The organism is Lysobacter sp. A378 (genome assembly GCF_054052125.1).
Window position 1 is genome coordinate 1071241 of sequence record NZ_JBSVRK010000001.1, and the last position, 112159, is coordinate 1183399.

The window sequence follows — 112159 nt, forward strand, 5'->3', positions numbered from 1 at the left end:
GCTGGACATTGGATCCGGAACAGCACTCAGGATCTTTGTCACGTGAATCAACGGGGACGAGACCTCAGAAGAATGGGGGAGGGATCGAGGCTGGCAGGCTACCGTCGCCATCGTAAAGATCATGACCCTCGCCAGGTGTCTTGCGGGAAATGGTGTCGTGCTCATAGACGTCTGCATCCGTTAGTGAGTAGAGCGACTGCAAGACCTCAATCAGTCGCGCAATGGAGCTTCGCTGTTCCGGCGTGGTTGGATCCCAGCCGTGCTGTGGCGTCCACATGGCGACGACCTCGATGCCCGCGCTGTCGCCATTTGTCGGGTAGCGGGCCGGGTATTCCTTGCGCTTCTCCATCCGGTGGATCGCCATGTACGACTCGCTGCGCTCCAGGTCGTCTATCTGGCGCGTCTCGTCTGGCTGGCAGGTCGACTCCTGGTAGCAGCGGGAGCGAATCGGACCAACGTGCCAGGTCAGCTGCGCCAGGCTGGCGGTCTGATAGGTGGTTCCGTCCTTGGCCACCAGGAAATGGGTTCCAACGCCTCGCTGGAACGAACGTAGTGTGCCAGCAGCAGTGGTCGATACCGTGCGGTGCAAGACAATGGCGTGCGGACCGGTCAGCTGGCCCTTTTCCAACGCACGGATCGGCTGCTGCACGATTCCCGCGTTCTGGATATACCCGTTGGAGCCCACGTATACGGGAAGCACCAACTGGCTGCGGCGTTCGTTGGATGCGGGCGAGGTGAATGATCCTCCCGCGCGGATGAAGTGCGTCATGCCGGTCCCTCCAGCGCGACCTCTATGGAGAGGTCCTCCCTGCGCACGGACTTCACCACGTGGGTCATGCCGTGGTCATCGGTGATTCCTTCCTCGTTTGAACCGCTTGACCGAACGATCCGGTACCGGCGATTCGCCAACGGCTTGCCTGTCAACTCGGATGTCAGGACGAACGCCTCGTCGAAATCCTTCGAGATTGGGTCGTTCAAAGGCGTGCGTGCCGACGCTGGAGATCCCGCCGAAAGCATCGCAGCGTCCGCCACAGGGTCGCTGCTGGTGCATTCGTCCAAGAAGACCCGAAACTGACGGGTCGACATCAGCTTGCAGCCGCAGGCGAGGACATCACGTTCGCGTGCCGCGGGCTGCCCGTCGATCAGGAATGTTGTGTCGCCGGTGACGATCGGGAACGTGCCATTGCACTTCGCACAGGTTGCCTTGTCACCCACCCGTGCGACCGGGCTTCCATCGATATCGGTGAACGGCGTGCCGGTGATGACCGTGCCGCCGCCGGCGGTGGGGTCGCCCACCACGATCAGCTTCCTTGACATGTCCAGTGCCCTCCATGGCTCTGCGTCAACTTAGTGGTTCACCCGCTTGCTGGCAACTCGGCCGGTGCGGCAGGTGCCTTCCTACAACTCGGTGTACTTCGTAATCCGCCCCTTCGCCCGCTCCACTGGATACTTCTTCCCGTTGGCCTCCATCTTCCGCCACGCGGCATCCACCGGGTCGATGCCCAGCTTGTCGGCCAGTTGCAGCAGGTAGAGCAGGACGTCGGCCAGTTCTTCGGCGACCTGTTCGCGCATGTCGCCGGGCAGGTCGCGGCTCTGTGCTTCGGTCAGCCACTGGAAGTGTTCCAGCAGTTCGGCCGCTTCCACCGACAGCGCGGCGGCCAGGTTCTTCGGGGAGTGGAACTGCCCCCACTCGCGCTCGCGGGCGAATTCGCGCAGGGCGGCTTGCAGCGCTTCGATGTCCTGGCTCATTCGCGGGGTCCGGGCGGCGTCCGGGCTATCCTAAACCCATGACGGCAGCCAACCGGTTACAGATTGTCACCAGTTGAAAATACGTGAGGCCGATGAAGTCAGTCGGTTACAAATTGTTACCGACTGAAGCTGACGAAGCTCAGGTAAGCGCGCCAGACGGTCGTCCATCTTCCTGCGGAGTTGCCAATGCCCATTCCTTTCTCCCTCCAGCGCCTCGACCATGTCGTCCTGCGCGTCCGCGACGTGGCGGCGATGCAGGCGTTCTATTGCGATGTCCTCGGCTGCACGGTCGAGAAGCGGCAGGAGGCGATCGGCCTGTTGCAGTTGCGCGCGGGGGATTCGCTGATCGACCTGGTCGATGTCGAGGGCAAGCTCGGGCGCATGGGCGGTGCGGCGCCGGGGGCGCAGGGTCGCAACATGGACCATCTGTGCCTGCAGGTGCTGCCATTCGACCGCGAGGCCGTCGTCGCCCATCTGCAGGCGCATGGTGTGCAGGTCGGCGAGTTCGGTTCGCGCTACGGCGCGATGGGCGAGGGGCCGTCGCAGTACCTGTCCGATCCGGAGGGCAACGTGGTGGAGCTCAAGGGGCCGCCGGATTGATAACGGCGTAGCGAGGCTTCAACGCTCGTGTTCTTCAGAGGAATGGCGATCGACCAGGTGCCCCTGAGCGGCGACGGTATCGTCGATCCACTTGGCGTACCGGGAAATCCGGATGCTGTAGCCGATCTGGCCATAGAGGCCAGGTTGTATCGTCGGGACGTCGCTCTCGGGGTACTTCACCCAGTTGGCCAAACCCGCGAGACGCACCCGACCCTTGTCGCGAATGACGACAGGGCCGCCGCTGTCGCCGCTACCGGTCGCGCCTTCCAGCGGTAGGCCTGCCGGGGGTGGATCAAATGCGTACCAAAGCCAGCGTGCATCAGCGCCGGCAACGACATTGAAGGCATGGCGCAAGTCCGTGCGGTGCGGGCTGTGAGGGGGCTGGCCGTCGGTACCGTTGCCGGTTGCCCCCTTGCCTATGAGCTCAATGGTCTCCCCGACTTCGTCACTTCCGCGATAGAGGGCGACCGGGGTTACATCGGTAACCGAGGACGCCAGTTTGATCAGGGCTATGTCATCCGATGATGCAAGAAACTCATGGATCTTCGATGCATCGCCAGATGCCAGTGCTTCCTGGATCCGTGCGTCAGGCAGCTTTTTGTAGCCCGGATGCGTGAATACGCGCTCGATCCTGCGCGCTGCACCACCGATGGTTATTTCGTCCATATGCGGCGATGGCGCTGCATGAGCTGCGGTTACAACCCATTGAGGCGCAATCAGGACGCCATGCGCTTCGTAGGGCATGTCCGCCAGTGCCGGGAATGCAGAAGCCGGTATCCGGTACGCGGCATCATCAAGGTCGGTACGAATCACGATGGCGCTGGCTGTGGACGAGATCGCAAGCAGCACCAGAAAAAGATAGCGGTTCATTTGTACCCTGGGGGTCAGAAGGAGGCTGGCGATTGAGCTGACGTCGAATCAAGCCGAGCCGCTTAAATTTTTGGCTCATCCGCGTCGATTGTCACCTCGAGCCCGAAGTGTTCCGCGGTGTCGGAGGGCGTGGCTTCGAACTCCAGCACGACGTGCCGGTCTTCCAGCTCGCCTTCCCAGATGTATGCATCGGTGCTGGCCTTGCGCGTCCAGTCGCCAGTGGATTGGACGCTGTTGGCTATCAGCTCCATCAGGGTGTCTTGCCCTGCAGGGCTGGTGACATCGAAGTGCATGCGCCAGGTCTGCTCGTCACCCACGGAGACGGTGCGATCGAACTGGGTGCCCTCGGGCCAGACCACGTCCCGCAGCCCCGGCATATAGCGGTCGGCCATGAGGCTGCGGATGAATCCGCCTTCGGGCTGCCAGTCGTATTCCAGCTGAAGCGCGGTGCTGCGAGCCACGTCGGTGCCGCGCACACGGGCGACGACGTGCAGGGCCGCGTCCATACCCGAGGACAGGCCGGCCGAGGTGATGATCTTGCCGTTGTCGGCCCAGCGGACATCGCGGATCACGTCGACCTTGGGGAAGTCGCGGGCCAGTCCGTCGATCCGGGGGGTGAACGTGGTGGCCTGCAGGCCGTCCAGTAGCCCGGTCTCGCCCAGGATGAAGGCGCCGGTGCAGACCGACAGCACGTGATCGACACCGACGGCGCGCGAGCGGATGAAGTCGAGGGTGGCCGAGTCCTTTTGCGCATCGGCAACAGTGCCGCCCGGCACCAGCAGGATGTCGAAGTCGGGGGCATTGGCGAAGTCATTATCCGGGGTGACCTTGAGCCCCATCGTGGTGGTGATCGGCTTGCCGTCACGGGTGAGGGTGACCACGCCGAACCCGGCCGCACCGAACACCTCGTAGGGGCCGGCGAAATCGATGATCTGGACGCCATCGAACAGCACGATGCCCACGGTCACTTCTGGCTCCGACTGAGGCACGTTGGCAGCCCATGCCGGGCGCGGCAGCGCAAGGGAAAGCAACAGGGCGAGCACGGCACCCACGACGGCTTGGCAATTGCGCACGGCATTTCTCCGGTGGAATGGACAGTCCGTTCATGATGAAGCGGTGGCGGCTGCAAATGCGGACAACGCGGCCACCAATCCGGACATGCTCGCGCTGGTCACCCGGAGATCAGGGCGCGCCGAAGTGTTGCCGGTACTCGTTCGGGCGGACGCCCAGTCGATGCACGAATGCGCGCCGCATTGCCTCGCCCGATGAGAAGCCGCAATCGGCGGCAATTCGCTGGAGGTCCTTGGTCGTGCTTTCGAGCAATGGCTTGGCGGCTTCGATGCGCAGGTGCTCGACGTACTTCTGCGGGGTCATGCCGAAGGCGTCATTGAAGCGGCGACTGAACTGGCGCGGACTCATGTGCATGCGCCCGGCCAACAGGTTGACGTCGAGCCGGACGTGCAGGTGATCGCGGATCCAGCCGGCCAGTTGCGCGAAGTGGTCGGGCAGCTCCAGCTCGTCCAGCTGGCGACTGAACTGGCTTTGCCCACCCGAGCGTTTGCTCACCATCACCATGTGCTTGGCGACTCTCAATGCCAGCGGCTGGCCGTGGTCGGCGGCCACCATGGCCAGCGCCAGGTCCATGCCGGCAGTGATGCCCGCGGAAGTCCAGACGTTCGCGTCACGGGTGTAGATGGCATCGGGTACGACGTGCACGTCGGGGTAGCATCGCTCCAGCTCGGCCACGTCATCCCAATGGGTGGTGGCTTGCCGTCCGTCGAGCACACCCGCCTCGGCGAGCAACAGCGCGCCGCTGCAGACCGAGCCGATCCGCCGGACACGGAGCGCGGCCTGCCGCAGCCAGGCGACCAGCCAGGCGTCCTCGCGCACGCGGTCCATCGCATCGCACGTGCCGCCGCTGACCAGCAGGGTGTCGACGCTGGCGGGGAGTTCGTCGCAGGCGATATCGGGAATGATTCGCAGGCCCGAGGCCGAGGTGATCGGCTGGGCGTGCTGGGCCACGATGCGCACCACATAGATCGGTGATTGTCGCGGATCGTCCTCCAGGGCAAACCGGTTGGCGAAAGCGAACACTTCCATCGGGCCGATGATGTCGAGCGACTGCGCATCGGGATAGGCAAGCATGCAGATCACGCGCGTCGGAGCACATGCCGCGACCGCCGGATCGACGGCGCTCAAGGCGTCTCCCGCGAATACAGGTCGATGATCTCCGCCACCGCATCGGCGCAGACCTGGCAGTAGGCGTCGCTGCGGTCGAACATCAGGCATTGCATTTGCGGGCGGTAGTAGCCGGTGGCGGCGTAGTTGGCGCCCTCAAAGGCGCCGACGGCGTCCTTGTACGGGGCATCGGCGAACAGCTGGTCGGTGTAGGCCAGCTCTTCGCGGAACAGGGCTTCCATCTCGGCCTCGGGCCGCTTGTCGGCGCGCAGCTGGGCGCGGGTCTGCTGGAACTCGCGTTGGTGCGCTTCGTATTCGGTCTTCGGCCACGGGGTCGGCACCGGGGTCTCGGCGCGCACGTGGTGGCCCCATTTCAGTTGGGCGGGGTCGTGCAGGGCGGTGACGTTGGGCTCCCACGGTTCGACCTTGGCGTCGGTGGGTGCATAGGCCACCGGCGAGGTGTAGTACTCGTCGGCGAGGCCGGCGAAGTGGTGGCTGAATTCGTGCACGAACAGGTAGTCGGCAAAGGCGTTGTCGGCCGCGGCGGTGCTGAACTGGCCGAAGATGCCGCCGCCACCGTAGGTCTGGTTGTTGACCAGGATCTCGATGAACTCGTTGGGAGCGTGCTGGGCGATCTCGCGCAGGGCGCGGTTGTCGAGCGCCAGCACGTAGCGTTCGCTGCCGAAGATGTCGTAGCGCGCGCCGAGCGCGGAGGGGTGGTAATCGCCGGTCGACGGGCGCGAGATGCCGGATTGCGGGGTCGGCGCCATCAACGCCCAGACGTTGAAGTCGGCGGCGCGCTCCTTGAATGGGGACACGGTGAACAGGTGGTCGCTTAGGCGCCGGGCGTCGGCGATGAACTTGTCGCGCTCGGCTTCGGTGTAACCGTCGCCGAGGATCAGCAGATCGACCTTTTGCGACGAGGGGCCGTTGTCGCGGATCGCGACGGGCTTGAGGGTGGAGGGCATGGTATTGCGCTGGATGGTGAGAGCGGCGGGGTCGACGTCGATGCTCCAGACCGGAACGAAGGCTTTGGCGTCGTCGCGCTCGTAAATGCGCAAGGTGACGGGTTGGGTCGGCGTCGGGAAACGCAACGATTCCTGGAAGCCGCGCGACACGCTGCCGGCTTCTTCAGTAGTGTGCCATTCGGCGAACACGGTGCTGAAGCCGCGCGAATACAGCAGCTCGCCGGTGGCGGCATCGAGCACTTCGAACTTGTTGTTGCCGCGGTTGCTGTCGTCGACCGGCCGCGCCGGGTTGCCCGGCCACGGCAACGGTTCGATCACGATGCGGTCGAGGGCGTAGTGCTGCTCATCGGCGTCGCCGGTGTGCAGGTAGTCGAGCCGCATCGTCTGCGGCGCGGCGGTGGTGGCCACGGCTTGGACGACGGTACTGGCGGACGCGAACGGGAGGAGGCACAGCAGGGCGAGGCTGGCCAGCAGTCGTTGGGGCAGGCGCCGAGTCGTGGTGTGACGGATCATGGGGTCACCCGGGTGATGGTTTCCCCGAGTCTATGGCCATGGCGCCTCTACGGGACAGGCTCGCGTGCGCCGACGTGCGACTCGCGCACCAGGCATTCACGCAGGTTGCGCAGCTCCGCCTCGAGCACCGACGGCATCGGGGGCAGTGACGGGGGCGTGCTGCCATCGCGCACGGCGCCGGCGAGGGTGTCGAGTGCCTGGTGCACGCGTGCTTCGCCATCGGCGGGGAACATCGACGCGGCGGCCTCGCACGCGGCGTCTCCGGCGAGGTGTTCCAGCGACCAGCAGGCCGACAGGGTGCGGTAGGCGAGGCGCTCGGTCGCGGCGATCGCGGGCCAGCTGTGCTCGGCGGCGCGACGCTGCGGGCGCGAGGCGGCGAGGCTCTCCTCGTGCGCCTGGGCGAGGGCGAAACTGGCGTGTTGGAGCTGGCGTCGCGCGTGCTTCGCGTCCATCGTGGTGACAGTGCCGGCGGCGAGGTGGACGACCACTGCGTCGACCGCCTGCAGGGCATGGACCAGTTGTTCGGGAATCCGCGCGGTCGACGCGCGCGGCGGGATCAGCCGGAACACCAGCAGCGCCACCACGCAACCGGCCAGGGTGTCGACGCCACGCGCCAGCAGGTAGCTCCCGGGCGACGCCACCGGTTGCCCACCGCTGGCGAGGGTCAGCGCCGCGCCGGTGATGAACACCACCGCCAGCGTGTAGTTGCGTACCACCACCATCTCGATGGTGAACTGCAGCGCCATCACTACCAGCGCGAGCCACAGGCCTTGCGGGTGCGCGACGATGATCGCGCCGGCCAGCAGCAATCCGATCCAGGTGCCAAGCAGGCGCTCGATACTGCGCTGGAGCATCCGCAGCCAGTCGAAGCCTTGGTGGAGCATCAGCACCGCCGCGGCGACCGCCCAGTACGCCCGATCGAGGTGGACGGCCGCGCCGAGCGCACCGGCGACCACGGCCGCCACGCCGACGCGCAGGATCACCCGGCGCGAGTTGGAGCCGGGTTGCAATGCTTCCAGCAAGGTTGCCCGGACGCCCGGGTAGCCCAGTGGTATCTCGCCGGTTGTGGAGCCGGGAAGTTCGCGCGGGTCGCGGACCTGTGCCAGCAGCCGGCGGAGGTCGTCGGGCAGGTCAGCCGGCACCGGCGATTGCCGGCTGGCAGCACCCATCGCCTCGGCGAAACGCAGGTGCAACTCATGGTTGAGCGTGCGCAGGCGTCCGAGCGTGCCGCCGGCGCGCACGTGCGCCGGTTGTTGGCTGACCAGCACCGACCACGCCCGGTGCAGGGTGAATGCCGCGCGGTGGCGGGCCCGGCCTTCGCGGGCACTGCCGATCGCCGCGACGTAGTCGATCACCGCCGTGCCGGCGACCGCGACCGCGCTGCGTTCCGGTCCATGCGGCAGGAAAAGCGCGCCGCCCATGTGCACCAGCCACGCAAAGCCGCCGCCGGCCAGGACCAGCGTTGCCGCATGCAGCGGGGTCAGGTGCGCGGCCGGCATCGCGGTGCCCGCCGCGCAGGCCAGTGCGAACATGTAGGCGCCCGGCGGCCCGATCTGCAGGGCATTGCCCAGCCAGGTGGCGAGCATGGCGATGAGCGCGACCATCGATACCGTCGCCCACGCCGACGTCCCCGCCCACAACCCCAGACCGACCGCCAGCGCAAATGCCAATGCGATCACCGCGAGGTGCCTGGCGCGACTCAGGTAGGGCCGGCCGGCGCCGTACAACGCGGTGAATCCGCCGATGCCCGCCATCAGCCCGGCCGGTACGTCGCCAGCCAGCGCGCCGGCGACGACCGGCGCACCCATGCAGGCACTGGCGCGCAATGCGAACAGCCAGCGTCGCGGCGTGGGCGGCTGGATGTGCGCCATGCCGCGCAGCATGCGGCTGACGGGCGAGATCGGCGGCGTGGTCGACATGCGGCGATTGTGGCCGATCATCGTCTGGCCGGCACGGCGTTTCAGCCGCTGGCCTTGCCCGCGTAACGCTTCGGCGGCTCGTGCACGACGCTGTCTGGTTCAAGCTGGATGTGACGACGCAGCCACGCGGCGAACTCGACTTCCTGCATCGAGCCTTCGGCGAGGGCGAGTATTGAGATGTACTTGTCCTCGTTGCTTGCGACCAGGGTGAAGCCATTGAGCTGCAGGAACACCCGATAGCAGACATGCGCGGTGCGCTTGTTGCCGTCGACGACCGGATGGTTGCGCGCCAGCCCGAACGCGAGGCTGGCGGCAAGGTCGGCCAGGTCGGGTGGCGGATCGCCATACGCATGGAGTTGTTGCGGCCGCGCCAGGGCCGAATCCAGCAACCCGGCGTCACGCAATTCGCTGCCACCGCCATGCTCGGCGAGCTGGCGGTCGTGGATGGCCAGTGCGAGCGCCCTCTCGATCCAGATGATCATGGCCGTCACTGCGCCAGCTTGCGCAGCACGTCGCGGTCCTCGCGCATGATTCGCTCGGCAACTTCCATCTGTGCGGCCAGGGTTGGGTCATACACGGTGAGCTTGACGCCGTCGGGCGTCTCCAGCGCGAACAGCTCGTCGCCCTTTTCCAACCGCAGCCGGGCCATCAGTTCCTTGGGCAGGATGATGCCGGCGGAATTGCCGATGGTGGTGATCTTGAGCTTCATGGGCGTATACCAAGGGGAGGTAGTTATAACCGATGTTATATCGAATCCCGCGAAGACAAGCGACAACAAAAAAGGCTCCGCAGATGCGGAGCCTTGTCTCGTACGCCTGGCGGCAGCGGTCAGGACACCATCGGCTCGCTGAACGCCTCGATTTCGCCTTCGAACTCGTTGATCGGCACGCAGCTGCAGAACACGTTCTTGTCGCCGTAGACGTTGTCGACGCGGGCGACCGGCGGCCAGTACTTCTGCTGTTTCAGCACGGCCAGCGGGAATGCGGCCAGTTCGCGCGGATAGGCGTGGGTCCACTCGCTGGCGCTGACCTGGGCGGCGGTGTGCGGGGCGTGCTTGAGCGGGTTGTCCTCGCGGTCGAGCTTTCCGTCGGCGATCGCGCGGATCTCTTCGCGGATCTGGATCATCGCGTTGATGAAGCGATCCAGCTCGTGCAGCGATTCGCTCTCGGTCGGCTCCACCATCAGCGTGCCGGCGACCGGGAAGCTCAGGGTCGGGGCGTGGAAGCCGAAGTCGACCAGGCGCTTGGCGACGTCCTCGGCGCTGACGCCGGTGTCCTTCTCCAGCGGGCGCAGGTCGAGGATGCATTCGTGCGCGACCAGGCCGTTGCGGCCGGTGTACAGGGTGGGGTAGTGCGGCTCCAGACGCTTGGCGACGTAGTTGGCATTGAGCATCGCGATCTGGCTGGCCTTGCGCAGGCCCTGGGTGCCCATCAGGGTGATGTACATCCAGCTGATCGGTAGGATGGATGCACTGCCGAAGGTCGCGGCGCTGACCATGCCGCCCTTGCCGTCCTCGCCGAAAGCGCGTGGCAGGTACGGCGCCAGGTGCGACTTGACCGCGCACGGGCCAACGCCCGGGCCGCCGCCGCCGTGGGGAATGCAGAAGGTCTTGTGCAGGTTGAGGTGGGACACATCCGAGCCCCACTTGCCCGGCTTGGCCAGCCCGACCATCGCGTTCATGTTGGCGCCGTCGGTGTAGACCTGGCCGCCGTGCTGATGGACGATCTCGCAGATCTCGACCACGTCTTCCTCGAACACGCCGTGGGTCGACGGGTAGGTGATCATCAAGGCAGCGATCCGGTCGCTGTACTTCTCGGCCTTGGCGCGGATGTCCTCGACGTCGACATTGCCGTTCGCATCGCACTTGGTCACCACCACCTTCAGCCCGCACAACTGCGACGAGGCGGGGTTGGTGCCGTGGGCGGACTCGGGGATCAGGCAGATATCGCGCTGGGCCTGGCCGTTCGCGCGATGGTAGGCGCGGATCGCCAGGAGCCCGGCGTACTCGCCCTGGGCACCGGAGTTGGGCTGCAGGCTGACGTTGTCGTAGCCGGTGATTTCCACCAGCATCGCCTCCAGCCCGTCGATCAACTCCTTGTAACCAAGCGCCTGATCGGCCGGTGCCAGCGGATGGATGTTGGCGAACTCCGGCCAGGTGATCGGGATCATCTCGGCGGTGGCGTTGAGCTTCATCGTGCAGCTGCCCAGCGGGATCATGGTGCGATCCATCGCCAGGTCCTTGTCGGACAGCGCGCGCATGTAGCGCAGCAGTTCGTGCTCACTGTGGTGGGTGTTGAACACCGGGTGGGTCATGAACTCGCTCTTGCGCAGCAGTGCGGCCGGCAACGCATCGCTGGTCTCCGCATCCAGCGCGTCGATGTCGGTGATCTGCGCGCCGAACAGGCCGGCGACGGCAATCACGTCCTCGCGGGTGGTGGTCTCATCGAAGCTGATCCCGACACTGGCCTTGCCGATGGCCCGCAGGTTGATGTGCGCGCCCTGGGCCCGGTGGTGCAGTTCGGCGGCATCGATGCCGGTAACGTGCAGGGTGTCGAAGAAGTTGTCGCTGACGGCGACCCCGGCCTTGCGCAGCACACCGGCCAGGATCGTGGTCAGCCGGTGGGTGCGGCGGGCGATGCGGGTCAGGCCTTCGGGGCCATGGTAGACCGCGTACATCGACGCCATCACCGCCAGCAGTACCTGCGCGGTGCAGATGTTGGAAGTCGCCTTCTCGCGGCGGATGTGCTGCTCGCGGGTCTGCAGGGTCAGCCGATAGGCGGTGTTGCCCTCGACATCGACCGACACGCCGATCAGGCGGCCGGGCATCGATCGCTTGTACGCATCCCGGCACGCCATGAAGGCGGCATGCGGGCCGCCGAAGCCGAACGGCACGCCGAAGCGCTGGGTGTTGCCGACCACGATGTCAGCGCCCCAATCGCCAGGCGAGGCCAGCAGGGTCAGGGCGAGCAGGTCGGTTGCCACGCAGACGATGCCGCCGCGCGCGTGCACCGCCTCGGCCAGCGCAGCGTAGTCGTTTGCAGCGCCGAAGGTGTCGGGATACTGCAGCAGTACGCCAAAGGCCTCGACATCGGCGGCGCTGGCGTCATCGCCCACCATCAGCTCGATCTCCAGCGGTTCAGCGCGGGTGCGCATCACTTCCAGGGTCTGCGGATGCACGCCATTGGAGACGAAGAAGACATTGGTCTTGGCGCGACTGGAGCGGCGCGCGAGGGTCATTGCCTCGGCGGCAGCGGTGGCCTCGTCCAGCAGCGAGGCGTTGGCGATCTCCATGCCGGTCAGGTCCGCGCACATGGTCTGGAAATTGATCAGCGCCTCCATCCGGCCTTGCGAGATCTCGGCCTGGTACGGGGTGTAGGCGGTGTACCAGCCCGGGTTCTCCAGGATGTTGCGCAGGATGACGTTGGGGGTATGGGTGCCGTAATAGCCTTGGCCGATGAAGCTGCGGAAGACCTGGTTGCGGTCCGCGATGGTGCGGATCATGGCGATCGCATCCACCTCGGTTACGGCGTCTGGCAGCGCCAGCGATTCCGGCGAGCGGATCGAGGCGGGCACGATGGCATCGGTGAAGGCTTCCAGCGACTCGTGGCCGACGGTGCGCAGCATCTGCGCGATTTCGGTGTCGTTGGGGCCGATGTGACGTGAGACGAAGGCGTCGTGGTGCTCAAGCGCGCGCAGGGAGGATTGGGTGTCGTGGCTCATGGCAGGGGCGTCCGAAGGCTACGTGCGTGCCGCACGCGGGCGCCCCTCTGTCCTTTTGCCTGAGAGTTTTGGAAGCGCGGTCCGATACCACGGGACGGCTGCGCTTCACGCACCTTCGGCGCCGGATTCAACCGGTCTCTCCAGAGTTGTCACAACCGGTGGTACGGGAGCCTGAGCGATTACGGGCGTTGCGTCTTCGGCAGCGGGCCAGGCCTGCAGGGCATGGGCCGCTTCTCCCACCGGTTGTTTGCAGCTAGTGGTTTGCAGTTACCTCGGGATTATAAGCGGTTGCACGGACGGCCGGGCGTGCTTCGTATGCGCGAGTGCAAAGCCGTACCATGAGGGCCCCTCGAAGCCCTGGGATTTCCGTGCGTTCATTGCAATCGGCTGGCGGCTTGCGCCGGCTAACCTTCATCCTGGCCGGACTGTCCATGTTCGGCCCGTTCGCGATCGACACCATCTTCCCCGCGTTCCCGGCGATGGGAGCCGAGTTCGGCGCGGACAAGCTGGCGATGCAGCAGACCATCAGTGTTTACCTGATTGCCTATGCGGTGACCAGCCTGCTGCATGGGCCGCTTTCGGATGCGTTGGGGCGGCGCAAGGTGATCCTGGGGGGCTTGGCGGTATTTACCCTCGCCTCGGTGGGCTGTGCACTGTCGACCGACCTGACGACGCTGCTGGTGTTCCGTGCGGTACAGGGGTTGTCGGCCGGGGTGGGCCTGATCGTGGGTCGGGCGGTGATCCGTGACGTGCTGCACGGCGACGACGCGCAACGCTTGATGAGCCAGGTGTCGATGATCTTTGGCATTGCGCCGGCGATCGCGCCGGTCATTGGCGGCTGGATACTGGGCTGGAGCCACTGGTCGGTGATCTTCTGGTTCCTGGTGGCGTTCTCGGTGGTGTTGCTGGGCGTGACCTGGCGGATGCTGCCGGAAACCCATCCGGTCCAGGCACGTTTGCCGATGGTGCCGTCGCGGCTGTGGCGCGACTATCTCGCGATCCTGCTCAACCCCCGCTTCCAGCGACTGGCCGCGTGCGCGGCGCTTAACTTCTCTGCGTTGTTCCTGTTTATCGCCTCTGCGCCGGCGTTCGTGCTCGACTTGTTGCAGCGCCACGGGCAACCCATGGATGAAGGGGATTTCGGCTGGTTCTTCATCCCCATGATTGGCGGGATGGTGGCGGGTGCCTATCTGTCCGGGCGAGCCGCGGGCAGGATCAGTGGGGCAAGGTTGGTGGCGATCGGTTTCTCGGTGTCCGGAGTCGCCGTTGCGCTGGGGCTGGGCTACAACCTATGGACCGATACTCCACAAATGCCCTGGGCGATCATCCCGATCAGCCTCAATGCGTTCGGCATCGCGTTGGTGTTCCCGATCGTGACCCTGGCCATCCTGGACATGTATCCACGCATGCGCGGCGCAGCCTCGTCATTGCAGGCATTCACCTCGCTGGTGCTGAACGCAGTGATTGCCGGCGTGGTTTCGCCGTGGCTCAGCCATAGCGCGTTGTGGCTGGCGCTGGCGGCAGCGGTGTTGGTATTCACGGGCTGGTTGTTCTGGCTGTGGGAGTCGCTATCGGCGCGGACTGCCGCGGGCAACAGCCATGGCGCGGGCAGGATGCCAAACGAGTCGATCTGACCGGCCGTTGGGCCGGTCAGGTGTCACACGACAAAGGCCGGCTTGCGCCGGCCTTTGTCGTTTCTGCTGCCCGGATTGCCGGGCGATGGGTTATCGCGACTCAGTTGTCGGTATCGGCCCCGGGTGGCGCGTTGGCGTCGGGTTCGGCTGGCGCTTCCGCCTTCGCCGCGGGCTCGGCTCCAGGCGTGGACGCCGGGACGGCTGCCGCCACCGCGCTGGGCTGCCAACCGCAGGTGCCACCTTCGTTTTGCTGCTTCAGCCAGCCTTGCAGCGGGGCGAAATACTCCAGAATCGCGGACGCGTCCATCTGCTCGCCGCCGGTCAATTCCTTCAGGGTTTGCTGCCATGGCTGGCTGGCACCCTTGCTCAACATCGCCTGCAACTTCTCGCCAGCCGCCTTGTTGCCGTAGAAACTGCACTCATGCAGCGGGCCGGTGTAGCCGGCCGCATCGCATAGCGACTTGTAGAACTGGAATTGCAGGACGTGGGCGAGGAAGTAGCGTGTGTACGGGGTATTTCCCGGAACATGGTACTTGGCGCCCGGATCGAAGAACTGCTCGCCGCGCTCCTGCACCGGTGCCACGCCCTGGTATTTGGCCTTCAGGTCCCACCAGGCCTGGTTGTAGTGGTCCGGCGTGATCGAACCGTCGAACACGCCCCAGCGCCAGCGGTCGATCATCAGCCCGAACGGCAGGAACGCAACCTTGGACAGCGCCATGCGCATCTGGGCATTGATCAGTGCCTCCTCGCCTTGTTGCTGGGCATCGACCAGGCCGATCGACTCCAGGTATTTCGGCGTCATCGCCAGCACCACGGTGTCGCCGATCGCCTCGTGGAAGCCGTCGTGGGCGCCGGTCTGGAAGATCGGCGGCAAATCGTTGTAGGCCAGGTAGTAATACACGTGGCCCAGCTCGTGGTAGATCGTGGTGAAGTCTTCCTCGTTCGGGTGGATGCACATTTTGGTGCGCACATCGCCTTCCATGTTCATGTCCCACGCGCTGGCGTGGCAGACCACGTCGCGGTCGCGCGGTTTGATGAACTGGGCCTTCTCCCAATAGCTGTCAGGCAGCTTCTGCAGGCCCAGCGAGACGTAGAAGTCCTCGGCACGCTTGGTCATCTGTTTCGCCGAGGCGTCCAGTGCATCCTGTTCAAGCTGGGCCAGCGCGGCCGGATTGCGTTCGCCGCTGTATTGGGCGAGCTTCTGGGCGTGGATCTGGCGGTAGCGGGATTCCAGCGACGTGGTGATATCCAGGCTGCCGGCGTTCTCGTAGGGCGCGACGATATCCCACAAACTGCTCCAGTCCTGCTGCCACATGTTGCCCATCAAGTGCGCTGGCAACATGCCACCAGCGACTTCGGCCTTGTCCGCGCCGTATTCGGCGGCCATCCGGGTGCGGGTATAGCAATGCAGTTGCTCATACAGCGGCTTGACCTGGCTCCACAACCGGTCGGTTTCCGCCGCCAGTTCGACCGGACTCATGTCATAGCCCGAACGCCACATCTCGCCGGCATCGGCGAAGCCCATCTCATCGGCGCCCTTGTTCACCAGCTCCACGAACCGCACGTAATCCTTCCGCATCGGCTGGGAGATCGTGTGCCAGCCGCGCCACGCGTCGAGTTGGGCGTCGTAATCGCGGCTGTTGCGTAGCACCTCTTCCAGCGCACCGAGTTGGCGACATTGTTTGGCATCGCCTTCGCCGGTGCAGTACTCGCCGGCGCCGTAGACGCCTTCCATCCTGGTGGCGATGCGCGTCAATTCCGCCAGTTCGGCCGGGTCCGACGGTGCCGGCATCGAGGTGGAGAGCTTCAGCAACTGGATCGAGCGCGCGGTTTCCGGCGACATCTGCTGGCCTTCGAAGCGCTTGGCCTGCTTGATCCAGGTGTTGAGCTGGGACAGGTAGCGCTCGTTGGACTTGGCCGCCAGAAGTTGGGTGTCGTCGCCTATGTAGGTAGAGGACAGCCATTGCGGCGTGGTCAGCTCGGGGTACATCGCCTTGATCTCGGCATTGACCCGGGCGACGAACTGATCCGCCGTCTCGTTGGCTGGCGCGGGGGCCGTGGCAGCCGGGGGAGCTTCGCCAGGAATGGGGGATTTGTCGCAGCCGGCAAGCCCGAACACGGCTGCGGTAATGCTGATCGCCAGTAATGCGCGTGCGAGTTTCATCTGGGGAGGCTCCCTTTGCATGAAGCGCGTGCGTCGCGCCGAACCTAGGAAGGCTAGAGCCACCTCAAGCGCCGCGCAAGCGGGCGTCAAGGTGCGCCGGGAGACCGGCCAATGCGTTGGGTACGTCTTCCATCGCTGCCTGAGTGCGCCGCCGGCAATGCGTACAGCAGTCCGATCGGATTGTGATGGCTGACGCAAAATGTCACTTTCCCTGAGCCAGGGAAAAGGCCGCTTCTGCCTTCAGGGGAGATGGCAGATAGAGGGGATTTGCGTGGAACCGGTCGCCAAGCAAACGTCCCGTTGCGCTTAAAATCCCTTAACTTCCATTAAGTTCTCTTAAAATCAGACAACTTGAAGATAAAGCACCACTGGGTAGCGGGTTTTATAAGCCTGAATCACTCGTTTAGGTAAGGCCGGATGTCACAAAAAATTGATTTGACACCCCGATAGTTAACAGGAAGGGTGACGCTGAGCGGCAGGTTGTGGTCCGGATGCCTGCTTGCGTATTTACCCGGTACGACTCACCCGGGACGACTCACCTGAAGCGACAACGATGAGGAACGGCATGAAAAATACGGCTCGAATCCTGGCTATGACGGCAGCCCTGACGGTGGCGGCATCTGGGTCCGTCTTTGCGCAGAAGCAAGTCGTGATCAGTGGCAGCAACTCGCAGACGGTCAATGTCTCGGGAAGCATCAGCAACGAGGCGCGATCCGGCGCCAAAGCCCAGGTCAACATCGGATCAATCAGCGGTAGCAAGGCCAAAGTCGGTAGCAATAGCCAAACGGTTTCGGTGAGTGGCTCGATCCACAACCAGGCGTCGGGCTCCGGCTCCAAGGCCATCATCAACATCGGTTCGGTCAGCGACGAATAGCCGCACCTCCATCAGCTCCCATGCCGGGCCCGCCTGGGAGTGGTTTGCCAAAGGGCCAATGCGTGCGTACCCCCTTACCCACAAGATGAGGAAACACCCATGAAGAAGTCATACGTGCTGTTGATCGCCGCCGCTGTGTTGATGTCGAGCACCGCTTATGCCGAAGTCAAAATCGGTGGCAACAACGACCAGACCACCACCGTCAACGGAGCCATCGCCAATACTGCGGTAGGCGCCATGACCACGGCGACCCAGAACGTTTCGTCCAACAAGGGCAACGTCAAAATTGGTGGCAACAACACGCAGACCACAACGGTCAATGGTGCGATCGCCAACACCGCGACCGGTGCCATGGCAGAAGCGAAGCAGAACGTTTCGTCGAACGAAGGCGAATAAACCTCGCTGATCAACGCCGCACGCATCGTGCGGCGGTAGATGGTGGGGCGGCCGGCAGCAACGGCTGCCCCACCACCCAGTGAGTTGTAAATGGAGGAGCAATCGCATGAGCATGCTCACAATCAGCATCCGTACCGCAGGGCTGGCGTTGGCGCTCACTGTCCTGGCGCCGCTGGCACAAGCGCAGCAATCCGACGTGACCCCGCGCCGCGGAATCGATCCGTGGGACCGGGCCAAGGTTACCCAGGTCCAGGCGAAGCGCTGGGTCGGTTTTGGCACGCGACAGAATGCCGAGGACACCGAGGTCATCAATAGCGGCCCCGGGGGTGCCAAGACCTGCATCACCAACGTGGGCACCACCGCGCAATCACCTACCACGGTCGGCAATTTCACCCCGCGTTATGGCCCCAGCCCGCGCGGCCAGCAGCAAGAGCGGGTAGTAGTGGTCAACGGCAGCGTGATCAACGTCTGCAAGTAGACGTCCCAACACATCAAGTGCATGTGCGCCGGATCCCGGTCGAGAGCGCTTGGGCGACATTTCTTTTCGACACGGATAGATACGACGGATGACAAAACAACAGGGGCAGGCGCGCAACGCTCGCGCAGGAATGAAGGTGGTGGCGATGGCCGCTGCGGTGACGCTGCTGGCCGGTTGCAGCACGCTGGGCAAGAACGGTCCTCGCAAGCACGCCGACTTCTACAGCCAGGCTCCGGTGGAGGATCGCCCGGTGGTGTGGCCGGTGCGTTCAGTCAGCAGCTTCAATGACTCGCTCTCGTGCATGGATCGGATGTTGCGCGACCACCACATCAACCAGGTCACCGTCACGTCCAAGGAAATTCCCGATGCGTCCGGCAAGGTATACGTCGCGGCGACCGACATGCTGATCACGTCGCTGTCGGAGATGTCCCGGCTCAGCAACACGTTCCGCTTCGTCGATTACGAGGTAAACCCGCTCAACCAGGACACCGTGCAGACCCTTAGTGGACTGATGCTGCAGAGCAACCAGATGATGATCCAGATGCCGCAGCTGTATGTGTCCGGCGCGATCAGTTTCCTGGACCAGAACGTCATGATCGACCGCCGCGGACTCGGTGCCGCGTCGGCGGATGCGGAAATCGGTTGGTCGCGCGACATTGCCGGCAGCGTCATGGGGATGGACTTCCACCTCGGCGACTTCATCAGCCGCACGCTGATTCCCGGGCTCCATTCGGCCAACGAGATCACCATCGCGGCCAAGGGGTCGGGCGTCGATATCGGCGGTCGTATCAAGAAGGCGGGTGTGCAGATCGAGGTCGGCGGAGACTACTCCCAGGGCGTCGGCCCGGCGGCGCGTACCCTGATCGACCTGAGCATGATCGAACTGGTCGGCAAGTGGGCCCGGGTGCCGTACTGGCAATGCCTCGCGCTCGACCAGGCGCATCCCGACTTCCAGCGCCAGTTGCGGCAGTGGTACCTGGAGATGGACGAAGGCGACAGGTTGTCGTTCATCCAGCGCGGCCTGCGGGCCAAGGGTTATTACGACGACGACGTCTCTCCGCTCCAGATCACGCCGGAACTGCGAAGCGCGATCCAGCGCTTTCAGCTCGACCAAGGCCTGGCGGCGACCGGCCAACTGGGTTTTGAGACCTATGAACACCTCGCGCGCGACTACGTTCGCAGCGATGGCGATGGACATTTCGTGCAGGTCGGTTGGGGCGATACCGGTTTGACCGCAAGCCATGTGCCGATGGCCTCCCGGAGCGAGCCCAGGAATGGTGCTCCTGCGCTGGGTTCGACCGAACCGCGTCCGCCACAAGTCGAGATCACGCTGCCGACACCCGGTAACGCGCGTCGACTTGGTGAACTGCTTTCGTTCAACATCAGCGTCGACCGGACGGCGTACCTGCAGTGCTACTACCAGGATGCAAAAGGCACGATTGCGCAGATCTACCCCAATCCGATGCAGCCGGTCGGCGTGGTCGAAGGCAATCGCGCGTTGATGGTGCCCGACATGAGCAACCCGCAGAGTTTCGCGATCGAGCTGACCGCGTCGGGCACCGAGGGATTGCGCTGCCTGACCAGTCCGCTTGATCCCTCGTCGCTGCTGCCGGCCCAACTGCAGGCGCCGGTACTGACGCCTATCGACGCGGTATCGCTGGATGCGGTGGAGCAGGCGTTCCGGTCGGCAGTCGGGGCCGGGGTTGGCGCTGGCAATGCGCAATGGTCGGTTACGCCATGACCTGGGCGGGCCTGCGATGATCGGTTGGATGATCGCAGGCGGTAGGCGTGGCACCCTGCTTTGCGGCGCCGCGTTGCTGATCGGGCTGGTCGCTGTGGTCCATGCGGAGATCGTGCCGGTAACGCCACCGTTGGTGCTCGCAGCTCCACAAATGCCGGAGTCGCCGGAAACTGCAGTTGCCGGAACTTCGGACTCGGTCTCCGCCGCAGGCATGCGGGCGGAGATCGTGCCGCCCCGGCCCGAGCGGGTCGATGCGGCTTCCACTGCGGTCGGGGGAGTGCCCCCTCCGTCGGACCTGGCGCTCCCCGCGCCGACGCTTTCGCCGCCGTCCAGCAGCAATATCGTTTGGCCGTACAGCCCGTCCGGGATGCCCGCGAGCGACGATGGTGCGGTCGTGGTGGATGTGCCGGGGGCGGAGGGTGGTGCCGTGATCCCGACTGACGCCCCGGCGGAAGTCGTGACCGGATTGAATGATCCGTTGCAGCGGGCACTGGCGGCTTATCGGGGCGATGCGGATCCGCGCAGTTATGCCGAGGCGGCCCGCTGGTTCAAGGTTGCCGCTGACGCAGGTGACCGTCGAGCGGCGATGGCATTCGCCTACCTGCAGGGACTCGGTCTGGGCGTGGCGCGAGATCCGGCCACCGCGCGCCGCAACCTGCAACAGATCAGCGCCGCTGGGGTTGCGCGGGCCGATTACCTGCTCTCGTTGCTGGCTGCTGCTGATCGACGTCGCGGAGGCCAGAAACAGCAGGCCGCGCTGCGTGAGCGCGCCGCGCGTGCCGGCGATGGCGTCGCGCAAAATGCCATGGGTGTGCACTACCAGGTGCAGGGTGATCGCACCACGGCGCAAATGTGGTACCAGCGTGCCGTCGACAACGGCAGTGCGGCTGCCAAGCTCAATCTCGCCAGCCTGGCGCGTGGCGATGAGGTCCGTCGACAAGTCGAGGCCGGTGCCGACGCGGCTGTCGACGGTGATGCCGAGTCCCTGTTTTCGCTGGCTCGTCGCTACCATCGTGGCGACGGCGTGACCGTCGATTACGGCAAGGCCTTGGGGCTGTATCGGGACGCAGCGGCGCAGGGCAGCAAGCCTGCCCAGCAGATGCTCGGTCTGATCCAGTCGCGCACGCTCCCCGATGGCGGCTTCGACCCGACCTGGATGCGCCAGCTGGCTTCAGCGGCGGTGGGTCAGTCGGGAGGCAATCTGGTTTCCAGCATCACTTCGGCCGCGCAGCCGCGACTCGACGACCCGTTGGCCGGACTTTCCGATCTTGGCCTCTGACTTCCACTGAGTATTTCCCTCGCTCAGTGGACCCCCGACAGGAGCATTCCGTGACCTTCGATAACCAGACCTTCCGTAACCAGCCCCCGCACAGCCAGTCCCGCCGTTACCACGCCGTACCCACACCGGCCACTCGCCGCCGTTCGGGTCTCCTGCTCGCGTTTGGCGGACTACTGGTGGCCTCACTGGCGATGCCCGCAATCGCCCAAAACGTGGTGGAGATCGGCGCCGATGGAAGCGTCAAGATCAACGCGGGCGACGGTACCGTGGTCCAGGCCGGTGCCGCCGGAACCGAGGTGCGCACGCACGGCGCCACGGTGGAGGCGAGTGGGCAGCAAAATCTGTCTTCGCGCACCGGCAACTATCAAACCGATGGCGACAACACCCAGCACACGCAGGTGGACGTCCAGGGCGATGGCGGCGTGCACGTCATCAGTGCCGGTGGCGGTCGAGCAACCAGCACCGTCAATGGACGGACCATAACGTCCTCGTCCTCACAGCGCGGTGGGACGACCAGTTACGCCAATCAAGATCTGTCCGGGAGAGATTTCGCCGGCCGGCAACTGGGGGGCGTGACGTTCGTCAATTCCCACTTGGCGGGAGCGAGCTTCCGTGATGCGGTCCTGGTCGAAGCCAGTTTCGCCAATGCCAATCTGGATAGCGTCGACTTCCGCGGGGCCAACCTGCGAGACGCCACGCTGGCCAATGCGATGCTGTCGGGCGCACGCTTCGACGGTGCGACCTGGGTTGACGGCCGTATCTGTGGCAGTGGCTCGGTCGGCGTTTGCCGCTGAGCGAGGCGTACGTCCACTCGCCTGCATGGCCATGCCCGGCCATGGTTCAGGTATCCAGCCGGGTATCTAAACGATCAGACGCCGGTGCGGCAGCTCGACCAGCCCACGCTGGGCCAACCAGTGCCATGCACTATCAGAGTCGCGTTCAAAATACGCCCGTGCCGAGCCGAGCCTGAAGGTGTAGCCCCAAGCGTCCATGTCGGTGAGTATGCGATCGCGGCCGACATCGGGCAGCTCGTCGCCCAGCAACGCCTGCAGCACGCAAACCGCATCCTCCTCCTCGATGGAGTCGGTGGCGTCGGTGTGCACGACAGCACGACGCTCGGGCGGCAACACGATTAGATGCGCCGCCTCGTGCAGCAAGGAGTGCACCGGGGTATCGGCGCGGGCATGGACGGTGGTGCCGATCAATCCGGCTTCACACTCGCCCCAATAGCTCCCCGGAATGGGCTCGCCATCGGCAACCTTTGCCAATTGCAGCCCATAACGTGCCAGTAGCGCGGCAGGAGCGGCGAAGCCGGTGTCAGCGAGCGTGAGCATAGGGTCTTGCCCGAAGTCCTTATCCGGACAATACAGTCGTGTTCAGCCGTTGGCGAACGCCCGTGATTCGGCTTTTTCGGGCAGGCAGACCGAGATATCCAACACCTTGTTGTCGCCTTCGCCCAGCAGGTCGACCTTGACCGCATCGACGTCGACGTTGACGTACTTCCTGATCACCTCGAGCAATTCGCGTTGCAACATCGGCAGGTAGTCGGGCCCGCCACGACTGGCGCGCTCGTGGGCAACGATGATCCGCAAGCGGTCCTTGGCGACCGATGCGGTCTGCTTCTTGACCAGCAGGAAATCGAACAAACCCATGTCTATCCTCCGAACATCTTGCTGAAGAAACCCTTTTTCTCGGGGTTCACAAAACGCATTGGGCGGGTGTCGCCAAGCAGCCTGGCGACCGCGTCGTCATAGGCCTGTGCCGCGTCGGTCTCGCTGTCGAGGATGACCGGCTCGCCCTTGTTGGAAGCGTGCAGGACGTCGCTGGACTCGGGGATCACGCCAATTGTCTTCAAGCCCAGGATTTCCTCCACATCACCGATGCTCAGCATCTCACCCGACTCTACCCGCTTGGGGCTGTAGCGGGTCAGCAGCAGGTGTTCCTTGACCCGCTCGCCGTTCTCGGCACGGCGGGTCTTGGACGCCAGCAAGCCTAGGATGCGGTCGGAGTCGCGTACCGAGGAGACTTCCGGGTTGACCACCACGACCGCCTGGTCCGCAAAATACATCGACAGGTAAGCACCTTTCTCGATCCCGGCGGGGGAGTCGCAGACGATGTAGTCGAAGTCGTCTGCAGCCAGATCGTCCAGGACCTTCTGCACGCCTTCAACCGTCAGCGCATCCTTGTCCCGGGTCTGCGAGGCGGCCAGCACGTACAGGTTCTCGAAACGCTTGTCGCGGATCAGTGACTGCTTCAGGGTCGACTCGCCATTGACCACGTTGACGAAGTCGTACACCACGCGTCGCTCGCAACCCATGATCAGGTCCAGGTTGCGCAAGCCGACGTCGAAGTCGATGACGGCCACCTTGTGGCCGCGACGTGCAAGCCCACAGGCGAGGCTGGCGCTGGTGGTGGTTTTGCCCACGCCTCCCTTGCCCGAGGTGACAACGATGATTTCGGCCAAGTTCAAATCCTCCAGTTCATGGGTGCTGCGGGGGAATGCATCGATGTAGCGTCTGCAGCGCCCGGCGAGATGCCAGGCCGGCTGCAACTGCCCGGTTGCCGATTGGGCGCAACGCGACAGCATGCACGGTTTTCATTCACGGTGTGTCCAGTGCGGCCAGTTGCAATTGTCCGTCCTGCAGCCAAGCCTGGACGGCGCGACCACGCAACTCCGCCGGAATGTCTTCCAGCACCTTGTAGTGGCCGGCGATGGCGATCAGTTCAGCATGGAATTCGCGACAGAAAATGCGTGCCTGTTCATTGCCCTGGGCGCCGGCGAGGGCGCGACCGCGTAACGGGCCATAAATGTGGACCGAACCGTCGGCAATCACTTCTGCACCAGCACTGACGCCGGTCAGCACGGTGAGGTCACGGTGGTCTGCGTAGACCTGCTGGCCGGAACGAACCAGCGTCGCATGGATCATTCCGGGGCTTGCCTTGCTTGCGGCCGCCTTCGCAGGAGTTGCTGGTTGCGGGGCCGTCTTTTCACGCGGCGGGGCCGCCGCTGGCACCGCAGCCGGTGAGGTCTCGTCCCCGCGCTCGTACTGGGCGCGGAACTTGGCCAGAAGCGGCAAGCCAAGCGCATCCGCCAGTTGCTCGGTATCACTGGAACCATAAGCCAGGGCGACCGGCAGTACGCCTGCCTGGCGCAACCCGTCCATCAGCGCACCCGCCGTGGCCAGGTCGGGCATCTGGCCCAAGCCGCCAAAATCGATTACCACGGCCGCGTTCTTGAACAGATTGGGCGCGCGTTGCACCCGGCTGCGCATTTCCTCGGTCAACCTGGGGACATCCAGCGAGCGTATGCGCAGGTTGGCAATTCCGACCTGGCCGATCTTGAGCTCACCTGCGGGCTCGTAATCGGTCACCGCCGTGCTCAACGGTTGGTCCCGGTCAGTTGTGTTGCCAGGTCTTTGCCCGGCAGCGTGCGTGACCGGGCCCACGGCAGGCCTGGCAGATTCCCGCCATAGGTCTGGCGGATCCAGGGGTAGCTGCACAATTGCTTCATCAACATCGCCGCACGCAGCCCGGTGCCGTCCATGACGTGTTGCCCGACTTCGCGGAAGCCGAAACTGCCATGGAACAACAACACCGGATCGCTGGAACCATCCAGGAAGATCTCGCAAGCCATCTGCGGGTAGCGCAACTCCGCATAGCTTTGGGCATCGGCATAGAACGCACGGCCGACACCGCCGCCGCGTCGCCGGCTGGCCACCACGATGCGGTCGATGTAGAAGAAGTCCGGATGACGCTGACAGAACCAGCGGAAATTGCTGCTGTCATGGGAGGCATGGCTGCCCATCCCGATCAGGAAGCCGGCCAGGGTGCCGTCACGCTCGGCGACGCGGAAATACTCCGCCGTTTCGAAGAAATGGCGCAATCGCCCGGCGTCCAGTGGCAGGATCGCAGGTCCGGCAGCGTTGTTGAGGGCAAGGACGGAATCCAGCTCGTGCTCAAGCACGTCGCGGACAACGATCGACATTCCGGGCTCCAGGGGTTGTTACTTCGCGTGGGGTCGCGTTTCCAAGGCCAATTATCGCATGGGTCCCGGCGTGCGGCGAACAGATTTCAATCGACCGATGGGGTCCGGCGCGCATTCAGCATGACTTTCGGCGCCCCCTCAGGCCACCCGATGCCGGTAGCATGCGGTGATGCTGAGCCGCCTTAACCACAGCCGACTGTTGCGCTTCGCCGGCCTCCTCACGTGGGGCATGGTTGGGCTGTGGCCGATTCAGCTATGGCTGGCTCCGGGCGGGCTGGAATTCCTGCCGGCTGTCAGCGGCCAACCGTTTTACCTGCTGATCGCGCGTTGGGTTGCGTTGTACCTGACTTTCGGCGGCGCGTACTGGTGGCTGACCCGCGACCTGGGGCCGCGCCGCACCGACTATCTGTCCCTTGTCCTGCTGCTGGTGCTGACGATCTGCGCGGTGGGCATCAGTTACCTGTCACGCACCGGTCTGGGCAGTGTCCTGCTGATGGTGGTGGCTGGACTGCTGCCATGGCTGTTATCGCTGCGGGTGGGAGTGGGTTGGCTGGTCGGGGGCAATCTTGCGATCACGCCGGCGTTTGTTGCGTTGGGCATGCCGGTGCTGGTGGCCTTGATGCAGTCGCTGGCCTATATGGGGTTTTCCAGTCTGGTGTTTGTCACCGCGCTGGTGGCCCGCCAACAGGCCCAGGCCCGTGAGGAGCAGCGTCAGCTGAACGCCGAGTTGCATGCCACGCGCCTGCTGTTGGCAGAGAGCGCGCGAATCAATGAGCGCACCCGCATCTCCCGTGAGCTGCATGATTTGCTGGGCCACCATCTGACGGCGCTGAGCCTGAATCTGGAGGTGGCCGGGCATCTGACCGATGGCCGGGCGAAGGAGCACGTCGTCCAGGCCCACACCCTGGCCCGCTTGCTGCTGACGGACGTGCGCGAGGCGGTCAGCCATTTGCGGGTGGAAAAGGCGATCGACCTTGCGCTGACGCTGCGTCCGTTGGCCGAGAACATCTTCACCCCGAAGATCCACATGGATATCGAGGAGCCGCTGACGGTGGACGATCCGGAGCGTGCGCACGTGCTGTTGCGTTGCACCCAGGAGATCATTACCAACGCGGTGCGCCATTCGGCTGCCGGCCATCTGTGGATCCATTTCAGGCGCGAAGATGGATGCATCGTTATGACGGCCCGCGACGATGGGCGAGGTGCCAGCCAGGTTGCCATCGGCAACGGACTGCGGGGTATGCGCGAACGCCTCGCCCAGTGTGGCGGTGATTTGACCATTGAAACCCGGCCACAAGCAGGCTTCCGCCTGCATCTTGTGTTGCCGCTGTCGGCAGACGCCGTGGCGGCTACCCGCGAAGGAGTGAAAGCATGACCCCCAATCCGATCAAACCCCGTCATCCGGACAAGCCGATAACCGTCCTGATCGTCGATGACCAGACCCTGGTTCGCCAGGGGGTGCGGTCGCTGCTGGAACTGGCCGAGGGCATCGAGGTCGTTGCCGAGGCTGGCGACGGCAAGCACGCGGTCGAGCTCATACCGCAGGTCCAGCCCGACGTGGTGCTGATGGACATGAGGATGCCGGTGATGTCGGGGCTGGAGGCGCTGCAGGAGCTGGCCCGCCGGGACCAGCTGCCGCCGACGATCATCCTGACCACGTTTGATGACGACCAGATGGTGCTGGCTGGGATCAAGGCAGGGGCCAAGGGCTACATGCTCAAGGATGTGTCGCTGGAGCAACTGGTGGGAGCGATCCAGACCGTTGCCGGTGGCGGCTCACTGGTCCAGCCGGCAATGAGCCAGCGCCTGCTTTCGGGGCTGGAACACATGCGCAACGAGTTCGTCAGCCTGGATCGGCCCGATCCGTTGACCGAACGCGAGACCGAAATACTGCGATTGATGGCGGGAGGGTTTTCCAACAAGGAGATCGCCAATTCGCTGGGAGTGGCCGAAGGCACCATCAAAAACCACGTCTCCAATATCCTGTCCAAATTGGGTGTGCGCGATCGCACGAGAGCGGTGCTGAAGGCATTTGAGCTGCAGTTGGTGTAAATACCGGACAATTTCGTGATTCTTGTGACCTGGCTGACATGCGACAGACCCGTTTTCCTTGCTAGGATTACGGGTCTGCCCCCCGTCCCATTCCGGGTCTGGCCCTGGAGAGAACCTGTATGACCCGTTTGATCGAATTCCTGATTTCGCTGGCAATCGTGGCCGTGGCGTTCCTCGTCATCGGTTTCTTCCTGCCATCCACCCGTCACATCCAGCAGTCGGTGGAGACCAATCGCAAGATGACGATTGTCTATGACACCCTCAACAGCTTTGCCCGTTTCGACGATTGGAACGTGCTTCCGCTGCGGGATCCGTCGATGGATATCAAGCTTTCCGGCCCGGAAAGCGGGGTTGGCGCGGAGCTGAACTACAGCTCTGATGCGAAGGGCGTGGGAGACGGCAGCTGGAAGCTGGTGGACAGCCAGCCGCGCAAAAGCGTGAGCTTCGAGGTCGTCAACAACGAACCCGGTACCAACAAGCGCACCAGCTACATACTGGAGCCGACCGGACGCAGCAATCGCAACGTCAAGATCACCCAGACCTACGACGTTGATTACGGAATGAACCTGTTTGGCCGCTACGCCGGCATGTATGTCACCAGCGGCATGGGCGACCGCATGAAGATGAGCCTGAACCGGTTCAGCAACATGCTCGCTGCGGTGCCGAACTACGACTATGCAGAGCTCAGCAAGGACAACCCGGAGATGGCTCCGAAGGTGATCGAGCGCCCGGCGGTCAACATGCTGGTAGTCGGTGCGGCCGTGGAGCGTAACAACGAAGTGGTCCAGCGCACGATGAAGAACAACATGCAGTGGATCGAGAAGGTCATGAAGGCCAATAACCTCGAACCCGCAGGTCCGGTGCGCATCATCACCAATGAATTTGGTGCCGAAACCTACGCGTTCGATGTCGCCCAGCCGGTGCGCAAGGCTGGCAGTGGCGCGGACAAGAAGTCGGCTGCCGACGAGACGGACGCTGACGAGACCGCAGACGATGCCGGGGCGGATGCCGCCGATATCGCCGCCGCCAATGCGGCCCCCGGTCCGGTGGTGAAGCTGGACATCAAGTTGGAAGGTCCGGTGACCCAGGTGTTCGAGGAGCCCGCCAGGGTGGCCATGGTTCCGTTTGTCGGTCATATGGCCAACATGCCCAAGGTGCGTGATGCCCTGCGGGCCTGGGTGATGACCGGCGGCGATGAAACCGCCGGGCGTCCGTACGAGGCCTGGATCAACGGTATCGACAAGGGCTTTACCGAGGACGGGGAGTTCGAGGTGTACTGGACGCTGCGCTAAGCAGACGCTGTACCGGACTTGAGATGCGCCGCGGATCCCGCGGCGCATTTTTTTTGGGTGCCCCGATGGGTAGCCCTGCTATCTTGGACGACCTGTCGCGAGGCCATCGAATGATCACGACCGCTGATCCAACCCGGGTCGCCCGGCCCCTGCGGGCACTTGCCGCGCTGGGCGCTGTGCTCGCCGCGGCCTCGGTCGCACTGTTTGCCTATGCCGCCCATTCCGCCGAGCCTGAGGTCCAGGCGAGCCTGCACTCGGCGGCGCTGTTTGCGTTCGGCCACGGCATCGCGCTGGCCGCGCTGGCCCCGGTTGCAAGGCGGCGATTGACAGCGATCGCGCTGGGGATGCTGTTGCTTGGCACGCTGCTGTTTTCTGGCAGCTTGGTGAGTGCGCATGGGTTAGGCACACCGACCTCGCTCGCACCGCTGGGCGGCGGCCTGATGATCCTCGCCTGGCTGCTGTGGGCGGCCGACAGCGTGAGGCGCTGAGATGCCACGGCATTCGCGCGGATTCGATACCGCGGCGGCGCATGCCCACCTGGCCCGGCGCGATCGCGAGCTGGGCAGCTGGATGCGCCGGCTCGGCGTGATCGACCCCGATCCTCGCTGGCGCAAGTCGTTCGACCCGGTCGATGCGCTGGCCCGCGCGATCCTCTACCAGCAGCTCAGCGGCAAGGCTGCGGCGACGATCGTCGGACGGGTCGAGGCGGCGATCGAAAGCGACCGTTTCCACTGCGACACCTTGGGCCGTTGCGACGATCCGACCCTGCGCGCATGCGGGGTGTCCGGCAACAAGGTGCTGGCGTTGCGTGACCTGGCCCTGCGCGAGGCGGCCGGCGAGATTCCGACCCTGCGGCGGATGGCGACGATGGACAATGACGCGATCATCGACGCGCTGGTGCCGGTGCGCGGTATCGGCCGCTGGACCGTGGAAATGATGTTGATGTCCCGTCTTGGTCGCCCCGATGTACTGCCGATCGACGACCTCGGCATCCGCAAGGGCGCCCAGATCGTCGACAAGCTCGAGGTGCTGCCGAAGCCGAAGCAACTCGCGCAACTCGGTGAACGCTGGGGGCCATACCGCAGCTACGCCAGCTTCTACCTGTGGAAGATTGCCGACTTCGCGGTCGAGGCGAAGACGCCGACCAAGCGCTCGCAGGACTGAGCCGGACGCCGTCTGGTCATTCGGTTTCTTGGGGAGCCCAACGCCAGTGCCACGGCTCGTAGACGATGCCGTGGGGATTGTCGCGGGGGTAGCTCATGGCGAAGCCGTGGCTGCCGGCGGTGGCGGTCAGCCAGTCGAACGCGGGCGTCTGTTCGAAGGTCTCCTCGGCCGGCGGTTCGCCCGGGGTGCCGATGTCGAGAGCAAAACCTGAGTGGTGCTCGCTGTAGCCGGGTGCGGCGTTGACACGGAGGATCTCCGGGACTGCCTGTCCGCGCGCGAGTTTTCTCTCGAAGATGCCCAGCTGGTAGTCATGGCTGCGATAGCCGGAGATCGCCTCCAGCGCCACGCCTGCCTGTCTGGCGGCCTCACGCAGGTGGGTCCACGCACGGGCGGCGCCGGCGCGCAGCCACAACGGGCGCCGGTAGCGGTCCAGGCCGGCCAGGGTGAGCCAACCGGGCTCGGCCACCAGCGGCAGGCCGGTGCGCTCGCCATAGCCGTCATCCAGGCCGAGTGCGTCCAGCCGTTCACGCAGTCCGTCCAGGGGCAGCTCGTCCGGCTGGAGCCGGCTCGACCAGGCGTGGCCCGGATGGAGCACGCCGCGCTGTTTCGCCAGCACCTCCAGGGCCGCCGTGACGCCGGGCTCCCGGGTCAACCGGGGAATCAATGGCACAAGGCCTTCGGGCAGTTGCGCTGCGAGATAGCGGCCATCGCGCTTGCGCCGCAGTATGTGGTTCGCGCGCGACAGGATGCGGGCATCGTGATTGCTGCGCGCATGCAACAGCCCGCTGGGCCACAGTTCGACCTTCGGGGTGTTGATCAGCAGCTTTGACTGGCCACGCATGTCGGTCAGGTTAGATCGGTGCCGCGGCCGTCCGCTTGAGGATCAAGCGAACCTGGTCGAATGGGTTGACCTGGTTGGCCGCTACCAGTTCCCAGCCTTCCTGGCCCAGGCGGTTGAGCTCTTCTTGCAGGCGCTCGGTCATTGATGGCCCCAACATGCTGGGGTTCATCTCCACTACTTCGTAGATCCACGGTGTGCTCATGGGTTGATTCCCTTGCTGGAAGGCGTGCGGGTGGTGCCGGGCAGTCGGCCAGCCTTGCGAACGCGTCTGGTAAAACATACCCGATCTGCGCGTTGACGCTGCGGCTGGCCTCGTCAGGGCGTGATCCGGTACAGCGGTGCGGGAATGAACTCGCCGGTCGCATACAGGCTGCGGCCATCGGCGGCCCATCCCAGTGCCTCGGCCTGCGGCAACCATGGCAACAGGCTGGTGCGGGGCTGATGGGCCACCGCATCGGCCCAGTCGCCACCCTCGGCACGCGGGTACAGCAGCAGGTAGCGGTAGGTCATCACCGCCAGGGTGGTGCGGTCGGGTGATACCGAGGCAGCGGTGATCTGGCTGCCCAATGGCGTCCGTCCTGCTGCTTCGGCCGGCGTCTGGCCGGTGCGCGTGGCAGAAGGCACCCCCGCCAGCGTGCCGATCCGGGTTGCGGTGAGCAGCTCCCGGTCCGGTGGTTTCAGCGGTAGCACGAACAACTCTGGCGGCTGGCGCTTCTTGGAAACCAGCAGGATTTCGCCGCGCTCGGGATCCACCGTGACCGCCTCGCAATCGGACGGCCCGTCGGGCCAGCGGAACGCGATCGACCAGGCGGGTTTCAGGCGCGCGTTGGTGAGCGTCGCCGGTTCCTCGATCACGTGCAGTTGCAGGCTGTGGCGCAAACCACCGTTGTCGCCGGTGTCGGCGATCAGCAGGTAACGCTTGCCACCGAACTCGAACGCTTCCATGTCCTCCCAGTCGGTCTTGGTCACGCCTTCGATGGTGTAGGTCGCCAGCCGACGGCCGCTGGTGCTCACGGCGAACAGTCGCGCCGGATTGTCACCATCGTCATGCATCCACAACACGTCCGGGTGCAGCGATGAGGCGGCCAGCCCGCTGATCTCATTGAGCTGCATGTCCAGCAGGACGCCGCTCATGCGCGCTTCGGTGGCATGGGTGGTGGCATCGTCGGAACGCGTGCAAGCCGGGACCACTACCGCCAGCAAGGCGGCCATGGTGATTCGCGACAGCAATAACGGCAGGCGAGGGCGCATGCCGGAAGGATCGCATGCGCCTGCCGTTGCAGGAAACGCGGTACCGCGACCGATTGGCGGAAGTTAGACTGCCTCGACACATTGGACAAAACTGTCCCCATCGACCGGTATCACCCATCCATGCCTGAAACCCCGACTGAAACCTCGACAAAAGCCCAGAGCAAGACCCCGCAGCCCGGTGTTGAAACCGGCTCCGTCAGCCTCGGCACCCCGTTGTCACCGCACGCGTTCCGCGTGTTGCTGCTTGGCTCTGGCGAGCTGGGCAAGGAGCTGGCGATCGAGTTGCAACGCTTTGGCGTGGAGGTGATTGCGGTCGATCGCTATGCCGACGCCCCGGCGATGCAGGTGGCCCACCGCAGCCACGTGATCGACATGCTGGACGGGGCCGCGATCCGCGCCGTGGTCGCCGCGGAGCAGCCACAGCTGATCGTCCCGGAAATCGAGGCCATCGCTACCCAGGCCCTGGTCGAGCTTGAGCTCGAGCTCGGCGAGCCCGGTCGGCATCCCGGCGGCCACCCGATGCGGGTGATCCCGACGGCCCGCGCGGCGCGGTTGACCATGGATCGCGAGGGCATCCGACGGCTGGCGGCGGAAGCCCTCGGGGTCGCCACGTCGCCCTACCGCTTCGTCGATACCTTGGCCGACTACCGCGTCGCGGTCGCGCAGATCGGCCTGCCGTGCGTGGTCAAGCCGGTGATGTCCTCGTCAGGCAAGGGCCAATCGCTGGTGCGCGGCCAGGCCGATATCGACAACGCCTGGGAGTACGCCCAAACCGGAGGACGTACTGGCGCGGGGCGCGTGATCGTGGAGGGGTTTGTCGATTTCGAATACGAGATCACCTTGCTGACCGTGCGCCATGCCGGTGGCACCACGTTCTGCGCGCCCATCGGGCACACCCAGGTGGACGGCGATTACCGCGAGAGCTGGCAGCCACAGCCGATGTCGGCGCTGGCGTTGGAGCGTGCGCAGGCGATGGCAAAGGCGGTCAGCGATGACCTCGGTGGCTGGGGCGTGTTTGGCATGGAGTTTTTCATCAAGGGTGATGAGGTCTGGTTCAGCGAGGTTTCCCCGCGTCCGCATGACACCGGGCTGGTGACCCAGATCGGACAGGACCTGAGCGAGTTCGCCCTGCACGCCCGCGCGATCCTGGGGCTGCCAATACCGGTGATCCGCAGTCATCCCGCTTCCGCCTCCTGTGCGGTCCTGGCGCACGGACACGGTGTGCCGGTGTTTCACGGCGTCGATGCGGCCTTGGCCCAGCCCGACACCCAACTGCGCCTGTTCGGCAAGCCGCGAGTCGAGGGCCAGCGCCGGGTCGCGGTGACGCTGGCGCTGGGGGAAGATGTCGAGCAGGCCCGCGAGAAAGCACGCCATGCCGCCGCGCAGCTGCGGGTAGAGCTGCGCTGAGCGACCCCACCATCAACGCACCAGCTACAGGAGTCCCGATGGACGATCACAATGGATATGCCGTGTTCTTCTTTCCACAAGCGCTGGAGGCGCTGGGTGAAGCGATAAAACCCTACCTGGGCGAGGGCAAGGCCGGCGTCCACGTAGTCTGTCGCGAAGTCGATACCGGCGGTTCGATGATCAAGATGACCCTTGACGGGCGCACCAGCGCCGGGGAGTTGATCGAGTTGGAGTTGATGGTGCCTGGCAGCATGGTGCGAATGATCGCATCGGCCCGCAGCGAAGAGGCTTTCGGATTTGGCCCCAGGGTCGCGGTGCCGGTGGCAGTGCCGGCCACCGGGGAAGAAGAGCCGAAGCCTCCGGCCTGAGCCAGGCGGCTTCGGCCCCTTGCGTCGACTTACCGGGGTACGACCACATCCAGCCATACCAGGTGATGGTCGCTTGCCGCGGCGATAGCGCTTCCCGACTCGCCAGTGACGGGCCAGAAAACACCGCCATCGGATATCCGCAGATCCCTTGATGGCAGCACGTAATCCAGTCGAAGGGTGCCTCCCTTGGGTCCGAAGTCACCGGTATGGGTGGCGACATCGCCATTGCGCGGGAGGGCCCGCTCACCCGCCCGTTCGATTGCGCCGTTGCTGCGGGGCACGAAGCTGGCGTTGACCCGGGGGTTGTCCAGCAATTGCGCGATGGCACCAGGTACACCATCGCCATCGACAGGGTCGGCGTTGTAGTCGCCGACGATCACGAACCGTGCATCGCTGACCAGTCCGCCGCAGCGCCCACGGTCGTCGCACAACCATGGCTTGTCGCCCGCGGAGATGTACTCGGCCCATAACCGGATTTCATCGGCATTGCGCAATCCGTTGCGGTTCTCGGGGCCATCGAATACCGGTGGGGTCGGGTGGGCCGCCAGCAGGTGGACGGTGCCCATCGGGGTGGCGATCGGTACATCCCAATGCGACTTGGATGACAGGCGCAACTGCGACCAGACCTGCGGTGGGTACCACGGCTCGCCGCTACGCGGATCACGCGGTGCCCGGGCGTCTGGCATGGCACTCCACTTCAGGTGCTGGAAGCTGCGCACCGCGGCCGGGTCAATCGGGTACCGCGACAACACCAGCATCCCGTACTGACCGGGGTGCAGACCGTAACCCCAGGCGTCGTTGCCGCGGTCACGGCCATTGCCGCCGACCTCGCCGTTGCCGTCCAGGTCCAGTCCGCTGGGTACGCCGGTATTGACCGGGGCGAGATAGCGATAGGGGTAGTGCAGTGGCTCGCCGCCCCCGGGCTGGCCGAGCTCCAGATAATTTTGCTGGAACAGATCGGCCGCTCGTCCGGCCGGGTCGTAGTCGAACTCGTTGAGCAGCACGACGTCGGGGCGCACGCGTTGCAGCACGGCGGCGATCTTGCTGGCGTGTTCGTCGTTGGCCGACAGCTGTTGCACCAGGCCACCAGCGGACTCGCCGTACAGCGAGGTGTTGTAGGTCGCCACGCGCAGGGTGCTGTCGTTCATTGATTCGGTCATGTTGTCAGCCCAGGCGTTCGGGTCGCCGTGGATGGCGACCCGGACGCAGCCGGCCGTGGCAAGGGCCACCAGCACGATGGCGAGGGTCAATGCCCGATCCGATCGACGACGGCGCGGTGATGGGTGGCTGCCAGTAACGTGGCTGCCAGAGAAGCGAGGTAGATGTAATTGGTATCGCGACAGCGTCATTCAGCAGCTCCATCATCATTCAGATCGTGCCAGTTGCGCCCGTCGAACTGCTCCAACGGACGGAACCGGCGCTTGTAGTCCATTTTCGGGTGGGCAGCGATCCAGTAGCCCAGGTACAGATAACGGTGCTGCTGGCTGTGCGCCCATTGCAGTTGCTTGAGTACCGCCAACGTTCCCAGTCCACGCTGGTGTTCCCGCGGATCGTAGAAGGTATACACCGCCGACAACGCGTCCTCGATGACATCGGTCACCGCGACTGCCAGCAGCCGGCCTGGACCCTGTGCTTCCGGCTCGCGCAACTCGATGAAGCGACCGGTGTTCCACAGCCCGCCGAGGAACTGGTCGAACTCGGTGGCACCGTGCCCATCCATGCCTCCGTCCTTGTGGCGCGCGGCAAGGTAACGCTGGTATAGCGCCAGTTGCTCATCGGTGCGCTCGGCTGGCAGCACCCGCATTTCCACTCGCGCGTTGCGCGCCAGACAACGGCGTTGACTGCGATCGGGGCGGAAGCGCTCCACCGGGATTCGCACCGCGACACAGGCTTGGCAACCCTGGCAATGCGGCCGGTAGACGATGCCGCCGGAACGACGAAATCCCCAGCCCAGCGCCATCGGATAGCGCTGGGACAATTGCGGATCGCACGGGTCCAGCACCAGGTCACGGGCAATCCGCTGCGGCCAGTAGCCACAGGGGTGTTCGGCGGTGTGGAACAGCCGCAGGTCGTCGAGGTTCCGGCGTGGATCGTTGCCCATGGCACCAGCATAGCGCTGCCCCCGACCGTAGGGGCAGCTCTAGAACTGCATCAAACCGCGACTTTCGACGTGCTTGATGACGTCGTCCACTTGCCACTGACCATCGTCATGGCGCGAGACCTCCAGCGTCTTGTAGCTGGCCCAGCCCCGGTGGTGATAGGCGGTGATCTGGACCGTGCCGCGGTCCGGTGCCGCCGGCCGGAATACCGCCACATCAAGGATCGTTGCCAGTTGCCCGGAGGCGCGGTGGCGGCTGCCCTGGTCCTCGTCGGCAATCTCGACACATGCCGTGGCCGGCACCAGGGTTGGCCTGGCAGCAGACAGGGAGGCAATGAGGGCGGGTGACGCATCGCCGCCGTCGACTCCCAGGCACGCGACCGGGGTGTCGACGCTGTCCAGCTCGCTGGCGAACACGACGCGGGCAACGGGAGCCAGGGTCGCGGCGATGGAGCCGCCGAACGGAGGGACGGCAAGCTGCGGCTCAACGGCGACGGGCGGCGGCGAGGGAGGCTGGTTGATGGTGTGGATCACGCCGGCGACCATCACTGCCGCGATCAACCCGAGCAGGCCCAGCTTGATACGCATCAGTCGCTTGCGGGCGGGCGTCTTGTGGGCAAGTTGGACGGCGGTGCGGAACGTCGGCATGGCATAGCCATGCTCGTCGTCGCTGCCGGGGCGGGTGGAGTCGATCAAGCCACCCTGTCGCAACAAGGTGCGCGCCTGGGCCTGCTGGTCGGAGCGTACGACCCACACCGCCGACTCCGGCGCGGATGGGTCGGAATAGCTGAAATGGCGGCGCCGGTTGCCCTTGTAGGACCGCCCATTGGTGATACGGACCTCGATGCCTGCTTCGCGCAACAAGGTTGCGACACCTTCGGCGTTCTCCAACCTGGGGCTGCTGAAAACCTTGCGCATCGGCGAACCTTCAGCCCCTGGCCGGGACGTGGGCCGCGGCAGCCGCGTCGGGCACCACGCGGATCAGGCCTTCCTGCGAGGTACTGGCGACCAGCCGGCCGCCGCGATCGAAGATCTGGCCCCGGGCCAACCCGCGCGACCCCTGCGCGCTGGGACTGTCGATCGAGTACAGCAGCCATTCGTCGGCGCGGAATGGCCGGTGGAACCACAGCGCGTGATCAAGCGACGCCATCTGGACGTTGGGCTGGTAGTAACTGATGCCATGCGGAAAAGTCGCCGTGCCCAGCAGTTGGAAGTCGGAGGCATAGGCAAGCAGTGCGTGGTGCAGCTCCGGCGCGTCGCCGACCCGCTCGGTGAGCCGGAACCAGACTTGCTGATGCGGCGGTCGCTTGGGTGGATTGAGCTCGTCGCGCGGGTAGACGTGGCGGAACTCGAACGGCCCCTCCCTCGACAGCCAGCGCTGGATCTTGATCGGCAGGGTCGCCATGACCTTCTCCGGCACTGCAGGCGATGACTCGATGTCCTCGGGCATCGGCACCGATGGCATCGACAACTGGTGCTCGGCGCCCGGTTCCACGTCCTGGAACGAGGCGGCCATGAAGAAGATCACCTGCCCGTGCTGGATCGCGGTGACCCGGCGGACCGAGAAACTGCCGCCATCGCGGGTGCGGTCGATCTGGTAGACGATCGGCGCGTTGATATCGCCGGCGCGCAGGAAGTAGGCATGCAGCGAATGCGCGGCGCGATCATTGACCAAGGTCTCGCGCGCCGCCGACAGCGCCTGCCCCAGTACCTGTCCACCAAACACAAACTTGGTGCCAATGTCGCGGCTCTGGCCCCGGAACAGGTTGTCTTCCAGGCGCTCCAGCGAAAGCAGGTCGATCAGCTCGGAAACGGGAGGAGTCATGCAGCAGCGCCGGTACGGGAAGCCGGCAATTATAGCGGGAGCACGTTACCGGAACGGACGGCCCGGCCCGGCAGGCGCTCCAGCGTGGTGGCCTGCAGCAGTCGGTGCCACGGAAAGCGCGGTCCCGGGTCGCGTTTGCGCGGTACCTGCACGCCGGGGTTGTCACTTGCCGCGACCGAGGCGGTGTCGAGGTCTTCATGGCCGGCGATCCATCGCAGCGCGGGGTGGGTAGCGCAAAGCCCGGTCAACAGCTGGATCAATCCGGACAACTGCGCGTCGGTGTACGCCTCGTCCATCGCCTGGTGGCGCGAGTCCAGCCAATCGGGGTAGCGGCCGGTGTTGACCAGCTCGATCCCGATCGAGCGCGGGTTGTAACCCTGGGTATGGTGGGCGACGCGCGTGGTGGCCACGTACTGCTGCACGCTGCCGTCGCGGTCGATATAGAAGTGGCCGCTGTTGCCAGTGCCGGACTGCGGATACAGCACCCGCTCGCCATAGTCACGGGCCATCGCCAGATCGGGCAGCTCGGTGCAGTGGATCACCACCAGGTCGACCTCGCCGCGCGAGCGAGCCTCCAGCAGGTCCTGGTATGGCAACGGCCGCACCACGATTGCCGGTGATTGGGAGGATGGCGGAAACTCGGTCGACATGGCGCGGATGCTAGCATCGCGGACCCCAGCTCCCGTTGCATGCCACGTGATTTCCGCCGTGGCGGCGGCACTCTCACCTCCGGACCCATCCATGCGCGGACATTGCATCCTTTCCCACGGCTTCGAGAGCGGTCCGGAGGCGACCAAGGTTGCCGCATTGGCGACGGTTGCCGGGCAGCGCGGCTGGTCGGTCGAGCGGCCGGACTATACCGACCTGGACGCCAGGCGCTCGGTCAGCGAACTGGGTGATGTGCCGGGCAGGCTGCGGCGGCTGATCGACCTGGCGCGCAACGCGGCAACGCGTGGCCCGGTGGTGCTGGCCGGGTCCAGCCTGGGCGCCTATGTCTCCGGACTGGCATCGCTGCAGGTACCGGTGGTTGGATTGTTCCTGATGGCGCCGCCGATCCGGATGGGCGAGGCCAGTCCGATGGAGGCGGCCGATGTTCCCATAAGCATCATCCATGGCTGGGACGATGAGCTGATCCCCGCCACCGAAGTGGTCGATTGGGCCGCCGCCCGACGGGCACGGCTGTTGCTGGTCGAGGACAGCCATCGTTTGTCCGGGCATGTCGACGCCAGTGTCGCGGCATTCAGTACGCTGCTGGCCATGCTGGCACCGTCGTCATTGGCGTCAGCGCCGCAGGTGGTCCGATGAAGTTCTTCGCCAGTTGCGGCAAGGGCCTGGAGTACCTGCTGGCTGACGAGATGCTGGCGCTGGGCTGCAGCCACGCCACTGCGACCATGGCGGGCGTGAACGTCCAGGGCACGGCGCTGGACGCCCAACGCGCGGTGCTGTGGTCCCGCCTGGCCAGTCGCGTGCTGTGGCCCATCACCGAGTTTGAATGTGGCGATGAGCAAGCCCTGTATGCCGGCGTGGCGGAAATCGCGTGGACGGAGCACCTGCATGACGGCGATACCATCGCGGTGGATGCGCATGTCTCGGGCACCGGCCTGACCCACGCGCGCTTCGCCGCGCAGCGGGTCAAGGACGCGGTGGTGGACGTGATGCGCGATGCCACCGGAGTGCGTCCGAGCGTCGATGTCGAGACCCCGGACCTGCGCGTGAACCTGGTGGTGCGCAAGGGTCGCGCGATTGTCTCGATCGATCTGGGCGGTGGTCCGTTGCACCGCCGTGGCTGGCGTCAGCACCAGGGCGAGGCGCCGCTGAAGGAGAACCTCGCGGCGGCAGTCTTGCTGCGCGGACACTGGCCACAGGTGTATGCCGATGGCGGCGGCTTGCTCGACCCGATGTGCGGCAGTGGCACGCTGTTGATCGAGGGCGCGCTGATGGCGGCCGACGTGGCGCCGGGGCTGTTGCGCCATGGCGGTTTCGTGCCCACGCGCTGGAAGGAGTTCGATGCGGAGCAGTGGCGCGAGCTGACCGATGACGCGCGTCGACGCGAGGCTGTCGGCCGTGCCGCGTTGCGGCCGGTGTTCTTCGGTCGCGACAACGACCCGCAGGCGATCCACGCCGCGCAGGACAACGAGGTGCTGGCGGGACTGGCCGGAGTGATCCGTTGGGAAGACGCGGGCATCGAAGGGCTGCGCCTGGGTTCGATTCCCCTGGTCCGGCAGTCCCATGGCGATGCCGCTTCGGAGCCGTCCGAACCGCCAGTCGAGGTGCCGGGGCCATCGCCGAGCGAAGCCGGGCCCTGGTCGCGAGCGACGCAGAAGCCGCGCCCGCCGGGCGGCCTGGTCGTGTGCAATCCGCCCTACGACCTGCGTCTGGCGGCCGATCCCGCGCTGTACCGCGCCCTGGGCGACGCGCTCAAGCGGGCGGTGCCGGACTGGCGCGCCAGCCTGTTGTGCGGCGATGCCGAACTCGCCCATGCCACCGGCCTGCGGGCGCTGAAGAAGTACCAGCTGTTCAATGGCGCGATTGAATGCACCTTGATTACCGTGGAACCGGTTGCCCCGCCGCAGCGCGAGCAAAAGCCCGGCGAGCCGGCACCGGCGTTGAGTGATGGCGCCCAGATGGTAGCCAACCGCCTGCGCAAAAACCTGCGCAAGCTCAAGGCCTGGCGCCAGCGCGAAGGCGTGACCTGCTTCCGTGCCTACGACGCCGACCTGCCCGAGTATTCCGCCGCGATCGACGTGTACCAGACCGATGAAGCCGCGCCGCGGACCTTCCTGCACGTACAGGAATACGCCGCGCCCGACGACATCCCCGAGCCGGTGCAGCGGCGCCGCTTGAACGAGTTGCTGGCTGCGGCGCGCGAGGTGTTCGCGGTGCCGCACGAGCAGGTCGCGCTGAAGACGCGCGCACGCGGCAAGGGCGGCTCAAAATACGGCCGATTCGACCAGCGGGGCGAGTTCATCAGCGTGCGTGAGGGTGACGCCCGCTTGCGGGTGAATCTGTTCGATTATCTCGACACTGGCTTGTTCCTGGACCACCGGCCGCTGCGCCGTCGGATCGGGGACGAGGCAGAAGACACGCGCTTCCTGAATCTGTTTGGCTACACCGGCGCGGCCACCATCCAGGCCGCTGTCGGGCGCGCCCGGCAGACAACCACCGTTGACCTGTCGCCGACCTATCTGCAGTGGTGCGCGGACAACCTTGCCGAGAACGGTTTTGGCGGGACCCGGCACCGGCTGGTGCAGGCCGATGCAGTGTCATGGCTGGAGACGGAGCAGGCCGAGTACGACCTGATCTTCTGCGACCCGCCGACGTTCTCGAACTCCAAGCGTGCGGACGATTTCGATATCCAGGCCAGCCACGTGCGCCTGTTGCGTGCGGCGGTTGCGCGGTTGTCGCGTGACGGTGTCTTGTATTTTTCCAACAATTTCCGCCGTTTCAAACTGGACGAGGCAGCCGTGGCGGAGTTCGCGACGTGTGAGGAGATCAGCGCCGAAACAATTCCGCCCGACTTTGCCCGTCACGCACGCATCCATCGCTGCTGGAAGTTGTCGCGGGGATAAGTCCGAGGCTATTTTCATGTGAACATCGGCAGGAGTTTCTGAGTCCTGGACACCCAATTCCAGCCCCTCGTCCAGCGCCGTGTTGTCCGGCGTGTATCTGGCGGCAGGCGTGACTACGGTCAACGACTTCCATCAGGCACCGGAGTCCTATGCACCCCGCCGGGAGTGGCTGGCAACGATGGTTGCCCCACATGTCAATTTTGCCGCGCGCATGAGCACGCCGCTTGGTCACGGCGCCGACTGGGCCGATCCCGCCACCACGCGCTGGGTCAACTCGCCCGAGGCGGCACGCAACGCGGTGCGTGCGCTGGTGCCGTATCGCCCGGACCTGATCAAGGTCTTCACCGACGGCTGGCGCTACGGCCACATGCCGGACAACACCAGCATGGATCCGTGGACCCTGGCCGCGCTGGTTGAGGAGGCGCATGCCAACGGGCTCAAGGTCGCTACCCATACCGTCACCGCCGAGCGCGCCGGATTTGCCGGCGATGCCAAGGTCGACCTGATCGCGCACAGCATCCAGGACCGCGTGTTGGATGCCGATACCATTGCCAGGCTCAAGGCTGGCGGCACCTATTACGCTCCGACCCTGACGGTGTACGAGCCGATCAGGATGGGGCAAACCGCGCCCGTCGATCCCCAGGATCCGAAGCTGCTCGGTCGCCAGCGCAACTTCATCACCGCGATGGAAAACGTACGCCTGCTGCACGAGGCTGGTGTACCCGTCGCACTGGGCACCGATGCCGGCATGCCTGGCACGCCACACGGCGCGGCCACCCTGCGCGAACTCGAGCTGCTGGTGCAGGCGGGCCTGACCCCGACGGAGGCGTTGCTGGCCGGAACCGCCGTCAGCGCTGCAGCCATGGGGCTGCAGAACGACCGTGGCCGGATTGCCAAGGGCCAGCGCGCCGATCTGTTGCTGGTCGATGGCAAGCCGTGGCAGGACATTGCGGACATCAAGCGGCTCAGCCATGTCTGGCTGAATGGCCAGCTGGTGCATGGCCCTGGCGTGCAAGTGCCGGCGAGCAACTCGCGGCTCTACCCGGAGTCGACAGCGATCGGGCCGCTGGTGGACGACTTCGAGCGCGCCGACCAGCGCACGGCGCTGGACACGCTGCGCACCGACGACAACGACGGTGGCAACGACCGCACGTGGCAGCTGACGCGGGTGGTGCCACGCGCGGATGGCGGCCACGCGCTGCGGACGATGGCGCGCATGTCCAGCAAGGATCGCGCGTATGCCTCCGTAGTGGTGCCGCTGAGCCGTGGATCGGTGCGTCCGGTGGATCTGCGTGACTTCCGTGGGGTGCGTTTCGACATTCGCGGCGAAGACGGCAGCCATGCGCTGATGGTGAAAGGCCTGGAAGGCGGACGCTGGAAAGCCGATATCCCCGTGCAGCCCCAATGGCAGAAGGTCACAGTCGATTTCAGCCAGCTCCAGTACGCGCCCTATCGGGTGGTTGAGGGCGAATCCAGGCCATGGGCAGGTGACGACGTCACCGACCTGCAGTTCATCGTCAACGGGGAAGGTGCCCGCATGCCGTGGTTCGAACTGGACAACGTGCAGTTCTATTGAGCCCCCGCCACTGGCGACTGGTACGGGCCTGGCCGGGGGTCGTGTCGACGGTGCTGTCGATTGCCTGTCAGGGGTTGCCGACCACTTCCGTCCGGTCATTGCCGAGCCAGCGGTAGATCACGCCACCGAGCAGGCCGCCGAGCAACGGCGCCAGCCAGAACAGCCAGAGCTGGCCGATCGCGCCAGAACCGGCGAACAGGGCCACGCCGGTCGAGCGTGCCGGGTTCACCGAGGTATTGGTGACTGGAATGCTGATCAGGTGGATCAACGTCAACGCCAGGCCAATCGCGATGCCAGCGAAGCCCACCGGCGCGCGGCCGTGGGTCGCTCCCATGATCACGATCAGGAAAAATGCGGTAAGGACCACCTCGCACAGGAAGGCTGCGGCAATGGAGTAGCCACCGGGGGACAGCGCGCCGTAGCCATTGCTGGCGAATGTACCGGCCGCGCTCGGGTCGATGCTGAAACCGCTGGCACCACTGGCGATCTGCAGCAGTATCCAGCCGGCCGCGATTGCGCCCACCACCTGTGCCGCGATGTAGGGCACCACGTCCTTGATCGGGAATCGGTCGCCGGCCCACAGGCCCAGCGTGACGGCCGGGTTGAAGTGACCACCCGACACGTGGCCGAACGCGTACACACCAGTGAGCACGGTCAAGCCGAATGCCAGCGCCACACCGAGATAGCCGATGCCGAACTGGTAACCATCGGCACCAACCACATGCGCCGCCAGTACCGCGCTTCCACATCCACCAAAAACCAGCCAGAACGTGCCAAGTAATTCGGCGGCGAGTCGTCGAGTCATCATGCTTCCCTCAGGTGTTTAACAGGCCATGGCCGGCCGCGATCTGAAGCCCGTGATCGAACCGCTACTGCTCCGCGGCGATAGTGTCGATTGGCCTGGGCGAGAAGTCCAACGCACGCGTCAGCTGAAACATCTTGTCGAGCTGTTCGCCGGGCCCGGCCTGCAGCCAGATGTGGGCGGAGCGACCGTCATTGAGTTCGACCAGCGTCTCGCGTGCCTCGACATCGGGTTGGCCGACCAGTTCGGCGCGATACCAGTGGATCTCCTGGCCGTTGATGACATCGACCTCCTCGCGGTTGCGACGTTTGGGATCGAACGCCGCATCGTTGGAAATGTACATTCCGAATGCTTCAGAACCGTCACTGCGCAACGCCCGGCAGAAGTCCGACGCATCCATTCCGCGATGCTCCCAGGTCAGGTCCGTATCACCGGGCAACTGTGGGCATGACTCCGGATCCTGCGCTTGCGCCGCGCCGGCCGCAAAAAGTAGCAAAGACAAGCAAAACATGCGCCTGGCCATTTGGTGTCCCCCCTGATCTTGCGGCGATGTGCCGCAATTGATTCCACAGCCCGGTATTCATGGGCTGGCAGCTCGACCCTAAAGCAGAAACGAAGCGTTGACAAACCTTTTGAGTGGGTGCATGAACGCCGGGCCGCCACGTGGATCGGGATTCATCACGGGCGCAGTGCAATCAGCAAACCGCGCGCGCTGGCGAGCCGAGCACCGGCATCGGGCAGGTCCAGGGTCAGCCGCAGCTTGTCCGGGCCGTCCATGCGGTACAGCTTCGATTGGCCCTGGATCAGCTTGATGATCGCCATCGGGTCGACATTGGGCTTGTCGATGAATTGAATGCGGCCGCCGTTTTCGCCAATGTCCAGCTTGCTGATGCCCAGCTCGGTCGCCTGCAGCTTCAGCGCGGCGATCGCAAACAGATGCTTGGTCGGAGTGGGCAACAAGCCGAAGCGGTCAATCATCTCGACCTGCAATTCGCGCAGCTGCTCGTCGTCGCGCGCTCCAGCGATGCGTTTGTAAAGGGTCAGGCGGGTGTGCACGTCGGGCAGGTAGTCGTCCGGGATCAGGGCCGGGACGTGCAGTTCCACGTCGGCGCCACGGTCGTGCGTGCCATCGATGTCGGGCAGCTTGCCCTGGCGGATGCTGCGCACCGCGCGCTCCAGCAACTCGGTGTAGAGACTGAAGCCGATCTCGGCCATCTGCCCGCTCTGGTCCTCGCCCAGCAGCTCGCCGGCGCCGCGGATTTCCAGGTCGTGGGTCGCCAGGGTGAAGCCGGCGCCCAGCTCGTCCATCGCCGCGATCGCGTCCAGCCGCTTCTTCGCGTCGGCGCTGATCGAACGCTGGTCGGGAACCACCAGGTAGGCATAGGCGCGGTGATGGGAACGTCCGACCCGGCCACGCAGCTGGTGCAGCTGCGCCAGGCCGAACTTGTCGGCGCGGTTCATGATGATGGTGTTGGCATTGGGGATGTCGATGCCGGACTCGATGATCGTCGTGCACAGCAACACGTTGAAGCGCTGCTTGTGGAAGTCGAGCATCACCCGCTCCAGCTCACGCTCGGGCATCTGTCCATGGGCGATGCCGATGCGCGCCTCGGGCACCAGCGCCTCGAGCTCGCGCTGCATGCGGCCGATGCTTTCCACGTCGTTGTGCAGGAAGTAGACCTGCCCGCCGCGCGATATCTCGCGCTGGAACGCCTCGCGCAGCTGGCTGTCGTCCCACGGCACCACGAAGGTCTGCACCGCCATCCGGTGCGCCGGCGCCGTTGCAATAATCGACAGGTCGCGCAGCCCGGCCATCGCCATGTTGAGCGTGCGCGGGATCGGAGTGGCGGTCAGGGTCAGCAGGTGGACGTTCGCGCGCATCGCCTTCAACGCTTCCTTCTGGCGCACGCCGAAGCGCTGCTCCTCATCGACGATCACCAGCCCCAGGTCTTTGAAGTGCACGTCCTTCTGCAGCAGCCGGTGGGTGCCGATGACGACGTCGATCGTTCCGTCGGCGGCCTTCTCCAGTTCGGCCTTGATCTGCTTGGTCGACTTGAAGCGCGACAGCACCTCGACCTTCAACGGCCAGTCGGCGAAGCGATCGCGCATGGTGTTGTAGTGCTGCTCGGCCAGCAGGGTGGTCGGCACCAGGACCGCGACCTGCTTGCCCGCAGCCGCGGCGGCGAACGCGGCGCGTACCGCGACTTCGGTCTTGCCGAAGCCGACGTCGCCGCAGACCACCCGGTCCATCGGCTGGCTGGATTGCAGGTCGCGCAGCACCGCCTCGATCGCCGCATGCTGATCGGGGGTTTCCTCGAACGGGAACGCGGCCGCGAATGGCTCGTACATCGCCCGGTCCAGGTCGATCGCCAGCCCCGCGCGCGCTTGGCGCCTGGCCTGGATTTCCAGCAACTCGGCGGCGACATCGCGGACTTTTTCCTGCGCCTTCTTCTTCGCCTTGCTCCACTGCTCGCCACCGAGTGAATGCAGCGGCGCGGTCTCCACCGACGCGCCGGAATACCGGTTGATCAGGTGCAACTGGCCGACCGGCACGTACAGGCGGTCGCCCTTGGCGTACTCGATTTCCAGGTATTCGTTCTTCTCGCCGCCGGCCTCCAGCGTGACCAGGCCGCGATAACGACCGACACCGTGGTCCTCGTGGACGATCGGCGCGCCCTCGGACAACTCGCCCAGGTCGCGGACGATGGCTTCGGGTTCGCGCCCGGCGCGCTTGCGCCGGCGTGGCTGGCTGGCGCGTTCGGGAAACAGCTGGCGCTCGGTGAGGACCGCCAGCGCCGGCTCGGTCAGGGCGAAGCCGTCGTCCAGTGGCGCGACCGCAATGGCGAAACGTGACAGTTCGCTTTGTTCCGCCAGCGGCAGCAGCCCGGCGAAGCTGGACCAGTCCGGCAGCACGTCCGGCTGCAGGCCAGCTGCCTGCAGGATCTCCAACAAGGCCTCGCGCCGCCCGGGTGAATCCGCCGCGACCAGCACCCGTCCGGGATAACTGCCCAGAAACGATTTCAACTCGCCGGCCGGAACCTGGTCGCGCGCGGCAACCGGCAGCGCGGGCGCCGGTTGACTGGCCAGTGCCTGCGCGCGTTCGCGTTGCGGATGGCCTTCGCCGCAGACCTCGATGCGCACGCCCTGGTTGAGGCGTTCGCGCAGCGCGTCCGGCGACAGGTACAAGGCATCCGGCGCCAGTAGCGGGCGTTCCAGGTCGTGGCGGCGCTGCTCGTAGCGTTCCCCGGTGTGGCGCCAGAACACCTCGGCGGCCTCGGCGGCACCTTCACCGAGCAGCGGCAGGGTGTTCTCGGCGAGATAATCGAACAGCGTCGCGGTCTGCTCGAAGAACAGCGGCAGGTAGTACTCGATGCCCGACGGCGCGGTCCCGGCTTTCAGGTCCTGGTAGAGCGCGCTGCGCCGCGTGTCCAGGTCGAAACGCTCGCGCAATGCGTCCAGTGCGTGCTTCAGCGATGCCTCGTCCAGTGGCAACTCGCGGCCCGGCAACAGATGCACTGTGTCGATCTTGTCGAACGAGCGCTGGGTCTCCGGATCGAAGCCGCGGATGGTGTCGATCTCGTCGTCCAGCAGCTCGACCCGGAATGGCTGGTCCGCGCCCATCGGATAAACGTCCAGCAGGCCACCGCGCACGGCGAAATCGCCCGGGTCGAGCACTTGCGGCACGTGCCGGTAGCCGGCCGATTCCAGTCGGCGTTTTTCTGCTTCCAGATCCAGTCGTTGACCGACCTGCACATCGAAACTGCCACCGACCACGTGGCGTAGTGGCGCCAGGCGTTGCAGCAAGGTCTGGACCGGCACCACCACGATGCCGCGCTGCAGTTTCGGCAGCCGGTTCAACGTCGCCAAACGTTGGCTGACGATTTCCGGGTGCGGGCTGAAGTGGTCGTAGGGCAGGGTTTCCCAGTCGGGAAAATGGAGTACCGGAAGCGGCGGTGCTGCCTTGTCGGTGGCCGCGTCATCGCGCGGACCCGAAGCGGGAACCCCCAACAGCGTGCGCAGGTCCGATTCCAGCTGTAGCGCGGCATGATTATCGCGCGCGACAACCAGCAGCGGACCGTCGTGAGCCGTTGCGGCGCAGGCGATGTGGAAGGCGAGGGCCGAGGGCGAGACCGGCGCGCGCCACCAGGCGCGCTGCTGGCCTGCCTTGGGCAGCGGCGGGGCAGGAAATATGGGGAAGGGCATCAGGTGCAGGATTTTAGCCGATCACGCCGTTGCCGGGCATAACCCGGGGCCGACGACCGACGACACGCGCTCAATCGTTGCCCGTCAACCCTTGGCGACCGGCTTGAGGTCCAGCGTCACCCGTACCAACCCGTCTTGCTGGGATTCGCGGGTAAAACCAAGTGACTGGGCCAACGACAGCATCGGCAGGTTGTGCTCGAACACATCGCCGTAGATGCGCTCCAGCTGCTTGCTTCGGGCCCACTTCACCAGTCGGGTCATCAGGTACCGGCCCAGGCCCATCCCGGCGATGTAGCGGCTGACAAGTATTGCGAATTCCGCGTCACGGCCGTTGGGATCAATGAATATCCGTGCCACGGCGCCGACCAGCGCCTCCCCGGGCGGCAGTGGCTCGGCGGCCACCAGGGCGAATTCTGTCTTGGGGTTCAGCCGGGTGAAGCGCTCGATCGTCTCTGGCGACATCCCCCGTACCGAATGCAGGAACCGCTGCCGCACCTCTTCGGGTTGCAACAACGAGAAGCCCGCGCGCAAAGGCTCCGCGTCCTCTGGACGGATCGGGCGGATCAGCAGTTCACGTCCGTTGGGCAGGCGCTGCCGCTCATGCCACGGAGGAAGTCTTTCTCGGGAGCTCATGCCGGGGATATTGCCATAGTCGGTGTAAACATTTGCTTCACCCGGAAATCACGCCAACCCCACGTTTGCCAGCGCGTTCAGGCCTGTTGATCACGGGCATCATCATTGCCGATGCTAGAATTCCGCCGCTATTCATTGAGGATCGAACCATGGCCGGTGGCGGTGATTCAAACCGCGCGATCTATTTCGCGCTGGGTGCCAACTTCCTGATCGCGGTGGCCAAGGGTCTGGCCGCATTCTTCACCGGCTCCAGCGCGATGCTGGCCGAAACCGTGCACTCGCTGGCTGACTGCGGCAACCAGGGCTTGCTGCTGCTGGGGCTGAAGCAGGCGAAACGGCCGCCGTCGCCGGAGTACCCACTGGGCTACGGCCGGGCGATTTATTTCTGGTCGTTCCTGGTTGCAGTGATGTTGTTCACCGTTGGCGGGATGTTCTCGTTGTACGAGGGCATCCATAAGCTGCAGGCGCCTGCTGACCCGGGTGGCAGCAGCCTGTGGTGGGCGGTCGGCGTATTGACGTTCGGCATCATTGCCGAGGGCGTCTCGATGAAGGCCTGCCTGCAGGAGGTCAACAAGTCGCGTGGCCAGCGCAGCATCTGGCGCTGGTTCCGTGAGAGCCGGCAAGCCGAATTGGTGGTGATCTTCGGGGAGGATCTGGCGGCATTGCTGGGACTGACGTTCGCACTGGTTGCCGTCGTAGCGACCATGGTCACCGGCAATCCGCTGTGGGATGCAGTGGGCACGATCGGCATCGGTGCGCTGCTGATCATCGTGGCGGTCTTCGTCGCCATCGAGATCAAGGCGATGCTGATCGGACAAAGCGTAGACCCGGAACGCGAGCGTCAGATCCGGCAATTTCTGGACGGCCGCCCCGAACTCACCCGGGTGATCAGCTTGATCACGATGCAACTGGGCAACGAGGTGATGGTGTCGGTGCAGGCGCAGATGCGCGAGAGCGGCAGCGTCAACAACCTGGTGGCCGAGATCAACACGGTGGAGGTGGCGATGAAGCAGGCTTTCCCCGAGGTGCGCTGGAGCTTCTTCGAGCCGGACGTGTGTACCGGCGTTTGAGGGTGCATCCGGTCCCGGCCCCGTGGCGATGGCTAGCTGGCCTGCTTCAGCCATTGCACCCGCGATGATGAGCCGGCCTCGCCCAGTACCTGCTGCAGCAAGGGCATCACGGTGGCCAGGGTCTGGTCCAGTTGCCACGGCGGGTTGAGCAGCAACATCCCGCTGCCGTTCATTCGCAGCGGGGAATCGTCCGGGTGCACCATCAGTTCGGCCAGTAGCGATGACTTCACCGGCAGCGCGGTGGCGCGGCGGAAGAACTGGTTCAGCGAGCGACGCAGCTTGACCGGATACCAGACCGCGTAGCTGGCATGCGGCCAGCGCACCAGTGCCTCGCGCACCGCGCCGATGATGTGGTCGAACTCCTGCAGCTGGGCCTCGTAGGGCGGGTCGATCAACACCAGTCCTCGGTTGAAACGCACCTCCCCGAACTTCGGCGGCAACAGGGCTTTCATGGCCTCGTAACCATCGCGCGCATGCACCGCGACGCGTGGATCGGCGGCGAAGTTGGCCTTCAATTGCGCGGCTTCCTCGGGCAGCAGCTCGCAGGCCGCGATCCGGTCGCCCTCGCGCAGCGCGTGCGCCAGCAGCCACGGCGAGCCGGGATAGCTGGCATTGCCGTGTTCGCTGCGACAGGCCTTCACTGCGGCCAGGTAGAGAGTGATGACCGGGTGCCGCGGCGCTTCGGCGAGCAGCCGGCCGATGCCGCCCTCGGCCTCGCCGGTGCGCTGGGAGGAGTTGCTGTCGAGCGCGTACAGACCGCGCCCGGCATGGGTGTCGAGCGCAAACAGCGGGGCCGGCTTGGAGATCAGCGCGTCGCACAGCGCCAATACGGTGACGTGCTTGAAGACGTCGGCATGGTTGCCGGCGTGGAAGGCGTGGCGATAGTTCATCGCGACAGGATATCCCGGCGGCGGGGTGCGCGGCTGGCTTATCCTGTCGTGGCTGGCTCTTGCCGCCATCCCCGGTCCCGCCCATGCCCCGCATCCTCCTGGTTGAAGACGAGACCGCGATTGCCGAGACGCTGCAATATGCCTTGCGCGCCGAAGGTTTCGAGTCCGTGCACTGCCTGACCGGTGGCGAGGCGCTGCGGCTGGTGGCCGGGCAGACCTTCGATCTGGCCGTACTCGATATCGGCCTGCCCGACATCAGCGGTTTCGCGTTATGCCGCGAGCTGCGCCGCAACAGCTCGATGCCGGTGATCTTCCTGACCGCGCAGGGTGCCGAAGCCGACCGCATTCTCGGGCTGGAGATCGGTGCCGACGATTACGTGACCAAGCCGTTCTCACCCCGCGAGCTGGTGGCGCGGGTGAGGGCGGTGCTGCGGCGTGGCCAGACATCGACGTCCGCCGTGCCCGCGGCGGAGGCCTTCAACCACGACGCGGCAGGAAAGTGCATCCGGTTCCGCGGACACATGCTGGACTTGACCCGTTACGAATACGGCCTGCTGGCTGCGTTGTTGCAGCGGCCCGGGGCGATCCTGTCGCGGGCACAGTTGATGGACCGGGTCTGGGGCGATGCGCTGGAAAGCGGCGACCGCACGGTCGACACCCACATCAAGACGCTGCGGGCGAAACTGCGCGAGGTGGACCCGTCGGCCGATCCGATCCGCACCCATCGCGGGCTGGGTTACTCGCTGGAGGTCGCTTGACTGGGGTTAAGAGCTTGGGCCAGAGCGGCGCAATGAGGCGAAGGTCTTGAACATCGGGTTGCGGATCTTCCTCGGCTATTTCCTGATCGTCGCCCTGACCGGGCTGCTGGTGGTGCAGGTGTTCGTCCAGCAGGTCAAGCCGGGCGTGCGCCAGGCGATGGAGGACACCCTGGTGGATACCGCCAATGTCCTGGCCGAACTGGCGACCGACGACCTGCAGGCCGGGCATATCGCCGATGGGGCGTTCGCCCGGCGTGTGCGGGCGGTGGCCGAACGCGACTTCGGCGCCAGCATCTGGGGTTTCGACAAGCACCACGGCAGCTACCGGGTCTACGTCACCGACGCGCGCGGCACGGTCGTGTTCGATAGCAACGGAGTGGCGCTGGGAACGGATTACTCGCGCTGGAATGATGTGCGCCGGACCCTGGACGGGCACTACGGTGCGCGCTCCAGCCGGAGTGATCCGGCCGATGAAAACTCCACCGTGATGCATGTCGCCGCCCCGATCCGCGACGCGGCTGGCAATCTCATCGGCGTGCTGACCGTGGCCAAACCCAACAGCACCCTGATGCCGTTCATCCAGCGCGGGCAGGCCGTGGTGCTGGGGTGGGGCGCGGTGCTGCTGGGCGCAGCCCTGTTGATCGGCCTGACGGCCGCCGGGTGGCTGTCGCGCCAGCTTGCCGGGCTGCGGCGTTATGCCCACGCGGTCACCGCTGGCGAGCGTGCGGTTCCGCCGCGCGCAGCGGGCGAGTTTGGCGAACTGGGCGCCGCCCTGGAAACCATGCGCGTCCGGCTCGAGGGCAAGCAGTACGTCGAGCACTACGTGCACAGCCTGACCCACGAGATGAAGGGGCCGCTGGCGGCGATCCTGGGCAGCGCGGAACTGCTGGAGGCGCCAATGCCCGACGCCGACCGCGCACGCTTTGCCGCCAGTATCCGGACCCAGGCCGACCGTCTGGCGCAGATGATCGACAAGCTGCTCGCCCTGGCCGCGGTGGAGCATCGGCAGCGGATCGAGCAACCCGAGCCGGTCGACATGGCACGACTGGCCGCTGATGTCGCCGGGCTTTGCGCGTCACGCCTGCTTCGCGCGGCCGTCGAGTTGCGGCTGGATACGGCCGCGGCGACGGTCAGCGGCGATGCGTTCCTGCTTCGTCAGGCGTTGGTCAACCTGGTCGACAACGCGGTGGATTTCGCCCCGGCTGGCAGCGTGGTCGAGCTGCGTTTGCGGAGCGAGGGCGCCGAGGCCATCGTCGAGGTCGCCGATCGCGGTCCCGGGGTTCCCGACTACGCGGCGCAACGGGTGTTCGAGCGGTTCTATTCGTTGCCGCGCCCGGCAGGCGGCAGTCGCAGCAGTGGGCTGGGCTTGTGCTTCGTAGCAGAAGTGGCGGCCTTGCACAGCGGGCGCGTCACCCTCGGCAATCGCGCGGGCGGTGGTGCGCTGGCAACACTGGTACTGCCGGCGACCGGGTAACGCTTCACCCTCGCTTCACCGTGGCCCCATCGTCCGCACATGCGCGCCATCGATGCTGCCGTTGGTTGCCACGACGGGAGTGCGAAATGCGACTTTGGATAAAGATGGTGATGGTGCTGGGGATGACCCTGGCAATCCTGGTGCCGTTGACGATGGTGCGCGGGGTGGTTCACGAGCGACAGGAGTACCGGCGTCAGGCGGTAGCTGACATCGCCCGCAGTTACGCCGGCCAGCAGTCGTTCGCGGGGCCGGTACTGGTGGTGCCGTATCGGCAGTTGGTTGAGGTCGAGGAGCCCGATGCGAACGGCGTGGTGCGAAGGGTGCGCCGGATGCAGGAGAGCCAGTGGACGTTTTTTCCCAGCACGCTGGTTGTCGACGGAGACCTCAATCCGGGTATCCGCCGACGCGGGCTGCATGAGGTCCGGGTGTACGAGTGGCATGGGAGCGCGCAGGCTTCGTTCGATCTGGAGATCCCGGCTGATCCCGGCCCGGAGCAGGCGCGCCGGATCGGCCAGCCCTACCTGGGTTACGCGATCGGCGATGTGCGCGGGCTGGTAGGTACCCCGGTGCTGAAGGTCGATGGCCGCAGTGTGAGCCTGGAGCAGGGCCGGGGCTATCGTCGCGGCGAGGGCCTGCATGTGCGGCTGGGCGTACCGGCAGCGGGCGAGACGCGCACCGTGAGCACCCGGCTGGACTTCGTGCTGGCCGGCACCGAACGGCTGGCGCTGGTCCCGCTGGGTTATCAGAACCGGTTCTCGCTGGGTTCGAGCTGGCCGCACCCGAGTTTCGAAGGCAGCTCGCCCCGCACCCGGACCATCGACGCAAGCGGCTTCCGGGCCGAGTGGGATATTCCTGGCCTAGCCAGCAACGCGCAACGAAGTTTCCTGGAGGGTATGGCGGCCGACCGGGTGCGGGCCAGCGCCAGCGGCGCGGAGGATGGATCCGCCGGGGTGGAAAGTGTCGGCGTGTCGCTGGTCGACCCGGTCGATGTGTACGCCAAGACCGATCGCGCGACCAAGTACGGCCTGCTGTTCGTACTGCTGACCTTCATCGGGTTCTTCATTTTCGAGCTGACCCGGCAATTGCCGATCCACCCGATCCAGTACGGCCTGGTCGGGCTCGCGCTGGCGCTGTTCTTCCTGCTGCTGCTCAGCCTGAGCGAGCACTTCAGGTTCGGCTGGTCCTACCTGGTCGCCGGGGTCGCCTGTATCGGCCTGATCACGTTCTATCTCAGCGCGGTCCTGCGAAGCGTGCGGCGGGCGCTGGGCTTCGCCGCGATGCTGGCCACCCTGTATGCCGCGCTCTATGGGTTGCTGGTGTCGGAAGACAACGCGCTGGTGCTGGGTTCGGGCCTGCTGTTCGTGGTCCTCGCGGCGCTGATGACGATCACCCGCAAGGTGGACTGGTACCAGTTGGCCGGGCGGCCGTCGCCGCGTCCACGGCGGTCCGGGCCGAGCTTGGGCGAGGGCTGATCCTCGTGACCGCCGGCGCTCCAGGGGAGGCGCCGGCGGTTTCCGGACGGATGACCCGGATGGCCTTGTCCGCATTGGACTGCCGTTTACCCGACCGTAAGCTGCGCACGTACTGTCACTGGCGGGCGCGCATCCCCCAGACCAAAAGAGACCGCTGAGCATGATGTCCGGCATGACCCCGCTCACCGAATCCGCATCTCGCCATACAGACCACCCGACGCTGAGGGTGCTGGTCGTGCACAGCGTAGTCGGCGCGGCGATCCGGCCGTTCCTTGGCGATATCGCGCAGTTGCGGGCCACGGTGCTCCGCGACTGGCCGAACCTGTATGACGGCGATGTCGCCAGCCAGGCCCGGCACCTGCAGGTCTACCTGGACTCCTGGCGCAGCATTGCGATCCTGGTGTCCGACGGTGCCCGATTGGTGGGCGTGTCGATCGGATTGCCGTTGGCCGATGCGCGCGAATCGTTGCGCCAGGTGTTCGCTCCGGCAGGGCGCGAGGTCGACCGGGTCTTCCATTTTGGCGGATCGGTATTGCTGCCGGCGTATCGCGGACGCGGCCTGGGCCATCGTTTCTTCGATGAGCGCGAGTCGCATGCGCGCGCACTGGGCGGCTTTGAGACGACGACGTTCCGCACGGTCGAGCGCGCCGTCGACGATCCGCGCCGGCCGCCGTTTGGCCGCAGTCTGGAACCGTTCTGGCACAAGCGCGGCTACCGCCGGTGCGAGGGTCTGCCGCAAAACTTCGCGACCTGGTCGCGGCCGCTGGAACGAAATTTTTAGCTACGGGCGGGGAATTCACATCAACACGATCGCGTTCGCCACGCCTGCATGCTTCAGATCAGCAGGGATATCCGCGGCACCCACAGCGCCACCCCGGCCAGGCCGCTGCCGATCACGATGGCAGCCAGCACGTCGCTGGGATAGTGGAGGCCCAGCACCACCCGGGAAGCCGCGACGGCAGCGGTGAACGGCGCCAACACCCACGCCAGCACCGGGTAATGCGCGATTGCGACCAGGCTGAAGGCGACCGCATGCAAGGTATGTCCGGACGGGAAACTGAACTCGTCCAGCGGCGCAACCCACGCCTGGATCCGCTGGTCGCTGGCAAACGGCCGTGGACGGCGGGTCCATCGCTTGAGCAGTTTGTACAGGCCCAGTGCGACCAGCCCGGTCGCCGCCAGGTGGATCGATGCGGCCAGTCCGTCGATGCCGTCGACGAGGATCATCATCGCCATCAGCAGGTACCAGAACATCCCGTCGCCAAGCCGGCTGACTGTGGCGAATGCGGCCCGCGAAATGCCACCGCTACCCAGCTGGTTGAGCCTCAGGCACCAGCCCGACTCATCGGCGACCAGACGTTGATGCCAGCGCAATCGACTCATCCTTCCTCCTCGCGACCAGGTCGCGCAGCAATGCATCGAAATCCCGTGCGACCTGTTGCGGTTGCAAGCTCATGACGGCCTCGCGCCCGCGTCGGGCCATGCCGGCGCGTTGTTGCGCATCGCCGCCGATGTTCACGGCCGCGGCAATAAACCCCGCGTCGTCGCCATCGTCGATCGCCGCGCCGTGCACGCCGTCTCGCAGATGCTCACGGGCGGCGCCGTAATTGAATGCGACCGGTGGCACGCCACTGGCCATGGCTTCCAGGGTGACGTTGCCGAAGGTTTCGCTGTGGCTCGGGAACAGGAACAGGTCGCCGCTGGCAAAGTGGCGGGCGAGTTGGTTGCCGCGCTGTACGCCACAGAAAATGAAGTCGGGATGCTCGCGCTCCAGGCGAGTCCGTTCCGGCCCGTCCCCGACCCAGACGAAGCGCGCGCGTGGGTGGGCTTCCTGCAAGCGCCGGTAGGCCCGTATGGCCAGGTCGAGGTTCTTTTCCGGGGCAATCCGGCCGACATGGATGGCGACCGGGTCGTCCGGGCCCACGCCCCATTGCGCGCGCAGCGTCGGGTCGCGGTGGTCGGGGGTGAAGCGGTTGCAATCGACCGCCCTCGGCAGGCGCCGCACATGCCGGAAGCCTTGTGATCGCAGTAGGCGGGCCAGCTCGTGGGTGGGCACCAGGGTGGCGTCGGCGCGGTTGTGGAAGTGGCGCATCCAGCGCAATGCGGCGCTGCCGAGCCAGGCGAACCCGTAGTCGCGCATGTAGTGGTCGAAGCGGGTATGCAGGCCGGTTGCGACGGGGATTCCCAGTTGCCTCGCCGCGCGTAGCGCCGACCAGCCCAGTGGTCCTTCGGTGGCGATATAGATGGCGTCCGGTGGCATTGCGCGCCAGTGCCTGATCAACGCACGGGTCGCCGGCAGGCCGACCTGCAAGCCGGAGTAGCGCGGTAGCGCCACACCACGGATCAACAGTTCGTGGTCTGCCGACTGGCGGTCGCCGGTCTGTCGCGGCCGCACCAGGCCGACCCCGTGACCCAGTTCGCGCAGTCCGTGCTCCAGGTCCCGCACGGTCAAGGCGACGCCGTTGACCTCCGGTGGATAGGTCTCGGTGACGATCGCGTAGCGCATCGGGGGCCTCCGCCTGAGTGCGCCCAGCGTGCCGCGGCGAGGTGAACCGACGATGGCGGGAATATGACGATGATGTGACGTCAGCAGGCGACGCATCGACGTGGTTGCCGGACATTAATGGGGGACTCGATAAGCTGTGCCGTTCCCTATTTTCCGGTAAACCCCCTTGCGCCGACGCGAACTACTGATCGCGGGTCTCACGCTGCCTCTTGTCGCCTTGCCAGGCGTGGGTAGGCCGTCGCCGTTGCGAGCCCTAGCCGGCGAAGCTCCGGTGCAAGACCCATTGGCGCTGCCCTTCACCCGGGACACTGTGCCGGTGCTGGCCCGCGCGCTTGCCGCGCAACCCTTCCGGCCCGTTGCCGGGAAGTTGCCGGACTCGCTGCGCAGTATCGGTTATGACCAGTACCGGGAGATCCGTTTCGATCCCAGGCAGGCGTTATGGCGCGGACAGGGAAGGTCGTTCCAAACGGAATTCTTCCATCGTGCGTTCCTGTTCGGGCAGCGGGTGGACATCCACCAGGTGGCCGATGGCATGGCCACACCGATCGTCTACCAGCCGGGAATGTTCAGCTTCGGCTCGGCGCCGGCACCTGTCGAAACGGATCTCGGTTTTGCCGGCTTCCGCCTGCATGCGCCCATCAACACCCCCGACTATTTCGACGAGGTCTGCGCCTTCCTTGGTGCGAGCTATTTCCGTGCGGTCGCCCAGGGACAGCGGTATGGATTGTCCGCGCGCGGGCTGGCGTTGCGCACCGGCGACCCGGCCGGCGAGGAGTTCCCGGTCTTCAAGGCGTTCTGGATCGAACGCCCCGAGCCGGGCGCGGCGAAGATCGTGGTGCATGCGCTGATGGACAGTCCCAGTGTCGCCGGCGCATTTTCGTTCGTGATCCATCCCGGCCAGGACACCGTATTCGACGTCAGTGCGCGCCTGTACCCGCGCGTGGCGCTTTCCCTTGCAGGCATTGCACCGCTGACCAGCATGTTCCAGTTCGACGCCAGTGATCGGGTCGGTATCGATGACTACCGCAGTGCGGTGCATGACTCCGGCGGACTGGCATTGGCTACCGCCAGCGGTGAGCAACTGTGGCGACCGCTGTGCAATCCGGTGGCGCTGCAGGAAAGCATCTTTGAAGATGACAGCCCGCGCGGCTTCGGGCTGATGCAGCGCAAGCGCAGATTTTCAGACTACGGCGACAGCGAAGCCCAATACGAACGTCGCCCGAGCCTGTGGGTGGAGCCGGTGGGTGACTGGGGCAGGGGCAGCGTGCACCTGTTCGAGCTGCCCACCGCGGATGAATACCACGACAATATCGTCGCGTTCTGGCGCCCGTCGCAACCGCTGGCGGCAGGTCGCGAGCATCGCTTCGACTATCGCCTGCACTGGTGTGAGCGACGCGGCGACCAGGCAGCGCTGGCAAGGACCGAGCGCACCCGGATCGGGGCGGCGCCGAAGGGCGCCCGACAGGTCGTGATCGACCTGGCCGGAGGCGGGTTGGCGAGCCTGAACGAATCCGCCTTGCCGCGAGCCGAAGTACACGCCAGTCACGGCCGGGTCATTAACATTGTTGCCCATGCCAGCCCCGAGACGGGCGGCTGGCGCCTGGCGTTCGAGCTGCACCCCGGTGACGAGCCGTTGGTGGAGTTGCGCGCCCGGTTGCTGTCCCAGGACGGCAATCCCCTTTCGGAAACATGGATTTACCGATGGACCCGATCATGATGAATACCTCTCCGCTTGCCGACGCCCACCAGGCGCGGCCCCTGCTGCCGGCCGAAGCACCGTTGCCGATGCCGGTGCAATCGTTCCAGGATGCCGAGCCGGCCGCCGCCACGTTGCCCGGCAGCCCCGCCGGCATCATCTGGCGCCGTGCATGGATCCTTGGTGGCACCGGTGGACTGACCCTGTTGGCGACCTACCAGCTGTGGTGGGCCTTGCGTGGCGGCGGCCTGGGTGCGCTGGAAGGGCTGACCCTGGTCCTGTTCGCCTGCCTGTTCGTCTGGGTTGCGCAGAGTTTCATGAGCGCCCTGTCCGGCTTTGCCTTGATCGTCAATGACTACCGTCGCCGCGGCGGGCTGGGCTTGATTGATGCCGGTCCACTGCCTGCGCTGACCACGCGCACCGCGTTGCTGATGCCGACCTACAACGAGGCCCCGGAGCGGTTGATGGCCGGGCTTGAGGCCATCTGCGAATCGGTAGTTGCCACCGGCCGTGCGTCTTCGTTTGATTTCTTCGTGCTCAGCGACACCACCCGCAGTGAGCTCCAAGAGCGCGAGCTGGCATCGTTCCAGGCACTGCGTGGTCGCCTGGGTGGACAGGTGAACCTGTTTTACCGTCATCGTCCCGACAACCTGGAGCGCAAGGCTGGCAACATCGCCGAGTGGGTCAAGCGCTTTGGTGCCGCGTACCCGCACATGCTGATCCTTGATGCCGACAGCCTGATGACCGGCAAGGCGGTGGTCAGGCTGGCGATGGCGATGGAGCGCAACCCCGGGGTCGGGTTGATCCAGACCCTGCCGGTGGTGGTCAATGGCGGCACCGTGTTTGCGCGCATGCAGCAGTTCGCCGGGCGCGTGTACGGCCCGGTGCTGGCGCGTGGCAATGCCTGGTGGCATGGCACCGAGGGCAACTACTGGGGCCACAACGCGATCATCCGTACCGCGGCATTTGCCGTCGATGCCGGCCTGCCGAAGCTGGAGGGCGGGCGCCCGTTTGGCGGCAGTATCCTCAGCCATGACTTCGTGGAGGCGGCGTTGTTGCGCCGCGGCGGGTGGTCGGTACACCTGATCCCCGGCTTGGGCGGCAGCTATGAAGAAGGCCCGCCCTCACTGACCGACATGCTGGTGCGCGACCGCCGCTGGTGTCAGGGCAATCTGCAGCACGCCGGTGTGTTGCCTGCACGTGGATTGCACTGGGTCAGTCGTTGGCACCTGCTGACCGGCATCGGGCATTACATCACCGCGCCCTTGTGGGGGATGCTGATGCTGATCGGTCTTGTGATGACCATGGCAAATTCGGGCTTGCGCCTGTATGAGCTGGTGCTCCCCGGCCTGGCATCGTCCGCGAACTGGGCGGGGCCGGGCGATGGTGAACGCTTCTTGTGGGTTTTCGTGCTGACCATGTCGTTGCTGCTGGGTCCCAAGCTATTGGGCTTCCTGCTGACCCTGGTCGACCCGTGGGCCCGCCGCAGCTGTGGCGGAGCCTTGCGGTTGACGCTGGGGGTGCTGGTGGAGACGGTCCTGACCACGTTGATGGCGCCGGTGACGATGTGCCTGCAGTCGCGCGGTGTGGCCGAGGTATTGATGGGGCGTGACTCCGGCTGGGAAAGCCAGCGCCGCGACGATGGCACCTTGTCGCGAACCGAGTTGCTGCAACGCTACGGTGGGGTGACGGCATGCGGGCTGGTGGGCACGGTATGGAGCTATGCGGTCTCGCCGTCGCTGATGTTGTGGATGTCGCCGGTGCTGCTTGGGCTGGTGGTGTCGATGCCGCTGGTCGCGTGGACCGCAGCGCCTGTTCCGGGCCGTCGCTTGCGGCACCTCGGGCTGTTTCTGACGCCCGAGGAGGTCGTGCCGCCGCCGGTGCTTGCCCGTGCGCAGGCGCTGCGCGGGTCGCTGGTCCGGGCTGAATCGTTGGCTCCCACGGACGACTCCGGCATGACGCAGATGGCAACGACATCGCCGGAATTCGAGCCGCACCCGGTCTAGGCCACCCGGTCCAAGCGATCAGGGTGCTGCCCCCGGCAAGTCATGTCGTTTCGACGCTCAGGGCGATGCCCAGTGCGGCGATGTCGTCAGGCTCGCCATCCAGATCCGCCCGCAGCAACGGACGCGCCTGCAGCCAGCGCTGGGCGAAGGTCAGGGTCAGACAATCCGCGCTGGCATGAGCGTCGAGTTGCGGAATCGGGTCGGCCTCATGCGCGCGGTGGATCAGCACCGCCAGCCGAAGCAACGCCGAGGTGTGGCGAACGGCAGGCAGCAGGCGGTCGGGCAGGGCGTCGAACACGTGCTTGGGGATCTTGCGCCGCTGGGTGCGTACCAGCGCTGCCAGGAACTGCTGCTGCTGCCGCGAAAAACCGGCAATGTCGGTGTACTCGACTACATACGCGCTGTGCACGTGGTACTGGCTGTGAGCGATCGTCAGCCCCAGCTCATGCAGGCGCGCCGCCCGGATCAGCATCAGCCGGTCGTCGACGTCCAGTTGCCAGGCCGGCGCGAGTTGATCGAACAACCGCAGCGCGGTGGTCTCCACGCGCGCGGCCTGGGCGGTGTCGATCCCGTAGCGCACCATCAGGGCATCCACCGAGGCGTCGCGCGGATCATCCGCGCCGCCGCGACCGAGCATGTCGTGCAACACGCCCTCGCGCAGGGCGGCCTTGCTGGTCGCCAGCCGCTGCAAACCGAGCGCATCGAAAGCCGCTTCCAGCACCAGCACGCCCCCGGCAATCACCTCGCGGCGCTCGCTGGACAGACCGGGTAGCTTGATCGCCTCGATCCTGCCGGCCTGCAGCAAGCGGTCGCGGACCTGGGGCAGGGCATCGGCGAGGATGGCGCCCTTGCTCAATTTCATTGCGGCGCAGATCTCACCGATGGCCTTGTTGGTCCCGGAAGTGCCGATCGCGTCATCCCAGCCCACGGCGCGGTAGGTGGAGGCAAACTGCTGGAACTCGGCGGTGACCTCGATCAACGCCTCGCGCCAGCGCTTTTCGGTGAGCTTTCCGTCGCCGAAATAGCGCCGCGTGGTGGCAACACAACCCAGTTGCAGGCTCTCGCGCTCGATCGCCTCGAAACCGCTGCCAATGATGCATTCGGTGGAGCCGCCACCGATGTCGAGCACCAGCCGTAGTTGGTCTGGCTTGGAAGGTTGCGCGTGGGCGACGCCCAGGTAGATCAGGCGGGCTTCCTCGCGGCCGGCGACCACCTCGATCCCGTGGCCCAGTGCGCTCTCTGCCGGCATCAGGAACGCCTGCGGGACGGCGAGGCGGCGCACGGTATTGGTCGCGATCGCGCGGACGCGCTGCGGTGGGATGTCGCGGATGCGCTGGCCAAAACGCGACAGGCACGCATAGGCACGTTGGCGGACCTCGGCCGATAGCGCCCCGCGTCCATCCAGCCCCTCGGCCAGCCGTACGGTCTCGCGCAGGCGATCAACCACCCGCAGCTGCCCCAGCAGGTATTGGGCAACCACCATGTGGAAGCTGTTGGAGCCCAGGTCGATTGCGGCCAGCAGGTCGCCATCACGTAACGGCATGGCCGCGGTCGGGACTATATCCGGCATGTCGCGATGGCCCTTCGTCAGCACAACTTGGCCAACAGGCAAGCCTGGGCCGAATGGGGTGGTTGATGGTCGGGCCGCGGCACCCGCGCGTAGTCACCATCGGACTGCAGCGACCAGGCGTTGAGGTTGTCGTCCAGATAGTTGTCCAGGGCCTCATCGAACACCCGCTCGGCCAGGGCCGGGTCGAGGATCGGGAAGCAGCTCTCGACCCGCCGCAGCAGGTTGCGCTCCAGCCAGTCGGCGCTGGCGCAGAACAGTTCCGGCTGGCCATCATTGCCGAACCAGTAGACCCGGCCATGCTCCAGGAACCGCCCGACGATGGAGCGTACCCGGATGTTCTCGCTGACGCCGGGCACGCCCGGTCGCAGGGTGCAGGCGCCGCGCACGATGAGGTCGATCTGCACGCCCGCCTGCGATGCGCGATACAACGCGCGTATCACCCGAGGCTCATTGAGTGCATTCATCCGGGCGATGATCCGGCCGGGCTTGCCCGTGTGTGCATTCGCGGTTTCGCGGTCGATCCGTTGCAATACCCCGGCATGCAAGGTGAAAGGCGATTGCAACAGGCGCTTGAGGGTCATCGACGGCGCCAGTCCGGACAGCTGCTGGAAGATCAGGTGGACGTCGTTGCCGATCTCCGGGTGGGCGGTGATCAGGCCGATGTCGGTGTAAAGCCGGGCCGTGCCAGCGTGGTAGTTGCCGGTGCCCAGGTGCACGTAACGACGCAACTTCCGGCCTTCGCGCCGGACCACCAGCAGCATCTTGGCATGGGTCTTGTAACCGACCACGCCGTAGACCACCTGTACCCCGGCTTCCTGCAGGCGGTCGGCGAAACCCAGGTTGGCCTCTTCGTCAAATCGTGCGCGCAACTCGACCACGGCGGTGACGTCCTTGCCGTTGCGGGCAGCCTGGATCAGCGCCTCCACGATCGAGGAATCCTTGCCCGAGCGGTACAGGGTCTGCTTGATCGCCAGTACTGCCGGGTCCTCGGCGGCCTGGCGCAGCATGTCCAGTACCGGCGTGAACGCATCGAAGGGGTGGTGCAGCAGCACGTCACTTTTGGCCACGGTGGCAAAGATGCGATCACTGCCCGGCAGCTGGCGCGGCTGGAATGGCGGGAATTTCAGGTCGGGGCGCTCGACCAGGTCGTACACCTGGATCACCCGGTTGAGGTTGACCGGGCCTTTTATCCGGTACACCGCATTCGCGGGCAGGTCGAACTTGTCCAGCAAGCTGCGCACGATCGGGGCGGGACATTGCTCGGCGATCTCCAACCGCACCGCGCGCAGGTAGCCACGGCCAACCAGTTCGTCGCGCAGGGCCAGGGCGATGTTGTCCACCTCCTCCTCGTCGACCAACAGCTCGGAATTGCGGGTGACCCGGAACTGGTATGCGCCCTTGATCTCCATGCCCGGGAACAATTCGCCAACGAAGGTCGACAGCACCGCCGACAGGAACACGAAGTCATTCGGCCCGCCGCTGATCTTTTGCGGGACCTGGATGATTCGTGGCAGCGAGCGCGGTGCACGTACGATCGCCAGGTCGCCCTTGCGGCCGAATGCATCCTGGCCGCTCAACACCACCACGATATTGAGCGACTTGTTGAGGATTTTCGGGAATGGGTGTGCCGGATCCAGCCCCAGCGGCGACAGTACCGGCATGACTTCATTGCGGAAGTACGCGCGCAGCCAGCGGGTTTGACGGGCATCCCAGCTGCCGCGGGCAAGGACCCGTACGCCGGCGGCATCGAGCTGCGGTCGCAACACCGTGTTCCAGCAATCGTACTGGGCGTCGACCAGTTCGGCGGCACGGTCATGGATGCGCGCCAGCACCGCGTTTGGCGACAGGCCATCGGGGCCGGCGACCAGTCCCAGGTCCTGTGCGTGCTGCAAGGTGCCGGCACGGATCTCGAAGAACTCGTCCAGGTTGGTGCAACTGATGCACAGGTACTTGAGGCGCTCCAGCAAGGGCACCTGCGAATCCTGCGCCTGTGCGAGCACCCGGAAATTGAAGTCCAGTTGGGACAATTCGCGATTGAAGTACAACGAGGGGTCCCGAAGCGGGTCGTTGTCGGCCACGTCGGTGTACAGGCCCACATCGAGCGGCGCGTGTTCGGGTGCGACCTGCTCCAGCGGGATATGCGTTGGCGGTGTCGGCTCGCCTTTCCGGTGTTCCGGCGCCGGGTTGGCCGGCAGGCGGTCATTGGCTGGGGTAGTCATGCATGCAACTCGTTGGCGTGCAGGCCGCCGCTTGATGTCTCGCGCAGACGTACCCGCTCTGCACCGAAGTGGCAGGCGAAGGTACTGCCACGACCAACCTCGCTGTTGATCTCCAGGCGCGCCTGGTGGAGCTGCAGTATGTGCTTGACGATGGCCAGTCCCAGACCGGTCCCGCCGCTGTCGCGCGAGCGGCTGGTAGATACCCGGTAGAAGCGCTCGGTGATGCGCGGCAAGTGCGTTGCCGGGATTCCGTAACCGGTGTCGCGGATCTCCAGCACCAGGCCCGTCATCGTGCGCCCCGCCGGCGGGGTATCGAGCCCGTAGCCCGATGCCGGGGTGGTGGCGCGCAGGCGGATCGTCACCTCGCCACCGGATGGCGTGTAGCGCACTGCGTTGCTGACCAGGTTGGAAAATGCACTATGCAGCTCCTTGCTCGACCCCCACAGGTCCACGCCGGCGTCGTCTTCCACGCTGATCTGGTGTCGGCCCTGGCTCAGTGCGACAGCCTCGCGCTTGAGGGTGGCCAGCATCGCGTCCATTGATACCGGCTCTTCCGCCGGCAAGCTGTCCTGCGACTCCAGCCGTGACAAGGTCAACAGGTCTTCGACCAGTTGGGCCATGCGTTGTGACTGGCGTTGCATCTCGGTGAATATGGGCGCCAGCTCCGGGTGCTCATCCTGCTCGATCATGTCCAGGTACCCATGGATGACGGTCAGGGGGGTGCGCAGCTCGTGGGAGACGTTGGCGACGAAGTCCCGGCGCATCTGTTCCAGATGCAGCAGCCGGCTGACATCGCGGGCGACCAGCAGCCAGAGGTCCTCCGAGTATGGGATCAGGCGCAGACTCAGGCGCATCGACGGACTGGTCGGGGCGACCACCTCGAGCGACTCGGCATGGCGACCGGCAGCCAGCCAGTGGGCGAGCGGCAGCGGCTGCAGTCGTTGCGCCAGTGGGAGACCGATATCGTCGGGGTAATGCAGTCCCAGCAGTGGAGTACTGGACTCGTTGAACCACAGTATCCGCTGACTGTTGCGATTGACCACCACGATGGCATCGGGCAATGCCGCGGCCGCAGCGCGATAGGCGCGCAACATCTCCACCAGTCGTCGCTTGCGGCCACGCATCTCGGCTTGGCCGCGGTACAGCATCCGGTCCAGTTCGTTCCACGGACCAGGTCCGCCGGCAGGCGGCTGCCGCCGGCGCGCGCTCAGCCGTGACAGCACGCGGTGCAAACGCCAGTAATGCCAGCCCACCAGGGCCAGCGCGGCCACGGTCACGACGGGCCACGGATAACCGATTGCCAAACCAAACGCGGCCGTAATGGCAAGCAACAGGCACAGCAGGCCAATCGTGCGGAACCAGGCAGTGCGTACGCGCGAAGTCATGGCCGGAGTATCCAACAGATGGTGTTGTGGTGCAGCGCAGGGCGGTCAGACCCGGCCATTACGGTGTCAACCGTCGGCGGATACCGAAAACCGGTATCCGGTGCCGCGAACGGTCTGGATCATGCCGTCCAGCGTGTACGGTTCCAGGGTCTTGCGTAGGCGGCGGATGTGCACGTCCACGGTGCGCTCTTCCACGTATACGCTGCCGCCCCAGACATGATCGAGCAGCTGGCTGCGCGAATAGACCCGCTCGGCGTGGGTCATGAAGAAGTGCAAAAGCCGGTATTCGGTGGGTCCGATCTGTACCGCTTGTTCCTCGCCGCCGACACCGGCGAAGACACGATGGGCGGCACCGTCGATACGTAATAATCCGGCGCTGATACTGCCGTCCTCGTCATCCTCGCGTGAGCGACGCAGTACCGCACGGATACGGGCCAACAGCTCGCGTGCCGAAAACGGCTTGACCACGTAGTCGTCGACGCCGGCCTCCAGGCCACCGACACGGTCGTTCTCCTCGCCACGGGCGGTCAACATGATGATCGGGACTTCCCGGGTCAACGCGTCCTTGCGCCAGCGTCGCGCCAGTTCCAGGCCGCTGGTTCCGGGCAGCATCCAGTCCAGCAGGATCAGGTCGGGCACGCGGTCGGCGATCGCCGCCTGGGCCTGGCGCGCATCACCGGCATGGACCGGGTTGTAGTCTCCCTTGCGCAAGGCAAAAGCGACCATGTCCCGGATGGCGGGTTCGTCTTCGACAATCAGGATGTTCTTCTGCACGGCTCACCAGTGACGAGGAGTGGGCGCCGGGATCGGCTGGTCATCGACCATGGATCCCGGAGTCATCCCAGTACACTACCGTTTCGTTACAGGCACGTGACAACGTGCACATGACAGCGTGTTGCGCCGATCGCCTTGCCTACCGGCGGTCAAATACCTGGTCGTGGATGCCCTGGCGATGGAGCTCCAACACGATGGGTGTGATCTGGGCGATTCGCGCCTCGATCCTGGCGCGGGCGTAGTAATCGACCTCGGGGCGCTTTTTCAGGGTGTTCAACTGGACCAGCGCCTGTTCGGCCCGGCCGCTCAGGAACGTCGCTTCGGCATAGGCCTCGCCGGCGCGGATCGGCTCGCCGGCGATCTCACTGGCGCGGGCGAACGTGTGCTGGAAGGCCGGATCCGCCGCCGAGCGTGACAGCAGTGGCCGCAGTATTGCCTGCGCGCGCTTGCCCGCATCGACCGTGTTGCGCTCCAGCAGGGCATCGGCCCAGGTCAGAGCGACCGCGCGGTTATTGGGCGCGCGTCCGAGCAGTTCACCAAAACGCGCGTCGGCGGCCTCCCGGTGACCGCTGCGCGATTCCGCTTCCGCCAGTCCAAGGCTCAACCACAACTCGCCCGGCCGTTCCGCCAGCAAGCTCGCCAGCAGCTTGGCCGCTGCCGCCGGTTCATTGGCGCGCAATCGTGCGATGGCCAGTCCATACCGTTGCGCCTCGTCCAACGTGCCGCGCTTGGTCATCTGCTCGTATTCGCGGATTGCCGCGCGTGGGCTGTCGGCGCTGAGCACGCGCAGGCGCTCCTGGGCAAGACCAAACAGGCCCGTGCCCTGGTCACCGTGCGCCGGCGCGCCGATCGTCAGGCCGTCGGGCAACAATGGGTTGTCGGTTGCGATCGGGCTGGCCAGGAAGCCGTCCGGCGATTCTTCGACCCGGCCCGCCCGCGCTTTCGCCTCGCTGATGCGGGTGGTCGTGACCGGGTGGGTCATCAGATAGCCGGGTATGTCATAGGCGCCGGCCGCATTGACCCGAGATTTCGCCTGCATGGTGGTGAAAAAATCGGCCATTGCCTGCGGGTCGTATCCGGCGCGGGCGAGGGTCTGGATGCCGATCCGGTCGGCCTCCTGTTCGTTGGATCGGGTGTAGTTGATCTGGCGCTGCTGTGCCAGGCCCATCGCCGAGACGATCGCCGCCTGGGTCGCTTCGCCGGATGAATCACCCCCGGCCGCCTGGGCCGCCACGACCGCCCCCAGCATCGCCAGCAGGATCGGCAACTGGTCGCGCTGGGCCCGCTCGACCCCGCGCAATACATGCTGCTGGGTGACGTGGGAAATTTCGTGGGCCATTACCCCGGCGACTTCATCCTCGCGCTGGGCGGCCAGTACCAGGCCCGCGTTGACGCCGATATAGCCGCCGAGCGTGGCAAACGCGTTGATCTGGCGATCACGCATCATGAAAAACGTGAAAGGCTGTCGTGACCGGTCGCTACTGGCGCCCAGCCGGGTACCAAGCGAAGTGAGCCAACTGTCGACCAGCGGATCGGCCAGGATGTAGTCGTAGTGGCGCAGTTGCGCCAACATCATCGCGCCGTACTCCTCCTGCTGGTGGGGCGTCAGCAGTTCACCGGCGGACGAGCCAATGTCGGGCAAGGAATCCTGCGCAGGCGCGCAGACACTGGCCAAGGCCAGTGTGACGGCGGTGGAAAGCACGATGATGCGGCGCAAGCGGAACTCCTGGGACCGGCCACCATTGCATGGCCGAAGGGTCGATAATGGCAGCATGCCGATGATCGGGCCGGGCCGAATGAATCCGCGGTTAATTGGCCTGAACGATGCGCCGGGGGCTGCGGGTGCCGCCGACTTGCGAACACGGGCTGTTGAACCCATCTCTGAATTGCCTGTGTGGCAAGCGATGGCGACAGGTTGGACCATGCCCGTTCGCCGGAGTTCACCACCCGGGCCCGTTGCATCCGGCTTTTTTGCCTACACCGAATTCACCACAGGAGAACCGACTTGCGCACCGACTTGAACACCGATCTGAACCAGGTTGACCCCGCTTCCAACCCGATCGTGATCTACACCAGCGCGACCTGCTCGTACTGCGTCGCCGCCAAGAACTTCCTCAAGAGCAAGGGCCGCGAGTGGACCGAGGTCCGCATTGACCTGGATTCCGCTGCCCGCGAGAAAATGATGGGTTTGACGCAGCGCACCAGCGTGCCGCAGATCTTCGTTGGCGACACCCATGTGGGCGGCTTCGACGAGATGATGGCGCTGCAGCGCGAGGGCAAGCTGGAGCCCTTGCTGGATGGCGCGGCGTAGCGGATCCACTGACGATATCTGATGGCCGGCCTCGTCCGCGCGCCCATCCATTGGGCGCTTGCGGCATAATTGCAGGGCTAACCACCCGGCGCAGCGTCTTGCACGGCGCGCCCATCAGATGGAAGAAGACCCCCAATGACACAGACAATCACGGTGATCCGCGGCGACGGCATCGGTCCTGAAATCATGGACGCCACCCTGTACGTGCTCGACGCGATGAATCTGGGCCTGCAATACGAGTTTGCCGATGCCGGCCTGGTCGCCATGGAAAAGACCGGCGAGCTGCTTCCAGCGGCGACCATGGACTCGATCCGCAAGAACCGCATTGCCCTGAAGAGCCCGCTGACCACTCCCGTCGGCGGCGGTTTTTCCTCGGTCAACGTCGAGCTGCGCAAGCGCTTCGACCTGTATGCCAACGTGCGACCGGCCAAGTCATTCCCCAATACGAGGTCGCGCTTCCCGACCGGGGTGGATGTAATCACCGTGCGCGAGAATACCGAGGGCGCCTACAGCGCCGAAGGGCAGGAAACCGCGGCTGACGGCCAGAGCGCGACCTCGATCACCCGCACCACCCGCAAGGGTTCGGAGCGGATCGTGCGTTATGCGTTCGAGCTGGCGGTCAAGACCGGGCGCAAGAAGGTCACCGTGGTGCACAAGGCCAACATCCTCAAGTCGACTTCCGGCCTGTTCCTGAAGACCGCGCGTGAAGTCGCCGCGCAGTTCCCGCAGATCGAGTGCGAGGAAATGATCGTCGACAACACCTGCATGCAACTGGTGATGCGCCCGGAACAGTTCGACGTGATCGTGACCACCAACTTGTTCGGTGACATCATCTCCGACCTGTGCGCCGGCCTGATTGGCGGCCTGGGGCTGACCCCGGGTGCCAACATCGGTGCGGATGCGGCGATTTTCGAGGCCGTGCATGGTACCGCGCCCGACATTGCCGGGCAGGGCAAAGCGAACCCGTGTGCACTGTTGATGGGTGCCTCCCAGATGCTTGACCACCTGGGCATGACCGACAAGGCGGTAGCGATCCGCGCGGCGATCGTGGCGACCCTGGAGGCCGGTGACAACCTGACTGCCGACCTGGGTGGCAGCGGCACCACCATGGGCTTTGCCAAGGCGATCGCCAGCCGGCTGTGATCCAACCAGTTTTTTTTTAGTCCGCCGTGTTGATTCGGACCCAGCGGGGCGTCTTGGACGCCCCGCTTTTTTATTTGCGGCCGCTTTTTATCCGGGTGGTGAGATCCAGCATTCCATCCCTGTGCTCGACAGCCATCGGAGCAGCCGGCACACTTCGCGATTGATTATCCCATCCGGATAAAGCGATGAATGACACCCCCCCTGCCGTGGCCACTGCGTCCCCCAGCGCACTGGCGCTGACCCCGTTGCTGCTGTTCCTCGTGTTGTTCTTCGGCGCCGGCCTGTATTTTACCGCGCAGGGCGAGGCGATGGGCTTCTACCAGTTGCGCGCCCCGGTCGCGATTTTGCCGGCGTTGGCGCTCGGTGCCTGGTTGGCCTGGCGCCGCGGGATCAGGCCTGTCGAGACCTTGCTGGAGGGCATGGGCCACAGCAACGTCATGCTGATGGTGCTGGTGTTCCTGCTGGCCGGCGCGTTTGCCACCGTGACCAGGGCGATCGGCGCGGTCGATGCGGTGGTTGCGCTTGGCCTGGGCGCGTTGCCGCCGGCGTTGATCCTGCCTGGGTTGTTCCTGGTCGCCAGCTTCGTCTCACTGTCGATCGGCACCTCGATGGGCACGATCGCCGCGGTGGTGCCGATCTCGATTGGCCTGGCCGATGCCGCCGGACTCGACAAGGCGCTGGTGCTGGGTGCGGTGGTCGGCGGCGCCATGTTCGGCGACAACCTGTCGATCATTTCCGACACCACCATCGCCGCGACACGCAGCCAGGGGTGCAGGATGAGCGACAAGTTTCGGGAGAACTTCAAGATTGCGTTGCCGGCGGCGCTGGCGACGGCCGCACTGCTGGCAATGGTTGGCGACGTCGCGCCGATCAGTGCCCCCGAAGCGGCCACGGCCTGGCTGGTGCTGCCGTACCTGGTGGTGCTGGTGCTCGCACTGCTCGGGCTCGACGTGGTGTTGGTGCTTGGCTTGGGGCTGTTGGTTGCCGGCGTGTTCGGCTATGTACTGGCCGAGGGTTATGACGTGATCAGTTTCGCCAACGACATTTATGCCGGCTTCGAGAGCATGGTCGAAATCACCCTGTTGTCGATCCTGATTGGTGGCCTGGCGGCGCTGATCAAGGCCAATGGCGGGCTGGATTGGCTCGCCGCGACCATTGCCCGGTTTGCGGGTGGACACACCGGCCGTCGCGCCGGTGAGATCAGCATTGCAGCGCTGGCCGCCGGCGGCGACGCGCTCACCGCCAACAACACGGTCGCGATCCTGGTCAGCGGCGACCTTGCCCGGGACATTGCCCAGCGGCATGGCGTGTCCCCGCGTCGTGCCGCCAGCGTGCTCGATATCTTTTCCTGCGTGGTCCAGGGCGTGTTGCCTTACGGCGCGCAGATCCTGCTGGCCGGCTCACTGGCGGGATTGTCGCCGCTGTTGATCGCCGGCAAGGTCTGGTACTGCTGGTTGCTCGCGCTGGTCGCGATCGGCTTCATGCTGTGGCCGGGCCGGGGTAGGGCGGTTCACTAGCAAGCACGAAAAAAGGGGCGCCGAAGCACCCCTTTTTCTTTTCAAGCGGGTTTTCTTTTCAAGCGGGCTTTCTTGTCCCGGCGCGCGCTGGAATCAGCGCGATTGCAGCTTCGACAGCAGCCTCAGGAACTCGATGTACAGCCACACCAGGGTGACGATCAGGCCGAACGCGCCATACCATTCCATGTACTTGGGCGCGCCCTTCTCGACGCCGGTCTCGATGAAGTCGAAGTCCAGCACCAGGTTCAATGCCGCGATCACCACCACCACCAGGCTGAAGCCGATCCCGACCAGGCCCGACTCGTGGATCATCGGGATCTGGATGCCGAACATGCCCAGCACCATGCTGGCCAGGTAGACCAGGAAGATGCCGCCGGTTGCGGCGACCAGGCCCATCTTGAAGTTTTCCGTCACCTTGATCAGCCCGGAGCGATAGGCGAACAACATCGCGAACAGGGTGCCGAAGGTCAGCATCACGGCCTGCATCACGATGCCTTCGTACAGATAGCTGTACTGCGCCGAGATCGCACCCAGGAACAATCCCTCGACCAGGGCATACAGAGGTGCGCTGATCGGTGCCCACTCCTTCTTGAAGATGGTGACCATCGCCAGCACCAGGCCGCCGATCAGGCCACCCCATATGTAAGGCCCCGCGCCAACGATCCCTGCCGGGGTCGCCACCTGGTTCCAGGCGAATGCGGCCGTCAACACACACAGCAACAGCAGCAGGCCGGTCTTGTTGACCGTCCCGTTCAGGGTCATTACGTTGCCATCGTCGCGAACGATCGCGCCGCTGCCAAGATCGAGGAAGGTCGACTCCTTGAGAGCCGGATTGCCACTACGGATCATGCAAGCCCCCTGGGGCGTTTTTATCGGTAGCCCAGCATACACGCAGCAAGCGCGTTTGAAGTTGACAGCAGCACAACCGGGGCACAGAATGGCCGGCCTTCTGCAGCGCCGTGTGCGTTTGCCGAAGCCCGGATCGGGGCATAGCGCAGTCTGGTAGCGCATCTGGTTTGGGACCAGAGGGTCGGGGGTTCGAATCCCTCTGCCCCGACCACTTGGTAAACGGCGCCGGTATCATGTTCGCAGGCGCCCGTAGCTCAACCGGATAGAGCACTAGCCTTCTAAGCCAGTGGTTGCAGGTTCGAGTCCTGCCGGGCGCACCAGTCATGCGACAATAGCTTCACGTTTTTGCTGTGGTGGATGTAGCTCAGTTGGTTAGAGCATCGGATTGTGATTCCGAGGGTCGCGGGTTCGAGTCCCGTCTTCCACCCCACTGTTTTTTGCACGGATTGTTCCTGTACAATTTCGTGCCGCACAAGCTCCATGTACATGTAGTCGTGCCACGTAACAGCGGGCCGTTAGCTCAGTTGGTAGAGCAGTTGACTCTTAATCAATAGGTCGAAGGTTCGAATCCTTCACGGCCCACCAGTAACATCAGGCACCCGGGATCGCTCCGGGTGCCTTTTTTCTTTGCCCCCAGGCGAAAGTGGCGGAATTGGTAGACGCCCTGGCTTTAGGTGCCAGTGAGGGTGACCTCGTGCGGGTTCGAGTCCCGCCTTTCGCACCAGCCCATGCAGAGGCTGAACAGCCCGGTAGGTCCGGCGAGCGCTCGCGAGTAGCGTGCTGTCCGTTGGCGGGGCGGCTTTGTGCTCCCGGCGGCCCCATCCGTACTGCTGCGCTTCACTAAAAAACTGGCGGCCGCGCCCGGAATCAGCCAAACTGTTGCGTTCCGCCGCGGGCGCGGGCTGCCTGCCTGGCCCGCCAGCCCATCGACAATTCGTACATCAAACATTTTTGCCGGGGTCGACGACCGCGGTTGCAGGAGTGGATATGCCCGCCGTAGAAAACAGTGTTTCGGTCGAATCGCTCGGTACCCTTGAACGCCGCATGACCTTCAATCTCCCGGCCGACCGGTTCGAGAGCGAGGTGGGTGGCCGCCTGCGCGAGATAGCGCGTGGCGCAAAGATCAAGGGTTTCCGCCCCGGCAGGATTCCGGCCAAGGTGATCGAGCAGCGCTTCGGCAAGCAGGTTCGCGCCGAGGTGCTCGACGGCCTGGTTCGCTCCAGCTTCGGCGAGGCGGTACGCGAGCAGTCGCTGCAGATTGCCGGCAATCCGGCCATCGAGCCGGTCAACGACGCGGATGACCTGGCGTTCGTCGCGACCTTCGAGGTGGTGCCGGACTTCGGTGATGTCGACGTGGCAAAGCTCAACGTGACGCGCCACACCTCGGAGGTGAAGGACGACGATATCGACACCATGATCGCCAACCTGCGCCTGCAACGGCGCACCTGGGACGTGGTCGAGCGCGGCGCAAAGGCCGATGACGCGGTCGAACTGGAAACGTTCTCCACCGTCGATGGCGAGCGGATGCCGGCCGAGGGTGTCGAGCGCGGGACCACCGTTATCGGGTCCGGCACGATGATGCCGGCGATCGAGTCGGCCCTGGTGGGAATGAAGGCGGGCGAACAGAAGCAGGCGCAGATCGATTTCCCGGCCGATTGGCGGGTGCCGCAGTTTGCCGGCAAGACCGTTGCCGTCGACCTGAAGGTGGGCAAGGTGTCGGAGCCGAACCTGCCGGAAGTGGACGAGGCATTCATCAAGAGCTTCGGCATCAACAGTGGCGAGCCGGAGCAGTTCCGCAGCGACATCCGCAGCAACCTGGAGCGTGAGCTCAAGGGTGCGTTGATGAACCGTCTGCGGCGGGAGGTGGGCGAGCAGTTGGTCGCTGCCTACTCGGAAACGGAGATGCCTCCCAAGCTGGTCGAGAACGAGGCACGCGACATGGCCAACCAGGCCCTGGAGCAGGCGCGCCGCCAGGGCGGCAACGTCGAGTTGCCTGCCGATGCCCATCAGAGGTTCCTGGAGCCTGCTCGCAAGCGGGTCCTGGTGGGCCTGCTGGTCGGAGAGGTCGCGCGTCGCAACGAACTCAAGCTGGATCCCAAACGGGTCAACGAGACGCTCAACCTGATTGCCTCCACTTACGAGGAGCCACAGCAGGTGATCGATCTGTACCGCAACGATCGCCAGCTGATGTCCGGTTTGCAGGGCCGGGTGATGGAGGAGCAGGTGATCGACTGGATCGCCGAGCGTGCGCAGCACACCGAGCAGCCACTGGCCTTCACCGACGCGATCCGCCAGTAGTATTCCCCCGGCGCGTCTTGCGCTTTGGCCTGGTCGGCCCCAAGTCGACTGGGCCAACTCCTACAACAGCAGCCAAGGTTCGTCTCGATGGATAACAAGACCCAAGCCCTCAACCTCGTTCCGATGGTGGTCGAACAGACCAGCCGCGGCGAGCGCGCCTATGACATCTATTCGCGGCTGCTGAAGGAGCGGGTGATCTTCCTGGTCGGTCCGATCGACGACCACGTGGCGAACGTCATCGTTGCCCAGATGCTGTTCCTGGAGGCCGAGAACCCCGAAAAGGACATCAGCCTCTACATCAACTCACCCGGTGGCGTGGTCACCGCCGGCATGGCGATCTACGACACCATGCAGTACATCCGCCCGGACGTGAGCACGATCTGCGTCGGCCAGGCGGCCTCGATGGGGGCGCTGTTGCTGGCATCGGGCGCGAAGGGCAAGCGTTACGCGCTGCCCAACTCGCGGGTGATGATCCACCAGCCGCTCGGCGGCTTCCAGGGCCAGGCCAGCGACATCGAGATCCACGCCCGCGAGATCCTGGCGTTGAAGCAGAAGCTCAACGAGGTGCTGTCCAGGCACACCGGTCAGGCGCTGGAGACGATTGCGCGTGATACCGAACGCGACAACTTCAAGGGCGCCGAGGCGGCGCGCGACTACGGGCTGATCGACGAGGTGCTGGAGCGGCGCCCGGAAGAGTCGATCCAGGCCAATTGAGCGCACGATCCGCATCCCGCAGATGGCGCCCGGCCGAGCTTGGATGGGCCGCTAAACCGCTGATTCCCGGACGATTTATTAGCACGGAACCACGCCGGAAGCGGCTTGGTACGCTGTGCTATTCTCGGGCCGAAGCACTCTGGCTATGCCGCGACGCGATGGTCGCGCCACGGCGTATCCGGCAAATGATCATTCAGGCAAGCGCATGACCGATGACCGACAGGGCCGGAGCACCGGCGACAGCAACAAAATTCTCTATTGCTCGTTCTGTGGCAAGAGCCAGCATGAGGTGCGCAAGCTGATTGCGGGCCCCAGCGTGTTCGTCTGCGACGAATGCGTTGAGCTGTGCAACGACATCATCCGCGAGGAGCTTGAGGAAAAGGCCCAGTCGGCGCGCAGCCACCTGCCCAAGCCGAAGGAAATTCTGGAAGTCCTGAACGAGTATGTGATCGGCCAGACGCGCGCCAAGCGCACCCTCGCGGTCGCGGTGTACAACCATTACAAGCGCATCGAGAGCCGGCAGAAGAACGACGATGTCGAGCTGGCCAAGTCCAACATCCTGCTGGTCGGGCCCACCGGTTCGGGCAAGACATTGCTGGCCGAGACATTGGCGCGGATGCTCAACGTGCCGTTCACGATGGCTGATGCAACGACCCTGACCGAAGCCGGGTATGTCGGCGAAGATGTCGAGAACATCATCCAGAAACTGCTGCAAAAGTGCGACTACGACGTCGACAAAGCGCAGCAGGGAATCGTCTACATCGACGAGATCGACAAGATCTCGCGCAAGTCCGACAACCCGTCCATCACCCGGGACGTCTCGGGCGAGGGCGTGCAGCAGGCATTGCTGAAGCTGATCGAGGGAACCGTGGCCAGCGTGCCGCCGCAGGGCGGGCGCAAGCATCCTCAGCAGGAATTCCTGCAGGTCGATACCCGCAACATCCTGTTCATCGTCGGCGGCGCGTTCGCCGGGCTGGACAAGATCATCCAGCAGCGCAGCACCGAGGCCGGCGGCATTGGCTTCGGCGCCAAGGTCAAGTCCAGCGAGCGCAAGATCGAGATCGGCAAGGTGCTGGCCGAGGTTGAACCCGAGGATCTGATCAAGTTCGGCCTGATCCCCGAGTTCGTCGGTCGGCTGCCGGTGGTGGCGACCCTGGAGGAGCTGGACGAGGAGGCATTGATTACGATCCTGACCGAGCCCAAAAACGCGATCACCAAGCAGTTCAGGAAGCTGTTCGACATGGAAGGGGTGGAGCTTGAGTTCCGCCCTGATGCGCTGGTGGCGATCGCGCGCAAGGCGCTCAAGCGCAAGACCGGCGCGCGCGGACTGCGCACGATCGTCGAGTCTGCGTTGCTGGACACGATGTACGAGTTGCCGTCGCTGGAGAACGTCAGCAAGGTCGTGGTGGATGAGTCCGTCATCGAGCACAAGACCGAGCCCTACCTGATCTACGAAGCGCCGCCGGTGGCCCCGCAGAAGGCGGCGGCGGGCGACTGAACCGGCGCAGCTAAACCGGCGCAGCCCCCAGTTTGTCCAGATCAGCCGCTTGCCCATGCAAGCGGCTGATTTGTTTGGGGGTTTGCTGACCAGTGCGACCCAGACGGATCGGGTTCTCTTGCAACCTTCCGCGCCGGCCCCCATAACCCAGTCCATGACCGGCAAATCCGGTGCATCCTCTTTTTACCGACCGTGCCTGATTGGCACGGCTGTCTGTACGACCCGGAGTTCCCATGACCCGATCCACCGATATCCAGCCCCCCGCGGGCGAACTGCTCAACTTGCCGGTGTTGCCGCTGCGCGATGTCGTCGTGTTCCCGCACATGGTGATTCCGCTGTTTGTCGGGCGCGACAAATCGATCCAGGCACTCGACCAGGCCATGGCGGCGGACAAGCAGATCCTGTTGGTCGCGCAGAAGAGTGCCGAGACCGACGACCCCGGCGCCGAGGATCTGTTCGAGATCGGCACCCTGGCCCATGTGTTGCAGCTGCTGAAGCTGCCCGACGGCACCATCAAGGTGTTGGTGGAGGGCGTGTCGCGGGTGCGGGTCGAACAGGTCGTGGAGGTGGACGGCACGCTCACCGGGCAGGCTCGCGTCATTGCGCCCGAAACCGATCGCGATGAACGTGAGATCGAGGCGATCATGCGCTCGCTGATGGGCTTGTTCGAGCAGTACGTCAAGACCAACCGCAAGCTGCCGCCAGAGTTGATGCAGACCTTGTCGGGCATCGAGGAGCCCGGTCGCCTGGCCGACACCATCGCCGCCCATCTTGGCGCGCGGGTCAGTGACAAGCAGACGCTGCTGGAAACCCACGGCATCGGAGCCCGGATGGAACAACTGGTGGGCCTGGTTGACGGTGAAATCGATGTCCAGCAGCTGGAGAAGCGCATCCGCGGCCGGGTCAAGGGCCAGATGGAGAAGAGCCAGCGCGAGTACTACCTCAACGAGCAGATGAAGGCGATCCAGAAGGAGCTGGGCGACATCGACGACGCGCCCAACGACATCGAGGAGCTGACCCGGAAGATCGCCGCGGCCGGCATGCCCAAGCCGGTGGAGGCAAAGGCCAAGTCCGAGCTCAACAAGCTCAAGCAGATGTCACCGATGTCGGCCGAGGCCGCCGTGGTGCGCAACTACCTGGACTGGGTGCTGGGGGTGCCGTGGAAGAAGCGCAGCAAGGTACGCAAGGATCTGTCGGCGGCCCAGGATGTGCTGGACGCGGACCATTTCGGGCTGGAGAAGGTCAAGGAACGCATCCTGGAGTACCTGGCGGTGCAGACGCGGGTGAAGCGGATGAAGGGCGCCATCTTGTGCCTGGTCGGGCCACCGGGCGTGGGCAAGACCTCGTTGGGCCAATCGATCGCGCGGGCGACCAACCGCAAGTTCGTGCGCATGTCGCTGGGCGGGGTGCGCGACGAGGCCGAGATCCGCGGCCATCGCCGGACCTATGTCGGTTCCATGCCGGGCCGGGTGGTGCAGAACCTGAGCAAGGCGGGCACCAGGAATCCGTTGTTCATGCTCGACGAGATCGACAAGATGTCGATGGATTTCCGCGGCGATCCGTCCTCGGCGTTGCTGGAGGTGCTTGATCCCGAGCAGAACCACGCCTTCAACGATCACTACCTGGAAGTTGACCTGGACCTGAGCGAGGTGATGTTCGTGGCCACCTCCAACACCCTCAACATCCCGGGTCCGTTGCTCGATCGGATGGAGGTGATCCGGATCCCCGGTTACACCGAGGAGGAGAAGCTCAGTATCGCCATGCGCTATCTGCTGCCCAAGCAACTCACGGCCAATGGGCTGAGGCCTGGCGAGTTGAAGGTGGCCGAATCGGCGGTGCGCGACATCGTGCGCTATTACACGCGCGAAGCCGGCGTCCGCAATCTGGAGCGGGAGATCGGCAAGATCTGCCGCAAGGTGGTCAAGGACATTGCGCTCGCCGGACCGAAGCCCGCCGCCAGGAAGACGGCACTTACCGTCAGCTCGAAGAATCTGGACAAGTATCTGGGCGTTCGCAAGTTCGACTTCGGGCGCGCCGGGGAGCACAACGAAATCGGACTGGTCACCGGCCTTGCATGGACCGAGGTTGGCGGCGAGTTGTTGCAGGTGGAGACCACGCTGGTACCGGGCAAGGGTCAGCTGCTGCTGACTGGCCAACTGGGTGACGTCATGAAGGAGTCGGCTTCGGCGGCGCTGTCGGTGGTGCGTGCGCGCACCGAGCGGTTGGGGATCGACCTGGATTTCCTGCACAAGCAGGATGTCCACATTCACGTGCCCGAAGGCGCGACGCCCAAGGACGGCCCCAGCGCCGGGATCGCGATAACGACGGCGTTGGTGTCGACCCTGACCAGGAACCCGGTCAGGGCCGAGGTAGCGATGACCGGTGAAATCACCCTGCGCGGTCGCGTCCTGCCGATCGGCGGCCTCAAGGAAAAGCTGCTGGCAGCGCTGCGCGGCGGGATCACCACGGTGATCATTCCTGAGGAGAACAAGAAGGATCTGGTCGATTTGCCCAAGAGCGTGACCGATGGCCTCAAAATCCTGACCGCACGCTGGATCGACGAAGTGCTCGACATCGCATTGGAGCGCCCCCTCGTCCCCATGGCGCCGCCCCAGCAAGATGGGCCCCCGCCACCCTCAAAACGCAAGCCTGTCACGCGTGCAGACGTCAAGCATTGATCGTCCAGGTTGCCGAATATTACGCAAAATGGGCTGAAACCCGCGTCGTTGCTGGGTTTCCGCCTTGCGTGAGTAAAACCCCACTGGTATAACGACGGGGAGCCGCATCGCATCGCCCACGCGGGACTGTGATGCGGCAAGGTCGATCGGGGTACTGCTGCGCGCGGTAGCATTCCGATTCTCAATTTCGCGGTTCTCGATCCGCTCAGGAGTCCAAACGCATGAATAAGGGTGATTTTGTTGCTGCCGTCGCCGACGCTGCAGAACTGTCCAAGACCGACGCTGCCAGCGCCGTGGACGCCATGGTCAGCGTCATTACCAAAACGCTGAAGAAGGGCGACACGATCACATTGGTTGGCTTCGGCACGTTCCAGGTTCGCGAGCGCGCTGCTCGTCAGGGCCGCAACCCGAAGACCGGCGAAGCCATCAAGATCAAGGCATCGAAAAATCCGGCTTTCAAGGCTGGCAAAGCACTAAAAGACGCTGTAAACTAAGTGGCTCGCCCGCCGATGTGCATGTTCTGGCATCGGCACTGCACGCAGGGTGCTTAGCTCAGTGGTAGAGCGTCTCCTTTACACGGAGAGGGTCGGGGGTTCGAAACCCTCAGCACCCACCAAGCACCGGGTCGACAGAGTTCCAAGTGCGGAGTGGTAGTTCAGTTGGTTAGAATGCTGGCCTGTCACGCCGGAGGTCGCGGGTTCGAGTCCCGTCCACTCCGCCATTTATACCCAGGCCCCTCGAGCAATCGAGGGGCCTGTTTTTTTTAGCATGGGGCGGCCCGACTTTCGGCGCGCAAGCACGTTAAACTGTACGGCTTCCGCACTCGACGCGACGGGATCATGCTGCAAAAACTCCGAGACAAAACTACTGGCTGGATCGCCATGGCGATCATGGGCGTGTTGATCGTCCCCTTCGCCCTGTTTGGACTGGACCAGTACATGGTCCAGGGCAGCAGTTCCACTGTGGCCGTCATCAAGGCACCGCCTGCCTGGTGGACGTCGGCTCCGTCGTTCTGGCCGGTGTCGGTGTTGTGGCGTCAAGAGGAGATCACGACCAACGAGTTCCAGGACCAGTTCCAACGGGTGCGCCAGCAGCAACGCACGGCACAGGGCGACGCGTTCGACTCGCGCGATTTCGCGGAGACCTCCAACAAGCTCGCGGTTCTGGATTCATTGGTGAGCCAGCGCGTCCAGACCATGGCCGCCGACGCCTCAGGCATCGCCATCAGTGATGCGATGGTGCGCAACGAGATCCAGCAGATCCCGGCGTTCCAGGTCGACGGCAAATTCGACCCGCAGCGTTACCAGCTTGCGCTGGCGTCGCAGGTGCCCGCGCAGTCGCCGGCGCAGTTCGATGCGATGGTGCGCCAAAGCCTGAAGCAAAGCCTGCTGGCCAACGCGATCGCCGGCAGCAACTTCATTACCAACAGCGAGATGGCACGTCTGGTCAAGCTGATGGGCGAGCGGCGTGACGTGAGCCTGGTGGTCGTGCCCGCACCGGAAGCGTCCGCTGCGGATGCCGAGCCGACGCCGGCCGAGATCCAAGCGTGGTACGACGCGCATGCGGTCGATTACATTGCGCCCGAGAGCGTCTCTGTCGAGTACATCTCGTTGGATCGCAAGGCGATGCCGGAACCGCCGCCGGCCGACGAAGCGACCTTGCGCCAGCTCTACGAAGAGCAACAGGACAAGTTCGCCGAACCGGAGCAGCGCCTCGCATCGCACATCCTGTTGCAGGTCGACGAAGGCGCGGACGCCGCGGCGATAGAGGCCAAGGCGCGTGAACTTGCCGCCAAGGCCGGCGCGGAAGGGGCCGACTTCGGCGCGCTCGCGGAGGCCAACAGTGATGACAGTGGCTCCAGGGCCAGCGGCGGGGACCTGGGCTGGATTGGCAAAGGCATGATGCCCGGTGCCGTCGAGGACGCGTTGTTCGCACTGGAGCCTGGCCAGGTCAGCGAGCCCGTCAGGAGCGAGTTTGGCTGGCATGTGATCAAGTTGCGTGAGGTCAAGGCTGGCGCGCGGGAGTCCTTCGAGGACGTCCGCGATGCATTGGCGCTCGAGCAGGTCACTGCGGAACGTGACCGCATGTTCAACGACCTGTCCAGCCGTGTTGTGGATGCGGTGTTGCGAAGCCCCGGCGTGCTTGAGCCGGCGGCGGAGGCGGCGAACCTTTCAGTCCAGCAGTTGGGTCCGTTTAACGAACAAGCCAGCGAAGGCCTGGCGGCGAATCCGGCGCTCAAGCGTGCGGCGTTCTCCGAGACATTGGTCCAGGACGGCACCGTCAGCGATCCGATCGAGATCGAGCCTGGTCACAACGTATGGCTCCGGGTGACAAGTCACCAGCCCGAGCATGCACGACCACTGGATGAGGTGCGCAGCGATGTGGTCGCGGCCCTCAAGGCTGACCAGGCGCAGCAGGCGGCTGCCAAGCGTGCGGAGACCCTCCTTGCCCGGTTGGATGGTGGTGAGTCCCTTGCCGTATTGGTGGCTGCCGAGCAATTGCCCGAGCCACAGGTGATCCCCGGGGTGCCGCGCGGCGCACCGCTGATTGCTGACGGTGTGTCGGAAGCAATTTTCGCCGTGCAGGCAGCTGCCGAAGGAAAGGTTGCCGGTGGCTACGACGTGCTGGACGACAACCGGATTGTCCTGTTTACCGTGGACAAGGTGGCGGCGGGGAGTGACGAGCAATTGCCGCCGCAACAGCGCGAGATCATGCGGCAACAGCTCTCCCAGGTGGCCGGGATCGAGGATGTGCAGGCGTTGATCAAGACGTTGCGTCAGCGGATGCAGGTCAAGGTGATCGAGCAGAACCTGTAAAAAAAGATCCAGTCCGGCCTGGCGCCGGACTGGATCTCGTGGTTTCAGTTTGCGCGGCTTCAGTTCCCGGTGCTTCAGTCGGCGTCGCCGACTCCGGTCATGCCCAGGATGTTGTAGCCCGAATCGACGTACACCACGTCGCCGGTAATGCCTGCTGCCAGGTCCGAACACAGGAACGCCGCGGTGTTGCCGACGTCCTCGATGGTGACCGTGCGGCGCAGCGGCGCGTTCTTCTCGAACTGGCCGAGCATCTTGCGGAAATTGGAGATACCCGCAGCCGACAACGTCTTGATGGGACCGGCGGAGATTGCATTGACGCGCGTGCCTTCCGGTCCCAGGTTTAGTGCGAGGTAGCGAACCGTCGCCTCCAGGCTGGCCTTGGCCACGCCCATTACGTTGTAATTTTGCAGCGCACGCACGGCGCCCAGGTAGCTGAGGGTCAGGACCGCCCCGTTGCGGCCGGCCATCAGCGGGCGGGCGGCCTTGGAGATGGCCGCCAGCGAATAGGCCGAGATGTCGTGGGCCACGGCCCAGTTCTCGCGGGTCAAGCCGTCCAGGAACTCACCCTCGATCGCCTCGCGCGGGGCGAATGCGATGGCATGGATGAGAATGTCGAACCCGTCCCAGCGCTGGCCGAGTTGCTCGAAACAGGCGGCAATCTGCTCGTCACTGGACACGTCCAGCGGAAGCACGATGTCGCTGCCCAGTGCGGCGGCGGCTTTCTCCACCCGCGGGCGCATCTTGTCGTTGAGGTAAGTGAAGGCCAGTTCCGCGCCTTCGCGATGCATCGCCTCGGCGATGCCGCTGGCGATCGAGCGTTCGCTGGCGATGCCGGTAATCAGCGCGCGCTTGCCTTGAAGAAAACCCATGGTGGCTCCTGGTTGAGCTGGGCCGCGACCGGGGCGGTCGGGCAACCTCTTATTGTACCCATGCCGCCAATGCCTAATTCAGGCTGGTGGCCAGTACCAGCAAGCGAACCGGTGTGTCGCCGGCATGGCTGATCCGGCCATCACGGAACACCGGATTGAGGCGAGCCAGGCGTTTGGGGTCCTGGTCGTTGCGCGCAGCCCAATCCGAAATCGCGTGCACGTTCTCGGCCACCGGCATCGCCTTCAAGTGCGGCACCGGCCGATCCATCGCCTTTACCCAGGGGTCCCGGTCGTCGGCATCGCCCAGGACACAGGCCAGGGCGTGCAGCTTGCGCACGTAGGCATGGGTGATGTCCGGCAGTCCCGGCAGCGCTTCGGGGTCGGCGTCACGCGCGACCTGGCCGCCCTTGTCGAGCGCGGAGAATATCCGGTACTCGCCGGCGTTGTAGGCCATCACCGCCAAGCGCCAGTCACCGGCGAACATGCCGTGCAGTGTCTTCAGGTAGCGCACCGCGGCGCGGGTGGAATCCACTGGTGACAGGCGCCCATCGTAGCCCTTGCGAATCGATACATTGTGGCTGCGCGCAGTGAGCTTGATCATCTGCCACAGCCCGGCAGGCCCCTGGGGGCTGCGCGCCTCGGGGCGATAGCCACTCTCCACGAACGGGATGAGGGCGTACTCGCTGGGCAGGCCCGCGTCGCGAACGGCGTCCAGCACGTAGCCGAACAGCAGCAATGTATCGTCACCGGGCGAGGCCAGGCGCTTGGGTGCGGCAGCGTAGTGCTTGCTCCAGCGCGCGCTGACGTCGGTTCCGCAGGATGGATCAGCCAGGCCCGCCCGGAACTGTTGGTAAATATCCAGTCCGCTGCGAGCGGTGACGGTGGCGGTGCTGCTGGCCGACTCGGCTGTATCAGGGCCCGCTGCCGCAGCTGTCGATCCGGGGTTGGTCTCGTCTGCGCTCACCGGCACTGCCAGCGACATCGCCAGCAACATGGCCAACAGGGGGCGCGTGGAGCGGGGTGCGCCGACTTTGAGCCGGCGTCCAGGGCCGGGCCGACTCATCCGCCGAACCCGTCCTTCCATTGTCGCAATCCTGCGAACACCTCTACCACGCCGCTTGGGGCGCGGCCCAACCTGTGTTGTACAGCAGCGACCACGGCCGGCTCTGCGCAACGCAGGAAAGGATTGCACGCCAGTTCGCTGGTGATCGTGCTGGGCAGGCTTGGCTTGGCGGCATCGCGCATGGACTGGACTTCCAGGATGCGGCGCTGGAGCGCCGTGTTGTGGGGTTCGACCACGCGCGCAAACGCCGCGTTGGACAGGGTGTATTCGTGGCCGCAACAAACCCGCGTCGGCCCCGGCAGGTGGGCCAGTCGGGACAATGACTGGTGCATCTGCAACGGACTACCTTCGAAAAGACGCCCGCAACCCAGGCTGAACAAGGTGTCGCCGCTGAACAGAACGGGGTCACTGGCAGCGGTGTCGGCGCAGAAATAGGCCAGGTGACTGGTGGTATGGCCCGGTACTGCAATCGTCTCGAACCGGCGTGCGCCAAGGGTGAACCGGTCGCCATCGGCCACCCGGATCGTAGCCAGCTCGATTCGCGGGTCATGTGCCGCGACCACCGGCAGGCCAGGCCAGCGCGCCAACAGGTCGGCCAATCCGCCGATGTGGTCGGGGTGGTGGTGGGTCAACAGGATCCCGGTAGGTGACATGCCGGCATCGGCCGCGGTGAACACCGGCCCAGCCTGGCCGGGATCGACGATCAGGCTGCCGCCATTGCCGTCATCGAGCAGCCAGATGTAGTTGTCGTTGAATGCAGGCAGGGCGTGCAGAAGCATCCAGGGACTCCTTCGGGTTGCCGGCGACGCGCAGCGCAATGCCGCACAATGCAGAGCCTGCCAAGCCACCGGCGATGCGAGAATCCGCGACCATGCCTGCGTTCAAGCACGATCGTCAACTCCAGTCGAGCGCATCTGGCGGGCTCGACTGGTTTGGCAGTGAAGCCGGAGGCGGGTTGCCGGCAGCTGAAGCCGCTGCGGTCAAGCGGGTATTGGATGCGTGTCCGGCGATGCCCTGGCTCTGGATCGGGGTGCCGGCGGCGGTGCCCCCGGTCGCTGGTCGTCGTGGGATTGTGCTGCACCGCAACCAGCACGATCTGGTCGGAACGGTGCGCTGTGCCTTGCCATTGCCGCTGGCCACGGAGACCTGCGGGGCGGTGCTGCTGCAGCACGCGCTCGATGACGGTGATGGTGGGCTGGCATTGCTGGAGGAATGCGCGCGCGTGCTGGCGCCGGGCGGTACGCTCTGGTTGGCGACCCTGAATCCCTGGACGCCGTACCGTTTTCGCTGGATGGGCACCGGCTTGCGGGCCCGCGACCCGGGCCGGTGGCAACGGGTGCTGCGGCAAACCGGGTTTTCCGGCAGCTCGATCCGGTTGCAATGGCTGGGCCCGCATTGGCGCGTCGGTACTGGCGAGACCGGGGTGGCTGCTGTGGATCGGTTTCGCGCGGCGATGGCGTTCACGGTAAGCAAGCGGGTGCTTGCATCAGTAACACCCACGCCGCTGCGCCAGTTGCGCTGGCAAGCGGGACGCTGGTCTGAATCCTCACCATCGGGGCAGACCTGCCCGCCGTGCTCGGTGATAATGCCCCGATGACTGAAGACATCTGCGACACCATGGAAAAACCGCCCGCGGCCGGACACCCTGTCGACGTGTCCGCCCCGGTCGCCCGTAACGTACAGATCCATACCGATGGTGCCTGCCTGGGCAATCCGGGGCCGGGCGGTTGGGCGGCGTTGTTGCGCTGCAATGGGGTGGAGCGTGAACTGACTGGCGGTGAAGCGGACACCACCAACAACCGTATGGAATTGATGGCGGCCATCTCCGCGCTGGAAGCACTCCGCAGTCCGTGCGTGGTCACCCTGCATACCGATTCCCAGTACGTCCGCCAGGGCATCACCCAGTGGATGGCCAACTGGGTGCGCCGTGGCTGGAAGACGGCGGCCGGCGCGCCAGTCAAGAACCGCGACCTGTGGGAGCGCCTGCAAGCGGCGACGGTGGCCCATCAGATTGATTGGCGATGGGTGAAGGGCCATTCCGGTGATCCGGACAACGAACGTGTCGATGATCTGGCGCGCGACGAGGCCACCCGCTTCAAGGGGCGTGCACCCCACGGGGTGGGTTGAGATGTCGCTTCGCCAGGTCGTGCTTGATACCGAAACCACCGGGCTGAGCTGGGAGCGCGGCAACCGGGTGGTCGAGATCGGTTGCGTCGAGTTCCTGGAGCGGCGCCCAAGCGGGCGTACGTTCCACCGTTATCTCAAGCCTGACTGCCAGTTTGAGCCGGGTGCGCAGGAAGTCACCGGCCTGACCCTGGAGTTCCTGGCCGACAAACCCGTTTTCGCGGACATCGTCGATGAATTCATTGCCTTCATCGACGGCGCCGAGCTGGTGATCCATAACGCGGCCTTCGACGTCGGCTTCCTGGACAACGAGCTGCGCTTGGTGGGTGGCGGCCACGGCGGCCTGGGTGAGCGTTGCGCGATAGAGGACACGCTGTTGCTGGCCCGTCGGCGCTTCCCGGGGCAGCGCAACTCACTCGATGCGCTCTGCCGGCGGCTTGGCGTGGACAATGCACACCGCCAGTTGCACGGTGCGTTGCTGGATGCGCAGCTGTTGGCCGAAGTCTATATCGGGCTGACCTCGGGACAGGAGGAGATCGGGTTTGCCAGCCCACAGCCCGCGCCGGGAGCGGTCGCGGCAGTGCTGTTCAAGCCGGATGACACGATGCGGTCGCGGCCGTCGGTCGTGGTGCACGCCGATGAGCTGGCTGCGCACGAGGTGCGACTGGAAAGCCTGCGCAAACGGGCCGGTGTTGCGGTGTGGGATGCCGCCGAGCCCGTCTAGTGGCTGCGGACCAGGATAGCGGTGATGTTGTCGGAGCCACCGCCATCCAGCGCGGCCGCCACCAGGGTGTCGACGCATTCCTGGGCGCTGCAGTCGGCGTGGGCAAGTACCCGCGCGATCTGCTGGTCGTCGACCTCCTCGGTCAACCCATCGCTGCACAGCAGCAACTGCATGCCCGGCAGCAGTTCCCCCGACATCATGGCGACGTCCAGGCTGCTGGGGCCGGTCACTCCCAGCGCCTGGGTGACGACGTTGCGATGCGGATGGTGGCGGGCCTGCTCGCGGGTGATGGCACCGGTGGAGATCAGCTCCTGCACGTAACTGTGATCCCTGGATAGCTGGGTCAACTGGCCATCACGCCATAGGTAGATCCGGCTGTCGCCTACCCAGACCACCTCGAACCGGGCACCAATGACGCGTGCTGCAACCACGGTAGTTCCCATGGGCAGCGCGTCGCGTCGCCGTTGCGAGGCGCGGATGATTTCCTCGTCGGCGATGCGGATGGCCTGGGCGAGTGGGGTGCCATCGCGGATTTCACGCACGATGGTCTCGCGCGCCAGTGCACTGGCGACTTCGCCGTACTCGTGGCCGCCCATGCCATCGGCCACCAGCCACAGGCCCAGCTCGCTGTCGCCGTAATAGCTGTCTTCATTGAGCTCACGACGCAGGCCAGGGTGCGTCAGGTGTCCGAATTCGATCATGGGTTGATCATGCAGATCCTGTTGTCGAAAACCCTTCGCAGAATAAAACGGAATGATCGTCGTTAGCCGGCCAGTGACGGGCAGCAGCGGGGCAGCACAAGGACGTCCGAGTCCGGGAATACAACCAGTTTGTCAGCAAAAAGGGCTGTCAGGACAGCCCTTTCGCGATATCTGGCGGAGAGGGGGGGATTCGAACCCCCGGTACGCTATAAACGTACGCCTGATTTCGAATCAGGTACATTCGACCACTCTGCCACCTCTCCGGTGTGCCACGACCGCGAAACCCGGGTCGTGGGGGCGCAATGATACGGGCCGCAGCGCGGGTCGACAAGCTGCCTGGGTTCCGCTGCTCGACGCTAGACTGGTGGACCCCCTTATCCCGGTCTGTCCCATGTCTGAAATCCTGGTCCCCGTTTCATTCGGTGAGTTGCTCGACAAGATTGCGATCCTGACCATCAAGTCCGAGCGCATGACCGATGCCGCCAAGCTGGCGAACATCCACAACGAACTGTCGGCGCTGCAGAAGACCTGGTTGGCGCACCCCGCGGCCGACAAGGACGTGATCCGCCTGCGCACGGAACTCAAGGCGGTCAACGAGCGCCTGTGGGTCATCGAGGACGACATCCGGATCAAGGAGAAGGCGCAGCAGTTCGACGCCGACTTCATCAAGCTGGCCCGCAGCGTCTATTTCGAGAATGACGAGCGCGCCCGGCTCAAGCGCGAAATCAACCTCGCCCTGGGGTCTTCGTATGTCGAGGAGAAGTCCTACCAGGACTACAAAGGCGGCGACGCGCCCTGACAGCGGACTGCCAGCGAGCGCGCTAGCCGCCTGCCCGCTGGCGACTTCCCGGGTGGTCGGCGAGGAAGCGTTCAAACGCCGCGACCGCATCGTCGACGCTGACCAGGTCCATCACCCCGTCCTGCTCGATCTTGCTGCCCCAGCGGAGCTGGCTGGCAGGTTTGCCCCGATACTTGCGCGCGGCATCGTCATAGCGGTCCACGCAGTAGCGGCGGTCACTGTAAGGGCCGCTGCGCGCCGGGTTGCTGGCTGCGTGCAGGCCCAGGACTTTCGTTCCCATCGCGTTGGCGATGTGCATCGGGCCCGAGTCCGGGGTCATCACCAGGTCGGCGCGTTCCAGCAGCGCCGGCAATTGTTTCAGGGTGTCCTTGCCCACCAGGTCCAGCGCGTCACCGCGCATCGCAGCGACGATGGCGTCGGTGGTCTGGCGCTCCAACTCGCTGCGTCCGCCACACAGCACCACTCGCCACCCGCGGGCGATCGCGTGATCGGCAACGGCGGCGTGGCGCTCGGGCCGCCAGTTGCGCAGGACATGGCTGGCGCACGGCGAGATCATCAGAGTCGGGGTGTCGTCGGTGGGCCATTGCGCGCCGGCCCATTGCCGCGCCTGCTCGGGTACCGGCAAATCCCATTGCACCCGGGCCTGGGTCAGCCCGAGGGGCTCGCAAAAGCTGCCGATGGCATCGAGTACATGGATGCCCGGCCGGTCCGGGATACGCCGATTGACAAACAATCCATGCCCGTCCCGGGAGCGCGCCGGGTCATAGCCCACGCGCATCGAGGCCGGGATGACCGCCGACAACAGGTTGGCGCGTGCGGCCACCTGCATCTGCAGTAATACGTCGAAGGTCGGGTTGTCGATCGGACCCCGTCGCAATCGGTGGTACAGCGCCAGCATGCCGCCGATTCCGGACTTCTTGTCGTATTCGATGAACTCCACGCCCGGCAGCCCCTCCAGCAAGCGCTGTTCTGTCTTGCCGATGACCCAGCTCAGCCGCGTTTCCGGCCATGCCGCCTGCAGGGTTCGCACCAACGGCACGACATGGGTGACGTCCCCCAGCGCGGACAAGCGCAGCAGGCAGATGGAAGCAGGTGCAGGAGGGATGCTAATTGCTAGACTCCGGAGGATGACTGGGTATGACGCCGCCGAGGGACTGACACCATTCCATGAAGATGGCGGGTATGGCGCGATTTTGTTCGACATTACGCGTGTCCGGCAAGCGCAACCCGAATGGTTCATTCCTGCCGCGTGGGAGGGCAAGGCGCGGCCGGTCGATAGTGGCGGCCGCGGCGGTGCCTGGTTTGTCGACGCGCCGTTTGGACCATCCGTACTGCGACGTTACCTGCGCGGCGGCATGGTCGCCAGGCTCAGCCGCGATCGCTATGTGTGGCAGGGCGCGGACCGCACCCGCAGTTTTGCCGAGTTCCGGCTGTCGCGCGCGATGATCGACAAGGGCGTGCCGGTGCCCTCGCCGATCGCCGCAATGTATCGGCGCGAAGGCGCGCTGTATCGGTGCGCGATCCTGATCGAACGCATCCCGAACGTGCGCAGCCTGGCCGATCGCGTGCTGGTGGCTGGCAGTGATGCGCCATGGGAGGAGACCGGCCGATTGATTGCCCGCGCCCATCGTGCGGGCCTGGATCATGCGGACCTCAACGCCCATAACCTGATGTTTGATAGCGCTGGACGTGGCTGGGTCATCGACCTGGATCGCAGCCAGATAATGATTCCCGCGACCCGTTGGCGCGAGCGCAACCTGGCCCGGCTCAAGCGCTCGCTGCTGAAACTGCGCGGGCCACGTGAGGTCGTCGCGGTCGAGCGCGATTTTGTCCGCCTGCGCGATGCCTACGATCGCATCTGGGCGCGAGGCTACTGAGATGGGTTGGAGCTTGCGGTTCCAGGGCGTCGGCAACTCCTCCGCGGTCGCGTTGGGCTCGGCGATGGCGACGATCGAGCACGATGGCGCGCCATGGCTGACCATCGACTGCGGCGGTGAAGGTTTGACCGCTTATCTTGCCCATTACGGGCAGATGCCGCGCGCGTTGTTCATCACCCACACCCATCTTGACCACGTCGGCGGTTTCGAGCGTCTGTTTGTGGGCAGCTATTTTGATGAAGCGCGTCGTGGGCGGGTGCGTCTGTACGTGCCGGCCAAACTGGTGCCGTTGCTGCACCAGCGTGTCGGCGACTACCCCAATGCGCTGGCCGAGGGTGGGGCCAATTTCTGGGACGCGTTCCAGGTGATCCCGGTCGGCGAGGCTTTCTGGCACGACGGTGTGCGGCTGGAGGTATTTCCGGTCCGCCACCACTGGCCCGATACCGCATTCGGCCTGCGCCTGCATGGCAGCCTGGTCTGGACCGGCGACACCCGTCCGATCCCGGAAATGCTGGCCACGATGGCCGACGCCGACGAGCTGGTCGCCCACGACTGTGCACTGCAAGGCAATCCGTCCCATAGCGGCATTGCCGACCTGGAGCGGGAGTACCCGGGTGAACTGCTGGCGCGTTGCCTGCTCTACCACTACGGCAGCCCGCGCGAAGGTGAGCTGCTCGCCGAACGCGGCTACCGGGTCGGCACGCCGGGCGAACTGGTCGCGCTGCGCGACACCACGGCACTGCGGGTCGAAGCGACGCCGTAGCGGCCCTCGAAATGAGCTGACCCAAACAGGCGCTGCCTCAAAAAAGGCGGTGGCCCTGCCGGCTGACCTCGGCACCCGCGTCAGTCAATACCGTTGCTGCCTTCCGGCCCTGGCGGAGTTTTCGACCTAGCGTCGCGAGGGGCCGACAGGGCCACCATGGACAATTGCAATATCTGGCGGAGAGAGGGGGATTCGAACCCCCGAAGCGCGGTTTAGACGCTTACACACTTTCCAGGCGTGCTCCTTCAACCACTCGGACACCTCTCCGCATCTGAACCGCTCAGACCCCGCCACGACGTCCAGTCGGTAGTGGGCCGCAAAGTCTAGCGGTGCCGGGACGCGCGGACAAGTCGCACGTTGCGTGGGGTCGTCGCCCCACCGCGATGGAGGATCCGGCCGTGGCACAATGGCCCGGACCGGTTGCACGCTGCTGTCATGGCGTTGCGACCCTTTCCTCCGGACTTGCCCAAGGTTATCGATGTCCTACCTCGTCCTCGCCCGCAAGTGGCGGCCCAAGCGCTTCGCAGAACTGGTGGGGCAGGAGCACGTGGTCCGGGCGCTCAGCAACGCGCTCGACACCGGCCGGGTCCATCACGCCTTCCTGTTTTCCGGCACCCGTGGGGTCGGGAAGACCACCATTGCGCGGATTTTCGCCAAATCGCTCAACTGCGAGCGTGGTACCTCGGCCGAACCGTGCGGGGAGTGCAATGCCTGCAAGGACATCGATGCCGGCCGGTTCATCGACCTGCTGGAGATCGACGCGGCGTCCAACACCGGCGTCGATGACGTCCGCGAGCTGATCGACAACGCCCAGTACATGCCGTCGCGCGGACGGGTCAAGGTGTACCTGATCGATGAAGTCCACATGCTGTCCAAGTCGGCGTTCAATGCGCTGCTGAAGACGCTGGAGGAGCCGCCCGGGCATGTGAAGTTCCTGCTGGCCACTACCGACCCGCAGAAGCTGCCGGTGACCGTGTTGTCGCGTTGCCTGCAGTTCAATCTCAAGCGGTTGGACGAGGACCAGATCAGCGGCCAGATCGACAAGATCCTGAGCGCCGAGGGCATCGCGGTGGAGCCGGGCGCGGTGCGCCAGATCAGCAAGGCCGCCGACGGCAGCCTGCGCGATGGGCTGTCGTTGCTTGACCAGGCCATTGCCTACACCGGCGGCCAGCTGACGGACGCCGCCGTAGCCACCATGCTTGGGACGGTGGACCAGACCCGCGTTGGCGCGCTTCTGGCGGCGCTGGCCGGTGGCGACGGTGAGGCGTTGCTGGCCGAAGTGGCGACTTTGGCGGAGTTCTCGCCGGACTGGGCCGGCGTGCTGGAAGCGCTGGCCGAAGCGATGCACCGGATCCAGGTGCGACAGCTGGTGCCCGGCGCGGCGGTCGAGGCGGATGGTGTCGATGTCGATTCGCTGGCCGCATCGGTTCCGGCTGAGCTGGTGCAACTCTGGTACCAGATGGCGATCAATGGCCGCCGCGACCTTTCGCTCGCGCCCAGCCTGCGCGCGGGGTTCGAGATGAGCGTGTTGCGGATGCTCGCGTTCCGCCCGGCAGGCCCGGGCGCGGCCCGCGAAGTGGCAGCGACGCCAGCCCGCAGCGAGCCGGCTTCTCATCCGGGGGCCGTGACCCGAGGTTCCGTCTCCGCTTCTGCAGACAAGGAGATCGCGGAACACGCCGCCGAATCCGAGCCCGAGCCCGAGTCAAGGCTCGAAGTCGTTCAGCAAGCCGGCATCCGGCCGGAGGTCTCTTACCCGGCCGCAGTCAAGCCGGTAGGGGAGCACCAGGCCAGTAGCAGTTCCGTATCGGAACCAGTGCCGGAACCAGTGCCGGCATCAACGCAGCCACCGTCCCATGCCACCGTCATCGACGACGCCGCAGCCTGGCATGCCTGGGTCATGGCCAGCAGCCTCAAGGGGCCTGCGCGGGTGTTGGCCGAGCACGTCGGCTTCATCGCCTGCAGCGATGGCGTGCTGGCGCTGGCGCTGGCACCGGTCGATGAATTGCTGAACAAACCGGCGCTGGTGCGGCAGATCGCCGAAGCATTGGCGCCGGCCCTGGGCCGCGTTCCCGAAATTCAATTCCAGCCCATGACTGGCGCCGATGGACCGGTGTCGCTGAACCAGCGCAACGAACGCGCGCGCGACGAGCGCCAGGCGGCGGCGGAACAGGCCTTCCTGAACGACGTCCAGGTGCAGGCGTTGATCAGCCAGCATGGCGCGAAGGTGGTTCCCGATTCGATCCGGCCGTTTGACGATGCCTGACCCGCGACCTTGACGATTGCCGGCGGCACCTCAATCTCAACCGTTATCCATAACCGAAACGAGTAGACGAAATGCGTGGAAATATTGCCCAACTCATGCAGCAAGCGCAGCAGATGCAGGAAAACATGCAGCGTGCGCAGGAAGAGCTCGCCAACGTCGAGGTCACCGGCAACGCTGGCGGTGGCATGGTCAGCGTGACCCTGACCGGTCGCATGGAGTGCCGCAAGGTGCGCATCGATCCGAGCGTGATCAGCGACGCGGAGATGACCGAAGACCTGGTCGCCGCGGCCATCAACGACGCCGTCAACAAGGTCAACGCGGCCTCGCAGGACAAGATGGGTTCGGCCACCGCCGGCATGCAGTTGCCGCCGGGAATGAAGTTGCCGTTCTGATCATGCCTGCTCTGATCATGCCTGTTCTGATCATGTCGCTGCGATCAGTCCGGGCGGACTTTCGATGAGCTCGCCGCTGCTGGAACAATTGATCGAAGCGTTGCGGGCGCTGCCCGGGGTGGGTCAGAAGTCCGCGCAACGCATGGCGTACCACCTGCTGGAACGCGAGCGCGCCGGCGGCCAGCGGCTGTCCGAGGCGCTGGCGGTGGCGATGGTGAAGATCGGCCACTGCGCGCGTTGCCGCGACTTCAGCGAGGATGACGTCTGTCCGACCTGTGCCAGCCCTTCGCGCGATGTCCACCAGCTGTGCGTGGTGGAAACCCCGGCCGATCGTCTCGCCATCGAGCAGGCGACCGGCTACCGGGGCCTGTATTACGTATTGCAGGGCCGGCTCAGTCCCCTTGACGGTATCGGCCCGGCCGAGCTGGGCCTGGACCGGCTGGACGCACGACTGGCCGAAGGCGAGGTGTCGGAGCTGATCATCGCGACCAACCCGACGGTGGAAGGCGAGGCAACCGCGCATTACGTGGGCCAGATTGCGCGCCAGCACGCGGTGCATCCCAGTCGCCTGACCTACGGGGTGCCGCTGGGCGGCGAGTTGGAATATGTCGATCGCGGCACCTTGTCGCATGCCTTCGGCAGCCGCAGCGAGATGACCTGAGCCGACATGCGGCGAGCTGGGTGACAATGGCCCATTACCCCATGGAGCCGCGTCATGACTGACCAGACCATCTTCGGCAAGATCATCCGCCGTGAATTGCCGGCCGATATCGTCTACGAGGACGAGCACCTGATCGCGTTTCGCGACATCGCCCCGCAAGCGCCGGTGCACGTGTTGTTCGTTCCCAAGACACCGGTCGCGACCCTCGATGACCTGACCGAGGCGCAGGCGGTGATCGTCGGCCGGCTTGCCCATGCGGCAGCGTCATATGCCAGGCGAGAAGGCCTGGCCGACGACGGTTATCGACTGGTGATGAACTGCAACGAGCATGGTGGCCAGACCGTGTTCCAGATCCATCTGCATTTGCTTGGCGGCGCGCCGCTGGGGCGGTTTGGCACGCCTGCGTGACGTTGCGCTACCGGGGTGTGCTTACCAATAGCCCCACCACGGCCACGGCGCCGGACGGGTGATCACGTCCACCCGCTCGCGGACCGGCCACAGGTAGACCACGTCGGCGGCGACCCGCGGGAAGCGGTAGTCGTACTCGCCGATCCGTCGGGTTTCGTAACCGTCGATCCTGCCGGTAAAGGTCACTTCACGATTGACCTGGAACAATGCCGGGTCGTAGAAGCCTTCGCGGCATGCGATGAAGCGGCCACCAACGTCATCGGTGGCCCAATACGGCCGGGCCTGGACAGTGAGCCGGGTCGAGATCATCTCGAAACAGGTGCGGTTGGATTCCGGCTCGACCTGCACGATGCGTCCACCCCAGCGCACCAGCGCGCCGGTGCGATCGGCCGTGGTGGCATCGCGCGGACTGACCTGGGCGAACTCACCCTGCAGCGGCATTGGCTGGGTGGCACAGCTGGCCAGCAGTGCGGCGGCAAGCGCGAGCATGACAAGGCGGATGTTCATGGGTTTCTCCGTGTCGAAGGGCGTGCAGTCAGCGCGTGCCGGTTGGACGGTGGGCTCGCAGCGCTCGAACAAGCTCCCGCGACTGTTGTGTTGGGGGACATTGCCCCGACAGAAGTCTAGCGTAACGCCAATTGCTGAAACGCTCGCTGAGCCGAAGCAACTCGTCGCGCGCTTGTGGATGGACACCGCCGACCCGCCGTGCCCATCGGCCTGCGGGCTCGTCGGGCTCGCGTCCCAGCCCCAGCCGCTGGTAGCGCTGATCCAGCTGGTGCCAGGCACGCAGTACCGGATCGGCTTGACGTTCACCGCGGCGGCTCCACCAGGCCATCCACAGCAGTGCCAGCAGCGCCGCAACGACGAACAACAGGCCCAGCCGGGCGCCTGCCAGGTGTTCGATGCCAAGCGGCCGCAGCATCCTTGACTGACGCTGTGCATCGAAGCCGAGTACAAGATCATTCCAGCCACGACGCATCCAGTCGCCCACCTGGAACAGGCTGCCGCCGTTGCCCAACATGCGGCCGAACAGGCCACTGGTGCCACCCCCGGCCATCAGGTCGTCGACGGTGTCGTAGATCCGCTCCGGGGCGACCGCCGCGGTCGGGTCGACGCGCGTCCAGCCACGCCCGGACAGCCACACCTCGGCCCAGGCGTGGGCGTCGGAGCGGCGTACCAGCCAATAATCGCCCAGCGGGTTGTGCCGGCCACCGACATAACCGGTAACCACGCGTGCGGGAATGCCGGCGCTGCGCATCAGGATCACGAAGGCAGAGCTGAAGTGTTCGCAGAAACCTTCTTGCTGATCGAACAGGAACTCATCGGCCGAATGCCGCCCCGCGAGCGGGGTGCTGAGGGTGTAGGCGAAGTCCTGACGTATCCAGGCCAGTGAACGCTGGACGATCCGGGCATCGTCATTGCCGGCTTCGGCGCGCCACTGCCGGGCCAGGGTGCGGGTCCGCGGGTTGAACTGGTCGGGCAGGGCGAGTGCCGCCTCGCGCACTGAGGATGACAGGCGCGGCTCGAAATGGACCGGTGGGGCGGATTGGATCCGCCAGCGGGTCAGCGAGCTCAGCGGGCGCGAGGCAAACAAGCCGTAGGCATGGCCGAGCCGTGTGCCCTCGGGCGCGGCGAGCGGCAGGTCCAGCGCCAGCACCTGTCGACGGTCGGTGGGTTCAATCTCGACCTCATAGTCCCAGCGCTGTCCGGCAGGCGTTACCGCTGCCGCCGGTGAGCGGGTCAATCGGCGCGACCGGGTCCAACTGCGCCCGTCGAAATCAACCAGCACCGGCCCGCGCCAATACATCTGCGACGTGGGTGGGGTGGCGCCGAAAAAATGCACGCGCAACGCCGGGGTGTCGTCGACCATCAGGTCGATCCATTGGCCGGGGCTCATCTCATCGGATAGTCCGGTACGCGCCAATGCACGCTCGGGCAGGCCCCACAACGGTGATGCCAGCCGTGGGAACAGCCAGAATGCGGCCAGCGCCAAAGGCAACCCGATCGCCAGCAGGCGACCAGTTCCGGCAAGTCGGCGGCGGACGTCCGTATCGATCGTGTCCCCGGACTCCAGGTCGGCCAGCCGTTGCAGCGCACCCAGCGCAAGCACCGTCCCGACCAGGCTGAGCGCGAGCGTCAGCGGTCCCTGATCGAGCAGGAAGGCGGCGAACGGGCCAAACAACGCGAACCCGACCAGGCTGCGCGCATCACGGACGGTGAACGTCTCTGCCGGTTTCACCGCCAGCATGGCCGCCAGTACGGCGCAACCGGTGTCGCGGCCAACGCTGAATCCGGCGATGCCCAGCAAGGTCGCCAACAGGCCGAACGCGAGTCCCAGCCGCCACACGACATGCAGCGGCTTGCGCCATGACAGCGCGGTGACAAGCACGGCCGCCGATCCGGCCAGCCATCCCAACGGCGACGGCAGCTGCAACAGCAGGGGGAACAGGCAGCCGCCAGCAGCCGCCAGCGTCCAACGCCGACTGCCCGGGTCCAGCGCCCCTGCCAACGTTGACTCAGCCATGTGGCATCAGCGCCAGTGCGCGCAGGCAGTCGTGACGATGGATGGGCCCCTGCGCCGGTCCGATCGCAACCTGTCCGGGCAAGACCAGCCGATAGCGGCGGCCATCGCGCTCGGCTTCATCCACCCAGCGAGCCAATCGTGCGATCCGTTGCTCGCGACCCAGCGCGCCGGCATGGTGCCAGTCCAGGACGATGTCCGCGCCCAGTGGTTGTTCGTATTCGCGCACCAGCAACGTATCGCGCCGGGCCGAGGGCTTCCACGCAATCGCGCGGCGGGAATCTCCGCGACGGTAGCTGCGCAGGTGATGGACATCATCGCCGCTGGGGTGCAGCCGGCTTTGCACCCGGTCACCGGAGCCGGTAGGCAGCGCGGGTCCGTCGGTTTCTGGCCGTGGGTACACCAGCAGCGGCACCGGCGACCAGATGTAGCACCAGGCGCGCGCCAGGCCGAGCGGGCGAGTGGTGGCGATGCGCAGCCGTCCCAGGTCCAACCAGCCGCGCTGGACAGTGGATACGGGCAACTGTGCCTGGCCATGGCTCGGGTCCAGGTTGAGTACGGCCAAGGGAGGCCCGGTGTCGTCGCCAGCGTCGATGCGCTCCAGCGTCAATTGCAGGCCACGCCGCCTGCGCCCGTCATCGGCCTGGGCATGCAACCGCAGCAACAGGTCGGTGCCGGCCGGAACCGGCTCCGCATCAATGGCCACGATCGCCAGACCGGTCAACTGCAGCTGGGCGGCCACCAGGCTGGCCAGCCCGGCGCCGGCCAGCAACAACCCCAGCAGCAGGGCCGGGTTGTTGTTGTAGTTCAACGCGCCCAGCAGCATCGTGACCAGCAGCACCGCATAGAAGAGGCCGAATCGGGTCGGCAGGACGTACACGCGGCGCCGATCGAAGTGCGCGGGCAGCGTTTCGGGTTCCCGCGGACGGGTCCAGCCCAATGCCCAGCGGTGCCAACGTCGCATCAAAGGTCCCGGCGTCACGGCTCAGTCCACGGCGACCGCATGCAGGATGGATTTTGCCAGCGCGGCGTCACTGCCGGCGTCGGCCTCGCCGACCAGGCGATGCGCAGCGACAGCCGCGAACAGCGTCTGGACGTCTTCAGGGCGGGCATGGTCGCGGCCCAGCAACAGCGCATGGGCACGGGCGGCGCGCAGCAAAGCCAGTCCGGCGCGTGGCGACAGCCCGACCCGTACTCCAGGATGCTTGCGGCTGCGGGCAAGCAGTGCCTGCACGTAGTCGACCAGTGCAGTGCTGGCATGCACCTCGATGACCGCACGGCGGATGGCGATGACGTCGTCCCGGGTCAGTCGTGGCTGGGCCTGGGCAATCAGCGCACGGCGATCGCGGCCGGCGAGCAGCTCGCGTTCCGCTTCCTGTCCGGGGTAGCCAAGCGTGAGACGCAGCAGGAAACGGTCAAGCTGGGAATCGGGTAACGGGTAGGTGCCGGCCAGGTCGACCGGGTTCTGGGTAGCGATCACGAAAAACGGGTCGGGCAGGGCATGGGTGGCGCCGTCGATGCTGACCTGGTATTCGGCCATCGCCTCCAGCAGCGCACTCTGGGTGCGGGGCGGGGCGCGGTTGATCTCATCGGCGAGCAGTACCTGAGTGAATACCGGTCCCGGATGGAACTCGAACCGCCTCGCCTGCGGGTCAAACACGGACACACCCACGATGTCCGCCGGCAGCAGGTCGGAGGTGAATTGCACGCGCTGGAAGTCCAGCCCGAGGGTCGCGGCCAACGCATGGGCGAGGGTGGTCTTGCCAAGCCCGGGCAGGTCCTCGATCAACAGGTGGCCCTGCGAGAGCAGCGAGACAAATGCCAGCCGCACCTCGAGGGATTTGCCCAGTACCAGTGAATTGACCTGCGCCTGGGCATCGTCAAGCGCATTTCGCAGTGGGTCCGGTAGCATGCGTGCCTTCGCCGAACCGATACCGGCATCGATTGCCGGGGTGGATACCGCCATGGTGCTCTCCGGGAGTTGCCCAAGCCGATGAATGCCAAGCTTGGGCAGTGTCGTGGGTCGGCCCGCCGATCGCGGCCCGTGTCGTCATCGCAACGAGTGTAACGAGGTCGCAACCCCATGCGCTTAGTCCAATCGCCCCAGCTCCCGCCATCGGAATCTTCGTTCGACGCGGACTCGCCCCCGTCGCTGGGGTCCACCGAAGCCCTTGGGCAATCACCCGATGGCGCGGGACCGGCACGACGTTGGTTCTGGAGCCTGTTCGCGGTCGTGCTGGCGCTGAAAATTCTGGTGGCGGCGAGGTTGCCGCCGTTCGTCGACGAGACTTTCTACTGGCTTGAGGGTCAGTACCTCGCGCCGGCGTACTCCGACTTGCCCGGCCTGACCGCATGGCTGTCGCGGCTGGGGGTGACCCTGGGAGGCAATACCGAGTTGGGGCTACGCCTGCCATTCCTGCTGATCGCGGCGGTGGTGCCGTGGCTGGTAGTGCGGATTACCCGGCGGGAATACGGCGAGACTTTCGGCTGGCAGGCGGGGTGCTTTGCCTTGTTGTTGCCATTGTCCGGGACCTTGGGCCTGTTGGCCTTGCCGGATGCGGCGATGGCGGTGGCAACGTTGTTGTGCGTGGACGCGGGAGCGAAACTGCTGCGGCAGGTCGACGCTGGCGTCGCGTTGGAGTTGGCGGCGGGCCTGTCGATCGGAGCGCTGAGCCACTACCGCTTCATCGCCGTGATCGGTGTCGGCCTGCTGGCGCTGTTGCTCATCACCGATGGTCGCAAGGTCCTGCGCGATGCACGTACCTGGACCGCCATTGCGATTGGTGCGGCAGCGTGGGCACCGCTGGTGGCATGGAATCTGGACAACTCCGACGCCGGCCTGCGATTCCAACTGGTTGACCGGCACCCGTGGGCATTCCATTTCGACGGCGTTTTGTTCATTGCGGTCCAGGCGCTGATGGTGACGCCACTATTGTTCGCGGCCCTGGCGATGGCGAGTTGGCGTGGGAGCAGGAGCGCGCTGCCGGTCTCACGTTACTTTGCGTTGCTTGGCGGTCTGGTGGTGCTGGGTTTCTTTACCCTGGGATTCTTCGCCGATACCGAACGGGTCAGCTTTCATTGGCCACTGCCGGGCTATCTGGCCCTGTTGCCGCTGTTGCCGGCCGTGCTGGCGGCCTGGCCGCGCTGGTTGCGCGTCGCGACCTGGGCAACGGCAGGACTGGGCCTGGTCGTGGTGCTGGGCTATTACGTTGCCGTCTCCGTGCCTGTGGTGCGGGAACGCGCTGCAGTGGAAAAATGGTACCCCGCCAATTTTGCCGGATGGGATGAGCTGGCCGAGACGGTGCGCGTTACCCGCGCGCAGATGCCGGCCGGCACCCGTATCGTAGCCGGCAGCTTCAAGGTCGGCGCAGAACTGGGTTTTGCCCTGGACAACGCGGAAATTCCGGTGCTCGAGCACCCGCTCAACCACAAGCATGGCCGCGCACCGCAGTTGCGCTTGTGGAACCTGCAGACGACCGGACGTGCCGGCTGGGCAGCACAGTTCGGCAAGCCGTGGGGCGAGGTGCCGGTGCTGCTGGTAGAGGCGGTCACCGACGTGTCCTACAAGGACCTGCTGCGTCGTTACCACGATCTGTGCCGGATGGTGGGCCCATTGCCGCCGCCTCAGGTGATCAACGTCGACCATGGCAGTCAACGTTTTATGCTGTTCAAGCTTGATCCCCAAGCCCCTGTCAGAGGTACCTGCGTTGCTCCGGCGATGGCCTGGATAGACCAACCGGTCGGCGGTGCCACGGTGGGCCGCACGTTCGAAATCACCGGCTGGGCGTTCAAGGAAGGAGTGGGGCTGGAGCGCGTGGAGGTACTGTTGGACGGGCAACCGGTGGCGGACGTCAAGTACGGGCTGGACAGCCCCGGCGTGGCTGACTATTGGAAACTCAGCAACGATCCGAACCATCCTGCGGTCGGGTTTGCCGGACGCGTCAACCTGGGCGACGTGGAGCCAGGCAGTCATTGGCTCGGACTGCGCCTGTATGGCGCCGATGGCAGCGTGGAGGCGTGGTCGGAGCAGCCGCTGGAAGTCCGGCCAGGCGAGACCGGGCAATAACGGCCGGCGATAACGGCAGGGTTGCCGCCGCTCACTGCATCGAGCTCACTCCATCGAAGTGCGGGCCTGCTGGATCTGGGCCAGTTGTTGCTCGATCCGGGTGCCGGCCATCTCGATCGAGCCGCGTACCTCTTGCAATTCCTGCACACTTGCGCGCTTTCCATGTTCGCGTAACCAGAGGCGCTGGCGCAGCATTTCACGCAGGGCCTCCTGGACCGGATCGGCGGCGTCTTCGCCCACCACGGCGGTGATCTCCGCGCGTGCGGCGCGCAGGCGCGTCTCCAGCTCGTCGGCGGCATCCAGCAACTGCTGCATCTCGCGCTGGCGTCCATCGCCCGGGCGGCGTATCCGGGCAATGATGAACGCCACGACGGCCGCAGCGCAGGCCAGCACAAGCAACAGCGACAAAGGAGTGTTCACGGCGAGGATAATGGCTGGGCACCGGTGGGATGGGCGTTCAGTCTGCCGTGCGTGCGTAAAGCGGGCAAACCCGCCGAACCGGCGTGCTCCCGCTTGGCGCGGCCATTGCCGGTAGAAGTCCGGTTCCGGAGTCGGCGGGGTTGCCGGGTTTGACACGCCAGCACGCGCTCCTTAACATTCTCGGGCTTATGTCCGCTGACGTGCCCAAAGTGACTGTACCCGAGGTTCTGGATGCGTTGCGCATGGTGGCAACGCGTCGCGGTGTCGAGGGCCGCGTGCCGTTGGCAGCGTTGGTGCGGTTGCGTGACAGCTTGGTGGATAGCGACGGTGACGTGAGCTATTCGCTGGATTTTGGCACTGACGAGTTGCAGGTCCCGTATGTGGAGTTGCGCGCGCAGGCGTCGTTGCCGCTGCTGTGCCAGCGCAGTCTTGAGCGGTTCCTGTTCCCGGTGGCGATTGCGCAACGGCTTGGCCTGATCCGTAATGAGGCCGACGAGGCGGCATTGCCGGAGGGGTACGAGCCGCTGCTGATGCCGCCCGACGGCATGCTGTCAGCGGTCGCTCTGGTCGAAGATGAGCTGATCCTGGCGATACCGGTGATACCGGTGAAGCCCGGAACAGAAGCAATGGAAGCAGATTGGCCGGCACCTGCGGCCGACCTGGAGCGCGTCAACCCGTTCGCGGCGTTGTCGGCACTGAAAAGCAAGGCGGACAAGTCGAACTAGCACTTCGAGTTGTCCTTCGAATCAAGCGTTATTCACGGTTTTCCCTGGAGTTAAGATCATGGCTGTCCAGAAGTCCCGCGTTTCCCCGTCCAAGCGTGGCATGCGCCGCGGCCACGACTCGTTGACCAGCAAGCTGCTGTCCACCGACCCGACCACCGGCGAGATCCACGTCCGCCACCACGTCACTGCTGACGGTTACTACCGCGGCAAGAAGGTGATCAACACCCAGGCCAACGTTGCCGACGAAGAGTAAGCTGCCTCACGTGCGTTACATCGCCGCTGCCCGCGGAACACGCGTGCGGCGGCCGTCGCTGGAGTGGTGATGACTGATCGAATTTTCTCCCGCATTGCGGGCACTGGCAGCTATTTGCCGGAAAAAGTCCTGACCAATGCCGATCTGTCGAAGATCGTCGAGACCAGTGACGAATGGATTGCCTCGCGCACCGGTATTCGCCAGCGCCATGTCGCGGCCGAGGGTGAGACCACCAGTGACCTGGCTTATCACGCTGCAGTGCGTGCCATGGAGGCGGCCGGGGTCGAGGCGTCCGAGCTGGATTTGATCGTGCTGGGCACGACCACGCCCGACATCATATTTCCGTCCACCGCCTGCCTCGTCCAGCACCGCCTGGGCGCCAACGGCTGCCCTGCGTTCGACGTCAACGCCGCGTGTTCAGGCTTCATCTACGGCTTGGCGGTCGCGGACCAGTTCATTCGCTCCGGTTCAGTGAAAACGGCGCTGGTGATCGGTGCGGAAACCCTGACCCGGATGCTGGACTGGACCGATCGCGCCACCTGCGTGCTGTTTGGCGATGGCGCCGGGGCAGTGGTGCTGAAGGCCGACAGCGAAGCCGGCATCCTCAGCACCCACCTGCATGCCGACGGTGGCAAGAAAGAGTTGCTGTACAACCCGGTCGGGGTCTCGGTGGGCTTCAAGCCCGAGGAGCACAACGCCGGGGTGAAGGTGATGATGACCGGCAACGATGTGTTCAAGCACGCGGTCAAGGCGCTTGATGCGGTCGTTGAGGAAACCCTGGAGGCCAACGGCCTGGACCGCAGCCAGATCGATTGGCTGATCCCGCACCAGGCCAACCTGCGCATCATCGAGCTGACCGCCAGGCGGCTGGAAATGCCGATGGAACGGGTGGTGGTCACCGTCGACAAGCACGGCAACACCTCATCGGGCTCAGTGCCGCTGGCATTGGACGAGGCGGTGCGTTCGGGCCGGGTAAAGCGTGGTCAACTGGTGCTGTTGGAGGCGTTCGGCGGCGGATTTACCTGGGGCTCGGCGCTCTTGCGCTACTGAGCGGGCGGTAATGACTGCAATCCCACGGTCCGGTCGGGTCGGCCCCGTGCTGGTCAATACCCTCCTGCCCGGGGCGTTGACTGTACGCCACGGTACAGACACCTCGATGGGTTCACTCGTATCATGGTGTGTTCCATCCGCAGGGGACGTCGTGTGAGCGATTCTCGACACAGCGACCAGCAACTCGCTTTCATCTTTCCAGGCCAAGGCTCGCAATCGCCTGGCATGCTCGGCGAGCTTGCGCGCGACCATCCGCTGGTGACCGAGACGTTTGCCGAAGCCAGCGCCGGTGCCGGGGTCGATCTGTGGGCGTTGAGCCAGGACGAGTCCGCGCAGCAGCTCAACCAGACCGAATTCACCCAGCCGGCGTTGCTTGCGGCAGGCGTGGCGGTATGGCGCCTGTGGCAGTCGCGTGGCGGTGCGCGTCCGGCGCAGCTGGCCGGCCACAGCCTGGGGGAGTACAGCGCCCTGGTGGCCGCCGGCGTGCTTGAGCTGGGCGAGGCGGCCGGGCTGGTGCGCCTGCGCGGCCAGTTGATGCAAGACGCCGCACCCGCCGGCACCGGTGCGATGGCCGCGATACTGGGCGCTGACGATGCGTTGGTCGAGCAGGTCTGCCAGTCGGTCTCGGGCAAGGAGGTCGTGGTGCCGGCCAACTACAACTCACCGGGCCAGATCGTGATTGGTGGCGATGCCGCCGCCGTCGACAAGGCCTTGGTGCAGCTGGCCGAGCGCGGCGTTCGCAAGGTGGTCAAGCTGGCCGTCAGCGTGCCATCGCACACGCCGCTGATGCGCGACGCTGCAGACCACCTGGCCAAGGCGATGGACGATATCCGTTGGCAGCCGGCGCTTTTGCCGGTAATACACAACGTCGATGCCAAAGTGCACGAGGGCGGCGAGGCGATCCGTGATGCATTGGTGCGCCAGTTGTACCTGCCGGTGCAGTGGACTGGTTGCATGCAGGCACTGGCCGAGCGCGGCGCACGGCGGTTTGTCGAGTGCGGTCCGGGCAAGGTGCTCACCGGCCTGGTCAAGCGGATCGACAGGACGCTGGAAGCACGCTCGATCGGCACCGCGGCTGATTTCGAAGCCACCTTGGCCGATTGGAAACAATAGCCTTTTTCATTCGCAGGCCACCGGCAACGGTGCCTGCCAGCAGGAAGACGAAAGACATGAGCACACAACCCCTCAGCGGCGAGATCGCCTTGGTCACCGGCGCCAGCCGCGGTATTGGCGCGGCGATCGCCGACGAACTGGCGGCCCAGGGCGCGACCGTGATCGGCACCGCCACCAGCGAGCGCGGCGCCAACGCGATTGCCGAGCGCCTGGCCGGGCACGGCGGGCACGGCCGCGTCGTTGACGTGGTCGACGCCGCGGCAACCGCTGCGCTGATCGACAGCATCGGCAAAGACATCGGCGCGATCTCGATTCTGGTCAACAATGCCGGCATCACCCGCGACAACCTGTTGTTGCGCATGAAGGACGAGGACTGGCAGGCGGTGATCGACACCAACCTGAGCAGCGTCTATCGCACCTCCAAGGCGGTGATGCGCTCGATGATGAAGGCGCGTCGCGGTCGTATCGTCAATATCGCGTCGGTCATCGGAGCGACCGGCAACGCAGGACAGGCCAACTACGCAGCGGCGAAGGCGGGCATCATCGCGTTCAGCAAGTCGCTGGCCAAGGAGATTGGCAGCCGTGGGATCACCGTCAACGTGGTCGCACCCGGCTTCATTGACACCGACATGACCCGCGCACTGCCGGAAGATGCCAAAAACGCGATGCTGGGCCAGATTGCGCTGGGTCGTTTCGGCGAGCCGGCCGACATCGCACGGGCGGTGGCGTTTCTCGCCGGACCGTCTGCGGCTTACATCACCGGCGAGACCCTGCACGTGAACGGCGGAATGTACATGTCGTAGTTCCGCGACAGGCAACGGTAACCAAAGGGCTCCGCGATCGTCGCGAAGCTCTCGATTCCACTACACTATTCCATCGAATATCCCGTCCGGGAGGAGTGAATACCAATGAGCAGCATCGAAGAACGCGTCAAGAAAATCGTGGTCGAGCAACTGGGCGTCAAGGAAGACGAGGTCACCAACAACGCCTCGTTCGTTGACGATCTCGGCGCCGACTCCCTTGATACCGTCGAGCTGGTGATGGCGCTTGAAGAAGAGTTCGAGTGCGAGATCCCGGACGAGGAAGCCGAGAAGATCACCTCGGTGCAGCAGGCGATCGATTACGTGACGACCCACGTCAAGGCGTAACAGGGCCGCAGGTCGTGGTGCGACCGGTCCAGGACCGGCGCCCCATGCCCGGCAGCACCGACCGGGGCCGCATCACGCGGCCTTGAGTTTATCCAACGTACGAAACACGTCAGGCGCGTCATGGACCCCGTGACGGCGCGTCCGCAAGCGGAGTTCCCCATGTCCAATCGACCAGCCTCCAGCAGGCGCGTAGTCATCACCGGCCTTGGCATCGTCTCGCCGCTGGGTAACGACCTGGCCAGCAGCTGGGATGGCATCATCAATGGCCGCTCCGGTATTGGCCCGATCAGTCACTTCGATACCACCGGTTTCACCACCCGGATCGCCGGGCAAATCCATGACTTCGACATCACCCATTGGGTGCCGACGAAGGATGCGAAGAAGATGGACCGCTTCATCCACTACGGCGTCGGTGCCTCGTTGATGGCGTTGGCTGACTCCGGGCTGGAGATCGACGACGGCAACGCCGAGCGAATTGGCGCGTTGATCGGTTCAGGCATCGGCGGCATCCTCGGGATCGAGGAGCAGACCGCAAAGTACCTGGCCGGCGGCCCACGCAAGATCTCACCGTTCTACGTGCCCAGCACGATCATCAACATGCTCCCCGGCCAGGTGTCGTTGCTGACCGGCATCAAGGGTCCCAATTTTTCCGCGGTCTCGGCTTGCGCCACCTCCAACCATTCGATTGGCATGGCGATGCGCCTGATCCAGTACGGCGATGCCGACGTGATGCTCGCCGGTGGCGCCGAGCGCGGCTCCTCGCCGACTTCGGTCGGTGGGTTTTGCTCGATGAAGGCGATGTCTACCCGCAACGACGATCCCACCCGCGCCTCGCGCCCTTGGGACAAGGACCGCGACGGCTTCGTGCTCGGTGATGGTGCCGGCGTCCTGGTGCTGGAAGAGTACGAGCACGCCAAGGCCCGCGGTGCACGGATTTACTGCGAGCTGGTTGGCTTCGGCGCCAGCTCCGATGCGTTCCACATGACCGCACCCAGCGAGGACGGCGAAGGGCCGGCACGCTGCATGGTTGCGGCGATGCGGGACGCGGGCGTCAATCCCGAGCAGGTCGGCTATCTCAATGCGCATGGCACTTCGACCCCCTTGGGCGATCTTGCCGAGACCCTGGCGATCAAGCGCGCGTTCGGCGACCACGCCTACAAGACGATGGTGAGCTCGACCAAGTCGATGACCGGCCACTTGCTGGGTGCGGCCGGCGGCGCCGAGGCGATCTTCTCGATCATGGCGCTGCATACCGGAATCATCCCGCCGACGATCAACCTGGAGGAGCCGGGCGAAGGCTGCGACCTGGATTACGTGCCGAACGTGGCGCGCGAGGCGAAGATCGATGTCGCCGTGTCCAATGGGTTCGGCTTCGGCGGCACAAATGGCACCCTGGTGTTCCAGCGGCTCTGACGGCATCCCGGACGCCGGTGCTCGATGGTGTCCAATCAACGATCAACATGGCCCTGACGTACCCGCTGGCTTCCCCGGTCGACCTGCTGGACCTGCATCGGCATGCACCCTCGCGCTACCCGCTGTTGCTGGAGTCCAGTGCCGCCGGCACCGTCCAGGGGCGTTGGGATGTGTTGCTGGCTGGCAATGGTGAATCGTTGCAGCTCGATCCCGATGGGCTGGTTCGCGACCAGCGCGGTGTCGTGGTCGGCGATGACTTCCTGCAGGCACTGGACAACGCCTGGCAAGCGGAACGGGTCGAGCCCGAACGCACCGGTTGGCCCTTCCGTGGCGGCTGGGCACTGTTGCTGGGTTATGAGCTGGCGGTCCAGATCGAGCCGGTGCTGAAGCTGCCGCCCGCGCCGGGTGGCTTGCCCGTGGCAGTGGCGATTCGTTGCCCGGCTGCAATATTGCGTGATCACGTTACCGGCGACTGCTTCGCATTGGCCGAGCCGGAATATGGGGGCTTGCTTGAAGCTGTCGCGGTCGATCTGGCGTCCCTGGCCCGACAGGCACCGCTCTGCGCGTGGCAACCCCCATCATCGATTCGGGAGGATCCGCCACAGCGGTATCTCGACGGCGTCGCCCGGGTGCTTGACTACCTCGTCGCGGGTGATGTGTTCCAGGCCAATGTGTCGCGTGGCTGGTGTGCGTACTTTGATGCGCCGGTGGATCCGGCGGCGCTGTTCCAGCGACTGCGCAAGAACAATCCGGCGCCATTCGCCGGCATCTTCTCGGGCGCTGGCGTTGGCGCCGATGCGGATGCGGATGCGGGCGCGACTTCATGCGGCGGTGCCGGTGACTGGTCCGTGGTCAGCGCCTCGCCGGAGCGATTGGTGTCGGTGCGCGGCGGCATGGTCGAAACCCGTCCCATCGCCGGTACCTGCGCGCGGGTAGTGGGTGACGACGACAGCGCCCGGATCAGCGAGTTGATCGCACACCCCAAGGAGCGTGCCGAGCATGTGATGTTGATTGACCTGGAACGCAACGATCTTGGCCGGGTCTGCGTGCCTGGCAGCGTGGAGGTCGACGAGTTGATGGTGGTCGAGAGTTATGCCCACGTTCACCACATCGTCAGCAACGTGCGCGGTCGCCTGCGTGAGACCGTGACTCCAGGCGAGGTTATCCGCGCCGTGTTTCCGGGCGGAACCATCACCGGGTGCCCGAAGGTGCGTTGCATGCAGGTCATCGCCGAGCTCGAAGGCCAGGGCCGCGGCAGCTATACCGGCGCAATGGGCTGGCTCAATCGGGACGGCGATCTGGACCTCAATATCCTGATCCGTAGCGCGGAGATCGAGATGGACACATTGCGCTTCCGTACCGGCGCCGGGATCGTGGTCGACTCCGACCCACAGCGGGAGCTCGACGAGACCCGTGCCAAGGCACGGGGAATGTTGCGCGCGCTCGGGTGCGGTGATGGCGATTATCGCGGCGGCGTGCGGCAGTGATGCAGACCGACGACCGCGCGCTGAGCTATGGCGATGGCCTGTTCGAGACCATGCGCGCCTATCGTGGCCGTGTGCCGTGGTGGGACATGCATTGGGCCCGGCTGGAGCGTGGCGCGCATTGCCTGCAGATACCCACGCCCCCGGTGGCGCAGGTTCGCGACCAGGCCGAGCAGCTGCTTGATGGCGCCGACGGCGTGTTGAAGCTGCTGCTCAGCCGCGGCAGTGGCGGCCGTGGGTACGCGCCACCCACCCCTCCACAGTCAAACTGGGGGCTGTCGCTACACCCCTTGCCAGCATCGGTGCCGACGGCAGGCCTGACCCTGCGTTGGTGTGATATCCGGTTGTCGCTACAGCCGGCGCTGGCCGGAATCAAACATTGCAACCGGCTCGAACAGGTGCTCGCACGCAGTGAATGGAACGACGCCGTCGTTGCCGACGAGGGCCTGATGCGCAGCATGGATGGCGATGTGGTTTGCGCGACGGCGGCGAACCTGTTTGTGTTGCACGGTGATCAGTGGCGCACCCCGGAAGTGGACCGCTGCGGCGTTGCAGGGGTGTGTCGCCAGTGGCTGCTGGAGCATTTCCCGATCCGGCAGGCCAGGTTGTCGCCCGCTGATGTCGAAACTGCCGATGCGATCGTCCTGACCAACGCGGTGCGGGGTATCCTGCCTGTCGCCCGGTTGGGCGAGCGCGGATGGCAGCCACACCCGATGGTGGCCCAGTGGCAGGACCGTCTCGCCGCCGAGCATCCTGCATTCGCCAAGCCGACAGGCACGGAGGTGTCGTGAGTCGTTCCCGCAAGCATCGTTTTGGTGTGTGGTTGCTGTTGATACTGCTGCTGTCGCTGATCGTCGCAGCGGTTGCCGGATTCTGGGCATGGCAACGCTACACCGCCTTCGCCACGACGCCGATTGCCGGCCTGCAGGCGGGCGACAGCGTGGTCATCGAACGTGGTGATTCGCTGCCGGTCGTGGTGTCCAAGCTGCGCCAGGCGGGTGTCCGCGAAGGCGGCGAGTACGAGTGGCGCCTGCTGGGGCGGCAACTCGGTGCCGCGTCCACACTGCATGTGGGCGAGTACGCCCTCGACCCGGGCATCTCGCCGCAGGAACTGCTGGTCGCGATGGGGCGGGGCGACATCATCCGGCATCGCTTCACGATCGTGGAGGGTTGGAACATTCGCGAGCTGAGGACGGCATTGGCCGCCGCGGAGTCACTGGAGCACGCTGCAACCGGCCTTGATGCCGCCGCGCTGATGGAGGCCCTGGATTTCAACGACGAGCACCCGGAAGGCCGCTTCCTGCCCGAGACCTACCTGTACAGCCGCGGCGACAGCGACCTGGATTTGTTGCGCCGGGCCCACGATGCGATGGAACAGGCATTGGCTGCCGCGTGGGAAGCGCGCGACCCGGACATCGGACTGGAAAGTCCCTACGAGATGCTGATCATGGCGTCGATCGTGGAGAAGGAAACCGGGATCGCGTCCGAGCGTCCGGAGATTGCCGGGGTGTTCGAGCGGCGACTGAAAATCGGCATGAAGTTGCAGACCGATCCCACCGTCATCTATGGCATGGGCACCGACTACGACGGCAATATCCGTCGCAGCGACCTGACCACCGACACCCCGTACAACACCTACACCCGCAGCGGACTGCCACCGACCCCGATCGCGATGCCGGGCGCGGATGCGCTGCAGGCGGTCGCACACCCGGCGTCGGGCGATGCGTTGTATTTTGTTGCCGTCGGCGATGGCAGCGGCCGCCACCTGTTTGGCAAGTCACTGGCCGAACACCAGGCCAACGTGCGCAAGTACCTGCACAACTACCGCCAGAACATGCGCCAGGCGCAGGACGCGAGCCCGACCCCATGAGCCTGCAGGTGCAACCGCGACTGTTGAGCCTGGAAGGTGGGGAGGGCGCCGGCAAGTCTACGGTGATGGCCGCGCTGGCCGAGGCGTTGCGGGTATCGGGAGCGTCGGTCGTATGCACCCGCGAGCCGGGCGGCACGCCGATGGCCGAGCAGATCCGGAACTTGCTGTTGCACGGCGGCGATGAGCATCCGGCGCCGGAAACCGAGATGTTGCTGATGTTTGCCGCGCGTTCCCAACATGTTCGCCAACGGGTCTTGCCGGCGCTGCAGCGCGGCGACTGGGTGATCAGCGATCGCTTCACCGATGCCAGTTATGCCTACCAGGGCGCGGCGCGCGGCGGCGACCCCGACTTCATCGCCGAGCTGGAACGCCGCGTGGTAGGCATCGTCCCGGGCCTGACCCTGTTGCTGGACGTGCCCGTCCAGCTCGGTTTGCAACGCGTGCGCGGGCGCGGCAACAGCGATCGGATCGAAGCGGAGGCCGACGATTTCTTCGAGCGCGTGCGTGCCGCCTATCTGGCGCGCGCCGCCGCCGACCCGTCGCGGTTCCGGGTGATCGATGCCAGCCAGTCACCGGACACTGTGGCGAGCGAAGCGATCGCCCACCTGCGTGCCTACCAGGCCGCATTGGCATGAGTGCGTTCGCGCCGTGGCAACAGCGCGTCTACGATCACGCCGCCAGCGCGATTGATGCCGGCCGCCTCGGTCATGGCCTGCTGTTCTGTGGCCCGGCCCGGCTGGGCAAGCTGGCGGTCGCCGAACGTCTCGCCAAACGCTTGTTGTGCATGGACCGCGCGGCCGGTGGCGAGCCCTGCGAGGCGTGCCGCAGTTGCCGCCTGTTTGCGGTGCGTTCGCAAACCGATCCGGTCGAGCTGCGTCCCGATGGCTCGTTGGCGCATCCTGGAGGACATACCGGCCATCCGGACTTCTCGCAGATCAGCTATGGCATCAATGACAAGGCGAAGCCCAAGCCCAAGTCGCGTTCCGAGATCGTGATCGAACAGATGCGCAAGCTCTCCGAGCGGATGGCCCTGAGCCCGCACTATGGCGAGGTCAAGATCGCGATCATCGAGCCGGCCGATGCGATCAATCATGCCGGTGCCAATGCCCTGCTCAAGACGCTGGAGGAGCCGGTTGAGGGCCGTTACCTGTGGCTGGTCAGCGCCAATCCCTCGCGGCTGTCGGCGACCATTCGCAGTCGTTGCCAAAAGCTTGAGTTTCGTCTGCCACCGCAAAGTGAAGCTTTGGCCTGGTTGCAGCAGCAGGGTCACGCACAGGTCAAGGCCGCCGAGGCGCTTGCTGCGGCCCGCGGCCATCCGGGTCTGGCCCACGAATGGCTGCAGGGAGATGGCCTGGACCTGCGGCGTCAGGTGGCAAGCGACCTGGAGCAGGTGGCCCGTGGCCAACTGGCCGTGGTCGAGACCGCGCAGCGCTGGGTGGCGGACGGTGACGCCGATCAGCGCCTGAGCTTCGCCGCCGACCTGGCCCTGACGATGGCCAGGCAAGCCGATGGCTTGACCGACCCGATGGGCACGCGCAGTCTGGCAACATGGTTTGACCGCGCCAATCGCGCGCGCGGACTGTTGCGTACGACGGTTCGTGCCGATCTGGTCGTGGTTGAATTGTTGATGGCCTGGCGCGTCGCACAAGCACGCCGGGC

The 112159-nt window shown here is 65.3% G+C and carries 105 protein-coding genes, 9 tRNA genes, 1 other RNA gene, 1 pseudogene and 2 riboswitches (2 of these 118 running past the window's edge); of the genes and pseudogenes, 64 read left to right on the plus strand and 52 right to left on the minus strand.

From position 1 onward, the window contains the following. The 4 genes from ACW7G1_RS04920 to ACW7G1_RS04935 all read right to left on the minus strand — a co-directional run. Positions 1 to 42: the beginning of a hypothetical protein gene (locus ACW7G1_RS04920; protein WP_456978607.1), read on the minus strand. Its footprint begins 297 nt before the window's first position; the window shows 42 of its 339 coding nt (coding positions 1–42); it begins with the start codon at positions 40 to 42; the stop codon falls past the left edge of the window. 22 nt (positions 43 to 64) lie between these two features. After that, positions 65 to 769, minus strand: a complete 705-nt coding sequence (locus ACW7G1_RS04925) for an N-acetylmuramoyl-L-alanine amidase (protein WP_456978608.1) — start codon at positions 767 to 769, stop codon at positions 65 to 67. Beyond that, a complete protein-coding gene (locus ACW7G1_RS04930) occupies positions 766 to 1317 on the minus strand; it encodes a PAAR domain-containing protein (RefSeq protein ID WP_456978609.1) in 552 nt (183 codons plus the stop codon). Before ACW7G1_RS04930 ends, ACW7G1_RS04925 begins: the two co-directional genes overlap by 4 nt. 81 nt (positions 1318 to 1398) lie before the next feature. Then, positions 1399 to 1749 (minus strand): nucleotide pyrophosphohydrolase, encoded by a 351-nt coding sequence (locus ACW7G1_RS04935; RefSeq protein WP_456978611.1) that lies wholly within the window; start codon positions 1747 to 1749, stop codon positions 1399 to 1401. 186 nt (positions 1750 to 1935) lie between these two features. On the opposite strand from ACW7G1_RS04935, the gene ACW7G1_RS04940 reads away from it, so the two are divergent. After that, positions 1936 to 2349 carry a VOC family protein gene (locus ACW7G1_RS04940; protein WP_456978612.1) on the plus strand — a complete coding sequence of 138 codons (414 nt, stop codon included), beginning with the start codon at positions 1936 to 1938 and terminating at the stop codon, positions 2347 to 2349. A gap of 18 nt (positions 2350 to 2367) precedes the next feature. On the opposite strand, the gene ACW7G1_RS04945 is transcribed toward ACW7G1_RS04940, so the two are convergent. The 8 genes from ACW7G1_RS04945 to gcvP all read right to left on the minus strand — a co-directional run bounded on the left by ACW7G1_RS04945 (position 2368) and on the right by gcvP (position 12517). Beyond that, positions 2368 to 3219, minus strand: coding sequence for a S1 family peptidase (locus tag ACW7G1_RS04945; RefSeq protein WP_456978613.1), 852 nt, complete (start codon positions 3217 to 3219; stop codon positions 2368 to 2370). A 62-nt stretch (positions 3220 to 3281) separates the two neighbouring features. Next, the gene (locus tag ACW7G1_RS04950) at positions 3282 to 4292 is read right to left on the minus strand and encodes a DJ-1/PfpI family protein (protein WP_456978614.1); all 1011 of its coding nucleotides are present in this window, start codon (positions 4290 to 4292) and stop codon (positions 3282 to 3284) included. A gap of 109 nt (positions 4293 to 4401) precedes the next feature. Then, positions 4402 to 5364 carry a GlxA family transcriptional regulator gene (locus tag ACW7G1_RS04955; RefSeq protein WP_456978615.1) on the minus strand — a complete coding sequence of 321 codons (963 nt, stop codon included), beginning with the start codon at positions 5362 to 5364 and terminating at the stop codon, positions 4402 to 4404. Positions 5365 to 5414: 50 nt separating this feature from the next. Beyond that, positions 5415 to 6878, minus strand: a complete 1464-nt coding sequence (locus ACW7G1_RS04960; RefSeq protein WP_456978616.1) for a M64 family metallopeptidase — start codon at positions 6876 to 6878, stop codon at positions 5415 to 5417. A gap of 47 nt (positions 6879 to 6925) precedes the next feature. Beyond that, positions 6926 to 8797, minus strand: a complete 1872-nt coding sequence (locus tag ACW7G1_RS04965) for an FUSC family protein (RefSeq protein ID WP_456978617.1) — start codon at positions 8795 to 8797, stop codon at positions 6926 to 6928. A gap of 41 nt (positions 8798 to 8838) precedes the next feature. Continuing rightward, positions 8839 to 9279: a type II toxin-antitoxin system death-on-curing family toxin gene (locus tag ACW7G1_RS04970; protein WP_456978618.1), complete on the minus strand. Its 441-nt coding sequence runs from the start codon at positions 9277 to 9279 to the stop codon at positions 8839 to 8841. Between the two features lie 5 nt (positions 9280 to 9284). Further along, positions 9285 to 9506 (minus strand): AbrB/MazE/SpoVT family DNA-binding domain-containing protein, encoded by a 222-nt coding sequence (locus ACW7G1_RS04975; protein ID WP_456978619.1) that lies wholly within the window; start codon positions 9504 to 9506, stop codon positions 9285 to 9287. Between the two features lie 119 nt (positions 9507 to 9625). Then, positions 9626 to 12517 (minus strand): aminomethyl-transferring glycine dehydrogenase, encoded by a 2892-nt coding sequence (gcvP, locus tag ACW7G1_RS04980; RefSeq protein WP_456978620.1) that lies wholly within the window; start codon positions 12515 to 12517, stop codon positions 9626 to 9628. Between the two features lie 42 nt (positions 12518 to 12559). Continuing rightward, positions 12560 to 12666: riboswitch (glycine riboswitch) on the minus strand. After that, positions 12667 to 12766, minus strand: a riboswitch (glycine riboswitch). Between the two features lie 89 nt (positions 12767 to 12855). On the opposite strand from gcvP, the gene ACW7G1_RS04985 reads away from it, so the two are divergent. After that, entirely contained in the window at positions 12856 to 14151 is a 1296-nt protein-coding gene (locus ACW7G1_RS04985; RefSeq protein WP_456978621.1) for a multidrug effflux MFS transporter, read from the plus strand. Positions 14152 to 14251: 100 nt separating this feature from the next. On the opposite strand, the gene ACW7G1_RS04990 is transcribed toward ACW7G1_RS04985, so the two are convergent. Further along, positions 14252 to 16315, minus strand: coding sequence for a M2 family metallopeptidase (locus ACW7G1_RS04990; protein WP_456978622.1), 2064 nt, complete (start codon positions 16313 to 16315; stop codon positions 14252 to 14254). A gap of 565 nt (positions 16316 to 16880) precedes the next feature. Between ACW7G1_RS04990 and ACW7G1_RS04995 the strand changes: the two genes are divergently transcribed. The 6 genes from ACW7G1_RS04995 (at position 16881) to ACW7G1_RS05020 (ending at position 21877) form a co-directional block, all read left to right on the plus strand. Continuing rightward, a complete protein-coding gene (locus ACW7G1_RS04995) occupies positions 16881 to 17189 on the plus strand; it encodes a hypothetical protein (RefSeq protein ID WP_456978623.1) in 309 nt (102 codons plus the stop codon). 99 nt (positions 17190 to 17288) lie between these two features. Beyond that, positions 17289 to 17585 carry a hypothetical protein gene (locus ACW7G1_RS05000; protein WP_456978624.1) on the plus strand — a complete coding sequence of 99 codons (297 nt, stop codon included), beginning with the start codon at positions 17289 to 17291 and terminating at the stop codon, positions 17583 to 17585. A gap of 106 nt (positions 17586 to 17691) precedes the next feature. After that, positions 17692 to 18063 carry a hypothetical protein gene (locus ACW7G1_RS05005; RefSeq protein WP_456978625.1) on the plus strand — a complete coding sequence of 124 codons (372 nt, stop codon included), beginning with the start codon at positions 17692 to 17694 and terminating at the stop codon, positions 18061 to 18063. A gap of 88 nt (positions 18064 to 18151) precedes the next feature. Beyond that, complete coding sequence (locus ACW7G1_RS05010) at positions 18152 to 19804, plus strand: DUF4384 domain-containing protein (protein ID WP_456978626.1); 1653 nt, start codon at positions 18152 to 18154, stop codon at positions 19802 to 19804. A 28-nt stretch (positions 19805 to 19832) separates the two neighbouring features. After that, positions 19833 to 21083, plus strand: coding sequence for a hypothetical protein (locus ACW7G1_RS05015; protein ID WP_456978627.1), 1251 nt, complete (start codon positions 19833 to 19835; stop codon positions 21081 to 21083). A gap of 50 nt (positions 21084 to 21133) precedes the next feature. After that, positions 21134 to 21877, plus strand: coding sequence for a pentapeptide repeat-containing protein (locus ACW7G1_RS05020; RefSeq protein ID WP_456978628.1), 744 nt, complete (start codon positions 21134 to 21136; stop codon positions 21875 to 21877). 66 nt (positions 21878 to 21943) lie between these two features. On the opposite strand, the gene ACW7G1_RS05025 is transcribed toward ACW7G1_RS05020, so the two are convergent. From ACW7G1_RS05025 to ACW7G1_RS05045, 5 genes are all read right to left on the minus strand, one after another. After that, positions 21944 to 22417: a hypothetical protein gene (locus tag ACW7G1_RS05025; RefSeq protein WP_456978629.1), complete on the minus strand. Its 474-nt coding sequence runs from the start codon at positions 22415 to 22417 to the stop codon at positions 21944 to 21946. 42 nt (positions 22418 to 22459) lie between these two features. Continuing rightward, the gene (gene minE, locus ACW7G1_RS05030; RefSeq protein ID WP_456978630.1) at positions 22460 to 22735 is read right to left on the minus strand and encodes a cell division topological specificity factor MinE; all 276 of its coding nucleotides are present in this window, start codon (positions 22733 to 22735) and stop codon (positions 22460 to 22462) included. A 2-nt stretch (positions 22736 to 22737) separates the two neighbouring features. Continuing rightward, positions 22738 to 23547: a septum site-determining protein MinD gene (gene minD, locus ACW7G1_RS05035; protein ID WP_456978849.1), complete on the minus strand. Its 810-nt coding sequence runs from the start codon at positions 23545 to 23547 to the stop codon at positions 22738 to 22740. A 136-nt stretch (positions 23548 to 23683) separates the two neighbouring features. Further along, entirely contained in the window at positions 23684 to 24466 is a 783-nt protein-coding gene (gene minC / locus ACW7G1_RS05040) for a septum site-determining protein MinC (RefSeq protein WP_456978631.1), read from the minus strand. Next, positions 24463 to 25068 (minus strand): GNAT family N-acetyltransferase, encoded by a 606-nt coding sequence (locus ACW7G1_RS05045; protein WP_456978632.1) that lies wholly within the window; start codon positions 25066 to 25068, stop codon positions 24463 to 24465. The genes minC and ACW7G1_RS05045 overlap by 4 nt, the downstream gene beginning before the upstream one ends. Before the next feature lie 169 nt (positions 25069 to 25237). Between ACW7G1_RS05045 and ACW7G1_RS05050 the strand changes: the two genes are divergently transcribed. The 5 genes from ACW7G1_RS05050 (at position 25238) to ACW7G1_RS05070 (ending at position 29576) form a co-directional block, all read left to right on the plus strand. Next, the gene (locus ACW7G1_RS05050) at positions 25238 to 26443 is read left to right on the plus strand and encodes a sensor histidine kinase (protein WP_456978633.1); all 1206 of its coding nucleotides are present in this window, start codon (positions 25238 to 25240) and stop codon (positions 26441 to 26443) included. After that, a complete protein-coding gene (locus ACW7G1_RS05055; protein ID WP_456978634.1) occupies positions 26440 to 27120 on the plus strand; it encodes a response regulator in 681 nt (226 codons plus the stop codon). Before ACW7G1_RS05050 ends, ACW7G1_RS05055 begins: the two co-directional genes overlap by 4 nt. A 119-nt stretch (positions 27121 to 27239) precedes the next feature. Then, positions 27240 to 28412, plus strand: coding sequence for a polyketide cyclase (locus ACW7G1_RS05060; protein ID WP_456978635.1), 1173 nt, complete (start codon positions 27240 to 27242; stop codon positions 28410 to 28412). 110 nt (positions 28413 to 28522) lie between these two features. Beyond that, on the plus strand, positions 28523 to 28900 hold the full coding sequence (locus ACW7G1_RS05065) for a DUF423 domain-containing protein (RefSeq protein ID WP_456978636.1): 378 nt from the start codon (positions 28523 to 28525) through the stop codon (positions 28898 to 28900). Between the two features lies 1 nt (position 28901). Next, complete coding sequence (locus ACW7G1_RS05070) at positions 28902 to 29576, plus strand: DNA-3-methyladenine glycosylase family protein (protein WP_456978637.1); 675 nt, start codon at positions 28902 to 28904, stop codon at positions 29574 to 29576. Positions 29577 to 29592: 16 nt separating this feature from the next. Here ACW7G1_RS05070 and ACW7G1_RS05075 read toward each other — a convergent pair whose 3' ends face one another. The 3 genes from ACW7G1_RS05075 to ACW7G1_RS05085 all read right to left on the minus strand — a co-directional run bounded on the left by ACW7G1_RS05075 (position 29593) and on the right by ACW7G1_RS05085 (position 31668). Beyond that, entirely contained in the window at positions 29593 to 30417 is an 825-nt protein-coding gene (locus ACW7G1_RS05075) for a M15 family metallopeptidase (RefSeq protein WP_456978638.1), read from the minus strand. A gap of 10 nt (positions 30418 to 30427) precedes the next feature. Beyond that, positions 30428 to 30619 (minus strand): DUF4177 domain-containing protein, encoded by a 192-nt coding sequence (locus ACW7G1_RS05080; protein WP_456978639.1) that lies wholly within the window; start codon positions 30617 to 30619, stop codon positions 30428 to 30430. A gap of 113 nt (positions 30620 to 30732) precedes the next feature. Next, a complete protein-coding gene (locus ACW7G1_RS05085; RefSeq protein ID WP_456978640.1) occupies positions 30733 to 31668 on the minus strand; it encodes a hypothetical protein in 936 nt (311 codons plus the stop codon). Positions 31669 to 31788: 120 nt separating this feature from the next. On the opposite strand from ACW7G1_RS05085, the gene purT reads away from it, so the two are divergent. Continuing rightward, positions 31789 to 33075 (plus strand): formate-dependent phosphoribosylglycinamide formyltransferase, encoded by a 1287-nt coding sequence (purT, locus tag ACW7G1_RS05090; RefSeq protein WP_456978641.1) that lies wholly within the window; start codon positions 31789 to 31791, stop codon positions 33073 to 33075. Between the two features lie 38 nt (positions 33076 to 33113). Continuing rightward, a complete protein-coding gene (locus ACW7G1_RS05095; RefSeq protein ID WP_456978642.1) occupies positions 33114 to 33443 on the plus strand; it encodes a hypothetical protein in 330 nt (109 codons plus the stop codon). Positions 33444 to 33472: 29 nt separating this feature from the next. Here the strand turns inward: ACW7G1_RS05095 and ACW7G1_RS05100 are convergent, their stop codons facing one another. From ACW7G1_RS05100 to ACW7G1_RS05120, 5 genes are all read right to left on the minus strand, one after another. After that, a complete protein-coding gene (locus tag ACW7G1_RS05100) occupies positions 33473 to 34693 on the minus strand; it encodes an endonuclease/exonuclease/phosphatase family protein (RefSeq protein ID WP_456978643.1) in 1221 nt (406 codons plus the stop codon). A gap of 95 nt (positions 34694 to 34788) precedes the next feature. After that, positions 34789 to 35544 (minus strand): arginyltransferase, encoded by a 756-nt coding sequence (locus ACW7G1_RS05105; RefSeq protein ID WP_456978644.1) that lies wholly within the window; start codon positions 35542 to 35544, stop codon positions 34789 to 34791. 39 nt (positions 35545 to 35583) lie between these two features. Further along, complete coding sequence (locus ACW7G1_RS05110; RefSeq protein WP_456978645.1) at positions 35584 to 36459, minus strand: hypothetical protein; 876 nt, start codon at positions 36457 to 36459, stop codon at positions 35584 to 35586. 10 nt (positions 36460 to 36469) lie between these two features. After that, the gene (gene tesB / locus ACW7G1_RS05115) at positions 36470 to 37366 is read right to left on the minus strand and encodes an acyl-CoA thioesterase II (protein ID WP_456978646.1); all 897 of its coding nucleotides are present in this window, start codon (positions 37364 to 37366) and stop codon (positions 36470 to 36472) included. A gap of 29 nt (positions 37367 to 37395) precedes the next feature. Next, positions 37396 to 38016: an N-acetylmuramoyl-L-alanine amidase gene (locus ACW7G1_RS05120; protein WP_456978647.1), complete on the minus strand. Its 621-nt coding sequence runs from the start codon at positions 38014 to 38016 to the stop codon at positions 37396 to 37398. Positions 38017 to 38107: 91 nt separating this feature from the next. Here ACW7G1_RS05120 and ACW7G1_RS05125 point away from each other — a divergent pair, with 91 nt between their 5' ends. The 3 genes from ACW7G1_RS05125 to ACW7G1_RS05135 all read left to right on the plus strand — a co-directional run bounded on the left by ACW7G1_RS05125 (position 38108) and on the right by ACW7G1_RS05135 (position 42511). Further along, positions 38108 to 38671, plus strand: coding sequence for a hypothetical protein (locus ACW7G1_RS05125; RefSeq protein ID WP_456978648.1), 564 nt, complete (start codon positions 38108 to 38110; stop codon positions 38669 to 38671). Further along, positions 38668 to 40935, plus strand: coding sequence for a bifunctional 23S rRNA (guanine(2069)-N(7))-methyltransferase RlmK/23S rRNA (guanine(2445)-N(2))-methyltransferase RlmL (gene rlmKL, locus ACW7G1_RS05130; RefSeq protein ID WP_456978649.1), 2268 nt, complete (start codon positions 38668 to 38670; stop codon positions 40933 to 40935). Before ACW7G1_RS05125 ends, rlmKL begins: the two co-directional genes overlap by 4 nt. Before the next feature lie 109 nt (positions 40936 to 41044). Further along, positions 41045 to 42511 (plus strand): amidohydrolase family protein, encoded by a 1467-nt coding sequence (locus tag ACW7G1_RS05135; protein ID WP_456978650.1) that lies wholly within the window; start codon positions 41045 to 41047, stop codon positions 42509 to 42511. A 67-nt stretch (positions 42512 to 42578) separates the two neighbouring features. Here the strand turns inward: ACW7G1_RS05135 and aqpZ are convergent, their stop codons facing one another. The 4 genes from aqpZ to ACW7G1_RS05155 all read right to left on the minus strand — a co-directional run bounded on the left by aqpZ (position 42579) and on the right by ACW7G1_RS05155 (position 48149). Next, the gene (gene aqpZ / locus ACW7G1_RS05140; RefSeq protein WP_456978651.1) at positions 42579 to 43316 is read right to left on the minus strand and encodes an aquaporin Z; all 738 of its coding nucleotides are present in this window, start codon (positions 43314 to 43316) and stop codon (positions 42579 to 42581) included. A 64-nt stretch (positions 43317 to 43380) separates the two neighbouring features. Then, positions 43381 to 43656, minus strand: a complete 276-nt coding sequence (locus tag ACW7G1_RS05145; protein WP_456978652.1) for a hypothetical protein — start codon at positions 43654 to 43656, stop codon at positions 43381 to 43383. Between the two features lie 335 nt (positions 43657 to 43991). Beyond that, complete coding sequence (gene mfd, locus ACW7G1_RS05150; protein ID WP_456978653.1) at positions 43992 to 47516, minus strand: transcription-repair coupling factor; 3525 nt, start codon at positions 47514 to 47516, stop codon at positions 43992 to 43994. Positions 47517 to 47600: 84 nt separating this feature from the next. Beyond that, entirely contained in the window at positions 47601 to 48149 is a 549-nt protein-coding gene (locus ACW7G1_RS05155) for a GNAT family N-acetyltransferase (protein ID WP_456978654.1), read from the minus strand. Between the two features lie 149 nt (positions 48150 to 48298). Here ACW7G1_RS05155 and ACW7G1_RS05160 point away from each other — a divergent pair, with 149 nt between their 5' ends. Then, positions 48299 to 49219, plus strand: a complete 921-nt coding sequence (locus tag ACW7G1_RS05160; protein WP_456978655.1) for a cation diffusion facilitator family transporter — start codon at positions 48299 to 48301, stop codon at positions 49217 to 49219. 32 nt (positions 49220 to 49251) lie between these two features. Here ACW7G1_RS05160 and ACW7G1_RS05165 read toward each other — a convergent pair whose 3' ends face one another. Then, on the minus strand, positions 49252 to 50109 hold the full coding sequence (locus tag ACW7G1_RS05165; protein WP_456978656.1) for a 23S rRNA (adenine(2030)-N(6))-methyltransferase RlmJ: 858 nt from the start codon (positions 50107 to 50109) through the stop codon (positions 49252 to 49254). An 83-nt stretch (positions 50110 to 50192) separates the two neighbouring features. Between ACW7G1_RS05165 and creB the strand changes: the two genes are divergently transcribed. The 4 genes from creB to ACW7G1_RS05185 all read left to right on the plus strand — a co-directional run bounded on the left by creB (position 50193) and on the right by ACW7G1_RS05185 (position 54594). After that, complete coding sequence (creB, locus tag ACW7G1_RS05170; protein ID WP_456978657.1) at positions 50193 to 50867, plus strand: two-component system response regulator CreB; 675 nt, start codon at positions 50193 to 50195, stop codon at positions 50865 to 50867. A 46-nt stretch (positions 50868 to 50913) separates the two neighbouring features. Then, positions 50914 to 52341 carry a two-component system sensor histidine kinase CreC gene (gene creC, locus ACW7G1_RS05175; RefSeq protein WP_456978658.1) on the plus strand — a complete coding sequence of 476 codons (1428 nt, stop codon included), beginning with the start codon at positions 50914 to 50916 and terminating at the stop codon, positions 52339 to 52341. A gap of 86 nt (positions 52342 to 52427) precedes the next feature. Next, positions 52428 to 53813, plus strand: coding sequence for a cell envelope integrity protein CreD (gene creD, locus ACW7G1_RS05180; RefSeq protein WP_456978659.1), 1386 nt, complete (start codon positions 52428 to 52430; stop codon positions 53811 to 53813). Between the two features lie 172 nt (positions 53814 to 53985). Next, entirely contained in the window at positions 53986 to 54594 is a 609-nt protein-coding gene (locus ACW7G1_RS05185; RefSeq protein ID WP_456978660.1) for a GNAT family N-acetyltransferase, read from the plus strand. 53 nt (positions 54595 to 54647) lie between these two features. Here the strand turns inward: ACW7G1_RS05185 and ACW7G1_RS05190 are convergent, their stop codons facing one another. Together ACW7G1_RS05190 and ACW7G1_RS05195 are read right to left on the minus strand one after the other, a co-directional pair. Further along, on the minus strand, positions 54648 to 55196 hold the full coding sequence (locus ACW7G1_RS05190; protein ID WP_456978661.1) for a phosphatase PAP2 family protein: 549 nt from the start codon (positions 55194 to 55196) through the stop codon (positions 54648 to 54650). Beyond that, a complete protein-coding gene (locus tag ACW7G1_RS05195) occupies positions 55156 to 56319 on the minus strand; it encodes a glycosyltransferase family 4 protein (RefSeq protein WP_456978662.1) in 1164 nt (387 codons plus the stop codon). Before ACW7G1_RS05195 ends, ACW7G1_RS05190 begins: the two co-directional genes overlap by 41 nt. Before the next feature lie 271 nt (positions 56320 to 56590). Here ACW7G1_RS05195 and ACW7G1_RS05200 point away from each other — a divergent pair, with 271 nt between their 5' ends. Continuing rightward, positions 56591 to 58036 carry a glucan biosynthesis protein gene (locus ACW7G1_RS05200; RefSeq protein WP_456978663.1) on the plus strand — a complete coding sequence of 482 codons (1446 nt, stop codon included), beginning with the start codon at positions 56591 to 56593 and terminating at the stop codon, positions 58034 to 58036. After that, a complete protein-coding gene (mdoH, locus tag ACW7G1_RS05205) occupies positions 58009 to 60021 on the plus strand; it encodes a glucans biosynthesis glucosyltransferase MdoH (RefSeq protein ID WP_456978664.1) in 2013 nt (670 codons plus the stop codon). The genes ACW7G1_RS05200 and mdoH overlap by 28 nt, the downstream gene beginning before the upstream one ends. 40 nt (positions 60022 to 60061) lie before the next feature. Here the strand turns inward: mdoH and ACW7G1_RS05210 are convergent, their stop codons facing one another. The 5 genes from ACW7G1_RS05210 to ACW7G1_RS05230 form a co-directional block, all read right to left on the minus strand. Next, a complete protein-coding gene (locus ACW7G1_RS05210; RefSeq protein WP_456978665.1) occupies positions 60062 to 61591 on the minus strand; it encodes a Ppx/GppA phosphatase family protein in 1530 nt (509 codons plus the stop codon). 17 nt (positions 61592 to 61608) lie between these two features. Further along, a complete protein-coding gene (gene ppk1 / locus ACW7G1_RS05215; protein WP_456978850.1) occupies positions 61609 to 63729 on the minus strand; it encodes a polyphosphate kinase 1 in 2121 nt (706 codons plus the stop codon). A 77-nt stretch (positions 63730 to 63806) separates the two neighbouring features. Beyond that, a complete protein-coding gene (gene phoR, locus ACW7G1_RS05220; RefSeq protein ID WP_456978666.1) occupies positions 63807 to 65195 on the minus strand; it encodes a phosphate regulon sensor histidine kinase PhoR in 1389 nt (462 codons plus the stop codon). 66 nt (positions 65196 to 65261) lie between these two features. Beyond that, the gene (gene phoB, locus ACW7G1_RS05225; RefSeq protein ID WP_456978667.1) at positions 65262 to 65969 is read right to left on the minus strand and encodes a phosphate regulon transcriptional regulator PhoB; all 708 of its coding nucleotides are present in this window, start codon (positions 65967 to 65969) and stop codon (positions 65262 to 65264) included. Between the two features lie 139 nt (positions 65970 to 66108). Next, complete coding sequence (locus tag ACW7G1_RS05230) at positions 66109 to 67686, minus strand: M48 family metalloprotease (protein WP_456978668.1); 1578 nt, start codon at positions 67684 to 67686, stop codon at positions 66109 to 66111. Positions 67687 to 67986: 300 nt separating this feature from the next. On the opposite strand from ACW7G1_RS05230, the gene grxC reads away from it, so the two are divergent. The 3 genes from grxC to ACW7G1_RS05245 all read left to right on the plus strand — a co-directional run bounded on the left by grxC (position 67987) and on the right by ACW7G1_RS05245 (position 70940). Next, entirely contained in the window at positions 67987 to 68280 is a 294-nt protein-coding gene (gene grxC, locus ACW7G1_RS05235) for a glutaredoxin 3 (protein ID WP_456978851.1), read from the plus strand. A 135-nt stretch (positions 68281 to 68415) separates the two neighbouring features. Further along, positions 68416 to 69423: an isocitrate dehydrogenase gene (locus ACW7G1_RS05240; protein WP_456978669.1), complete on the plus strand. Its 1008-nt coding sequence runs from the start codon at positions 68416 to 68418 to the stop codon at positions 69421 to 69423. A gap of 185 nt (positions 69424 to 69608) precedes the next feature. Further along, entirely contained in the window at positions 69609 to 70940 is a 1332-nt protein-coding gene (locus tag ACW7G1_RS05245) for a Na+/H+ antiporter NhaC family protein (RefSeq protein ID WP_456978670.1), read from the plus strand. Positions 70941 to 71033: 93 nt separating this feature from the next. Here the strand turns inward: ACW7G1_RS05245 and ACW7G1_RS05250 are convergent, their stop codons facing one another. After that, positions 71034 to 71789: a Bax inhibitor-1/YccA family protein gene (locus ACW7G1_RS05250; RefSeq protein ID WP_456978671.1), complete on the minus strand. Its 756-nt coding sequence runs from the start codon at positions 71787 to 71789 to the stop codon at positions 71034 to 71036. 134 nt (positions 71790 to 71923) lie between these two features. On the opposite strand from ACW7G1_RS05250, the gene ACW7G1_RS05255 reads away from it, so the two are divergent. The 13 genes and pseudogenes from ACW7G1_RS05255 (at position 71924) to ACW7G1_RS05315 (ending at position 81793) form a co-directional block, all read left to right on the plus strand. Beyond that, positions 71924 to 72000: transfer RNA gene (locus ACW7G1_RS05255), tRNA-Pro, on the plus strand. Between the two features lie 32 nt (positions 72001 to 72032). Then, a tRNA-Arg gene (locus ACW7G1_RS05260) sits at positions 72033 to 72109 on the plus strand. A 33-nt stretch (positions 72110 to 72142) separates the two neighbouring features. Further along, positions 72143 to 72219: transfer RNA gene (locus ACW7G1_RS05265), tRNA-His, on the plus strand. Between the two features lie 79 nt (positions 72220 to 72298). Beyond that, positions 72299 to 72374 (plus strand) — tRNA-Lys (locus ACW7G1_RS05270). A gap of 52 nt (positions 72375 to 72426) precedes the next feature. Next, positions 72427 to 72513: transfer RNA gene (locus ACW7G1_RS05275), tRNA-Leu, on the plus strand. Between the two features lie 263 nt (positions 72514 to 72776). Continuing rightward, on the plus strand, positions 72777 to 74087 hold the full coding sequence (tig, locus tag ACW7G1_RS05280) for a trigger factor (protein ID WP_456978672.1): 1311 nt from the start codon (positions 72777 to 72779) through the stop codon (positions 74085 to 74087). An 87-nt stretch (positions 74088 to 74174) separates the two neighbouring features. After that, a complete protein-coding gene (gene clpP / locus ACW7G1_RS05285; protein WP_456962048.1) occupies positions 74175 to 74801 on the plus strand; it encodes an ATP-dependent Clp endopeptidase proteolytic subunit ClpP in 627 nt (208 codons plus the stop codon). Between the two features lie 205 nt (positions 74802 to 75006). Further along, entirely contained in the window at positions 75007 to 76299 is a 1293-nt protein-coding gene (gene clpX / locus ACW7G1_RS05290) for an ATP-dependent Clp protease ATP-binding subunit ClpX (RefSeq protein ID WP_456978673.1), read from the plus strand. A gap of 233 nt (positions 76300 to 76532) precedes the next feature. Next, the gene (gene lon, locus ACW7G1_RS05295) at positions 76533 to 78977 is read left to right on the plus strand and encodes an endopeptidase La (RefSeq protein WP_456978674.1); all 2445 of its coding nucleotides are present in this window, start codon (positions 76533 to 76535) and stop codon (positions 78975 to 78977) included. Between the two features lie 215 nt (positions 78978 to 79192). Next, a pseudogene (locus ACW7G1_RS05300) lies at positions 79193 to 79471 on the plus strand (HU family DNA-binding protein); the annotation flags it as partial. Positions 79472 to 79518: 47 nt separating this feature from the next. After that, positions 79519 to 79593, plus strand: a tRNA-Val gene (locus tag ACW7G1_RS05305). 28 nt (positions 79594 to 79621) lie between these two features. Then, a tRNA-Asp gene (locus ACW7G1_RS05310) sits at positions 79622 to 79698 on the plus strand. Between the two features lie 118 nt (positions 79699 to 79816). Then, positions 79817 to 81793 carry a peptidyl-prolyl cis-trans isomerase gene (locus tag ACW7G1_RS05315; protein ID WP_456978675.1) on the plus strand — a complete coding sequence of 659 codons (1977 nt, stop codon included), beginning with the start codon at positions 79817 to 79819 and terminating at the stop codon, positions 81791 to 81793. A 74-nt stretch (positions 81794 to 81867) separates the two neighbouring features. Here ACW7G1_RS05315 and ACW7G1_RS05320 read toward each other — a convergent pair whose 3' ends face one another. The 3 genes from ACW7G1_RS05320 to gloB form a co-directional block, all read right to left on the minus strand. Continuing rightward, the gene (locus ACW7G1_RS05320) at positions 81868 to 82662 is read right to left on the minus strand and encodes an enoyl-ACP reductase FabI (RefSeq protein ID WP_456978676.1); all 795 of its coding nucleotides are present in this window, start codon (positions 82660 to 82662) and stop codon (positions 81868 to 81870) included. A gap of 73 nt (positions 82663 to 82735) precedes the next feature. Then, entirely contained in the window at positions 82736 to 83656 is a 921-nt protein-coding gene (locus ACW7G1_RS05325) for a lytic transglycosylase domain-containing protein (protein ID WP_456978852.1), read from the minus strand. 65 nt (positions 83657 to 83721) lie between these two features. Next, entirely contained in the window at positions 83722 to 84504 is a 783-nt protein-coding gene (gene gloB / locus ACW7G1_RS05330) for a hydroxyacylglutathione hydrolase (protein WP_456978677.1), read from the minus strand. Positions 84505 to 84596: 92 nt separating this feature from the next. Between gloB and ACW7G1_RS05335 the strand changes: the two genes are divergently transcribed. From ACW7G1_RS05335 to dnaQ, 3 genes are read left to right on the plus strand one after another with little or no spacing between them, the layout of a single operon-like run. Continuing rightward, the gene (locus ACW7G1_RS05335; protein WP_456978678.1) at positions 84597 to 85322 is read left to right on the plus strand and encodes a hypothetical protein; all 726 of its coding nucleotides are present in this window, start codon (positions 84597 to 84599) and stop codon (positions 85320 to 85322) included. Between the two features lie 20 nt (positions 85323 to 85342). After that, a complete protein-coding gene (gene rnhA, locus ACW7G1_RS05340) occupies positions 85343 to 85852 on the plus strand; it encodes a ribonuclease HI (RefSeq protein ID WP_456978853.1) in 510 nt (169 codons plus the stop codon). Position 85853: 1 nt separating this feature from the next. Next, positions 85854 to 86573, plus strand: a complete 720-nt coding sequence (gene dnaQ / locus ACW7G1_RS05345) for a DNA polymerase III subunit epsilon (protein ID WP_456978679.1) — start codon at positions 85854 to 85856, stop codon at positions 86571 to 86573. Here dnaQ and ACW7G1_RS05350 read toward each other — a convergent pair. Together ACW7G1_RS05350 and ACW7G1_RS05355 are read right to left on the minus strand one after the other, a co-directional pair. After that, positions 86570 to 87274, minus strand: a complete 705-nt coding sequence (locus ACW7G1_RS05350) for a PP2C family protein-serine/threonine phosphatase (protein ID WP_456978680.1) — start codon at positions 87272 to 87274, stop codon at positions 86570 to 86572. The genes dnaQ and ACW7G1_RS05350 overlap by 4 nt on opposite strands. Positions 87275 to 87446: 172 nt before the next feature. Further along, positions 87447 to 87537, minus strand: a tRNA-Ser gene (locus tag ACW7G1_RS05355). 128 nt (positions 87538 to 87665) lie between these two features. Here ACW7G1_RS05355 and ACW7G1_RS05360 point away from each other — a divergent pair. Further along, complete coding sequence (locus tag ACW7G1_RS05360; RefSeq protein ID WP_456978681.1) at positions 87666 to 88073, plus strand: DUF6165 family protein; 408 nt, start codon at positions 87666 to 87668, stop codon at positions 88071 to 88073. A gap of 22 nt (positions 88074 to 88095) precedes the next feature. On the opposite strand, the gene ACW7G1_RS05365 is transcribed toward ACW7G1_RS05360, so the two are convergent. Beyond that, positions 88096 to 89178, minus strand: coding sequence for a glycosyltransferase family 9 protein (locus ACW7G1_RS05365; protein WP_456978854.1), 1083 nt, complete (start codon positions 89176 to 89178; stop codon positions 88096 to 88098). 22 nt (positions 89179 to 89200) lie between these two features. Here ACW7G1_RS05365 and ACW7G1_RS05370 point away from each other — a divergent pair, with 22 nt between their 5' ends. Both ACW7G1_RS05370 and ACW7G1_RS05375 read left to right on the plus strand, forming a co-directional pair. Next, positions 89201 to 89950 carry a 3-deoxy-D-manno-octulosonic acid kinase gene (locus ACW7G1_RS05370; protein WP_456978682.1) on the plus strand — a complete coding sequence of 250 codons (750 nt, stop codon included), beginning with the start codon at positions 89201 to 89203 and terminating at the stop codon, positions 89948 to 89950. Between the two features lies 1 nt (position 89951). After that, the gene (locus ACW7G1_RS05375) at positions 89952 to 90713 is read left to right on the plus strand and encodes an MBL fold metallo-hydrolase (protein WP_456978683.1); all 762 of its coding nucleotides are present in this window, start codon (positions 89952 to 89954) and stop codon (positions 90711 to 90713) included. Between the two features lie 52 nt (positions 90714 to 90765). Here ACW7G1_RS05375 and ffs read toward each other — a convergent pair. Beyond that, positions 90766 to 90862: signal recognition particle sRNA small type (gene ffs / locus ACW7G1_RS05380), an RNA gene on the minus strand. A gap of 25 nt (positions 90863 to 90887) precedes the next feature. Further along, a tRNA-Ser gene (locus tag ACW7G1_RS05385) sits at positions 90888 to 90980 on the minus strand. 211 nt (positions 90981 to 91191) lie between these two features. Between ACW7G1_RS05385 and dnaX the strand changes: the two genes are divergently transcribed. The 4 genes from dnaX (at position 91192) to ACW7G1_RS05405 (ending at position 94437) form a co-directional block, all read left to right on the plus strand. Further along, positions 91192 to 92976, plus strand: coding sequence for a DNA polymerase III subunit gamma/tau (gene dnaX, locus ACW7G1_RS05390; RefSeq protein WP_456978684.1), 1785 nt, complete (start codon positions 91192 to 91194; stop codon positions 92974 to 92976). A 71-nt stretch (positions 92977 to 93047) separates the two neighbouring features. Beyond that, the gene (locus ACW7G1_RS05395; protein ID WP_456962034.1) at positions 93048 to 93368 is read left to right on the plus strand and encodes a YbaB/EbfC family nucleoid-associated protein; all 321 of its coding nucleotides are present in this window, start codon (positions 93048 to 93050) and stop codon (positions 93366 to 93368) included. 64 nt (positions 93369 to 93432) lie between these two features. Further along, a complete protein-coding gene (recR, locus tag ACW7G1_RS05400; protein WP_456978685.1) occupies positions 93433 to 94029 on the plus strand; it encodes a recombination mediator RecR in 597 nt (198 codons plus the stop codon). Positions 94030 to 94083: 54 nt separating this feature from the next. Beyond that, positions 94084 to 94437, plus strand: a complete 354-nt coding sequence (locus ACW7G1_RS05405; RefSeq protein ID WP_456962032.1) for a histidine triad nucleotide-binding protein — start codon at positions 94084 to 94086, stop codon at positions 94435 to 94437. 21 nt (positions 94438 to 94458) lie between these two features. On the opposite strand, the gene ACW7G1_RS05410 is transcribed toward ACW7G1_RS05405, so the two are convergent. The 4 genes from ACW7G1_RS05410 to ACW7G1_RS05425 are packed head-to-tail and all read right to left on the minus strand — an operon-like array spanning position 94459 to position 98870. Continuing rightward, positions 94459 to 94944, minus strand: a complete 486-nt coding sequence (locus tag ACW7G1_RS05410; protein ID WP_456978686.1) for a Slp family lipoprotein — start codon at positions 94942 to 94944, stop codon at positions 94459 to 94461. Between the two features lie 28 nt (positions 94945 to 94972). After that, on the minus strand, positions 94973 to 96961 hold the full coding sequence (locus ACW7G1_RS05415; RefSeq protein WP_456978687.1) for a transglutaminase TgpA family protein: 1989 nt from the start codon (positions 96959 to 96961) through the stop codon (positions 94973 to 94975). Then, positions 96954 to 97922, minus strand: a complete 969-nt coding sequence (locus ACW7G1_RS05420) for a DUF58 domain-containing protein (RefSeq protein WP_456978688.1) — start codon at positions 97920 to 97922, stop codon at positions 96954 to 96956. The genes ACW7G1_RS05415 and ACW7G1_RS05420 overlap by 8 nt, the downstream gene beginning before the upstream one ends. 21 nt (positions 97923 to 97943) lie before the next feature. Continuing rightward, positions 97944 to 98870, minus strand: coding sequence for an AAA family ATPase (locus ACW7G1_RS05425; RefSeq protein ID WP_456978855.1), 927 nt, complete (start codon positions 98868 to 98870; stop codon positions 97944 to 97946). Between the two features lie 171 nt (positions 98871 to 99041). Here ACW7G1_RS05425 and ACW7G1_RS05430 point away from each other — a divergent pair, with 171 nt between their 5' ends. Next, positions 99042 to 101024, plus strand: coding sequence for an ArnT family glycosyltransferase (locus tag ACW7G1_RS05430; protein WP_456978689.1), 1983 nt, complete (start codon positions 99042 to 99044; stop codon positions 101022 to 101024). A gap of 45 nt (positions 101025 to 101069) precedes the next feature. Here the strand turns inward: ACW7G1_RS05430 and ACW7G1_RS05435 are convergent, their stop codons facing one another. Next, positions 101070 to 101444, minus strand: coding sequence for a hypothetical protein (locus tag ACW7G1_RS05435; protein WP_456978690.1), 375 nt, complete (start codon positions 101442 to 101444; stop codon positions 101070 to 101072). A 188-nt stretch (positions 101445 to 101632) separates the two neighbouring features. Here ACW7G1_RS05435 and ACW7G1_RS05440 point away from each other — a divergent pair, with 188 nt between their 5' ends. The 12 genes from ACW7G1_RS05440 to ACW7G1_RS05495 form a co-directional block, all read left to right on the plus strand. Then, on the plus strand, positions 101633 to 102169 hold the full coding sequence (locus tag ACW7G1_RS05440) for a YceD family protein (protein WP_456978691.1): 537 nt from the start codon (positions 101633 to 101635) through the stop codon (positions 102167 to 102169). A 58-nt stretch (positions 102170 to 102227) separates the two neighbouring features. After that, positions 102228 to 102422, plus strand: a complete 195-nt coding sequence (rpmF, locus tag ACW7G1_RS05445) for a 50S ribosomal protein L32 (RefSeq protein WP_456962024.1) — start codon at positions 102228 to 102230, stop codon at positions 102420 to 102422. Positions 102423 to 102491: 69 nt separating this feature from the next. Next, positions 102492 to 103472, plus strand: coding sequence for a beta-ketoacyl-ACP synthase III (locus tag ACW7G1_RS05450; protein WP_456978692.1), 981 nt, complete (start codon positions 102492 to 102494; stop codon positions 103470 to 103472). A 153-nt stretch (positions 103473 to 103625) separates the two neighbouring features. Beyond that, complete coding sequence (fabD, locus tag ACW7G1_RS05455; protein ID WP_456978693.1) at positions 103626 to 104585, plus strand: ACP S-malonyltransferase; 960 nt, start codon at positions 103626 to 103628, stop codon at positions 104583 to 104585. 56 nt (positions 104586 to 104641) lie between these two features. Then, positions 104642 to 105388 (plus strand): 3-oxoacyl-ACP reductase FabG, encoded by a 747-nt coding sequence (gene fabG / locus ACW7G1_RS05460; protein ID WP_456978694.1) that lies wholly within the window; start codon positions 104642 to 104644, stop codon positions 105386 to 105388. 105 nt (positions 105389 to 105493) lie between these two features. Further along, complete coding sequence (gene acpP / locus ACW7G1_RS05465) at positions 105494 to 105733, plus strand: acyl carrier protein (RefSeq protein ID WP_456962020.1); 240 nt, start codon at positions 105494 to 105496, stop codon at positions 105731 to 105733. A gap of 159 nt (positions 105734 to 105892) precedes the next feature. Next, complete coding sequence (fabF, locus tag ACW7G1_RS05470; protein ID WP_456978695.1) at positions 105893 to 107146, plus strand: beta-ketoacyl-ACP synthase II; 1254 nt, start codon at positions 105893 to 105895, stop codon at positions 107144 to 107146. 47 nt (positions 107147 to 107193) lie between these two features. Next, the gene (locus tag ACW7G1_RS05475; protein WP_456978696.1) at positions 107194 to 108633 is read left to right on the plus strand and encodes an aminodeoxychorismate synthase component I; all 1440 of its coding nucleotides are present in this window, start codon (positions 107194 to 107196) and stop codon (positions 108631 to 108633) included. Continuing rightward, entirely contained in the window at positions 108633 to 109421 is a 789-nt protein-coding gene (gene pabC, locus ACW7G1_RS05480; RefSeq protein WP_456978856.1) for an aminodeoxychorismate lyase, read from the plus strand. The genes ACW7G1_RS05475 and pabC overlap by 1 nt, the downstream gene beginning before the upstream one ends. After that, positions 109418 to 110500 (plus strand): endolytic transglycosylase MltG, encoded by a 1083-nt coding sequence (gene mltG / locus ACW7G1_RS05485; RefSeq protein ID WP_456978697.1) that lies wholly within the window; start codon positions 109418 to 109420, stop codon positions 110498 to 110500. Before pabC ends, mltG begins: the two co-directional genes overlap by 4 nt. Then, positions 110497 to 111135 (plus strand): dTMP kinase, encoded by a 639-nt coding sequence (tmk, locus tag ACW7G1_RS05490; RefSeq protein WP_456978698.1) that lies wholly within the window; start codon positions 110497 to 110499, stop codon positions 111133 to 111135. The genes mltG and tmk overlap by 4 nt, the downstream gene beginning before the upstream one ends. Then, positions 111132 to 112159, plus strand: the 5' portion of a protein-coding gene (locus ACW7G1_RS05495; RefSeq protein WP_456978699.1) for a DNA polymerase III subunit delta'. Its footprint extends 46 nt past the window's final position; the window shows 1028 of its 1074 coding nt (coding positions 1–1028); the start codon lies at positions 111132 to 111134; its stop codon lies off the right edge, out of view. The genes tmk and ACW7G1_RS05495 overlap by 4 nt, the downstream gene beginning before the upstream one ends.

Bases quoted from the DNA above. Each gene is read 5' to 3' on its own strand.
- ACW7G1_RS04925 (WP_456978608.1), bottom strand. From the start codon at position 769: ATGACGCACTTCATCCGCGCGGGAGGATCATTCACCTCGCCCGCATCC.
- ACW7G1_RS04930 (WP_456978609.1), bottom strand. From the start codon at position 1,317: ATGTCAAGGAAGCTGATCGTGGTGGGCGACCCCACCGCCGGCGGCGGC.
- ACW7G1_RS04935 (WP_456978611.1), bottom strand. From the start codon at position 1,749: ATGAGCCAGGACATCGAAGCGCTGCAAGCCGCCCTGCGCGAATTCGCC.
- ACW7G1_RS04940 (WP_456978612.1), top strand. From the start codon at position 1,936: ATGCCCATTCCTTTCTCCCTCCAGCGCCTCGACCATGTCGTCCTGCGC.
- ACW7G1_RS04945 (WP_456978613.1), bottom strand. From the start codon at position 3,219: ATGAACCGCTATCTTTTTCTGGTGCTGCTTGCGATCTCGTCCACAGCC.
- ACW7G1_RS04955 (WP_456978615.1), bottom strand. From the start codon at position 5,364: ATGCTTGCCTATCCCGATGCGCAGTCGCTCGACATCATCGGCCCGATG.
- ACW7G1_RS04960 (WP_456978616.1), bottom strand. From the start codon at position 6,878: ATGATCCGTCACACCACGACTCGGCGCCTGCCCCAACGACTGCTGGCC.
- ACW7G1_RS04965 (WP_456978617.1), bottom strand. From the start codon at position 8,797: ATGTCGACCACGCCGCCGATCTCGCCCGTCAGCCGCATGCTGCGCGGC.
- ACW7G1_RS04970 (WP_456978618.1), bottom strand. From the start codon at position 9,279: ATGATCATCTGGATCGAGAGGGCGCTCGCACTGGCCATCCACGACCGC.
- ACW7G1_RS04975 (WP_456978619.1), bottom strand. From the start codon at position 9,506: ATGAAGCTCAAGATCACCACCATCGGCAATTCCGCCGGCATCATCCTG.
- gcvP (WP_456978620.1), bottom strand. From the start codon at position 12,517: ATGAGCCACGACACCCAATCCTCCCTGCGCGCGCTTGAGCACCACGAC.
- ACW7G1_RS04985 (WP_456978621.1), top strand. From the start codon at position 12,856: ATGAGGGCCCCTCGAAGCCCTGGGATTTCCGTGCGTTCATTGCAATCG.
- ACW7G1_RS04990 (WP_456978622.1), bottom strand. From the start codon at position 16,315: ATGAAACTCGCACGCGCATTACTGGCGATCAGCATTACCGCAGCCGTG.
- ACW7G1_RS04995 (WP_456978623.1), top strand. From the start codon at position 16,881: ATGAAAAATACGGCTCGAATCCTGGCTATGACGGCAGCCCTGACGGTG.
- ACW7G1_RS05000 (WP_456978624.1), top strand. From the start codon at position 17,289: ATGAAGAAGTCATACGTGCTGTTGATCGCCGCCGCTGTGTTGATGTCG.
- ACW7G1_RS05005 (WP_456978625.1), top strand. From the start codon at position 17,692: ATGAGCATGCTCACAATCAGCATCCGTACCGCAGGGCTGGCGTTGGCG.
- ACW7G1_RS05010 (WP_456978626.1), top strand. From the start codon at position 18,152: ATGACAAAACAACAGGGGCAGGCGCGCAACGCTCGCGCAGGAATGAAG.
- ACW7G1_RS05015 (WP_456978627.1), top strand. From the start codon at position 19,833: ATGATCGCAGGCGGTAGGCGTGGCACCCTGCTTTGCGGCGCCGCGTTG.
- ACW7G1_RS05025 (WP_456978629.1), bottom strand. From the start codon at position 22,417: ATGCTCACGCTCGCTGACACCGGCTTCGCCGCTCCTGCCGCGCTACTG.
- minE (WP_456978630.1), bottom strand. From the start codon at position 22,735: ATGGGTTTGTTCGATTTCCTGCTGGTCAAGAAGCAGACCGCATCGGTC.
- ACW7G1_RS05045 (WP_456978632.1), bottom strand. From the start codon at position 25,068: ATGTCGATCGTTGTCCGCGACGTGCTTGAGCACGAGCTGGATTCCGTC.
- ACW7G1_RS05050 (WP_456978633.1), top strand. From the start codon at position 25,238: ATGCTGAGCCGCCTTAACCACAGCCGACTGTTGCGCTTCGCCGGCCTC.
- ACW7G1_RS05055 (WP_456978634.1), top strand. From the start codon at position 26,440: ATGACCCCCAATCCGATCAAACCCCGTCATCCGGACAAGCCGATAACC.
- ACW7G1_RS05060 (WP_456978635.1), top strand. From the start codon at position 27,240: ATGACCCGTTTGATCGAATTCCTGATTTCGCTGGCAATCGTGGCCGTG.
- ACW7G1_RS05065 (WP_456978636.1), top strand. From the start codon at position 28,523: ATGATCACGACCGCTGATCCAACCCGGGTCGCCCGGCCCCTGCGGGCA.
- ACW7G1_RS05070 (WP_456978637.1), top strand. From the start codon at position 28,902: ATGCCACGGCATTCGCGCGGATTCGATACCGCGGCGGCGCATGCCCAC.
- ACW7G1_RS05075 (WP_456978638.1), bottom strand. From the start codon at position 30,417: ATGCGTGGCCAGTCAAAGCTGCTGATCAACACCCCGAAGGTCGAACTG.
- ACW7G1_RS05080 (WP_456978639.1), bottom strand. From the start codon at position 30,619: ATGAGCACACCGTGGATCTACGAAGTAGTGGAGATGAACCCCAGCATG.
- ACW7G1_RS05085 (WP_456978640.1), bottom strand. From the start codon at position 31,668: ATGCGCCCTCGCCTGCCGTTATTGCTGTCGCGAATCACCATGGCCGCC.
- purT (WP_456978641.1), top strand. From the start codon at position 31,789: ATGCCTGAAACCCCGACTGAAACCTCGACAAAAGCCCAGAGCAAGACC.
- ACW7G1_RS05095 (WP_456978642.1), top strand. From the start codon at position 33,114: ATGGACGATCACAATGGATATGCCGTGTTCTTCTTTCCACAAGCGCTG.
- ACW7G1_RS05105 (WP_456978644.1), bottom strand. From the start codon at position 35,544: ATGGGCAACGATCCACGCCGGAACCTCGACGACCTGCGGCTGTTCCAC.
- ACW7G1_RS05110 (WP_456978645.1), bottom strand. From the start codon at position 36,459: ATGCGCAAGGTTTTCAGCAGCCCCAGGTTGGAGAACGCCGAAGGTGTC.
- tesB (WP_456978646.1), bottom strand. From the start codon at position 37,366: ATGACTCCTCCCGTTTCCGAGCTGATCGACCTGCTTTCGCTGGAGCGC.
- ACW7G1_RS05120 (WP_456978647.1), bottom strand. From the start codon at position 38,016: ATGTCGACCGAGTTTCCGCCATCCTCCCAATCACCGGCAATCGTGGTG.
- ACW7G1_RS05125 (WP_456978648.1), top strand. From the start codon at position 38,108: ATGCGCGGACATTGCATCCTTTCCCACGGCTTCGAGAGCGGTCCGGAG.
- rlmKL (WP_456978649.1), top strand. From the start codon at position 38,668: ATGAAGTTCTTCGCCAGTTGCGGCAAGGGCCTGGAGTACCTGCTGGCT.
- aqpZ (WP_456978651.1), bottom strand. From the start codon at position 43,316: ATGACTCGACGACTCGCCGCCGAATTACTTGGCACGTTCTGGCTGGTT.
- ACW7G1_RS05145 (WP_456978652.1), bottom strand. From the start codon at position 43,656: ATGTACATTTCCAACGATGCGGCGTTCGATCCCAAACGTCGCAACCGC.
- mfd (WP_456978653.1), bottom strand. From the start codon at position 47,516: ATGCCCTTCCCCATATTTCCTGCCCCGCCGCTGCCCAAGGCAGGCCAG.
- ACW7G1_RS05155 (WP_456978654.1), bottom strand. From the start codon at position 48,149: ATGAGCTCCCGAGAAAGACTTCCTCCGTGGCATGAGCGGCAGCGCCTG.
- ACW7G1_RS05160 (WP_456978655.1), top strand. From the start codon at position 48,299: ATGGCCGGTGGCGGTGATTCAAACCGCGCGATCTATTTCGCGCTGGGT.
- ACW7G1_RS05165 (WP_456978656.1), bottom strand. From the start codon at position 50,109: ATGAACTATCGCCACGCCTTCCACGCCGGCAACCATGCCGACGTCTTC.
- creB (WP_456978657.1), top strand. From the start codon at position 50,193: ATGCCCCGCATCCTCCTGGTTGAAGACGAGACCGCGATTGCCGAGACG.
- creD (WP_456978659.1), top strand. From the start codon at position 52,428: ATGCGACTTTGGATAAAGATGGTGATGGTGCTGGGGATGACCCTGGCA.
- ACW7G1_RS05185 (WP_456978660.1), top strand. From the start codon at position 53,986: ATGACCCCGCTCACCGAATCCGCATCTCGCCATACAGACCACCCGACG.
- ACW7G1_RS05190 (WP_456978661.1), bottom strand. From the start codon at position 55,196: ATGAGTCGATTGCGCTGGCATCAACGTCTGGTCGCCGATGAGTCGGGC.
- ACW7G1_RS05195 (WP_456978662.1), bottom strand. From the start codon at position 56,319: ATGCGCTACGCGATCGTCACCGAGACCTATCCACCGGAGGTCAACGGC.
- mdoH (WP_456978664.1), top strand. From the start codon at position 58,009: ATGGATTTACCGATGGACCCGATCATGATGAATACCTCTCCGCTTGCC.
- ACW7G1_RS05210 (WP_456978665.1), bottom strand. From the start codon at position 61,591: ATGCCGGATATAGTCCCGACCGCGGCCATGCCGTTACGTGATGGCGAC.
- phoR (WP_456978666.1), bottom strand. From the start codon at position 65,195: ATGACTTCGCGCGTACGCACTGCCTGGTTCCGCACGATTGGCCTGCTG.
- ACW7G1_RS05240 (WP_456978669.1), top strand. From the start codon at position 68,416: ATGACACAGACAATCACGGTGATCCGCGGCGACGGCATCGGTCCTGAA.
- ACW7G1_RS05245 (WP_456978670.1), top strand. From the start codon at position 69,609: ATGAATGACACCCCCCCTGCCGTGGCCACTGCGTCCCCCAGCGCACTG.
- ACW7G1_RS05250 (WP_456978671.1), bottom strand. From the start codon at position 71,789: ATGATCCGTAGTGGCAATCCGGCTCTCAAGGAGTCGACCTTCCTCGAT.
- tig (WP_456978672.1), top strand. From the start codon at position 72,777: ATGCCCGCCGTAGAAAACAGTGTTTCGGTCGAATCGCTCGGTACCCTT.
- clpP (WP_456962048.1), top strand. From the start codon at position 74,175: ATGGATAACAAGACCCAAGCCCTCAACCTCGTTCCGATGGTGGTCGAA.
- clpX (WP_456978673.1), top strand. From the start codon at position 75,007: ATGACCGATGACCGACAGGGCCGGAGCACCGGCGACAGCAACAAAATT.
- lon (WP_456978674.1), top strand. From the start codon at position 76,533: ATGACCCGATCCACCGATATCCAGCCCCCCGCGGGCGAACTGCTCAAC.
- ACW7G1_RS05315 (WP_456978675.1), top strand. From the start codon at position 79,817: ATGCTGCAAAAACTCCGAGACAAAACTACTGGCTGGATCGCCATGGCG.
- ACW7G1_RS05320 (WP_456978676.1), bottom strand. From the start codon at position 82,662: ATGGGTTTTCTTCAAGGCAAGCGCGCGCTGATTACCGGCATCGCCAGC.
- ACW7G1_RS05325 (WP_456978852.1), bottom strand. From the start codon at position 83,656: ATGTTGCTGGCGATGTCGCTGGCAGTGCCGGTGAGCGCAGACGAGACC.
- gloB (WP_456978677.1), bottom strand. From the start codon at position 84,504: ATGCTTCTGCACGCCCTGCCTGCATTCAACGACAACTACATCTGGCTG.
- ACW7G1_RS05335 (WP_456978678.1), top strand. From the start codon at position 84,597: ATGCCTGCGTTCAAGCACGATCGTCAACTCCAGTCGAGCGCATCTGGC.
- rnhA (WP_456978853.1), top strand. From the start codon at position 85,343: ATGGAAAAACCGCCCGCGGCCGGACACCCTGTCGACGTGTCCGCCCCG.
- dnaQ (WP_456978679.1), top strand. From the start codon at position 85,854: ATGTCGCTTCGCCAGGTCGTGCTTGATACCGAAACCACCGGGCTGAGC.
- ACW7G1_RS05350 (WP_456978680.1), bottom strand. From the start codon at position 87,274: ATGATCGAATTCGGACACCTGACGCACCCTGGCCTGCGTCGTGAGCTC.
- ACW7G1_RS05360 (WP_456978681.1), top strand. From the start codon at position 87,666: ATGTCTGAAATCCTGGTCCCCGTTTCATTCGGTGAGTTGCTCGACAAG.
- ACW7G1_RS05370 (WP_456978682.1), top strand. From the start codon at position 89,201: ATGACTGGGTATGACGCCGCCGAGGGACTGACACCATTCCATGAAGAT.
- ACW7G1_RS05375 (WP_456978683.1), top strand. From the start codon at position 89,952: ATGGGTTGGAGCTTGCGGTTCCAGGGCGTCGGCAACTCCTCCGCGGTC.
- dnaX (WP_456978684.1), top strand. From the start codon at position 91,192: ATGTCCTACCTCGTCCTCGCCCGCAAGTGGCGGCCCAAGCGCTTCGCA.
- ACW7G1_RS05395 (WP_456962034.1), top strand. From the start codon at position 93,048: ATGCGTGGAAATATTGCCCAACTCATGCAGCAAGCGCAGCAGATGCAG.
- recR (WP_456978685.1), top strand. From the start codon at position 93,433: ATGAGCTCGCCGCTGCTGGAACAATTGATCGAAGCGTTGCGGGCGCTG.
- ACW7G1_RS05405 (WP_456962032.1), top strand. From the start codon at position 94,084: ATGACTGACCAGACCATCTTCGGCAAGATCATCCGCCGTGAATTGCCG.
- ACW7G1_RS05410 (WP_456978686.1), bottom strand. From the start codon at position 94,944: ATGAACATCCGCCTTGTCATGCTCGCGCTTGCCGCCGCACTGCTGGCC.
- ACW7G1_RS05415 (WP_456978687.1), bottom strand. From the start codon at position 96,961: ATGGCTGAGTCAACGTTGGCAGGGGCGCTGGACCCGGGCAGTCGGCGT.
- ACW7G1_RS05420 (WP_456978688.1), bottom strand. From the start codon at position 97,922: ATGCGACGTTGGCACCGCTGGGCATTGGGCTGGACCCGTCCGCGGGAA.
- ACW7G1_RS05425 (WP_456978855.1), bottom strand. From the start codon at position 98,870: ATGCTACCGGACCCACTGCGAAATGCGCTTGACGATGCCCAGGCGCAG.
- ACW7G1_RS05430 (WP_456978689.1), top strand. From the start codon at position 99,042: ATGCGCTTAGTCCAATCGCCCCAGCTCCCGCCATCGGAATCTTCGTTC.
- ACW7G1_RS05440 (WP_456978691.1), top strand. From the start codon at position 101,633: ATGTCCGCTGACGTGCCCAAAGTGACTGTACCCGAGGTTCTGGATGCG.
- rpmF (WP_456962024.1), top strand. From the start codon at position 102,228: ATGGCTGTCCAGAAGTCCCGCGTTTCCCCGTCCAAGCGTGGCATGCGC.
- ACW7G1_RS05450 (WP_456978692.1), top strand. From the start codon at position 102,492: ATGACTGATCGAATTTTCTCCCGCATTGCGGGCACTGGCAGCTATTTG.
- fabG (WP_456978694.1), top strand. From the start codon at position 104,642: ATGAGCACACAACCCCTCAGCGGCGAGATCGCCTTGGTCACCGGCGCC.
- acpP (WP_456962020.1), top strand. From the start codon at position 105,494: ATGAGCAGCATCGAAGAACGCGTCAAGAAAATCGTGGTCGAGCAACTG.
- fabF (WP_456978695.1), top strand. From the start codon at position 105,893: ATGTCCAATCGACCAGCCTCCAGCAGGCGCGTAGTCATCACCGGCCTT.
- ACW7G1_RS05475 (WP_456978696.1), top strand. From the start codon at position 107,194: ATGGCCCTGACGTACCCGCTGGCTTCCCCGGTCGACCTGCTGGACCTG.
- pabC (WP_456978856.1), top strand. From the start codon at position 108,633: ATGCAGACCGACGACCGCGCGCTGAGCTATGGCGATGGCCTGTTCGAG.
- tmk (WP_456978698.1), top strand. From the start codon at position 110,497: ATGAGCCTGCAGGTGCAACCGCGACTGTTGAGCCTGGAAGGTGGGGAG.